Here is a 115,343-nt window from a genome sequence, read left to right on the forward strand (position 1 = left end):
CAGAGCTTATGGGGTACACCTTGCTGCTGTTTATGTTTGTGTTCCTGTCGTTCTCTTAAACTCTTGTTGTCGCCAAAGATAAACTCAATGCCCTTTCGCTCGGCATTGACTTGCAGGGTTGCATTGAATGTCTTACCACTCTTGGCAGTCATTCCTTCCACCTTCACGGCTTTGCCCTCCACAAGGTCTTTATACTGAGTGTCAGAGAGCGTTACACCCTTGATTTCCTTGGGGATATTCACACGGTCAGCACGCAGGGCGATAATCTCATTGGTCTGCGGATCGATAGATACGTAGGCCGAGAAAGGCTCTCCGTTCTTAGGTGTTACCTCAATGGTCTTACCAAGATTACCCGTAGCAAGGAGTTGCTCCTTTTCTTCGGGAGAGAACTTGTAACCCATATAGGGAAAGTCAAGCTGTGGTTCTTTTCTCAAAGGATGAATTGCCAAGCCGATATTGCCGCTATCGTCCGTGCGAAACGCTAGGCGAGCTTCGGTGTAGATGGTAGTGTCTCCAATAGGTACGGCAATCGTCAAGAGGTTACTCTTCTGCCAGTTAAGCAGTTTCTCCAATTCTCCGCTCTGTTCCAATCGCTCACGGGAAAGACCGAGATCGTCAAGTTGCTTCCAATCAACCTTCGACTCATCGATGGCAGTAGCATTCTTCTGCTGGGGCAGATAGTCCTCAAAGGGAACGCCCATCTCTGCCAGTTGTTGTTTGTTTTCGGGCTTCTCGCGGTTTTGCAGCATGGTACGCAGGTTGTCCACGCCCTGTTCCACTTTGTCTGCCACGACCTTGTACAACCCGAAATGAGTCGGATTATTGAACTGTTTGAGGAAGTTGGTCATGAAGTTTTTGAGAAGTCCATCCTTGTTGTTGAATTTCAAGAACGCTGCCTGATTGGCAGCGATTGCCTCGGTGGTTTTAAGGTTTCCCTTGTCGTCAACACCGGAAACAACAGAAAGCTTGCCTACTTCCTGTTCATTTTTCACTTCCGTGCGGTCTTCCAGGACCAGCACGTAATTGTCATTGCTGTTTGATTCCATTGCTTGATAATTTTAATGATGAATACTGTTATCAAGCAGCTAAATTATAGGTATATGAAGAGATTAAAAAGTTTTCGGGAAAAGTGGGAAATAAAAGGAAATTATGTGAAATAACCTATTGTACTTAGTTTACAGGATGACCTCAAAAATCACTTAGCTAGAATATCGCTTCCATAATAAGAATATTCAATTGCTGTCCGCAAAAAATAAACGGAAAGTCTGCAAACCGTTTATCTATAGGCGATACAGGCACTTTTACTCTATGGGGACTTATATTTTAGCTCCAAATAGTAAGCATCACAAAAATGCTTGTTTTATTAGAAAATGACTTGTGTTTTGGATTTAATGTCAAAATAAATGGTGTTAAAGACGGTTTCTCTTACACAGATTGGAAGAAAAAAGTTTTACTGGACGACTAAAAAATCCCCCAATTATCACGCTAGATAAGTGGGGAATATCCTTGTTATGTATCGTTCAATTAAGGCACTTTTTAATGATTTCATCACTGATGCCGTTTTCTTTCATTTTCTCTGCAACAGTATGCTTGTAATCAGTCAAATCTTGATAGTGGAATATCATATGCCCTAAATTTTTCAATGCTCTTTCTATACGTTTCTGACCTAACTCTGTATTTAAATCTATCTCCGCGAAATTAGAGCGATCTCTATGCAGGTTAAGATAATATATGCCCCCAATAATCAGTGCAGATATGGCAGAGATGTCTATATCCTTAAATTTCGCCTCATAGATATTGGCAAGAGGCAATGTGTGCATTTCCCTGAGCATGGCTGTGCGGACCGTGGTCTCATTTCCCTCTGCAATTTCCCAACGTAATAGTTCTAACATCACAGATTTTTCTTGAAGTTCTTTCTGTAGATTTTTGAGAATATTGATATACCCCAATTCTGAATCTGTCGGAAATTCAATTTCTGTCAGGACATCCTTAAACCAATAGTCATATCTCTTAACGAATTCATCATAAAACTCGCTAAGATTGTCATATCTGTTATAGAAGACAAGCGGTTCAATTCTGGCTTTCTTAATAAGTTCTGTCACCAGCATTGATGCAAAGCCTTTTTTCTTAATCAGACTTTCTGCTGCCTTGATAATGTCTGCCTGTATATCGACGTTTGTCCTTCTGTATCTTTTGGTTTTGTTTTCTTCTTCTGTCATCTAAAAAAGTATTGATTTTCTGATTTCCACAAGAGCGGTCACCAATTGCTCCAGTTGTACTGTTTCATGGGAAGCCAACACACTGACTCTAAGCCGTGCTTCCTTGGTTCTTACCGCAGGATATGTGATACCGCTTACAAAGATACATCTTTTCTGCAATTCTCGTGCTATTTTATACATTTTTCTATTATCATCCTGTTAGCTTGAGTTGCATTTATCCTCGCGCTATATTTTAGCGAGATTTATATTATTTAGAATCTTCATTCCTAATACTCGTTGGAAATATATGCAGAGGTCTCATTTTCTTAATCTTCTTTTTGCATCTTGACTAAAACCTCCATCCTTGCTATGCTCCAATAACTCTTACAGCCGCACCTATCCATCTGATTAATGTAGCTTTTGGAGGAAAGTCTCGCTCGATAACTTTCCATCCGGAGTCATCTCAATATTCTCCAATAAGTAGTATATAGGTAATTACAAATAGTATATGAAATTTATAAATAGAATTAATAATAATATAATTTTAGATATTGCTATTCAAGTTCTGCCGGATAGCAAAAAAAATAGCAGAAACAAAACAGTTTATATTGTTTTAAACAATATAAATATGTATATTTGCAGCGTCAAAAAGATAATGAATAGACATGATTATTGAATAGACTTTAATGTACAAAGTAAAGCAATGTTGTCAATATGACGATGGAATGAGGTGTTTTTTGAAGCATTCACTTTTATAAAATTGTGTAATATGAGAAAATTATTAACTTTTTTGATGTTGTTGCTATTATCTGTAAGATTGTCAGCACAAGAGATAAACGGAAGGGTGGTTGACGAGAAAGGTGGACCACTGGCATTTGTAAATGTGGTGCTGCTTTCAAGGCAAGATTCCTCGCTGGTGAAAGGAACGATGACACGTGAGGATGGCTCCTTCACGATAGAGCCCTCTGGCAGTGTAGGTATCGTGAAGTTTTCGTTCATTGGCTATCAGACAGTTTATAGAGATTGCAACGAGCGAGAGATGGGTACCATACGCATGAAGATGGATGCCACGGAGTTGAGCGGTGTTATAGTGAAAGGGAAAAGAACTACAGTAAAAGTAGGATTGAACAAGATAACAGTGGATGTGGCACATTCATATTTGCAATATATGGGCAAGGTGATCGACGTGCTGGGTAGGATTCCAGGTTTGACCTCCGACTTGCAGTTGTTGGAGGGTGGAACGCCCACGTTCGTACTCAACGGAAGACCTGTAGACATGGCGGAGCTGAAAGTTATTCCTGCATCGGAAATAAATAAGATAGTGGTAGACTCCAACCCAACCGTAGAATATAGTGCCAGCAATAATGGAGTTGTGTATATCACCACCAAGTCGGCATTGGGGAACACACTCTCTTCGGAAGTAAGCAATACGTCTGTCTTTGCTAGAGACTATATGAATATAGCGAATGTGACTATCAACGAGAAATATAAGAAGGTGAGCAATATTCTTACGGCAGGGTTCTCGTATGTGAACACAACGCAGATAGACAATACTACCGAGACTGTGTTCCTGCCACAAAAGACTATAGAGAGTGCAAAAGAAAGACATACGCATGGGAATGCCCGGAAGTTCGACTGGTTCTATTCCATGAACTGGGATATCAGCCGACATCAGTTGTTCAGCTTCCAATATACAGGTAATGTAGGTAACACCCATCTCAACGAACCTACTAGGCAGACGATGGATGGAAACGACATGGCTTTCGGTCAAAAGAAACGAGGAACCGACTTTCTGCACAGTGCCAGCGTGAACTACAGGAACGAAATAGACTCCACACGTACTCTATCATTCATTGCCGATTATGCGCTACGCCGCTCCGATGAGACAGGATTGGCTTCCACTGTTCCTGCTGTTGCTACAGAAAGTGAAGGAAAATATCATATCGGTGGTGCACGCCTATCATACAATAGCCACCGCAAGTGGGCCGATGTGTCGATGGGACTTTTCTTCTCGGCCATGAGCAACAAGGGTAACTATGCCTACAATACAGATGCAGAGGCGTACGATGCTCACGAGAGCCTATATGGTGCATACTTGTCACTGTCGAGACAAATTAAGAGCTTTTATCTGCAAGGTGGCTTGAGAATGGAAGCCGACCATCGAAAGCTGGAGACCAACGTATCAGGAGCGTTTGCAGACTCTACAGAATGGAGACTGTTCCCTAATTTGGTAGTTACGAGGAGACTGACTGCTAAGTCATCGGTGGGTCTATCTGTGGGGCAGACCATTGGGCGCCCGTCGTTTGCCAATTTGAATCCCGGGCTTTATTATTATGATGCCATCTCATATAAGGTAGGCAATCCGCAGTTGAAGCCAAATGTTACCACTAACGTGAAACTAAGCTACAACTATGGCGATTTGTTCACCTCGATAGCTTATAATAGAAATCATGATAAAATAGTGGAACTCCCTTTATGGACGGAGACATCAGTTGACAATAAGAATATTAAGTGGATGCCTGTGAACTTCAATAAGGCAGAGAATATTGTGGCTACTGTTATTTATTACTATTCGCTCGGTCCTGTTCGAGGTGACGTAACAGGTTCGTTTACCCAACCTTTTGTCAAGGCAAACTATCTAGGGGAAGAACATTCGTGGAACAAGGCATCCTGGTATATTGATGCGAATGCGCAGTGGACATTTAATAACCATTCGCTAGTTGTATTTAATGCTTCTTTCGACAGTGGAGGTACAAGCACGTTGTTCGATCATGAGAGTTCGTGGACTGTGAATCTTGCCTACATACTTCGCCTGATGAAGGATAGGCTGAACGTGACAGTTGCTGCTAATGACATATTCCATACTGACAGGTCGAACAACTGGGCAATGAAATACAATAATATACGTACAACGATGGATACCAGCGGTGATACCCAACGCCTGATAGTGAAATTGAGTTACAATTTTGGTAAGTTGAAACTCGACAGCAGCAAGAAAATCGCTTCTAAGGAATTCTTAAATAGATTATAACTAATATGGCTTTTCCTTTTTCCTATCAAAAAGATTCTATGCAATGTGGTATTGCTTGCTTGTGTATGATTAGTAAGCATTATGGGAAAACAATACCTATGTTTTTTTTATCCAAGATATGCTTTGTGACCACAGAGGGTGTTTCCCTGAAAGGAATCGGAGAGGCTGCAGAAAATTTGGGTATAAAAACAATCGCGGGAAATATTAAAATTACTAAATTAAGCGATTCACCTCTCCCCTGCATCCTCCACTGGAATCAGAACCATTTTGTGGTGCTGTATAAAGTAAAAAAAGGTGAAATATTCTATGTAGCTGACCCAGCAAAAGGACTTGTAAAATACAATATCGAAGACTTTAAGAAGCATTGGATTAGCACACTTTCGAGCGGTGAGGAGAAAGGAATAGCTATGTTCTTAGAGCCCACACCTGCATTTTATGAAAGGCAGATAGACGAGCAGCCAATAGAAGAACGCTCGTTTAAGTTCCTCTTTGGCTACATAAGACAATACCGCAGGTACTTCGGGCAGATTGTCTTAGGGCTATTAGTGGGCTGCCTTTTGCAACTCATTCTGCCTTTCCTCACCCAAGCCATAGTGGATGTGGGCATCAAAAAACAAAACATCGGTTTTATGACGGATTTATCAAAAGATAACCAAGAAAGTTTTTGCAAGGCAAAAAGAAAAGGTGTCATTGATAAGCTCAAAAGATATATTGATTTTAAGTATAAAGTAATTCAATAGATGAAAACATTATTTGTTATTATTATGTGCTTATGTTTCAACGTATCATATGCACAGGAACCTGACACAACGAAAACATCGGTTCAAACCAAAGAACTTGAAGAAGTGGTTGTCAAAGCATTTTATCTCGCACGTGAGAAAGATCATATCCTTGCGATTCCAACAAAAGAGCAACGTAAACATGCTGTGACTGGTTATGACCTATTGAACAATCTTATGGTCCCAGGAGTATCTGTTGAGCGTTCGACTGGCAGTGTAACAACTCCAGCTGGTGCTGCCACTCTCTACATTGATGGGCGCGAGGCTGATTTCCGGGAGGTGCAGTCATTGAGACCGAAGGATATCTCTCGCGTGGAATATTTTGACGTACCGAACGGTAAATACGCCAAAGACGCATACGCTATAAACATTGTAATGAAACCAATCAACAACGGTGGCTATACCCATCTGGATGCGTCTCAAGGTATAGGGTTTCTTTATGGTAACTATAACCTTATTTCAAAATTTGTCACAGGAACAAAAAGTCTGAATCTTTGGGCAGGATATTCTTTGGAAAATCCCAAATCATCAATGAATGAAAATGAGTTTTTAAAATTTCCTGATTATCAGTTAAACAGGCAACAATATTACAATAATGCTGGAAATAAGGAAACGGGAAAATATGTGCAAGCTTCGATAAGTAACCGAGGAAGAAAATATATATGGATGCTTCGTGGTGGTATGGCATGGGATGATAAAAGAAACAACGTCAATGGCGGAAGGATTAACTATTGGCACACAAACACATCCATCAAGAATAGCAGTATTTTAAATATTGACAGTCGAAACAAATCTTATCGTCCGAGTGTTTATTTCTACGGACTGCACACTTTTTCCGATACAAAGTCATTAGATTATGTATTTGATGGATATTATTCTCGGAACGACTATAACCGTTTTTATAATGAGGATGATGAGTCATTTCATTCACTTGTCAAAGAAGATTATTATTACGTCAAAGCGAATGCTAACTATTCAATGGCGTTCAGTCATAGGAACAGATTGGCTTTCAGCTTATTCGAGTTCATGAGAATTAGTGATTCTGAATACACGGGAACTTCGATATATAATCAAAATTTGCATTCTTCGGAAACAATCCTTTTTGCTGACTATTCCCAGCGTTTAGGAAGATTTTTCTTTGATATCAACCCTGGATTATCTTTTCTTACATATAGTTTAAAGGGGATGGAGCCTATTAATCACCTTACGCCAAGACTTCAGACAAGAGCAGCATATAAGATAGATAAAGTACAGCAACTTCAATTTACATTTGCTTTGGGAAATACTTATCCGAGGATTAATACTATTAACAATGTCGAACAACAGATTGATCCTATCATTATTCTTAAAGGTAACCCGGATATGGACAACTCAATTCTTTTAAACCCACGATTAAGTCATACATTGAATCTTAATAAATTCGCTTTACAAACAGGGGTGTCATACTTCTACCAAAATCATTCAATTATTTCGGATTACTACATACGGGACGGACACCTCATCAGCACTTTTAGAGATGATTGTATCTATCATCGCCCCAGTGCTGATATATCTATGACCTATAAACCTTCCGGTTCACTCAATATGAAATTATCCAGTCAATGGATTGAACATTTGGTGCGGGGAGGGACTGAACATCGTAACTTGTCCTCAATCTCAGGATCTGCTATGGTAAACTACTATATTCAGGATTTTTCTTTCAGTGTATCTTTGGCGACACCATCCCGTGATTTAATAGACAGCCAAATTAGTAGGAAGACTTATTGGCAATATCAACTGTCGGCAATGTGGAAACATGGGAATTGGGCTATCGAAGCTAATGCAAACAACTTATTCATGATGAAGAATAATATTGTGGATGAATTGTCAACACCATATTATTCCTTCAAACAAATAAATCAAAGTCGCAGTTACAACCAGTACGCAACATTGAAAATTGTTTATAGTTTTGATTACGGCAAGAAGACATCCAAAACACCTGATTATGAACATAAAAATAGTGAAAGTGCAATCTTAAAATAAATCACAATGAAAAAAGAAACAGGAATAGAATTACGCTCTGAAAAGGTTCGTAGTCTTCTAGGTGAAATACCTTCACCTTTTTTAAGATGGGGAACAGTGATAATAGTTGTCATCATCTTAGTTTTATTATTAGTTATTTGTATCATACCTTATCCTGATTTGAAAAGTGAAAGTATTTTACATTATTTATTGATGTGACTTTCTACCAAAACATGTTAGTTTTTCTGCAATTTTATTCCTCTAAAAAACAATAACATCTTGAAGAATATGTAAGAACTAAATATCACGCATAAAATTAGAGAATTATTCTTTGATAAGGTGTGTCAATGTCGGATCTGCTTTGATACGTTCAATCTCACTCTTCACAAAAGTCTGCACATCTCGTTTGACAGATTTATAGTTGGCTTCGATAGTCTCTTTGAGATTGTCGGAGCCATCTTCGTTTTTGAAGTCTGCGATTGTGGGTATAGACTGATAAACTTTCATTTCAGCGGAAACTTTGGCAATATCCACGACAATCTCGGCATGGAAAATCTTTTGGTCGATACGTTTATCGAAGTTATCGGATACTACACCTTCAAACATACCCTGACCCGTTGGCGGAATTAAGACCGAGTTTACCAAGTCTTTTGAAAAGAATTGCATATATTAAGGATTTTTGCGAAATTCGCATATAAGTTGTGCATACGGATTATTGAACTTAGTGTGTTGGTTATTACTAAGTTACAAAACATCTTTTATATGCAACTTTTCTTGCATATTAATTTATCCTTTAATTTAATTCCGCCAACGAGTTATATATAATAAATAATACAGCAAATATAGTGAAAATACTAAGGAAATACATTTTTTTTGAAAAAAACTTGTTTTTCTTGTTTTAAACAATATAAATTTATATATTTGTGACAGAATATCTTATTCAGATAGTTAAAGGAACAATAAGGCTTTAATCGGTCTTAGATGCTAAGATAATAATGCTAAAAATAATAAAAACTTAAAATAAGATTCTATGGTACAGATATTTAAAAAGCTGGTGAAATTAGATGCATATAAATATGCCTATATATTTGTTATAGTTATTTTATTTGTAAGTTATTTTTCTGATGCGAAAAGAACTGTTGTATGGAGTACGTCGGATGCATCAATTGGAACCATTAATCAAAATGGGATACTTACCATATCTAAAAATGGTTGTGTATATGTAATTGGTGAAACTAATGGGATGAAGTTTAGCAAATTGGTATATATAGGAGTCCCAACTTATTTGCTTTCTTCCAAACATAAACCAGATGGTTTTGAAATTGAAGCAAAATGCATAGATGAAACCTACAAAGCCAATATTGATAATATAAATGCATCGTTAATATTTAGATGGGGAGTAAAATTTCCAAACAAAGATATACGATGGATTGATACCAATAGCCCATCAGTATTCATACCTATAGAAGACAAAGATGCTGTTGTATTTCTTAAAATTATAGACAGTAATGGAAAAGAATCTCCACTTCAATCTGTAAAGTGTACAGCGACGGATATTTTTTACGCATCAAATAATAGGCTGTTACTTGACACAGCAAAAAAATATACAAAGAAGATGGGACTACGTATTCATACAAATACGGCAAGATATACCTTACTAGAGATATTTCTTTGTCTAAAGAATATGAAGGTGACATCTGGACTTCTACGAAAGCTAAAGTATATAGCCCGTTTAATAGTACCTACATAATACCTGTGTCAAGAGGGGAAATGTCCATTAAAGATGTTCTTCCACAAGAAGAATTGGACTATATTGCACACAACATGCAGGTTGATCATACATGCCTTTATACGATAGCATTGCTAAACCCGGAGGACAAGTTTATACAAATTATTCCTGTAACTATAAAAATAAAATAATATGTTCAAGTACATTTTAATTTTCTCTACAACATTGCTTATTACGTGTAGCTTGATAGGTTGTTCAAAAGATAAAGATGGAACCATTACTGTGTATGGATATGCTAGCGTTAATGGTGTCGCATATAAAGATTATGTGTCTATACATGATGCTTTCCACCCTGATCTTCCAATAAAGCCAACATTGTTCAATGGTGATAGATTAGGTGTTTATAACGATAGTATTTTTATTTTCCAATTTATGTTTAGAAGTATTCAAAGTCAAACACCATTATGGTTGTTTGGAGCTTTTCGTATCCCTCAAGGTGAAGTCTTTCCAAATTTGGATAAATCTTACCAATTATCAAAGAATTTAATGTACGATAAAGACAGAACTATCTTTGAAGATTTCTTGAAATATATACCAGTTTCTGAAAACAACAATGATAGTAGGGGTATCGCTATTATTATAGATTATAATAAGTTGCCATCAGCAACATCTATAGATGGCACTATTATTTTTAAGAAATTTAATAATAGAACTAAAAAGTTAGACGGTGAGATTTATCTCTATTCCAATGATGAATTCCCTATTTCATATAAGTTAGAGGGACATTTTTCTGATGTTTTATCCTATAACAAAGTACAATTACAATGAAAAAAGTGTTTTTAGAATTATTCCGTTATTTGCTCTAATGTTTTTCTTTACAGCTTGCCATGACGATATTTACTCAGATATAACTAATGGCGGGAATGGTGTAGAGCATAATAGACAGCCTTTGGACAGTATGGATTTATACAATATCCAAATAGACAAGAGTACTATCCTGACTAATCTTATCCGCAATAATAATGGCAGATATTATCTCGACCTTACAGAACAGGATGCAGAAATTTTAGGTATAAAATCAGAGCTTTACAACAACGCTCTTCGAAATGTTGAGCAAATGAATAACAATAAATAATTTTTACAAATATTTACAAATCGGTATATTCAAGTTGTCATGAACTCTTTATTGACAACAGTATTAGCTTTATCTGCGGCATCATGCTCTAATGATGATGCTATACAAACAGAAACAACTCACAGTGAGAAACATGTTGCGTACGTTGCAACATTGAGTACAGAACAGCAAAAGTTGCTACTATCAACAGGAAATCCTTTTGGTAACGCCCAACAAAAGGATGCATGGACAACAACCATTGCATCTACAATTCCAACACGTTGGGGATTGTTTGACGATCCGCGTATTTCTGTTTCTACAAGAGCAATTGGCATATATGGATTTTATCCTGCACAATATTGGACAATGCTTAGAGTGAAGTTCCTTAAGCTCCCTGGGAAGATAAAAGATGGGGCTATTCTTGCTATAGCAGAAATGGAAGAACAGACAAATGTACGTTTCTATAACTCTATAGAGGATCCGGAATACTATGAGCCATATCACATAAAACTTCCAAACATTGCTGTCAGAATGGATTCTGGTAGAGAAGGAAGCGGTAACTACGGCTTAGTAGGTGGTGAACAATATATAAATGTCCCAACAACTCTTGAGAATGCAGACGCAAATGAGATAAAGCGATTCTTCTTGCATGCATTCTGTAATGCTGCAGGAATGTTCAATGAACAACAGCGACCAGATCGTGATAATTACGTGAAAATTGATTTTAACAATGTCAAGGACAATTGCAAGTCGGCTTTTGATAAGATAAAGAGCAACTACACTACTATGGGAATGTTTGATATGTTCTCCATTACCCTTGCATCGTCAAAAGATTTCTCAAAGAATGGATTAAATACTATAACTACAAAAACGGGACTTGGTATTGCTATAAATTATACACTTTCTACACAGGATAAGGCTTTCCTGAATTCTCATTATCTACCTTACATAGCAAGAAAAGACAACTATGTTGAATTAGATGATGTGTATGATCAATCAGGCAGACGCCTAACAGAAGAAGAGCGTTTACAGCTACAGAACCAAATAAATGCCCAAAGAGGACTTTATGGAGTTCCTCCTGCAAATGGTCGTACAGAGTTGGTAGACTGGTAATTAAAATTTGTCTTTATCTGCAAAACATTTGTTAGTTGTCCTCTATGTGTTACCATATTTGTAAGAGGAAATATGTAGTACACCCCCTAATTATGGTCAGTAATTCACATAACGAAATATCAAAATAGTATTTAATATATGTTAGAGGAATTGTCTTTTATTAGATAACATAGCGATGGAGGACAATATTTCTTTCTGTTTATGACAGAGCAAGAGAGTCTTTCTCTCTTTAGCTCACGATGGTTGGCTTCGATAGTCTCTTTGAGGTTATCGGAGCCGACTTCGTTTTGGAAAGGCTTGATTTCGGGAATAGATATAGAGACATTTATCTCTGCTGAAGCCTTTTCGAAATCTGCGCCATTCTTATTTGGGCAGATGATAAAACTGTTCTACAGCATATGATAGGATAGTAAATGATGGCATATACAAAAATGTTCTGTATTTATCAGAACTATAATTCTTTTAATAAATATTTTAACCGAGGCTCATTTTTGATTCGTTCAATCTCAAAATCAACGAGGAAAAGTATATCCTGTTTGATTCTCTTATAATTGGCTTCGATAGCCTCTTTGAGGTTATCGGAGCTATTTTCGTTTCGGAATATATTGATTACCGGGATGGGCTGGTATGCTTTCATTTCGGCAGAAACTTTGGCACTATCCACAACAATCTCTGCGTGGAAAATCTTCTGCTCAATTCGCTCATCAAAGTTGTCGGACACAGCTCCTACAAACATACCTTGGGTAAGGTTGCTAATCTTACTGGCAGGAATCAAACTGTCCAACTGCGTAGATATGGACGTGGACTTATCGTTGCGGTTGATAGTCATTGATTGACGTTGCTGGAGGACTTTGCCAAAGCGTTCCGAGAGCGTTTTGGCTGTTTCTCCAACTACCTGCCCCGAGAACACATTACCAACGGTGTTTTGTATCACCTTGCTTTCTTTGTCTCCATAATCGCGGGTAAGTTGTGAGAAGTCCTGAAAGCCCAAACACACCGCCACTTTATTGCTTCGTGCAGTAGCAATAAGGTTGTCAAGCCCACGAAAGTAGATGGTCGGCAACTCGTCGATTATCACAGACGATTTGAGCTGCTTCTTCTTATTGATGAGCTTCACGATACGGCTATTGTAAAGTCCGAGTGCTGCCGAATAGATATTCTGTCGGTCAGGGTTGTTACCTACAACAAGGACTTTCGGCTCATTGGGATTGTTTATGTCAAGTGAAAAATCATCGCCCGTCATCACCCAATAGAGAGCAGGGCTTATCATACGAGACAGTGGTATTTTGGCACTGGCTATCTGTCCCTGCAACTGGTCCTGCGCTCCGCCTTCCCAAGCATCCATAAAGGGTGAAAGGTAGTTGGCAAGCTCATCGTAGGAGGTGAGTATCGGGAATATCTGTGCGTAGGGACGGTTCAGGAACTCAATAGCATGTGGAAACGTGCAATACTTCCCGTCCTCATAGATTTTCAGAAACCAAATGATGGCAGCCAGCAAGATAATCGGTGACTCTACAAAGAAATCTCCCTGCTTTTGTATCCACGAACGGTTCAAGTTGAGCATGATGGTGTAGGCACTTTCGTAAGCATCCGATATATCCGTCATAAAGGCAGGATTGATAGGATTGCACCGATGCGATTTCCTCGGATCGTCAAAGTTAATTACATAGAACTGTGGTTTTACCTTGTAGGCATCTAAATGATGAAGCAGGTGATTGTAAGCTATCTCTGAAAGGTCGGGAAATTTATAGTCGTAGATGTACATGGCAAAGCCTTTCTCTATCTGCTGCTTGATGTAGTTGTTCACGATAGCGTAGGACTTACCCGAACCCGGTGTTCCAAGTACCATTGAGGCACGAAAGGGGTTGACTACGTTAATCCAACCGTTGTTCCACTTCTTCTTATAGTAAAAACGTGTAGGCAGATTGACAGAATACTCATTCTCCATCAGTCGGGTTTCCTGCATGAAGCTTTCATTTTCCGTGTTGAACACATCGTCCATCAGGTTGTTTTTGAGTAAACGGCTCATCCATACACCTCCCATCAGCAGACAGATATAGCCCACAGAGAGCGTGAAGATATAAAGCGAGGCTGCACCGACCTTACCGATCGGCAATGCTAAGAGCCACCAGTTGAGGAAGAAAAGCACAAAACCGGAGAAAAGTATTGTCCAAATCTTCGGCCATGTAATTTTCTCTTCCTTCACGCCTTTTGTCCCCAAACAGGACAGTGCAAGGAATACCACACAAAAGAGTTTCGTCCAAAGTATGGACGAGAACAAGCCCGCCGTGTGTTGGAAATTCATCAGAATTCTGTTGACGACGCCGAGTGTAAAATGCCACTCCTGAAATGCCTCGTAGCAGAACCAATAGCAGTTGGTAAGTAGGAATATCACTGATATGCCCCGCATAAAGTCCATCACCTTACCCAATGCCCTTAAATCATCTTCTTGTGCCATAATCGTATTGCTTTTATATTTGTTGTATTATCGTTATTTGAATTGCGTTTGAATACTGTTCAAACAAAATTTGAAATACCTACTTATCTTTTCCTCCGTCTGAGATTGACTTTGCTTTGCCTGCGAAGTTTACGCTGCCAAGCCGCTTCTTTCCAATCATCGTTGTTCGTAGATGTGGATGGGTCGCCCATCATGTCCTCGATTAGTTCATTGACAAGGTTGTCACCTTCCTCAGCATTGGATTGTAAAGGTTGGCCAGTTGCCGATTGTTCCAAACGAGCAAACGGACTGCCATACAGCGTTTCGTCCAAGAATGAGTTATGAGCAGGATTGGAAAAATAGCCATTGAATACATTGGCGGCATATCCCTTGCCCAATCTGGAACCATTGAGTGCAACACCCTGCTCGTCATCAATAAAGGTAATGCCGTAAATTCTTCCATTATCATTCTTTCGGATTACCACACGCAAGCCTTGTTCCTCCAATCTTTGCCGAAGTTCTTTCTCCGTATTGGGAGAGGTACGCATTGTTTGTAACACCTTGTTCCTTATGGTTGGTATCAGTGGCTTGATGGTTTGCTTGGACTTTTGCATCCTGTTCTGTACGGCAGTATAGCCCACACCACGACCGATGTCCGATGCGTTGATGGGTGTACTTATTTTGCCTCCCTTATCATCAGTCGGAACATAGACCAGTCCATCGTATTTCTTTCCCCGAAACTCCGTCTTTACTTCTTCTACGGCAAGGTTATATTTGCTCAGAATGGCGTTCAGTTCTCCTAATGAACAAAACTTATAATGTTTCAGCACCATGCGGACAACGCTTGCCACCTGCTCCTTGATATTCCTTTTACCAATATCTACCTTGGGCGTTTCTGCTACTGCCTTCTCAGTAACCTTTGAACTTGGAATGAGACCAAATTTTCTTTCCAAGGCATCGGTAATTTGCTTGCTCCGCCGTTTCTCAAACTTATCATTAATCTTCTGCCCACGACTGTCCACCCGAAGTGATACGATGTGTATATGCTCACGGGCGATGTCGCTGTGCTTGAATACGATATAAGGTTGATTGCCGTAGCCGAGTGCCTCCATATACTCCTTGGCAATCTGCGTGAGTGTTTCATCTGAGAGCTTCTCGTCTGGATGCGGGTTAAGGGAACAATGGAACACCGTCTTCTTCGTTCGGCATTTCTTGGGTATCAATGCCTCCATGTCGGCAAGCACGTCCTCCATCGTATAACGTCCCTCTCTGTCCTGATACAACTCAGCGGCAAGGAGAATGCTTGCTTCCCCTTTCTCCACCTTTTTGAAGTTATAGCCGAGTGCCCCTCCAAGGTTTTCCGTGGCAGAAATCTTGGCAATCATTTCTTGCGGTAGTCTATGGTCAGACGGATAGCCTGTTCTTGCAAGACAATGATTTGAGCCGACAACTCCTCCAACTTTTCAAGTAGGATTTGTGCTGTCTTTACGCTATGATAGCTGTTGATGGCACGCACGGTCTGATTATATAGCACGCCAATCTTATGGATTTGTGCCGTCAATTCTGAGAGCTTCCGGTAATATTCCACTGCGGATTTATCCACCGTAATCACCTTGAAACTCTCTCCAAGAATACGACCACGCACGAAATCTGACTTTGTTTCTGCACCCGAACGCTGAAACAAATCGATTGCCCGTTGCTGGTCTTTGGGGTTGGGCAACCGTACATGCCAGTTGTCCCAACGGGGCTTTTCCGCTTGTTTTCGTTCTGAACCGTGTTCCGTGTCCTTATTCATGTCCCTTCTGTTTTTTAATTACGACTTTGGAGTAATTCATCTCCCCTTCGGGGCAAGGGTCTTTGTGGTACAAACGGCGGTTTGTGTTACAAAGACACACCTTGCCAATATCAAGAGTTGATACGATTGAAGTATCCACCCTTTCAGGGTGTCCGCTTCGGGGAGATCACCTCCACATTCTCTATCCGCCTGCAAAGTTACGGCGGATTTCCAAATATCTCATTATCAATGATATTCACTCTTTTTCCTTTCATTTCCCTGCATTTCCCCAAGGGTTGGAAATAACTAAATTACTGACTTATTTTGCAGTGGATTTAGGTCAAAACATACCAATTTATCAACTCATCTACCGACCGACAAAACTCAGCTAAAGAGTTCTTCAGGAAGTTGGACAGACGGTAATAAAGTCTATAGATCAGTCAGTCAAAAAGTAATTATGACACTCAGTCAAAAATTCTGTCAGTTCAAGGCTCGATACCTATCTACCAACTCACTGTCTATCCGACTGACTGAACTCGGTCTGTAAGAAAGTAACAATAGAGTTAATCATACAATATTCAACAACGATGAAGCAGAAAGTTAAAAATCAGCCCGTCTATCTGGGCTTCGCATCGCAAAAAGGAGGGGTTGGCAAGAGTAGCCTTGCCGAAATCCTCGCGTCCATTCTATATTACGAAAAAGGAATATCTCTTCTTGTCGTAGATTGTGACGGAACGCAAGAGTCGTTCTTTAAGTTGAGGCAGAGAGAACGCCGCGTGATAGAGGGAAGTGAAACCATTTCTAAACAGATGAAGGATTTCTTCACCAAGTTTGGGAAACATGCCTATCCCATTATTCGCTCGACACCGAGAAACGTCATTAAATATGTGAACGAATACATCAGGACGCATGATATAAAGGTAAACCTCGTAATTTTTGATTTTCCCGGTCATGCTTCAACCGAGGATTTGCTCCAACTCTCCATAGACATGGACTATATCATCACCCCTATAGAGGCGGATCCCCAATCTTTGGTGTCCAGCTTTGCCTATGCCAGGACCATCAGGGATTTGGGAGTCGGACTTAGCGATGCCCGTATCCGTGACCTGCTCTTACTATGGAACAAAATCAACCGTAGCGCCAGTTCCATCGTTATGGACTATTACACACAATATGCAAAGGAAGAGGACATCAGTATATTTGATGCCCGCATATACCATTCCGTGAGATTCTCCAGGGAATTGGAGTTAGGTGGCGTGAAGGGTGTCTTCCGCAGTTCTTACTTACCTCCGGCACTTACCTTACGCCTTCCTACTGGTATAGACTTGTGGGTGGAGGAAGTAATCGAAAAATGCCATCTCATTCCGGATAGCCTATGACCTCCATTAGTGAAGAACGAAAGAAAGTCCTCCGGAGCAAACTCAAGGAGATGGGCAATTACGGTGTACAGGAACGTTCTCCGGAAGAATCCCCCTTTTATGACCGGCCCACAGATCTTGAGCGTGATTTGGAAAAACTCCAATCGGATGAACCGCAAGAAGCGAAAGAAGAAGAACCTGTTGCAAGGACTTCTGCAGCAGAACAGACAGCAGAACCTTTACGGGCTAAAAAAAATAAAGACAAAGGAAGCAGGGAAGATGCCCTGTCTGCCAAACTCTCTTTTGAGGAATATCGTGAACGCTACCTTAGCCATTCTCAATGCAGTAATGGTAAATCCGGATTCACCATTAACAGTGAGGTCTTGCAGTTGCTCAGAGATGTCCTTCGGGATGTCCGTGCAAAGACGACCCTCACTGCCTACATTGAAAATATCCTTCTTGAGCATTTGAAAGAAAACCAAGCCATGCTGAACAAGACAGCGGCACAGTATAAACGTAATCAAACACTTAATTTATGATAAAAACATTGTTATTGGATACATTTCTCCTCATGGGGATTATCTGGATGCTTATCAGCATTGTCTATTTCTGTATTCGCTTGGACAGGCTTTTGTCTTCTATGGAAAAACCTGTTGTGGAAACCATGGAGGAAACAGCAGAGGTAGTATTATCAGAAGAAGATACTTCTTCCCCTTCCGTACATTCGGACTACAATAGTTTTGAAGATTATCGCAATCGTTTTCTTCATACTTCACGCTTTCCAAGGAAAACAGCCTTTACCATGAATGTCGAAACCTTGCAGGTGCTTCGCAATATTCTACATGATTTGAATCAGCGTGTGTCTATGACTTCCTACATAGAGAATATCCTGCGTGAACATTTACGGGAACATCAGAAATTAATCAATGATGCAGCCGATAAACAGAGAAGTAAAACCACCGTAACACTGTAAGTAATGGAAACAATTCTATTAGATATTCTCCTTTTCTTGGGTGTGATATGGCTATTTTTAGGTATCGCATACCTCTGGAAAATCTGCTTACGACCAGTCCCCAAATCTGTGGATGAAACCACAGGAAAGCCTATTGTCACAAAAGAACAGGTAGAACATGCCAGGCACGTTTTGGTGGGCAGGAGTAAACCCTTTACTTCCCCGTCTGTCCCCGAAACTCCCGCTGTTTCCTCGTCTGAAAATTCAGCCGATAATCCCAGTACCTTTGCGACGCAAAATGTACGCAAGGAAGATGAAACAGAGGCAACTAATACACCTCAATCCGCACCCGAACATACGGATGAAAAGGACGAGGGCAATGAAATGCAGGTTGACTACACAATGGACGAACCGGACGAAGACACTATCATCCGTGAGGAACTGCAGATTGCAGACGATTCTTTACCCGAAGTCTCATCATCAGCTATTCTTACAAGGGACTTGTCCCGTGTAAACGGCTGGCACAGGAATGATGACACGCTTGATGAGGAAAACGAAGCCGAAGTGCAGGATACGCTGCAAAGCATACGGGGCACACAGCTCATGGACTATATCAAGGAGGCAACGCTCAAGCAGGAAAAAGACCATCAAAGGCTCCTTGCTGCCATTCGCAAAGCGGAGGAAGCGGAATTAGAGGAAAGTAATATAAGCTCTTCTCCTGATTCTGAAACAGACTCAAACGTAGAGAGCTGCAACAACGATGTTTTGGAAGAAGCCGACCGTCCACTGTCATACTATCTGTAAGGCTAATGTTTTTATTCATATTGTAAAGTGATCAAGGGGTGGCTCAAAAGCAAAACAATCAAACTATATCTGTCATACGATAAAACCGAGCCACCCCTTACCATCTCTACCCAAAAGAAAACAATTCATTTAACAACATAAAATAAAAAGAACAATGAACAACAAAAAGAAAATCACAATGCTGCTCCTGATGGCACTGACCACAGCAGGAGCATACGCACAGGGCAACGGCATTGCCGGAATCAATGAAGCAACGAAAATGGTAACCTCCTACTTCGATCCCGGCACGAAACTCATTTATGCCGTGGGGGCGGTAGTGGGGTTGATAGGAGGAATAAAAGTGTACAACAAGTTCTCAAGTGGTGACCCCGATACGAGCAAGACCGCAGCCTCTTGGTTCGGTGCGTGTATCTTTCTCATTGTGGCTGCCACTATCCTGAGAAGCTTCTTCCTGTAAGGCGATGGCAGCATTTGAAATCAACAAAGGTGTAGGCCGGACGGTAGAGTTCAAGGGCTTGAAGGCACAGTATCTCTTCCTCTTTGCAGGAGGCTTGCTTGCCGTCTTCATTCTTGTGGTCATTCTCTATCTCTGTGGAGTCAGCCAAATTACCTGTCTTGTCATAGGCGTAGTGGGTGCCAGCCTTGTGGTATGGCAAACGTTCACCATGAATAGAAAGTACGGGCAATATGGGCTGATGAAAAAAGGAGCAGTACGTATGCACCCACGCTACCTTGTGAACCGCCGTACGGTCTGCCACCTTATCCGTAACCTTCAACCAAAAAAAGCGAAGCAATGAGAAATAAAAGCAAGATAACCACCTTGGAGTCGAAGTTTCCGCTGCTCTCCATCGAGCAGGGCTGCATGGTGAGCAAGGATGCTGACATCACGGTGGCTTTCCGTGTGGAGCTGCCCGAACTCTTTACCGTTACCTCTACAGAATACGAAGCAATGCACTCTGCCTGGCACAAGGCTATAAAAGTGCTACCCAATTACAGCATCGTACACAAGCAGGACTGGTTCATCAAGGAGGACTATCAAGGGAAGCTCTCTGATAGCGGACTGAGTTTCCTTGCCCGTTCCTCTGAGCGGCACTTCAATGAGCGTCCGTATCTCCACCACTCAGTCTATCTCTTCCTGACCAAGACGAACAAGCAGCGTATGGCGCAGCAGAGCAATTTTTCTTCGCTCTGCCGTGGACACCTGCTACCAAAAGAGATTACCAACAAGGATGAAGTGATGAAGTTTATGGAAGCAGTGGACCAGTTCGAGCGTATCATCAATGATACCGAACAGATAAGGATTATCCGCATGATTGAAGACGAGTTGGTTGGCACAAATGAAAAGGGTGGACTACTCGACAGGTATTTCTCTCTATCAGAAGAAGGGCATGCGTCTTTGGAAGATATCCGCTTGGGAGCAGATCTTGTGCGCGTGGGCGACAATCGCCTGTGCCTGCATACGCTTTCCGATACGGATGACCTGCCGACAACGGTAAGTACGGATAGCCGATATGAGCGACTGTCCACTGACCGCTCGGATTGCAGGTTGTCCTTTGCCTCGCCCGTAGGGCTGATGTTGCCCTGCAACCATATCTATAACCAGTATCTCTTCATCGAGGATAGCGATGTCAACTTGGAACGCTTCGAGAAGCAGGCAAGAAACATGCACTCGCTGGCACGCTACAGCCGTAGCAACCAAATCAACGAGGAATGGATACAGGAGTATCTCAATATTGCCCACTCACAGGGATTGACCTCTATCCGTGCCCACTTCAACGTATTGGCATGGAGCAGCGATAAGGAAGAACTTCGCCAGATCAAGAATGACGTGGGCTCTGCACTTGCTCTTATGGAATGCCATCCTCGCCACAACACCATTGATGCGGCAACGCTCTACTGGGCAGGCATACCCGGCAATGCGGCAGACTTTCCTGCAGAAGAGTCGTTCTATACTTTCATCGAGCCTGCCCTCTGCTTCTTTACGGCAGAGACGAACTATAAGGATTCGCTCTCGCCCTTCGGCATCAAGATGGCAGACCGCCTTTCAGGAAAGCCTGTCCACTTAGATATATCGGATTTGCCGATGAAAAAGGGAGTCATCACCAACCGTAACAAGTTTATCTTGGGTCCTTCGGGTAGCGGCAAGTCTTTCTTCACCAACCACATGGTACGCCAGTATTACGAGCAGGGGGCGCACGTCCTCTTGGTCGATACGGGTAACTCATATCAGGGATTGTGTGAACTTATCCACCGCAAGACCAAGGGCGAGGACGGTGTGTATTTCACCTATACCAATGAAAGTCCGATTTCCTTCAATCCTTTTTATACTGATGATTACTTCTTCGATGTAGAGAAAAGGGAGAGTATCTGTACGCTGCTGCTCACGCTCTGGAAGAGTGCTGATGAGCATATCACGAAGACCGAGGCAGGCGAACTTGGTTCAGCCGTAAACTCCTATATCGAGCTGATATGTGCTGACCACAGCGTTACGCCCTGTTTTAATACCTTCTATGAGTATCTGCGGGACGTGTACCGAAAGGATATGGAAAAGCGAGACATCAAGGTAACCCTCTCGGACTTCAATATCAATAACCTCCTTACGACATTGAAGCAATACTATCGTGGTGGTCGATATGATTTCCTGCTGAACTCGGACAAGAACATCGACCTGCTCTCTAAACGTTTCATCGTCTTTGAAATCGACCAAGTAAAGGATAATAAAGACCTCTTTCCTGTGGTAACGATTATCATCATGGAAGCCTTCATCAACAAGATGCGCCGATTAAAGGGTATCCGCAAGATGATACTCATTGAGGAAGCGTGGAAGGCGATTGCTTCGGCAAACATGGCGGACTACATTAAGTATTTGTATAAGACGGTGAGAAAGTATTTCGGGGAAGCCATTGTCGTAACGCAGGAGGTGGACGATATCATTCAGTCGCCCATAGTCAAGGAAAGTATTATTAATAACTCTGACTGCAAGATACTGCTTGACCAGCGCAAGTACATGACCAAGTTCGATGGTATACAGGCGATGCTCGGCTTGTCTGAAAAGGAAAAGAGCCAGATACTCTCCATCAATCAAAACAACGACCCGAACCGACTCTACAAGGAAGTGTGGATAGGGCTGGGCGGTATGCAGAGTGCAGTCTATGCCACGGAAGTGAGCATGGAGGAATACCTGACCTACACCACGGAGGAAACCGAGAAGGTGGAGGTGATGAACAGGGCGGCACAGCTCGGTGGTGATATCGAAACGGCTATCCGTCAGCTTGCCATAGAGAAAAGAAACAATAAAAAGAAATAAGTACAAACCATCAAAACTATAGTAACAATGAAAAAGTACATTTTCATGGCTCTCTTAGGATTGAGCCTTTCTGTTCCCAAAGCCCACGCACAGTGGGTAGTAACCGATCCCGGTAACTTCGCCGGCAACATCGTCAATTCGGTCAAGGAGATTGCCACCGCCTCCAAGACGGTGAAGAACACCTTGGACGGGTTCAAGGAAGTGGAGAAACTCTACAACGACACCAAGAAGTATTACGATGCGCTGAAGAAGGTGAACAACCTCATCGGCGATGCCTACAAAGTCAAGGAGTGCATCCTGATGGTGGGCGATATCTCGGAGATTTACGTTACCTCGTATAAGAAAATGCTCTCGGACAAGAACTTCCGCCCTTCGGAACTCGCTGCGATGGCTTCGGGCTATGCCAAGCTTCTGGAGCAGAGCGGTGAGAGTCTCAAGGAACTCAAGTCCATCGTCAAGTCGGGTGTTCTCTCGATGAACGACCACGAGCGTATGCAGGCAATCGACCGTATTTATACCACGCTTAGGGAAAACCGTTCGCTCGTGTCCTACTACACAAGGAAAAATATTTCCGTAAGCTACGTGCGTGCAAGGGAAAAGAACAACCTTGCTTCTGTCAAGGCGCTCTATGGTAATACGGCAAGCAGGTATTGGTAAATCTACAGAATAAAAAAGAACTTTCATAAAAAACTTTTGCTTATGGATTTTGCCAGTTTACATGAGCTGCTCCGCTCCACCTATGATGAGATGATGCCGCTCTGTGCCCAGATGACGGGCATTGCCAAGGGTATTGCGGGCTTGGGTGCACTCTTTTATATTGCCCTTCGGGTATGGGCTTCCATTGCCCGTGCCGAGGCGATAGACGTTTTTCCGCTTCTCCGTCCCTTCGTGCTGGGCTTTTGCATCATGTTCTTCCCGACAGTCGTACTGGGTACGATGAATGCCGTTCTCTCGCCCGTAGTGCAGGGAACGGAGATGATGGTACACCAGCAGGAGGGGAACCTTGCAGAACTTACTGCCAAGCGGGACAAGTTGCAGGAGGAAGCCTACCTTAGGAATCCTGAAACAGCCTACCTTGTTTCCAACGAGAAGTTCGATGAGAAGATAGAGGAAATGGGCATCATCGGACCTGAAGATGCCGTGACGATAGCGGGTATGTATGCCGAGCGTGCTGCCTATCAGACCAAGCAGTGGGTGATGAAAATGGTGCACGACCTCATGGAGCTGCTGTTCCATGCCGCAGGACTTATCATCGACACGCTACGCACCTTCATACTCATCGTTCTTGCCATTCTCGGTCCGATAGTCTTCGGCATTGCCGTATGGGATGGTCTTGCAGGCTCACTTACGGCATGGTTCTCACGCTATATCTCTGTCTACCTGTGGCTGCCTGTCAGTTCTATTCTAACGGCACTGCTTACGAAAATACAGGTGCTGATGATAGAGAAGGATATCGAAGCGCTCAGTGACCCTAACTACCTGCCTGATTCGGGGACGTGGTACTACATCGTCTTCTTCCTTATCGGTATTGTAGGCTACTTCTGTGTACCTACCGTGGCAGGTTGGATTATCGAAGCTGGAGGCGGTATCGGCTCTTATGGTCGCAATGTCAATCAAGCTGCACAGCGCGGTGCGCAAAGTGCCTACACGGGCGGACGATATGCCGCAGCAGGTGCCGGGTCGGTTATCGGCAATGTCGGTGGACGTATCAAGGGTGCGCTGCTCAAAGGAAAATAGAAATCAAGCAACTATGCTTAATTAATCAACAGCTATAAAAGGAAAAAGAAATGGAATTCAAATCACTTGGTAATATCGAGACCTCATTCAGACAGATAAGGCTCTACGCCTTTGTCTTTGCCATCGTCTGCGTGGCAGTGAGCGTTTATGCCGTCTATGCCTCGTACAGCTTCGCCAAGGAGCAACGGGAGAAAATCTATGTGCTTGACCAGGGAAAGTCGCTCATGCTTGCCCTCAGTCAGGATGCAAGCCGAAACCGTCCCGTAGAGGCAAGGGAGCATGTACGTCGCTTTCATGAGCTGTTCTTCACCATTGCGCCTGACAAGGATGCTATTGAGAAGAATATGGAACGTGCCTTCGTGCTGTGTGACAAGTCGGCTTTCAACTATTACAAAGACTTGGCAGAGAAGGGCTATTATAACCGTGCCATATCGGGTAATGTCAATCAGCGCATAGAGGTGGACTCTATCCACTGTAACTTTAATACTTACCCTTATGCGGTAACGACTTATGCACGGGAGTTTATCGTCCGTCAGAGTAACGTTACAGAGCGCAGTCTTGTTACGACCTGCACGCTGCAGAACTCTGTCCGTTCGGACAACAATCCGCAAGGCTTCCTGATGGAGAACTTCCTCGTCAAGGAGAACAGGGACATACAGACCTATAAACGATAAGGCTATGGCAAGGAAAAGAAACTTTTTACTCTCGCGTCACTATCTGCGCTTTCACCTGTGGCTCCGCCATCGTTGTGAAAGGCTCACGATAAGGCAGAGAAAGGAAATCGTCTATGGGCTGAGCTTCATCTATCTGCTCTGCTCACTCTGGATGATAGCGCAGTTTTTCCTTCCTCCAAAGAAGGAGAAACTACCCATCCCCACGGGAAAGCTGACGGACAGTCCGATACGGACGGACAGTACTTTACAAGAGTTACACGGCAATTTTTACCTACAACATCATCAAACAATCAAAGAAAATGGATAATAAACAGAAAGAACAAATGAAGAAAGGCTTGGTCTTCGGAGGATTAGGACTGCTGTTTGCCCTTTCGATGTGGTTTATCTTCGCCCCTTCGGGCAAGGATAAGACTGCAGCGGAGCAGGGACTCAATGACAGCATCCCGCAGGCAACGACAGAAAAGCTCACCGAAAACAAGCTCAAAGCCTATGAATTAGGCGACAAGGCACACGAGGAGGAACAGACCCGCGAGGAGATGGGCAGGCTATCGGACTATTTTGCACAGAACACTGCTCCATCAGAGGAGCAGCGTGCAGAGACAGCTGCTTCTACGGCAAAGATAGAAAGCTCCATGCATCGCTATGAGGAGAACAATCGGCTCTTAAACTCCTTTTACGCTCCCGACCCACACGAGCAGGAGCGTGAAGCCCTGCGCTCGGAAATAGATAACCTTAAAAAGGAACTCTCCGCCAAAGACAGCAGGGAGGACAATGAAGAGAAACGGCAGCTTGCCTTGATGGAAAAGAGCTATCAGATGGCAGCGAAGTATCTCCCTAAAGCATCAACTCCACCTACCTTCAATAATGGTCTGACGGAAGGAAAGGAGAAGACGGAAGGAGCTGCTGGTGGCTCTGACGCTACTAAGGGCAAGACCATGCAGAATGAGAAGCCTGCAATGGAAGTTCTGCCGGAGCGTAGACAGATAGTATCCTCACTTGACCAGCCTATGAGCGATGTGTACTTTATGGAGGAATACGGCAAGAAGGCTCGTAATATGGGCTTTCATTCGCTCGTAAACACAGCTGTACCTACAATGCGCAATACGCTTAAAGTTGTAGTGGACAGGACTACTGTTCTTAAGGAGGGTGACAATGTCGTACTCCGTCTGCTGGAAAGTGCCAAGGTACAGGGACTGCACATTCCACGTCAGAGCCGACTAATAGCCGTTGCCAAGATTGAGGGTAACCGTATGCACCTGCTTGTCAAAAGCATTGAGGTGGACGGCCATATCATAGCCGTCAAGCTCTCAGCATACGATACAGACGGACAGGAGGGCGTATATATACCAGGTTCGGAGGATATCAATGCGCTTAAGGAAGTTGGGGCGAACATCGGTGGTTCAATGGGCACATCCTTTACCTTCGCTTCCTCTGCCAAGGACCAGATTATCTCCGAGGCTGCACGTGGGGTGATGCAGGGTGCAAGTCAGCTGCTTCAGAAGAAACTGCGCACCATCAAGGTAACGCTCAAGGGTGGTTACCGCCTTTTCTTGGTTCAGTCCAAATAAAACAATCGAAAATGATAAGTAAAAAATAACATCAAATAAAAAAGGAACAATGAAGAAAATTATTTTATCAATGGCTATGCTTGCCATGGTGGGAGCAACAGCCACAGCACAGGAAAACAATGATGGTCTGACACCGAGCCGTCCGCTTACTTCGGGAGAGCTTTTTCAAGGTATGAGCCGTTCCATTCCTAACGGGCGTGTCGTCCTGCCGTATGGCCTTGACGTTACCTTTGACAAGACTGTGCATCTTATCTTCCCTTCTGCCATCCGATATGTAGACTTAGGTTCACAGAACATCATCGCAGGGAAGGCAGAGGATGCCGAGAATGTACTGCGTGTAAAGGCTTCAGTGAAGGATTTTGAAACGGAGACAAATATGAGTGTTATCTGCGAGGACGGCTCTTTCTATGCTTTCAACGTCAAGTATGCTGATGAACCGGAGAAACTCAGCATTGAGATGAAAGACTTTCTGTCACCAACGGACGGACGACTACCAAGCAATCGCTCTGACATTTACTTCAAGGAACTTGGCAACGAGTCGCCCATATTAGTAAAGCTGATGATGCAGACTATCTATCAGAACGACAGACGCTGCATCAAGCACATCGGTGCACAGCAGTTCGGTATGAAGTTCCTGCTTCGTGGCTTGTACGCCAATAACGGCTTGCTGTATTTCCACACCCGAATGGAGAATGGCACGAATATACCGTACTCGGTGGACTTCATCACCTTTAAGGTGGTGGATAAGAAGGTGGCAAAACGCACCGCCATTCAAGAACAGGTGCTACAGCCACTTCGCGCCTATCATCAGGTGATGCAGGTGCGTGGCATGGGTAGTGAGCACAGTGTGTTTGCGCTCGAGCAGTTCTCTCTTGCAGAAGACAAGCAGCTTGAAGTGACGCTCTATGAGAGAAATGGTGGTCGTAGGCTGACCTTTTATGTAACGGCAGAAGACCTGCAGATTGCAAAGAAGATTGATAACCTTAAACTCAAATGGTAAAGATGAAACATCATATTACAGTGATAGTTTGTGTGGCGGTGGCAATGCTCTTTAGCTTGCCATCGCATGCACAGCGGCTTATTCCAAAACAACGTGGGATTGAAGTCCTGGGCAGTGTTCCCCTTATCAAGGGAGAGAAACTCTTTGCAGGTGATAATTTCGGTGTAGGCATATCGCTTACCCGTTATCTCAAAAGGGAGAACTACACCTTTGCGTCTTTGGAATATGAACAACAGAATATGCCTTATCGCAGTTACAATATCCCGATGAAAGACATATTGCTGCACTTGGGCTATATGCAACCCGTCCTTGCAGATAGAGGAAAGAATGTGTTGGTTTACGTGGGTGTTTCTGCCCTGTGTGGTTATGAAGAACTAAATAGAGATAAGAAGTTGCTGCCCGATGGGGCGACACTGCTCGACCGCTCCCGCTTTGTCTATGGCGGTGCCGTGCATGGTTCGGTGGAAGTGTTTCTGACGGACAGGGTGCTCTTTCTTGTAAAGGCACAGGGACGTTTCCTCTTTGGATCGGACGTGCATCGTTTTCATCCTGCGCTATTAGCAGGATTTAGGTTTAATCTTTAACTGGTAAAAACAATGAAGAAAAAGATATTAAGTTCAATATGGGTAATGGGTGTGCTAATCCTTGCCGTGTTTTGCCTATCTGCTTGTGATAGGGAGTTGGATGTGGAGCAGTCTTATCCATTTACGGTGGAGACAATGCCGGTTCAGAAGGACATCGTCAAGGGACAGACGGCAGAAATCAGGTGTACGCTCAAACGTGAAGGCAACTTTGCCGACACTCGCTACACCATCCGATATTTTCAGCCGGATGGAAAAGGAACGCTAAGAATGGACAACGGGACGGCATTCAGGCCTAACGACCGCTATCCGCTCACCAAGGAAGTGTTCCGACTCTACTACACCTCTGCTTCCACAGACCGACAAACCATTGATGTGTATGTGGAGGACAACTTTGGGCAGACCGTTAAACTATCATTCAATTTCAAAAACGAAAAGAATGAGGACACGCCAAAAGTGATAGAAAAAGTACCGATACGACAATGAATTTCGCCAAGACAATCCTATCTTTTTGCTTGCTTTTAATGTGTTTCCAACCATTGTCTGCTCAAAGTAAGCGGAGACGGCTTGCCGATCTTCTGCCCTTTGAGCGGGCGGTGGTCTGCATCAAATACTTCGAGGGAATGCACGGCAAGAAGGATTACCCATACGTTGGGTATGGTCATCAACTATTGCCAGGCGAACACTTCACGGCAGCAATGACGGAACGGCAGGCGGACTCTCTCCTGCGTGCTGACCTTTGGAAATGCTTTGGATACTTCAAAGGATATGGAAAAGATGCCCTATTACTTGCCGTCTTATCCTACAATGTCGGAGTAGGCAGGTTGCTGGGATATAGCAAACGTCCCAAGAGCAGATTACTACGAAAGATAGAGTCGGGCGACAGGAACTATTATCGTGAATTTGTCTCTTTCTGCCGATACAAAGGAAAGGTGCTACGAGGACTTGTCAAACGACGAAATGTGGAGTTTGCCCTGTTTTATATACCCTGATTATCAAATACACCCCTTGCGACATTTTTATGCTCCGCAAGGGGCGTTTTCTTGTCGTTTTAGTCGCCTTCTTCGTTATGATTGAGTAACTTTGCAAAAAAATGGATACACTATGTATAATCGGCAATGGTTTTGACCTCCATCACGGCATAGCATCTTCTTATGAAGATTTTAGACAGTATGCATGGAAAAAATGTGGCTTAGATGGTTATTGGATAGGACAATTAGAAGCATGCTACCCTACAAAAAATAAAGATGGGAAACTTGAACTATGGTGCGACCTTGAATACGCATTAGGGAATATAGATTTCCAAAATGCATTTGATGAATCAACAGAAGATGTCGAATTAGAGGAAGACCATGAAATGCGTTATCAGGCACAAATGGAGGATGCTCCAGAATACTATTTGGAAATGATGTTTGAAGTGTTTCATCGTATATTTGAAGAATGGGTTAATCAAATAGATATAAATGTCTCACCTGTTTCTTTGCCAAATTTTGATAGAAACAGTCTGTTTCTTTCTTTCAACTATACAGATACATTAGAGAAACTTTACAGCATTCCTCAAAGACAGATTAATTATATACACGGAAGACGCTGCTGTTCTAACAATTTAGTTGTTGGGCATATAAATAACCTTAATGGAAATGATTTCCTTTCTGCAGACCCAATGATATATGAATATGCAGCATACGATAATATTGCAAAAGTTGTAAATGAACAACGTAAAAGCATTTCTGACATAATTAGTAATAATGCGAGATATTGGAATAATTTAGCTGGAATTAGAAGAATTGTTGTTTATGGGCACTCTTTATCCGATATTGATTTTGGATATTTTGTGGAGATAGCTAAAAATGTTGCATCAAACACTCAATGGCTTTTTTCAGTTTACTATAATAATCCCCAAGAGCGTAATAGAGAAGTTAAGCGAGTCAAAGACTTTATTAACAAATTAGGACTTACGTGTTCGAATTGTCAGACTTTTTGTATGTAATTAAATTATAATGCAATTATTGTGACTTTCTTTTGCTTCTTTTCTTTGGTCGCCTGCTCGCTCAAAGAAAAAGAAAAGAAGCCGCGCAATTTTTGAAGTTGCGTGGCTCATTGTGTTAGGGCTTTTCGGTTGTTTCAATTATTCGTTCTTCAGGATGGGTATCAAAAGCCCAATTGATTTGTTCATCGGGCAGGGTGCTGTGTACCCCTCTGCCCATCACCATTCCACAATCTTCAAGGATTTTGCCGTTCGGCTTCCTCTCGGTCTGTGGCTGCGACCTCAAATACACTTTCAAAACGTATAGGGTGCGTGCTCTGTAAACTATCCTTTCCATATCTTCAAAATTCAGCAATGAGTAATCTGTGTTCCATTGGTTCGCCATTCGATAATCTGCGGTGGGTAAGCCAAAAATGGTGCGCTCCGTAACCATAGACAAAGAACTTGTCAAGTTCCGTTTCTTGGGAGATTTGGAGGAGTGCGGTCTGCAACTCCTCCTTGTTCTCGGCTATGCTTATGGCATTGATAATTCTCACGATGATGTTGGGTTTTTCGTCTGTCCAATTACAAATTATGCCTTCTACCTGTACTTTCATATTTTTTATTTGATGGGTTATATCATGCGGTTGCTCTCTGCGCTATCATTCTCATATTCTTCTGCATCAAGGCGAGTATCTGCTCGTGGTACTCAGTGTTCTTGTTGCACACTCCACGACTTTGTACCACTTTCATTGTTTCCAATGATACCTCGATGGTCTCGATGCGCTCTCCGTCCTTTGTTGCAGAGAAGATAAGCGACTGCGGTTTGCTGTAATAGTGTGCGTCATATACGCAATGGTGCATTGCTGTGCCTTCTTCTAAATGCTCCTGCACACTCTCCAAAACGTGGATGCGGATAATGCCGTCCGTAAACTCAATGCCAAAGAATTTTGCTTTGAGTTGCTTGTATGCTTGCTCGGCTTCCATCGCTTCCTTACGTTTCTTGATGATGTTCTCACGCTCTCTCATGGCCCTGCGCTTAGCTTGGTAATGGTCGTGTGCTGCTCTTAGGTCGGTGGGGCAAACATACTTCGGACTGCGTATATCCTTGTTGAGTGTCGCAAGTGTATCAATCATATCACACCACAAATTGCCGTCCTCCACTTTGTAGCCATTGCGCAAACAGATACGGATAGATGCCCAATATTTGTCAATCTTGGCAAATCTGTCCCTAATGAAGTGGCGAAATAGGGAGATTTGTCCAGACTTCAATAAGGTTTCCGCCTTGTTGTCCGTAAGAATGGAATGAAACAACTCAAAGGGGGTAAGGTCGTGGAATGCTCCTTTAAAACCATTGCGCCTGATGTCTTTCAACACTCCATAACGTGGGTAAATGCCGTGTGGGAGTATGTCGTACAATGGCTTGTCGGGGCGGATTTCCAAATCACTGCCAAACTGCCACGTATCATACCAACAACTCATCGGGCGAAGTCGTGCCAACACTGCGCTTTTGCCGTCGGGTGCCATCCAACGCTCAACCACCTCCGAACAAAATCGTCTTATCGGTTGCCCTTGCTTGCGGTACACCTCCATATAGAAGTAACGTATCACTTGATAACCTTTGAAAGCGGTAAGTATGCAATAGTATGCCGTTTCCTTGAATACCCTCTGCCGTTCTGTATGTATGGTGAGTTTCGCTCCGCAATGGGGGCAAATGGCGGTCTTGCCTTTGTGCTGTGTGTCCGTCCATTTGTGTCCACACTCCAAACAAGTGTGTTCGCTTTTCGTGTTGCGCTTGGCAATATGCTCAAAAAGGTGCGTGCATGCCCACTGACTTTGCTTGTCGGTAATGGTGGGGAGTTGGATTGCCAACTCCGCCACTTGCTTCTGAAATTTATTTCTTGGTTTCATTTTCTATCCTCCTTGTCTTACTCGTCACGGAATACATATCCGCTCTCAAACCAATACCCCTCGTCAAAGAGTTCGTCCGCATACTTGTCATAATCGAAGTATCGCTCTGCAAATTCGGATAGTTCGTGCTCCATACCTACCATTTCCCTTGCAAACTCTTCTTTGTTCACATATCTGCCGACAAATGCGGAATGGAATTGCTTCATTAGTTGATATACGGAACTGGTCAAATCCTTGCCGGTATTCTCCACCCAAATCCAAAAGGCACTCACGTTCATACCGTCCAACTTCTCCAACTCGTCCCTCAGTTCAAAGAAGTTGTCGTCCAAATGCCCCTCGTCAATGAGTTCTTCGGGAATGTTCTCCCAATCTTGAAACATCAATTCGGGGTCTTCCTCGTCTTGGTGGAGTTCGTGGCATACCTCCATAAACTCGTCTTGGTCGTAACAATTAGAAAGGTCTATCCACTTACCTCTTAGTGAGCCTTTGTTGTATTTGGCGTAAGTGCCTACATAGATGCGTGCTTCGCTTAAATCGTATCGTTCCATAGTCTTTGCTTTTTAGAAGTCAAACAATGAAGGTTGTGCAACCTCTGTCGTTTCTTTCTTTTGAGGTCTTGCGTTACGGCTCTGTATCTTGGCAAGTTCCTCGCGTTGGTACTGCGCAATGGCTTCCTGCCGTGCTTCGGCTTTCTCCTCCTCTGTGAGTTCCACAATATGGTTTACTGCCACTCTGCAAGTGATTGCCTTACCCACTTCAATTTCGTCCTCGTCATAGTAGTGGACTGCCATTGAGTAGATTTCATCGTCCTCAAAGCCATTGCACCCACTCGCCTGTACTTGGTTCAAGATGTAGGTTACACACTCCTCGATGCTCTTGTTAGGCTTCATCAAGTTGGGCGCAAATAAAGGGTCTGTCGCTACACGTCCGTTGAGATACTCGGCTATTGCTCTCGTAAAATGTTCTGTTCCTTTCATTGTCGTTTAATGTTTGGGGATTTCTACAATTTGAATTATCTGTCCGCAAAGAAAACTTCTTAGGCTGATGCGGTCGGGTGCGTAATACTCTGCCCAATGTCCGTATTGATTGACCAAATACTTCTTCAATACGTCCATAAAGTCAAACCGATAACCCATAAGGGGTACGGCTGTACGGAAGTAGGTGTTAGTGTTCACCGCTTCGGCAAGCCAATTCTTTTCCTCACGGCTCATTCGCTCCCCACGATTGAGTTTCACACGCAGGAGATACACCTTACTGCCACTCAGTCTGTCCAATGGCTCAACGTCCCACTGCACAAACTTAGTCGCCACCAAACGCTCACTTTCATCAACCACCGAACTTATGCGGTAATGAGAGGAGGAGCTATATCCTTTTTCTTTCATCGAAGATGTTGTAGTTACTTTTTGCTTATCCATAGCGACATTTTTTTTATGCGTCCAAAGATCGGAGTATGCTGATTCCTTTTTGTAGCAAAATCAAGGTAGCGGGGTGGGCTTGCACAAGGTTTTGTCGGAAAATACAACCCGTAGGTGTGGAGATTTTCCAGACAAACCAAGCGGCACAGACCTTTTGAAAGCCACAAGCCCCGTACTACCTTTGCGGATAAAAAGGGAACAGCATCCGTCTCCTTGTCATCGCATATCGTGGAGCATTGGAAAAGAAGCAAAAGTGCAACGCTCGTAGTGGAAAATAGAAAAGGTGGCTATCTCAATATGCGAGATAACCACCTGATGAAATAAGATAAAAGGTCTTACAGGACTGTGCTTCTCAAAGCACGCATAGCAGGATGGCACAGAGAATTGCCAGCCAGAAGAGAATGCTCAGCAGCGTAAATGTCACTTTTAGAATTACCCTGACTATAAAGCGTAGTATCAGAAAACCTGCAATGACTGACACGACAGTTACGACTTGCGGTGTTACCATCTTCGAGATAAGCCAAATGGCACCGATAACGACGGAAAGCAGGATAGCGAGTTCGATGAAGCGTGTCCAAGAGAAGCGGCGGACTTGCTTGGGAGAAGTCGGCTGCTGCTTGATATTATCGGTTTTGTTCGATGCGTCTGCCTTGATGAAGGTAGGTGTGTAGATGTCTTGATTCATGATGATTGTATTCATATCGGAGCTTTTAATAGTTTCAAGAGCAATAACAAGATACTCTTCCACACAAAGCCAAGTGTTTGCCCAAACTCTTGGTGTGTGGGGAAGAATAGTTATCTTGGCTCTTGACACTACAAAAGCTCCCGATGGTGTTACATCAAGTCATGTTCTCGCTATTGACGGTTGGCAGACCATTGACCTCAATGAGCAAAACGATTGTCCCTGTCAGTTCAGTGTAGAGTTTCTCATACTCTGGACTTGCACCAAAATCGTCTGTCAGTTCATACTTATCGAAAACGCTTTGCACAGCCTTATTCTTCAAAAGTATCGGTGTTAGTCTTTCAGGAAGAGGAGAAGGAAGTTCTTTCTCGAACTCATTCTCTAAGACAGACACAAGCGTGTCATACTTGGAAAAATGCAAATCTTGGTATAATACTTCGCTTGACATTACCTCCGCCTCTGGGTGGGAAAAACCTTGTGCTATAGCATCGCAGTAAGTTGTCAATGCTTCGTCTGCGCGAGCAGTTATAAACGTATTTTCATTCACTCTCTCTGGATAATGCTCTCCGAGATACGCTTCCAACTTCAAACGGAAGTAAGAAAGCTCTTTCTTTGTTGTTGTCATAATCTTCTTAGTTTAGGGTTGTACATTATTTTGAGTTGATGCCCATAGCAACATTGAACTTGTCTAACTTGCCAGCCAGCTGTTCCATATCGTGTTCTATCTTCTTGTTGGTTATACGGGCATAAATTTGTGTAGTTTTAATGTTGGTATGTCCCAGCATCTTCGACACGCTTTCCATAGGAACGCCCTTGCTGAGCGACATGGTCGCAAATGTATGTCGGGCAAGATGGAAGGTCAGATTCTTCTTGACACCGCAAAGGTCGGCAATTTCTTTTAAATATGCGTTGGTTTTCTGATTCGTTAGGATGGGAAATAGTTTGCCGTCCCGATAGGTCTTATGACTGTACTTGGCAATGATAGTCTTGGGAATGTCAAGCAATAAAACATTTGTCTCCACACTTGTTTTCTGCCTCTTGGTCATAATCCACTGCTTATCGTCAAGCGTAACGATGTTGTCCGGCGTAAGGTTGGACACGTCTATATATGCCAGACCTGTAAAGCAAGAGAAGATGAAAACATCCCTTACCAGTTCCAGGCGATGGATACCGAAATCTTTGTTGGCAATCTTCATGATTTCCTCGTCCGTAAGGAAGCCACGGTTTACCGGCTCCAAGTGGAAACGATGATTGAGGAATGGGTCGTGAAGAAGATAGCCACGCTTTTGCGCATAGATGGTCACGGTTTTCAGTGCCTTCAATTTCTTGACTGATGTGTTATAGGCACACCCAGCCGCCGTACTCAGATATAACTCAAAATCCTGTACTACGGATGGCGTGAACTCTGCCAGTCCAATATCTTTCTTCCCATACTTATAGATAAGGAATTCTGCGAAATGCCTTCTTAAAACGCTGTACTTTTGCAGGCTGTCCTTGCTGATGGTATGTCCGACACGCTGTCTGACATCTTCGTTGAACTTGTCGAATATAGGGAGAAAGGTCGTGTACTCCCTGTCTTTCCCGACAAAGAATGAGCGGATTTTATCCAATGACAAGGATTCATCATCCTCGAATTTGTGGTAAATGTTATTCAGCATTGTGGAAATGGAGTCCAATGCGGCATTAGCGGATAAGGCTTCTGCCGTCCGACCTTTGAGCCTGCTGGTAGTGTTATTCCACAGCGACTTGTCCACGAATATTTTCGTAGATCCGAAATTAGCCATCTCTCCGTTAAGGAATACTCGGAGCATTACAGGCGACTTTCCTTCTTTGTTCTCATAGTTTGAACGTAGGTAGAAGGACACCTTAAAATTTGTTCTCATAATGCATCATTCTTTTGTGTAGCACTCGGCTGCAAAGTTAATACTTAATACATTGAAAAAGAAAGAGTTGACGCCGTCAATATGGTATTCAAAATCCCGTCACTGCTACATTTTTTGCTACTGCAATTTTTGTGTAGCAGTAAGTGTAGCAGAATTTGACCGAAAGATGACTGTCAAAATATAGGATTATGCCGTCAGGCAATGGAGGTATATACAAAGAAAAATCGTTGTAAAACCTTAATTTTACAACGATTAGCTAATTTTTGAAGGCTAAATTGACAACCCTTGTGAAGACCTTTTAAAGCCTATTAGCGGAGAGACAGGGATTCGAACCCCGGGAACCTTGCAGTTCAACGGTTTTCAAGACCGCCGCTATCGACCACTCAGCCACCTCTCCAAACCCTTTCGGATTACTTTCTCGTGCGAAAGCGGTGCAAAGATACGACTTTTATTTGTATCTACAACTTTTTTAAAGAAAAATTTTTCTATTGAACTATTTTTATGGTAAGAATCGCTTATCATACCTCGCAGTGAGGAAATTACATTTTAACAGGTACACGGAAAGCAGGGACGCTGTCTTATTATATCTCCTTTATTATATACCTACATTTGTAATTTCCTCACTATTCATAGAGGTATTGCAATATGCTTTGAGAATAGCACACGCGGGGAATCATTCCTTTGTCCATCCCTTGAGATCACTCTTTGTAGGACCGGCTATCTTTATGGCGGATTTCCATTTTAACGTTTTTCCCGTGAATGTCTTGGTATAGGTATCGGTGCCGTTAGTCAATGTAAAGGTAGGATTGGGAACTCCCCCAATTTTCACACTCCCAATAAAATAATAGCCATCCGATGCCGGATGTCCCGTGATGGTATCACCATAATCACCACTGCCAGCATAGGAGACACTCAGGTAGTTTGTATTTATACAGGGGAAAAGTTTATTGAGCATATCCTGTTCACTCAGTTTCCATGTTCCCTTGGCTAACCCTGTAACCGTGATTTTGACGATAGAAGAATTTATTCCCAACGTTAAATTCAGTCGGATGGTCTTCGTTTTATCGTCCACCGTATAAGGTTGCTCTGATGCCACCAAGATGTCCGGTACAGGTATTGAGTCCCATACGAAAAAATCTTTGCCCCAAGACGGAATTTTCGGCTCCGTTGTGACTCCGTCTATCCAAACAGCGGCACATCGTTTCTCGTCAGCCGTAACAATCTGATCGTTGGTCAGTGTCCCTGTGCATGAAGGCGTCCACTCCGTCCCGTCGTACGTCAATTTAAGCACACCGTTCATATTATCTTTAAATCCTACCCATACCACGTCGCCGTTTACAAACGTCTGTTTCACCGCGCGCGTTTCCGCTGCTCCGGCAGCCTGCTCGGTTGTTATGTTCACTTCAAACCGATATTGCTCATCCGTCTGCCGGGTTACTTCTTCCTCACTCGAGCAACTGCACAGCAAGGCTGTGCATGCCATCAAAGTTCCTAATGTCTTCTTCATTGTCTTTGCGATTTTAATGTTTTGTTTTGATTCTGTAATCACTTTCCATCAGACCTGCTGCGAGGTCAATCGGGAGATTCACGGCAAGCATTTAGCCCCAATCTTCTTCCTCAATAGGTTCGATACTTAAACTGGTAGATAAAATGGCTCCGACTGCTTGCAGGAGCACTACGGTGCAGCAAGGGGATTGATACTCCGCGTTTTTCACGTCTTGTAAATCTTTCATAAAAGTAGATATTGTTAAATGAATAATCGTTTGTACCTTCTGACTATCTTTCCCTACCCTGCTCCTACTTCTTTCGGAAAAGGTATAAAAAGCATAAGAAGTCCGTAAAAATACAAACAATTCCGGTTTTACCCCCCCATTTAGTTAAATAAGGTTAATAAATAAAACTAATAAGATTGAAACATTTCGTAGACGGGTAAAGAGAGAGAGAAAAGAAATTAAGTTCAGGCGACCGTACGACTTTATAACCTTAAACTGACGGTTCAACAACGTCGTCAAGAGAGCTTTAAAAAGTGATGCGTATGAACTGCTCAACTCATGCGGACGAGTTGCCCGGTTCATGCGGATGAGTTACTCAACTCATGCTGATGAGTTTGCCAATTCATGCGTATGAGTTTATCCGTTCATGCGTATCGAATCAGCAGCTTATATAATTGACTTTTAAATCGGTCGCGTAACCATATAAAAAGAGATTCTGAGATACCGGGCATCTTGTTTTAATTCACCGGACTTGCATTAAAATATACAAATGATAATTTTATAATTAAACTCCTTTACACTATCTTTGCAACATTAATATGAAGGAATTATGAAAAAGAATATTATCCTGTCACTTCTTCTGTTGATTTGCGTAACCATCTCAGCGCAGATGCCAAAGCCGGTTCAGTTTATCACATCGCTCAAGAATATATCGGACAATGAAATTCAAATTCAATTTAAAGGAACCATCGAGAATGGTTGGCATGTTTATTCTACGGATTTGCCGAATGGCGGTCCCATCTCCGCTACTTTCAATACAGATAAACTGGAAGGTGCCCGACTCAATGGAAAGTTAAAACATGCAGGCAATGAAATAGAAAAGTTCGACCAAGTATTCGAAATGAAATTACGCTACTTTGAAAAAGAAGTCATTTTCACTCAAAATATTCAACTCACCTCTCCTATTTATCATATAGAAGGCTATTTGGAATATGGTGCTTGCAATGACGAGACTTGCCTGCCTCCAACCGAAGTTCCATTCAACTATTCAGGTAAAGGAATAAATGCATCCGACCAGCCAATGGCCGGTGAAAAAGAAGTAACCAAAGACATTACGTCTGCCGACAGCATAAAAGCAGAGACTTTACCTGTTGCAAAAACAGCAGATACGGATAATCGGTGGCAATCGGTAGTGAAAGAACTTCAAGCATTCGGCAAACAGCAAGCCTCACAAAATCATTCATGGATATACATTTTCCTTGCCGGACTGGCAGGTGGTTTAATCGCGTTATTCACACCTTGTGTATGGCCTATTATCCCGATGACCGTCAGCTTCTTCCTGAAACGGGCGAAAGATAAGAAGAAAGGCATAAGAGACGCGGTTATATACGGCATTTCTATTGTTGTTATTTATGTTACATTAGGAATTGTCATTACGCTGCTTTTCGGAGGAAACGCACTGAACGCACTGTCTACCAACGCGATATTCAACTTATTCTTGTTTGCCTTACTGATTGTCTTTGCCGCTTCCTTCTTCGGAGGATTCGACCTTACGCTTCCGTCGAAATGGAATAACGCAGTCGATAATAAAGCAGAGCAAACCGGCGGACTACTCAGCATTTTCCTCATGGCATTTACGCTGGTACTCGTTTCTTTTTCATGTACGGCGCCGGTAATCGGACTGTTGCTTGCCGGAGTTTCTACCACCGGTAACATGATTGCGCCCATTATCGGCATGCTCGGATTCGCTATTGCCTTAGCCCTTCCATTCACCATCTTTGCCCTCTTCCCTTCGTGGTTGAAATCAATGCCGAAGTCGGGAGGTTGGATGAATGTTGTAAAGGTCGTGCTCGGATTTATAGAGTTAGCGTTCTCGCTCAAGTTCCTATCGGTTGCCGACTTAGCTTACGGCTGGCACCTGCTCGACCGTGAAACGTTCCTTGCTTTATGGATAGTCACCTTTGCTTTGCTCGGACTTTATCTGTTGAACATCATCAAGTTCCCGCACGATGACGACGAGACACATACCTCTGTTCCACGCTTTTTCATGGCTTTGGTTTCATTGGCCTTCGCCATTTATATGATTCCGGGACTTTGGGGAGCGCCATTGAAAGCGGTCAGCGCGTTTGCCCCCCCCATGACTACTCAGGATTTCAACTTAAACAATAAAGTAGTTCATGCAAAATTCGACGATTTCGATGCCGGAATGGACTATGCAAAAGAAAACGGAAAACCTGTAATGATAGACTTTACCGGATACGGATGTGTGAATTGCCGAAAGATGGAAGCTGCTGTTTGGACCGATCCACGCGTGTACAGTTTAATCAATGACGATTATGTTTTAATATCTTTATATGTAGATAATAAAAAGAAACTGCCTGAGCCGATTAAAGTAACAGAGAATGGAAAAGAACGGACACTTCGCACGGTAGGTGACAAATGGAGTCATTTACAAATGACCAAGTTCGGAGCACTGACTCAACCATTCTACGTATTGATAGACAATAACGGAAAGCCATTAAACAAATCGTATTCGTACGACGAAGATATTAACAAATACCTTGAATTTTTACAGACCGGCTTGAATAATTACAAGTCGGGCAAGTAATCTTTATATACATGAAAAAACAAGAGAGAGAAAAGATTATTTCACTGATAAACAAAGAAGTAGTTCCGGCTATCGGTTGCACAGAACCTATTGCCGTCGCGCTTTGCGTAGCTAAAGCAACAGAGACGTTAAACAAACATCCCGATAAAATTCAAGTTCTACTCAGCGCGAATATTTTAAAGAACGCTATGGGGGTGGGAATACCCGGAACAGGAATGATAGGTTTACCCATTGCCATAGCGTTAGGCGCGCTCATCGGAAAGTCGGAATACGGGCTCGAAGTGCTGAAAGATTGTACTCCGGCTTCAGTGAAAGAAGGTAAAAAGATGATTGCAGATAATATCATCTGCATCGGTCTGAAAGAAAATATCACGGAAAAGCTCTATATTGAAGTAACTTGCGATTCAGGTGAAGACCACGCGAAAGCAATCATATCCGGCGGACATACCAACTTTATTTACGCAGCATATAATAATAAGGTATTACTGGATAAAAAGCAGAAAGCCTCATCCGAAGCGAAAGATGATGATATTCAACTAACATTCAGAAAGGTGTATGAATTTGCCACTACCGCCCCACTGGATGAAATTCGCTTTATGCTTGAATCGGGCGAAATGAATAAAAAAGCAGCGGAGCAATCGTTCAAAGGAACGTTTGGACACCAATTGGGATGTATCTTGAAAGACAGCGAATTGAAGCAAAAAATCCTCGGAAGAAATACGTTCTCTGAAATACTCTCCTACACTTCTGCCGCATGCGATGCCCGAATGGCAGGAGCAATGATTCCGGTAATGAGTAATTCGGGCAGTGGCAATCAAGGCATTACAGCTACTTTACCTGTCATGATTTACGCGAAAAACAACCAAAAATCGGAAGAAGAACTCATTCGTGCGCTCACACTCAGTAACCTCACCGTTATCTATATCAAACAAAGCTTAGGACGTTTGTCAGCACTTTGTGGTTGTGTGGTTGCTTCCACAGGCTCAAGCTGCGGAGTCACTTATCTGATGGGAGGCACGTACGAACAGATTACGTATGCCATTAAAAATATGATTGGCAATATTACCGGCATGATTTGCGATGGAGCTAAACCAAGCTGCGCGCTGAAAGTGACAAGCGGAACATCTACCGCGATGCTCTCCGCGCTTTTAGCAATGGAAAATCAATGTGTCACTTCCGTCGAAGGGATTATTGATGATGATGTGGACAAAACTATCCGTAACCTGACGCAAATAGGAAAAGACGCTATGTGTGAGACCGATAAGCTGGTACTTAATATCATGACACATAAACATTGCGACTAAATAAAATAATGAAAAAGCTTACCGATAAAGAATACATACAAGAACTTATTGCGGAAGGAGAACATGAGCATCAAGATTTTAAGTTTGAAATCTCGGACGCACGAAAAATCGCAAAAAGTTTCTCTGCGTTCGCGAATACAAAAGGCGGACGACTGTTGGTAGGCGTAAAAGATAACGGGAAAATCGCGGGAGTTCGTTCAGAAGAAGAGATTTATATGATTCAGGCAGCGGCTTCCATGTATTGCCAGCCCAAAATCTCCATTAAGACGAAACCATTTAATGTAGAAGGAAAGACTGTATTGGAAGTTGACATCGAAGAGTCACCCATAAAGCCTGTCTACGCGCTTGATGAACAGAATAAACCTTGGGCATACGTTAGAATTAAAGATGAGAACATTCAGGCAACCATTGTCCACATGAAAGTCTGGCAACAAATCAAAGCCCCGAATGGAACACTGCTCACATTTACCGAAAAAGAAGAATTACTACTCCGTGAGCTCAAAGAAAGAAGACGGATTTCCCTGTCGCAATGCTGTAAACTCTGCAAATTGAATCGGCAAAAAGCAACAGATTTATTGGCCGACTTTATTCGTTTCGGCATTATCTCGCCTATCTTTGTCAACCATCATTTTATGTACGAATGGAATAAAAAGGAGTTATAAAAGAAATTCTAATGCTTTCTGCCCTGAATTCTTATATTATAATAAGGTAATACTTCCCAAAGTTTTACTATCTTTGCGACTATAAAAGAAAAAAAGAATATTAATTATGGGTATCATAGATTCTATTAAGCGTCTCTTAGGTAAAAAGAATACTGAAGAAACAACCAAAGTTGGTGGCATGGAAGATTTCATGACACTGATTCGTGTATATTATCAGTCGGTCATGGCAAGTAATTTGGGCATTACCAACATCAACTTCCTTCCCGACTTGGCCGTATTCAAACGTACATTGAAAGTCCCAACCTCCAATAACAAGTTAGGCTTAGCAGAGAAATCACGTTGTAAGAAAATGTTGATTGATATCTATGGAATCAACAACAAATTCTTCTCAGAAATAGACGCGTCCATTAAAAAGAATTGCCACAATCCTAATGACATTCAGAGCTACCTCTATATGTTTCAGGGATTTAGCAACGATCTGATGATGGTTATCGGCAACCTGATGCAATGGAAATTCCGAATGCCAAGCGCCATGAAAAAGACACTCCGTGCTATGACGGAAAAGACCATTAACGATATTATGACAAAGAACGACTTTAAAGATGCCGGTGTTACCAAGACTGCCCGCAACATCCGTACATATATTAGCAAATTGAACTACTCAGAAGCCTGGATGACAGAATATGCTTACAACATTGTCATGCTGGCAAAGAAAGAACCGAAACCTAAAGAACCAAAAGATACGAAATAATGGATGTAGAGCAACATCCGTTTAAACCGTTTCTCCCTGTAAACGCACAACTGCTGATGCTTGGGAGTTTCCCTCCACAGCCTAAACGGTGGAAGATGAATTTTTATTATCCGAATTTCATCAATGATATGTGGCGTATCTTCGGACTCATCTTCTTTGGAGACAAAAATCACTTCATTATTCCCGATCAAAAAATATTCGACGAACAACATCTCATTCAGTTTCTCAATGAAAAAGGTGTCGCACTCTTTGATACGGCCATGACCATCCGCCGCCTGAAGGATAATGCTTCGGATAAATTCTTGGAAATTGTTCAACCTACGGACATCCCCGATCTATTGGAAAAGATTCCACAATGCAAAGCCATCGTTACAACCGGCGAGAAAGCAACAGAAACATTGCAAACGCAAATACAAGTCGCGATTCCAAAGGTGGGAACATACGAGACCTTCCGGTTTAACAATAAAGAAATGCGACTCTACCGAATGCCTTCATCCAGCAGAGCATATCCAATGAGTGTGGAAAACAAGGCAAATATCTACCGGAAAATGTTCGAAGATTTAGAAATGCTTTAAGTCCAAAAGGCTAATCAATTCATCCTCAAAAACTTTTTTAACAAGATTTTCTGAAATTCTTAAAAAAATATTTCTTTATTTGACTTCAACCATTTATATTTGTATAGAATTTTGGTTTAAATGGCTGAAAAGAATAAAAATCTATTATCAACTTTCGAATCAAGACTTCGACAACTCATTCATTTATATGAAGAGTTACAAAAAGAAAACGAAAGTCTTAAGCAACTTCTCGTAAAAAAAGACGAAGAAGTTAGTATGTTAGCGGATAGTAAAAAAGATTTGGAAGCCATGTATACCAACCTTCGAATAGCCAAGACAATCGGTATTCATGATCAGGATATTACTGAAACAAGAAAACGATTGTCAAAGCTTGTGCGTGAAGTTGACCGCTGCATCGCTTTATTGAATGAATAACAACCCTAATAAAACGATTGAGATGGACGACAATATGTTAAAAATAAATTTACTGATTGACAACGACAATTACCCTATGAGAATTCGTCGCAATGACGAAATCTTTTATCGTGAAGCTGCCAAACAGATTAATTATAAACTAAACAGGTATCGCACCCTTTACCCACAAATGAACGATAAAAGACATTGGGCAATGGCTGCGTTAGAATTGGCATTTGAGAGTGCTTCTCTGAAAAGCTCTACAGATGTAAAGCCGTATGAGGAGAAACTTGAGGAACTGACAAATTTGATAGACAAATTTATCAAATAATCACCTGTTTCGTTACATATTTAGAAATTACACGCACATCCTAAAAGGAAAGGACCATAACCTTAACCTTTTGGAATGTGCGCTTTTTATTATATATAAATTAATAACAATGGTAACAGTAATAATTGCAGTTGTGTGCCTTATAATAGGTGCGGGAGCATCCTACTTGATCTTCAAATATGGCATGAAGAACAAAACAGCCGCTATCCTACAGGATGCACAAAATGAAGCAGAAGTCATAAAAAAGAACAAACTTCTTGAAGTAAAAGAACAATTCTTAAATAAAAAAGCTGAACTGGAAAAGGAGGTTACAGCACGTAACCAACGTATTCAGCAAGAAGTAAACAAGCTAAAACAACGTGAGCTCATGCTCAAACAGCGTCAGGAAGAAATTCAACGCAAGCGTGCTGAAACTGAAGCATACAAAACTAATCTTGATAATCAACTTATTATAATCGATAAGAAGAAAGAGGAACTTGACAAGATGCAACAGCAAGAGCGTGAAAAACTGGAAACAATTTCCGGTCTGTCGGCGGAAGAGGCTAAAGAACACTTGGTCGAGTCCATGAAGGAAGAAGCTAAAACACAAGCCCAATCGTACATCAACGATATTATAGACGACGCTAAGCTGACTGCAAATAAAGAAGCTAAGAAAATTGTCATTGAAACCATACAACGAGTTGCCAGTGAAACAGCTATCGAGAACTCTGTCACTGTATTCCACATTGATAACGATGAAGTCAAAGGACGAATCATCGGGCGTGAAGGACGTAATATCCGTGCTCTTGAAGCAGCTACAGGTGTCGAAATCGTTGTCGATGATACACCGGAAGCTATCGTTCTCTCCGCTTTCGACCCTGTTCGCCGTGAGATTGCCCGCTTAGCCTTACACCAATTGGTAACCGATGGACGTATCCATCCGGCTCGTATCGAGGAGGTGGTTGCCAAAGTGAAAAAACAAGTTGAAGATGAAATTATTGAAACAGGTAAACGTACGACGATCGATTTAGGTATTCATGGTTTGCATCCTGAGCTGATTCGCATTATCGGAAAGATGAAATACCGTTCTTCCTATGGTCAGAACTTATTGCAACATGCTCGCGAAACTGCTAATCTTTGTGCTATCATGGCTTCTGAATTAGGTTTGAACCCGAAGAAAGCAAAACGCGCCGGTCTGTTACACGATATAGGTAAGGTTCCTGATGACGAACCGGAATTGCCACACGCGCTGCTCGGTATGAAACTCGCGGAAAAGTATAAAGAGAAACCGGAAATCTGCAATGCTATCGGTGCTCACCATGATGAAGTTGAGATGACTACGTTGCTTGCTCCCATCGTTCAAGTCTGTGATGCTATCTCAGGTGCTCGTCCGGGGGCACGTCGCGAAATTGTTGAAGCATATATTAAACGATTGAACGACTTAGAGCAATTAGCGATGTCTTACCCCGGTGTTACCAAAACGTATGCTATTCAAGCCGGACGTGAACTCCGCGTCATAGTTGGCGCTGACAAAATCGATGATAAGGAAACTGAACAACTTTCCGGCGAAATAGCTAAGAAGATTCAGGACGAGATGACTTATCCGGGACAAGTTAAAATCACTGTTATCCGTGAGACTCGTTCCGTAAGCTACGCAAAATAATATTATTACATTTATAGAATCCCTCCCGTCTATTATAAAGTCGGAGGGATTATTTTTTAAATCTAATTTATATGAAAAGAATTTTCCATCTATCGTTTGTTTGCTGTCTACTTATATTAGTATGCAGTTGTGCAAATCAATCGGAGAAACTGGAACGTGACAATGATTTCAATGCCGATTGGACTTTCCAATTAGGAAATGACTCTTCTGCCATCAGTCCGGATTTTGATGATTCCGGTTGGCGTAAATTAAACCTCCCCCACGATTGGGCTATCGAAGGTGACTTCAGCAAAGACAATCCGTCAGGTACATCAGGTGGAGCACTCCCGGGAGGTATCGGTTGGTATAGAAAAACATTCTCCGTTGCCAACAAAGAATTAAAGTATTACATCTACTTCGAAGGCGTTTACATGAACTCCACTGTCTATCTGAACGGTCAAAAGTTAGGTTCCCGACCTTATGGCTATATCTCATTCAGTTACGATATGACTCCATATCTGAAGTTTAACGAAAAAAATGTTTTGGTTGTCAAAGTAGATAACGAAAAGCAACCAAACTCCCGGTGGTATTCGGGCTGTGGCATTTACCGTCCGGTTCATCTGATGGCGGTTAATCCTGTCCATATCGCCCAATGGGGAACATACGTTACAGCTGAAAAAGTTTCGGAACAAAGTGCCACACTGACTATCCGCGCTACCATAGAAAATGCCATGAAAGCGGAAAAAAATATATCAACTGACGTTTCCATTAAAGTACATACCATAGTGCAAAATAAGGATGGACAAACGGTTGCGGAGGTTTCTTCCGATAACCGGAATATCCTTTCCGGACAAAGCCAAGAGATTGTTCAGGAACTCAACATAGCCAATCCAACACTCTGGAACATAGACAATCCGTATATGTATAATATAAAGACTGAATTATGTGCTTATGATGACAATCGTATCATTGACACCTATAATACACCTTTCGGCATCCGTACATTCGAGTTTAGTGCAGAGAAAGGATTCATTCTCAACGGAAAACAAATAAAAATTAACGGAGTATGCCTGCATCACGACTTGGGTTCATTGGGCGCCGCGTTTAATACACGTGCTATGGAAGCTCACTTAGAGATGTTGAAAGAAATGGGATGCAACGGAATACGCTGTTCACATAATCCGCCCGCGCCGGAAATGCTCGACCTTTGCGACCGCATGGGCTTTATCGTTATGGATGAAACTTTTGATATGTGGTATCTAAAGAAAACAAAATACGATTACGGAAATTATTTCGAAGAATGGTATGAACAAGATATGACAGACCTACTGCTCCGCGACAGAAATCATCCGTCGGTATTTATGTGGAGCATCGGTAACGAGGTGCGTGAACAGAATACCCGTAGAGGTGAAGAGGATAATCTGTCGGAAACAGAAGTTAACTTCGCGCTCAACTTTCCTAAAGCGAATGCCGGTCTGAATAAAGAAGGTGAAGAACTAAATGTCAATGCTTTATTAACAAGAAAGTTATGCGACATCGCTAAAAAACTTGACCCAACCCGTCCTACTATTGCCGCATGTAACTATCATGGTAAGGATAACAATCTGTTCTTAGCTAACAGTCTGGATATTCTCGGGTTCAACTATGGCGAAAAAGATTATAAAGACGTGCCGAAAGAGTTTCCCGAAAAGCCTTTTGTCGTGACTGAAAGTGTATCCGGACTGGCAACCAGAGGCTATTACCGAATGCCTTCCGACTCTATGTTTATATGGCCAAAAGACTGGCGTCATCCATTCAATGACCCGTCGCTCCAATGCTCCGATTACGACAATTGTCACGTGCCTTGGGGCAGTACGCAGGAGGATACATGGCGCGAAGTGAAGAAGTATGACTTTGTGGCAGGACAATATATCTGGACCGGTTACGACTATATAGGCGAACCAACTCCATATCCATGGCCGGCCCGCAGCTCTTACTTCGGTATCATCGACTTGGCCGGCTTCCCGAAAGACATATATTATATGTATCAGTCGGAATGGCGTCCTGATAAAACCGTACTTCACCTATTCCCCCATTGGAACTGGACAGAAGGACAGGATATTGATATATGGTGCTACTATAACAATGCCGACGAAGCGGAACTATTCATTAATGGCAAATCGCAAGGCGTCAAAACAAAAGAACCGGAAATCTTCCATGTTTGGTGGCGTGTTAAATTCGAGCCGGGAACTGTCAAGGTTGTTTCACGTAAAGATGGAAAAGTGGTTGCCGAACAAGAGATTCATACAGCCGGAGCACCCGCTCAAATCCGCCTGACTCCTGACAGAACAGAAATAACTGCCGACGGAAAAGACATCAGCTATATTACCGTAGAAGTGCTTGACAAGGACGGTAACCTCTGCCCAAATGCCGATAACGACATTTCCTTTGATGTTCAAGGCTGTGGCTTTAACGCAGGCGTAGACAATGGTTGTCAAACATCCATGGAGCACTTCAAAGCCAACCATCGTAAAGCGTTTTACGGCAAATGCATGCTCACCGTTATGAGTAATGGTAAGCAAGGAACTGTCGGCATTACAGCAACAGCCGATGGTTTAAATAAAGCAACAACTACTATTCATGCAAAATAACGCGTTTCTCTACATAAAAATGGGGGGATTCATAAAGAGTCTCCCTATTTTTTATCCGTCAGTTAACCTTTTTCTATGTACAAAGAAATCGTACCACGTGCGTGATACACATGCATCACCTGCGTGAGTAACGTGCATCACGTGCGTAGTACACATGCATCACGTGCGTGGTACACATGCATCACGTGCGTGGTACACTTTTTTATCCACAATAAAAACACTAACAGATGTCCATCAAATGACTAAAAGAAAAGGCGGGTGAACCAAACGATCCATCCGCCTTCATTAATTATAGATACAATTTTTATTATGCCTTTACATATTCCGAAAAGTCAGTTAACCTCATATCACCCTTACGAGTTAAAGTATCGTGCATAGCGAATGCTGCGGGCAAATAATGGTGAGTCTGTCCGCCTTTGGCAATCTTCAGATATTCACGGAGAACCGGCTTATAATCCGGATGAGCACAATTTTCAATAATAATTTCCGCACGCTCCATCGGGCATTTGCCACGCAAATCCGCAACACCTTGTTCGGTAACGATGATATTGACATCGTGCTCAGTATGATCGATATGACTACAGAAAGGAACAATGGAACTAATCATACCTCCCTTCGCAGTTGAAGGACAAGTAAAGATACTGATGTATGCATTACGCTCAAAATCTCCGGAACCTCCGATACCATTCATCATCTTGGTTCCGCTGATATGAGTTGAGTTCGCATTACCATAAATATCACATTCCAAAGCAGTATTGATGGCGATGACACCTAAACGGCGCATTACCTCAGGAGAGTTTGAGATTTCACTTTGACGTAATGTCAGGTGATCCTTAAAATAATCCATATTATCGTACACCTGCATCAGACACTCGTTAGAAACTGTCAGAGAACAAGCAGAAGCATCCTTTACGCGACCATTCAACATCATCTCAATAACTGAGTTCTGAATAACCTCTGTATAAATGTTGAATACCGGAACGTTCTTATCATTGCCCAAAGCACCAAGAATAGCATTAGCCGTACTGCCCACACCGCTCTGCAAAGGTAAGAATGAAGACGGAATAATACCACGCTTCATATCGCTAACCAAAAACTCTGCCGTCAAATGTCCTATTTTATCGGTTAATGGGTCACTGTCCTTAAACGCACGAGCCTCATCAGGAATGTTACATTCAACAACGCCAACAATCTTCTTCGGATCAATATCAACATAAGGTTTACCGATACGGTCTCCCACATGAGTGATAGGAATTGGCTGACGATAAGGTGGGTCGAGTGGCTCGTATACGTCATGAATGAACTTAGAATTAGGATTATGAAAAGTGTTCAACTCAAGAATTACGTGCTTAGCCAAGCGAGCAGCAGTAGGACTGATACCGCCTGCGGCAGTTAAATAAGCTTTACATGAATCAGCCCCCTCGTCGATATCACTAACTTCAAGAATTGCCCAATCAACTTCTCCCATGAAACCATAACGGAGCTCCTGAGCCATCTGACTTAAATGCAAGTCATTATAAGCAATTTCATTCATATTGACATGCTTACGGAAATCAGGGTTAGTTGTATATGGAGCACGATATTTGATAGCGTGAGCATTTGCCAAGTCACCATCCGTACTCTGACCGGTTGACGCACCTGTATAGATACCAACCTGAAACGGACGTCCAGCCTGATGTTCCGTCTCAGCAATCTTTGCCAACTCTTTAGTTACTGCCTTAGCGACACCTGCAGGTGTAAATCCACTAAGCGCAATGTTCTCTCCATTCTTAATCATTAATGCAGCTTCTACTGCAGATATACGTTTGTAAGCCATATAATTAGATTAATATTATTTGAATTTTTCAACAATTGTGCAAAGGTATATCATTTTTTTTAAAGGACATTCTTTTTCTTTATAAAAAAAGTACTTAATTATCGGCTATTAAATTCTATCACACTCTTTACAGTCATCGACTCATCATCCGCTGTCAGATAAGTGATAGAATATCTCTTTCCATCCGGCTCCACATTCAAAATGATATGTCCTCCATCAAACGAGTCCTTATTAATATCACTCATCCAAATTTTACCGGCATCCTCTTCCCTGCGCTCATTAGGGAATATCCCCGGACAAATGATTCTGTCATCAGGATAAATAGAGCGGTCGGCCAACCGTTCCATCACCGGAGCCACATTATGCAATTGGTCCCAAACACAACTCACATAGACACGTGCCTGAAGAACCTCAATCAGTTTGCGTGGCATGGAATAATGTCCGTGATGATTAATCTTGGCGACATTCACTTTCTCACAAGCATCAGCAATAGCATCCTCTATTTCATATTCCGCTCCATCGGGCAATTTCCATTTATCCGAGAAATCGCCTGCGGTATAAAATTTGAACTCTCCGTATGTAAAAATCATTCCGAGACTCATTCCGTTCTCGTTCAACGTCTTCGGATGTTCTTTTGCAATGCGATCTTTATATAAGTCTTTTATAGTTCCATCAGGGTACGCAATACTCCCGTTCGCGCAAATATTACGTACCGAAAAATTTTTATATTCTGAAGGATTCTTCAACATAGCGATCTGATTCACGGCACCAAGTTTGAATTTTTCCATCTGCATTCCACGATGTTTCTGCATATATTCGTAAAAGCGCTTCATGTGCCCGACCGTTCCTCCATCTGATTCGTCATTTATCGGAATAGGATCATCATACGTTGGCCAACTTCGGTCGAAAGCCTTTCCAAAGTTCAGTGATTCTGCTGCTTGAGAGAATCCACTCAAGAAATAATCCTGTTCGTCACGTCTATCTTTCGACGCATAGAAAGTCGAACATCCGGCATGATCGGAATGATAATGCGAGAGCATCATATAATCCACGTCACTTCCCGAAGGATTTACCCGCTGCACGTAACGAGCAATCCATTCGCCCGCATGCCTGTCAGGATTAGGTAAGACAGGAACTGCTAATTTCCCCCTCCCGATAGCATTATGATCACCACAATCGAGTAACATAGTTGTTCCGTCAGGGAATATGTAAAACATTGATTCCGCTACACCTGTATAAATAAAGTGAACTTGGAATTGTCCCTTCTTCCAACCTCTCCAAGGCTTCCCTACGCTCTTATCGTTTTGCCCTGCGGCAAAGGCTCTATCAAAATCAACGAGACAAGCTAAACCTGTCCACACTGAGGTCTGAATAAATTCTCGTCTGTCCATAGTAATAAAATTGATGCGCTAAGATAAACATTTTTATTAACTTATATTCACGATAGGATTGAAATTTAAGCGATTGAAAGTTAACAATGAATAATATTTCAGTTTATCTTTGCGCAGATTATTTTTGAAGAATGAATACGAAAGACTTCTTACATCTAATCATTTTATTCATCGCCCTGACATTCGCATGTGCCGGTAAAGTCGCATGTCTTGACATTCCGCGTTTGACCGGAGAATGGAAAACAGCGGAAGCGGTTCAACATACCAAACAGGAAAAACAGACCAATGATTATGCTTTCGACTCTTTTTCACATAACAAAAACGGCGTTGCAAATATTCAAGATGTTCAAAATATTTATCGAATTTGCAACTCACGCCCACAACGTGTTCTTCCCTCTTTCAGAACAAATAAGCCTATGGGCAAAATGCCCTTATTCTATAAATACACAAAATATATAAAATCGAATGCCGCAGGTAAGTTTAAGTTGGAAACAGCCCCTTATCAAACGGAAGCCGTATGCGATTATTATGTAATTGCGTTACGACATATTTTGTGTTAGCCATAAGTATCTTTTTATCCGTCTTACTTTTCAAATTTTTATTCATAAAAAGAAACATTATTATGGCAAATATAAAAAACATGGAGATAGGTGAGGCTATCTCTAAAAATGAGCATATACTTATTAAAAGCAGTCTGTTCGGATTAAAACAGACTATAATATTCAAACCGACTCAAAGTCCTATCGACGTATTTCAATTCGAATACACCAATGAAGGCGGTGCCAAGATAGAAAAGATTTTGAGTACTCCTCCCGATAAGTTAGAAGAAGCAATCAAATCTGTCGGCAAGATAGAGCATTCACAAGTAGGTAGTATCCATGTGGAGGCGTGCATAGCTCGGGATCATCAATTTGTAGCCATCCAGCCATTCACTTACTCCGGTTTCTACTACCATCCTGTTGTAGATTTAAAAGTCTATGAAGGAAAAGAGGCTGAACTTATCGCTACATTATTCTAACGAATAAACGATTGATAAACTTGGTAACTCACTTGTAATGTAGCATAATATTTAAAGTTTATAATATGTCTGTTTTAACTATTGCAATCGTAATCGCCTTTATCTTGGGCTATGCCTGTATAGCTTTAGAGGGTGTTACAAAAGTCAACAAGGCTGCTGTTGCATTGCTGATGTTTGTTGTCTGCTGGACAATCTATATGATCAACCCCGGACAATACATTACAGGAGTCGAACCCGATCAGATTAACAACGCTGTAAACGATATTATTGAGCGTCACTTGGGGAGTACATCCACTACATTGTTTTTCCTGATGGGTGCCATGACCATTGTTGAGATTGTCGACCAGAACGGAGGATTTAACTTTGTCCGAGAGACTATGAAGACAAAGTCGAAACGAACACTTCTTTGGCGTATAGCATTCATGACCTTTATTCTTAGTGCTATTTTAGATAACATGACCACTACTATCGTAATGGTTATGGTACTTCGCAAATTGGTTCAAGAACATACGGACAGAATCATTTATGCCGCGCTTGTCATCATTGCAGCCAATTCAGGTGGGGCTTTCTCTCCTATCGGAGATGTGACAACCATCATGCTTTGGAACCGCAACCTGATTAGTGCTGCCGGAGTCATTAAAGAGGTATTATTGCCATCTATTGTTTCAATGGTCATTCCTGCTTTAATACTGCAAACACAGTTGAAAGGTGAATTGACCACTCCGGATACGTCCATCACGAACAAAGGGGCGGAAGATTTCACGTCAAAGCAACGCAAAACCATCTTCTTTCTTGGTGTAGGCGGTCTCTGTTTCGTTCCTATCTTCCGTTATCTGACAAATCTTCCTCCATTCGTAGGCATTCTGCTCATCCTTTCTGTTCTGTGGGTTACTACAGAGTTGTTCTATCATCATTTGCAGAAAGATGAAAAAGGTGGAATGAATAAGCGAGTTACCAACTTGCTCACGCACATTGACTTAAGTACTATTCTTTTCTTTCTTGGCATTCTGATGGCTGTCAGCTGTCTGGAAGAGGTTGGGGTGCTGACTACTGCCGGTCAATGGCTGAACGACGTATCGCATGGTAATCATTATATCGTAACCGGTGTCATTGGCGTTATCTCCAGCATTGTTGATAATGTTCCGTTAGTTGCCGGATGTATGGGTATGTATCCGTTACAGGTTGCAGGCGATTTTGCTATTGATGGAATCTTCTGGCAACTGTTGGCTTACTGTGCCGGTGTAGGCGGTTCAATGCTGATTATTGGCAGTGCTGCCGGCGTTATTGCCATGGGATTGGAAAAGATTTCGTTTGGTTGGTACATGAAGCATATTACATGGATTGCCTTTGTCGGTTATATAGGCGGTATATTCACTTATTATCTGCTGAAGACATTTGTTTACTAATCCCAACTATACAGAAAAGACCATAGGAATTTCTTTCTTATGGTCTTTTTTATATCCATTGAATAGGGTGTGTATTACAAGATGAGCCTTTGAACTTATAATATCTCTTCAATATATCCTTACGTATTAGAATGGCAACTGCTATGCGTCACCAGATGCACGTTAATGACATCCGATTTACTATTCCGATGGAAGACTTTCCATCTCTTTTAAAATTCCTACTGCTTTCTCTACGGAGTTAACATCTCTTATAATCATACTGCGCTTTCCGTTTTTATCACGCAAATTACAGTTCCTCGGATGCTTTCCGATATAAGCAATCAGTTTCCCGAAAGCATTGCTCTGATAATAAGGGCTGTCAAGTCTGGACACCAAAAAGAGCGTCATCTTACCTGCTTTAAGGAATACTCTTTCTATGCCCAAATGTTGTGCCATTCTTCGTAACGGAACCACTTTCAGCAACTCCTGCCCTTCTTTCGGAATTTTTCCAAACCGATCTTCCAAACGAACTTTGAAAGCCTCTACATCTTCGTCTTTTTCCAATCCGTCCAGCTCACGATAAAGTAACATTCGCTCACTGCTGCTCGGTATATATTGGTCGGGAAACAGCAGCTCCAAGTCACTTTCTATCTGACAATCATCCACAAAGTTCTCTCCGCTGAATAGCTTACCGTTATTCTTGATCTTATCTTGATCGGCAAACAGTTCCGCGAACTCATCCTCTTTCAGTTCATGAACAGCTTCATTCAGAATCTTCTGATAAGTCTCATAACCTAAGTCGGCAATGAATCCGCTTTGCTCCGCGCCCAACATATTTCCGGCACCACGAATATCAAGGTCCTGCATTGCCAAATGAATACCACTGCCTAAATCACTGAAATTCTCAATGGCCTCCAAACGACGACGAGCCTCCGGTGTCAAACTTTCTCTTGATGGAGCCAACAGATAACAGAATGCTTTTTTATTACTTCGTCCTACACGCCCCCGCATCTGATGTAAATCACTCAATCCAAAGTTTTGCGCGTTATTAATGATGATGGTATTCGCATTCGAAATGTCTATTCCATTCTCCACTATCGTAGTGGAGAGCAATACATCATAATCATAATTAATAAATCCGGTAATAATCTCTTCCAACTTCTCCGGATCCATCTGTCCATGACCAATGGCCACACGGCAGTCCGGAATATTCTTTTGAATCAAAGCTTGTAAATCAGGCAAACTTTCTATTCGGTTGTTCACAAAAAAGACCTGACCGTTACGACTCATCTCAAAGTTAATAGCCTCGGTAATAATTTCCGCGTTAAATGCATGTACTTCCGTCTGAATAGGATAACGATTAGGAGGAGGAGTCTGAATAACAGACAGATCGCGTGCCCCCATCAAAGAGAATTGCAGTGTACGAGGAATGGGAGTAGCGGTCATGGTCAACGTATCCACATTAACTTTCATCTGACGGAGTTTCTCCTTTACACTTACGCCAAACTTCTGTTCCTCATCAATAATCAACAAGCCCAAATCTTTAAACTTAACAGACTTTCCTATCAGTTTATGAGTACCGATTATAATATCTATCTTCCCGCTTGCCAATTCTTCCTTTATACACGATACATCCTTTGCCGAACGAGCACGCGTCAAGTAATCCACCTTACAAGGGAAATTCTTCAAACGCTCCGTAAATGTTTTATAATGCTGGAAAGCCAAAACAGTAGTTGGCACTAATACGGCCACTTGTTTCCCATCGGTTATCGCTTTAAAAGCCGCCCGAATGGATACCTCTGTCTTACCGAAACCGACATCGCCACAAATCAATCGATCCATCGGACGGTCACTCTCCATATCTTTCTTGACATCTTGAGTGGCTTTCAACTGGTCGGGGGTGTCTTCATAAATAAAGCTGGTTTCCAGCTCCTGTTGCAAATAACTATCAGGAGAATATTGAAAACCTTTTTCTTTCTTCCGCTGAGAATAAAGCTTTATCAAGTCGCGGGCAATATCCTTAATCTTGGTCTTTGTCCGGTCTTTCATCTTTTCCCATGCGCCGGTACCCAATTTGCTCAGACGAGGTTCCTCACCTTCCTTACCTTTATATTTTGAAATCTTATGAAGGTTATGAATAGAAACAAAAACGATGTCATCATTCTGATAAATAATTCTGATAACCTCCTGTGTAGAATTCCCATTAGGAATCCGCGCCAGTCCGCCAAACTTGCCAATACCGTGATCGATATGAACAATATAATCGCCTATTTCAAACTCATTCAGTTCCTTTAGCGTAAGAGCAACTTTACCACTACGAGCCTTGTCACTCTTTAAATTATATTTATGAAAACGATCAAAAATCTGATGGTCGGTAAATACGCAACACTTCAGCTGATTATCCGAAAAGCCTTCGTGAAGGGTTTTATTGACCGGAGTAAATGTAATTTTATCCCCTCGTTCCTCAAAAATATCTTTCAGACGATCGTTCTGCTTTTGACTATCAGAACACATATATATGGTATAGTTCTCCGAAAGATAATCCTTCAGAGAAGTGCTTACCAAATCAAAATTCTTATGATATATAGGTTGAGGAGCTACGTCAAATTTTAAAGAACCCTGAGGAGTTCCTGTCGGTTTCAATCCAAACTCTATCCGCTTAAAATCCAACACTTCTTCAGTAAACTTCGAGCCGTCTATCAACTTCTTATTCAAATCCATCAACTCCTGCTTATCGCCTTCGTATGCTTGTAAAGCTTGAGGGGATACTGCTTCATCATGAATAGACTGAATATTCTCGCGAACCCAAAGTAAATCTTTCAAAGCAATGATAGTATCCTCCTGAATAAATTTAAAAAAAGAAACACCTTTCAATAAATCTTCCTTTGTGAACTCAGGAACAATAGATATACTATCCTTTTTCTCTTTAGACAACTGCGATTCAACCTCAAAAGTTCGAATACTATCTATCTCATTTCCAAAGAAATCAATACGAAAAGGATATTCGGACGCAAAAGAATACACGTCAATGATACTGCCACGCACAGCATATTGACCAGGTTCATAAACATAATCTACCAAATTAAAACCAAAATCGAACAATTGCTTCTCTAAAGATTCTACTTCAACATGCTGGCCTACACTAAACTCAAGAGTTTTTGCGCTCATCTCCAACTTAGACACTACTTTCTCAGCCAATGCCTGAGGATAAGTAACAATTGCTATTGCATCGCCCGATTGCAATCTATTAAGCACTTCTGTACGGAGTATCTCGTTAGCTTTATCTTTTTGTCCGTACTTAATAGCCCGTCGGTAAGACGAAGGGAAAAAAAGAATATCAGCATCGCCATTTATCTGAACCAAATCATGATAGAAAAAACCGGCCGATTCTAAATCGTTCAAAATAAAAACAATCGTTTTCTTATTTTCTTTGATAACAAAAGAAAAGAATAAGGTTGCCGAAGAGCCACGTAGTCCGCTCAGGAAAATTGTTCTTACCGATTTTTTTTCCAATAATGAAACCAGTCCCTTTCGGTTCGGATGACCGGCATAAATTCGTTGAATTTCCGAAATGTCCATAATCTACTTATACCGCCACAAAGGTATAACATTTATCTAATTCCTTTTCTTTTCTTAGGAAGTATTTAGGAAAATAGGTACTTTTGTAAACATCATGGCATAAAATTTGCGATAATTGAAGAAAAAACTAATATGATTGGATTTAAAATATATAATGATGAAGAGACAACGATTCTGGATCTGATTGCAAAACATCGAATCAAAGAAGCGCTTGTCCAAATCCATACGATGGCTTCAGAATCACAGAATTGGAGACTTCTCAGTGATATTGATGAACTACAGACATCATACAATTTAATGCTGGACTATTCCCGAAAGGGTATAAACGATCCTGACTTTAAAGAAGTGTACGACAAAATGATTCGAAAAGTTTATGACTTATGGGATGTGGCACGCATTGAGAAAAGCGTACTCACAGATCCGAATAAGTACTTCAGTCGAATCAAAAGGAACTATGACAAAATTAATTCACATGAATATTACAATCTTCAACTATATTTAGAGAATTATACGGAAGATATGGCAACAGCTCCCGGGCTTTACCCTGATGAAGCAAAGCGGAAAGAGGAAATTGACCATATCAAGCAGCAACACGAGCTCGCAGTGACCGAACTGTTTGAAAAAGTATGGACTTCATCGCATTGGAATGATGAAACAGAAGCGACAATGTATTCTATACTCAATTCTATGCTCATTTCGGTAAACGACCTTTGTGTACTTGTCAGTGCTGTTACCATGGCCTTATTGAAACTTTTTGATATAAAGAAATACATGTTCCTGATCAAGGCTTACCAACACAAGAACATCATGATCAATCAGCGTGCTATCGTTGGTCTGGCATTCGTTTCTATCGTTTATGACTGGCGAGTTATCCTTTTTCGTCAAGCAAAATCAGCCTTGGAAGAGTTATGTGCTGATGAGAAATTCATCAACAATCTTTACACTATCCAAATGCAACTCTTGCTAACTCGTGAAACGGAAAAAATAGATCGAAAAATGAAAGAGGAGATTATTCCGGGAATGATGCGTAATACCGGTCGCGGTCAGCATATTGGCTTCGAAGAAAATGATGATGACGAGAATTTTAATCCTGAATGGGAAAAGCAAATGATGGATTCCCGCTTAGCTGATGAACTACGAGCCATGGGAGAACTCCAAATGGCAGGAGCTGACGTATATATGAGCTCTTTCGCTCAATTCAAGCATTATCGATTCTTTAAAAAAATGTCTCATTGGTTCTACCCTTTCGATCTTCAGTACCATGAACTTTCAGCACTTAACGAATTTGATGACGAAAAAGAATTTTCATTGATGTGGATGCTAAAATCAGACTTATTCTGTAACTCTGACAAATATTCTTTCTGCTTTAATCTGATAGGAGCCCCCGCTTCTATCCGGAAAATGATAGTCTCTCAATTAAACCAGAATATAAATAACCTCAGCGAGGAAGAACAAGAGCAATTAAAAGAACAATTAGGCGGTCAACTCAATCAACAACAAATTAGTCGTCAGTATATTCACGATTTATATCGTTTCTTCAAACTATGGGATTACAGAAATGAATATATTGACATATTCCGAACCGGCTGTCAACTTTGGCATAGCAAAGATTTGAAAGATGCATTAAGCGATATAAAAGAACAAAAAGCAATTGCCGATTATTTGTTGCAAAACGGATACTTGGATGAAGCTTTTACCTTATATTCTACACTTTCTGAATCAGATAAGAGCAATTCTGAATATTACCAGAAACTGGGCTACATACAAGAAGTTAATAAGAAATTAGACGCAGCCATTAATTGGTATAAAAAATCTGAATTACTGCATCCTGATGACAAGTGGACATTAAGACATTTAGCATTATGTTATATGAAAACCGAACAATATCGTCAGGCTTACGATTATTATAAACAACTGATAACTATAGATCAGAATAACTTAAAACTTACCATGGAAATGGGGCGTTGCCTGATCATGATGCAACAGTTCGAAGAAGCATTACCTTATTTCTTTAAAGTAGAATATCTGTCTGATAAACCAAACGAAGCCCGACGAGCTATTGCATGGTGCTCTTTCGTAACCGGCAAACATGAGCAAGCACAGAAATATTACGAGTTATTATTACAAGAACCTACTCCAAAACTGCAAGACTGGATGAATGCAGGTCACTTGTATCAAGTTCTTAACATGAACGATAAAGCGATCACATGCTATAAAAATGCCATGAACCTGAGCGATAGCTTTGATAAGTTCACCCGTTTGTATCAAGAAGATGAACCTTATCTGAAAGCACAAGGTCTAAGCGAAGAAAAGATTCGTATCTTACCCGATGAACTATTGTAATCCGGAAGAAAATTTGTAGTTTTGGCAAAAATATGTTTGAACATGAATAAGTTTATCCGCGTTTTATCATTATTCAGCTTAATAATTTTTATGGCATCTTGTTTCGGCGAAGACCGTACGGAAGAATATAATAACCTTGTATCCGACGACAAGTGGATTGATGAAGTGCTGGAAAAATATTATCTCTGGAATGATAGTTTAACAGAAGTTTCTGAATCAGACTATTTCAATGACGCTAACGATTTTCTTGCTAAACGAGTCTATAAAAAGGCTTTAGATGGAAAAGGTGATACGTTTTCTTATATTGAGTGGAAAGATACAATTTCAACTCGCGTCAACATCAACCGTACTTCGGGCTACGGATTTGAATTTGAAGTGATGACCGACCCGTTAAGAACTACAGCTCATACCATGGCTCGCGTTCTTTATGTCATGCCGAACTCTCCGGCTTCGGAAGCCGGACTGAAACGTGGAGACTGGATCACAGCTGTCGGCGGAGATCAGCTAACTGTTAATAATTACACCAAACTAATTGATGGGGATGCCACTTCACTTTCCCGTTCCAAAATAGTTTATGATCAAGACAGCGTACGCTTATGGAAATCTTTAGATATAGTACCAATCGGAAAATCTCGTTTCGTTGAGCTGAATCCTTTCTATCTGGATTCCGTCTACACCATCGACAATCAAAAAATTGCTTACATGGTTTATAATGAGTTCAGTACAGGACCCAAAAATCAGAGTGGAGAAACAGAATATGGGAACCGGATGCTGAATATTTTCGAACGGTTTAAAGCCATAGGTACCGATACTTTTATTCTCGACCTGCGCTATAATTCAGGAGGATACCTGACTTGTGCGCAGGAATTGGCAAGCCTGTTAGTCCCCGCTTCCGCACTTGGAAAAACATTCTGTACATTAAAGTATAATGAAACCGGAAACTTAAAAGATGAAACAATTCTTTTAGACCCAAAATATCAAATGGGAAACCTCAACTTAAACAAATTGTATATTATAACGTCTCGTTATACGGCATCAGCTTCCGAGGCTGTCATCAACTGCTTGAAACCTTACTTCGGAAAAGATAACATCATCGTTGTGGGCGAGACTACTTATGGGAAGCCCGTCGGTATGCAAGCCTTCAATGACGAAAAGCATAAGTTCATTATCTGGCCTGTCGTTGCATATATTTTAAATGCCGAAAATACAGCAAATTATAATAATGGAATCGCTCCAAATTATGAGTTAAACGAACGAAAGCTTATAGATTCGCTTTATCCTTTGGGTGATACACGCGAATATTTGCTGCATAACACACTCGCCCTTATTACCACCGGATCTGTCAGCAATAAAAGTTATAGTTTTAATAATAACACCACTACGATTCTGCAAACATCCCTCAACAAACATAATAAACGCGGAATTATCATTCACTGACTTTTGAATAAATTGCAAGAAAATAAGATTATTTTCAGAATTATTTCCTTATTTTTGTGGTATTAAACTATTTACCCTATGGGAACAAATGACAGTATTGTAATCATTCCTACTTACAACGAAAAAGAAAACATTGAGAATATTATCCGGGCCGTCTTTAGCTTGGAAAAACAATTCGATATTCTTATCATCGAAGATAATTCACCTGATGGGACGGCCGGCATCGTTCGCCAAATGCAACAGGAGTTTCCAGACCGTCTGTTCATGATTGAAAGAAAAGGAAAATTGGGATTAGGAACAGCTTATATTGCAGGATTCAAATGGGCTATTGAACAGAAATACGAATTTATCTTTGAGATGGACGCCGATTTCAGCCATAACCCGAACGACTTGCCACGTTTATATGAAAAATGCGCGAAAGAAGGCTATGACGCAGCTATCGGATCACGCTATATCTCAGGTGTCAACGTTGTAAACTGGCCGATGGGACGCGTTCTCATGTCTTACTTCGCCTCAAAGTACGTACATATTATTACAGGCATCCCTATACATGATACAACAGCCGGATTTATGTGTTACCGACGTGAAGTTTTAGAAACCATTAACCTCGACAAAATACGTTTCAAAGGGTATGCTTTCCAAATAGAAATGAAATTCACTGCTTACAAATGTGGATTTAAGATTGCCGAAGTGCCGGTTATTTTTGTAAACCGACGATTGGGAACATCAAAAATGAACTCCAGTATCTTTGGTGAAGCTTTCTTCGGCGTTATTCAACTGAAACTATTTAGTCTACACCATAAATATCCTCAAAAAAAACAAGCATGAAAAGAACATGGATTCAACATGCACAGATAGTCAACGAAGGTAAGACGCAAAAAGGTGGACTTGTCATCGAGGACGAGGTTATTGCTGAAATCCTTAAAGACGATGAACAGCCTTTTGCTCCCGTTGACGAACAGATAAACGCAGAAGGTCTTCATCTTCTTCCGGGAGTAATAGACGAACACGTTCATTTTCGTGACCCCGGATTGACTTACAAGGCCGATATCCATTCGGAAAGTATTGCTGCCGCTGCCGGAGGCGTTACTTCGTTTATGGATATGCCAAATACAAATCCTCAGACAACCTCATTCGAAGCATTAGAAAACAAATTTTCCGATGCAGCAACAAAGAGTATAGTCAATTATTCCTTTTATTTCGGAGCAACGAATACCAATGCCGATTTGCTCCATCAGTTGGATAAGCAACGAATATGCGGTGTAAAACTATTTATGGGCGCATCAACCGGTAATATGTTAGTTGACCGTATGGAAATACTGAAACAAGTATTTCAACGCTCGCCCATCATCATCGCTACACATTGCGAAGAACAGTCGATTATTAAAACAAATACGGAACATTTTCGTGAAGAATACGGGGATGATCCCGATATATGTTACCATCCGCTTATACGCAGTGAGGAAGCCTGTTATCACTCGTCTGCATTAGCTGTTAAATTAGCTAAGGATTATGGCAGCCGACTACATATCCTGCACATCAGCACGGGAAAAGAACTGAATCTTTTTGAAGACAAGCCTTTGGAAAAGAAAAAAATTACCGCGGAAGCAACCGTTTCTCACCTTTATTTTTGCGATAAAGATTATAAAACGCTGGGAACCCGTATCAAATGTAATCCGGCTATCAAGTCGGAAACAGACCGTAACGCATTGCGTAAAGCACTGCGTACCAACATTATTGATACTATTGCCACCGACCATGCGCCTCATCTTTTAAACGAGAAGCAAGGTGGCGCGCTCAAAGCTGTTTCGGGTATGCCAATGATTCAATTCTCACTTCCGGCTATGCTGGAACTCGCATATCAGGGAGTACTTTCCATTGAACAAGTAGTCTGGAAAATGACTCATGCTCCTGCTTCAATTTATCAGGTAAAACATCGCGGCTTCATACGGAAAGGATTTAAAGCAGATCTGGTGCTGGTTGATTTGAATAATCCGTGGACTGTTACATCCGACGATATTCTTAGCAAATGTAAATGGAGTCCGATGGAAGGACAAACATTCCATTCGAAGGTGATGAAAACTTTCTGTAACGGACATCCGGTATTCGACGGAACAAAAGTGGATGAAGATGTTCACGGTGAAGAATTGAGGTTTACGCGATGATCAGACATTTTCAAATACACGAAGTTAGTGATTATATTCATTGGATCTATTTTTTCCATGCATGGGGCTTTACTCCTAAATTCGCCGGAATAGCTGATATACACGAATGTGATGCCTGTCGGACACAATGGATTCATTCTTTTCCTTTAGAAGAACAGTCGAAAGCTGCAGAAGCATCTAATCTTTACCGAGAGGCGGTGAGGATGCTGAATGAACTCGACCGGCAATACCAAACACATGGGATTTTCATTCTGGCAGATGCCAATTCCGATGGTGACGATCTGATACTTAATGATATACGCCTGCCATTACTTCGTCAGCAATCCGATAATTCCGATTTCCTTTGCCTAAGCGATTTTGTCCGCCCGCTATCGTCCGGAATAAAAGATCAGGTGGGCGTATTCGCCACCACTATCGACGCAAAGGTAGAACACCTTTTTGATAATGATGACTATAAACGCCTGTTAGTACAGGTTCTTTGCGACCGTCTGGCTGAAGCTACTGCTGAATGTTTCCATGAGCAGATACGTAAATCTGTCTGGGGATACGCGCCCGATGAACATCTCACTATAGATCAATTGCACAAAGAGGAATATCAAGGCATCCGTCCGGCTGTCGGTTACCCATCTATGCCTGATGTATCGGTTAATTTTATCCTTGACAAACTAATCGATATGAAACAAATCGGCATCCATCTCACAGAAAATGGAATGATGCAGCCTCACGCTTCGGTCAGCGGACTCATGTTCGCCCATCCTAAAGCTCATTACTTCGAAGTAGGTAAAATAGGCATGGACCAATTAGAAGATTATGCTCGTCGGAAAGAAGTATCGACGGAACAAGCGAAAAAATATTTAGCAAATAATTTATAATATATTATGGTATTAATCAGAACTTTAATTTTCCTTTTCATCATATTGATTCTCCCCGATTGGTATATATACCAACGGTTTATTTGTAAATCGGACAAGCGATGGATAAAAATCTGTTATTGGATTCCAACCACACTGTTGCTGCTTGGTATAGTCACCATTGCTATTACGCACGACTTCTACCCTGCAAGTATGCAACGACTGAGTTACTTCATACTCATCTTCTTCATACTCATATTCCCCAAGTTGATTTTCACGCTTATCTCGTTAATACTTACACCCATACGGAAAATATGGAAAGGAAATAAAACAGGAGAATATATCGCATTGGCTGTTGCTGCCTTTGCGCTTGGCGAATTGATTTACGGGGCCACAGAGGGTAAACAGCACTTCATGGTGCGTAATGTGACCATTCCGTTCAAAGATTTGCCTCAAGCATTCGACGGATACCGCATTCTTCAGATTTCCGATATTCATTCAGGTAGTTGGACAGGTAACGCAAAAGCCATTCAAAAAGCAATCAACATTTGTAATGCTCAACATGCCGACCTCGCTCTATTTACCGGCGATATGGTCAATAATCTCGCCTCGGAATTGGACGAGTTTATCCCTATTCTCAGTCAACTCCGGGCAAAAGACGGAGTATATTCCGTACTGGGTAACCACGACTATTCTACTTATATACATTGGAAAGACAAACGGATGCAGGAAAAACAAATTCAAGACCTTATTAATAAAGAAAATAATATGGGGTGGCACATGCTTATTAATGACCATGTCATACTGCACCACGGAAACGACAGCATTGCTATAGCAGGAGTGGAGAACAGCGGTAACCCTCCTTTCCCCGATCGAGGCGACTTGCCGAAGACGCTGAAAGGTTGCGATGGAGTGTTTACAGTGCTGATGAGCCATGACCCAACGCATTGGGATAGGAATATTCTCCCGGAAACCAAGGTGCAACTCACCCTCTCCGGACATACACATGAGATGCAATTCAGCATACTCGGATTCAGCCCCATCATGTTCAAATATAAAGAACATAACGGACTCTATTGGAACGGCAACCGCGCGCTGTTTGTCAATGTCGGCTTAGGATATGTCATGTTCCCGTTCCGCATAGGAGCATGGCCGGAAATCACGGTCATCACGCTGAAAAAAGCATAACTTTGGTATTTTTTTGATGAAATGAATCATTCACTTTGTCTTCCGGATATTCCATGGGCATGAAACATGAAACTCATACGTATGAGTTACTCAACTGATGCGGATGAGTTGATCAAATGATACGCATGAGTTGATCAAATGATACGCATGAGTTGTTCAAGTGATACGCATGAGTTACAGAGATAACACGTATGCTTCAATCAAATGTTCATCAAAAAAATATCCCTTCTTCTGATGGTTTAACAACTTTAATTCCTATCTTTGCTCAACAAGCTTAAAAAAAGATATGAGTAAAGTATTAACACCCCTATACATTCTCTATCAGATATGCATTGCCGCGCCCATTCTGCTGGTATGCACTATCATTACGGCACTTGTTACAGTAATAGGATGCAAATTAGGCGATGGTCACTTCTGGGGATATTATCCGGGAAGAATTTGGTCGAAAATCTTTTGTTTTGTTCTGCTCATACCCATCAAGGTTGAATGCCCGACAGAAATAAAAAAGAAAACGTCGTACGTTTTTGTTGCCAATCACCAAGGCTATTTCGATATATTTCTTGTCTACGGATTCTTAGGAAGAAATTTTAAATGGATGATGAAAAAAGGACTTCGCAAATGGCCTTTCATCGGTGCCGCATGCGAAGCTGCCGGACATATCTTTGTCGACCGATCGGGTCCTTCAAAAGTTCGGGCTACCATTACACAGGCTTATAAAGTGCTGCAAGGAGGAACCTCATTAGTTGTATTCCCCGAAGGATCGCGTACGTTTACGGGGCACATGGGATTCTTCAGAAGAGGAGCGTTCTCTTTGGCTGATGAACTACAACTTCCCGTCGTTCCCATGACTATAAACGGATCGTTTAATGTACTGTCACGTACATCCAAGTATGTTCACCATCATCCCATGGAATTGATTATTCATAAGCCGATTTATCCAAAAGGAAAAGGTAGCGAAAATATAGATTATCTGATGGAATCATCCTATAAAGCCATAGAGGACGGACTTCCGGATGTATATAAAGGTGAGGTTGAAAATCCCGACCAATAATTAAACCATTGAATCGATAAACAGTAACAGACGATTTGATACGTTTACACTGCTGACACCGGAATCGAAATCCAACGAAAGGAAATTCAGATTCGGGTTAATCTTATGCAATGCTTTTTCTATTCCCTTGGCAACAACATGATTAGCTATGCATCCGAACGGCTGAAGACTGATAACATTCTCCACCCCCTCTTTCATCAACGAAACAATCTCCGATGGTAACAGCCAACCTTCACCAAACTGAGCAGCCAGCGAAACAAGTCCCTTGGCACCTTTAGCCTCTTCATAAATATCCTCGAACGGACGGAAAAATCGGAACGAAGAAGAGACTTCATTAATTTTATCCATTTGTTTGGAAATCAGTTTATATATTCCATGTATCAGAGGAACAGGAATCTTGTTTTTCATCAAATGCATCTTCCGCTTTACTTCCAAATTGACAAATTCCTGCAAGAAGAACGGAGTTAGTATAGGTGGCACCACCTCCACTCCACGATTAATCATAAAGTTGGCAATACGCTGATGAGCAAAAGAATTAAACTTCAGGAATATCTCTCCCACGATACCCACCTTTGGACATTCTTTATCCATAGCCGCTTTATCAAACTCTTTCGCGGCCTGCGCCAACAATTCAACCACTTTATCCGAATCATTCTCCATTATATACCTTCCGACGGCATTCATATAGGCATCGCGCAACTTGGCAGCAATACCGGATTCACATTCTCTGACAACCGTAGCATGATACATCTTCGATATAGCATCGGCATAATACAGCGAGTACACTATTATCTTCGAATACTTCAGCCATGGAATATCAAATCCCTCCTGATCGTTATCAATGCCTTTCGTACTCACGCCAAGCGTTATCAAAGGCACATCGGCAAATCCGGCAGAGACCATCGCACGCTTTATCAGCGACGCATAGTTCGTAGCACGGCATTGCCCACCCGTCTGACTCATAGCGAAAGCAATCTCATTCGGGTCATACTTGCCCGACTTTAATGCTTTGATAATATCGCCAACTATCAAGGTTGCCGGATAACATACCTCGTTATTCGCATACTGCAATCCGTAGGCTGCACTTATCTCATCGCTTTGCGGAAGAATCTCCACATCATAACCGGCCAATGACATGAGTTGAGGCAGAATAGGTGTCAGATAATCTGTAAAGAATGGGGCGAGAATCTTACGGTGACGGTCTTCTTTTCGGAATACTTTTGTAGAAACAAATGGCAGAACATGTTGTCTATCGGTATGATACTGAAGACTCTCAATCAAAGAACGGACACGAAGCTTTAAAGAACCGATATTGCTCACATCATCTATCTTAAGCATCGTAAAAGGTTTATTATGTCGGTTCATAATGTCGCGCACTTCATCAAGGATAAACGCATCCGGCCCGCAACCGAACGAGGTCATCTGGACTAAATGGACTTTACTGTCTTGAGCAGCCGTCCACTGAGCCGCTTTTACTATGCGGTTCATGTACGCCCATTGCTTTATCAGATAAGTTTCTCCTGTGCTGATGCTGTTATTACCACGGACAATATCATCGCTGATGACATTAACACCAAGCGAAGCAATCATTTCACTGAGCTTATGCTGAACAAGCGGGTCGGTATGGTAAGGACGACCTACCAGTACAATGGTCGTCTCATTATACTTTCTACTTTCCTCCAGAATCTCTTCTGCTCGCTTACGAATAGTTCGACTATATTCCTCTTCTGCTTCGATAGCAGCTTTAAATGCTTTCTTTATGGTAGCATGCGGAATACCCAAGCTCTTCAAATAATCGGTAACCTGAATCTCCAACAAATCCGTATTCTGAAAGGTAATCACCGGATTATCTATCGGAATTTTCCCTTCAATAACACTTTTGATAACATCGGAATAACCGGAAACAATAGGGCAATTGAAACTGTTTGTTGTACGCTTGTCATCCATGTGCTCATAAACGACATAAGGCATCAGAATACGCTCTACATTCTTCTTTTGCAAATCCTCAATGTGACTATGAACCAACTTGGCCGGAAAACAAATATTGTCGCTCATCACGGTACAGAGAGCTTTTTCATAACGAGTGTAGGTAGATGAATCGGAAAGTACGACTTTAAAACCGCAATCCGTCAGCAAACGATGCCAAAAAGGATAGTCCTCGTACATATTAAGTATGCGGGGGATACCGATGGCACGCTCGGCCGCCTCGTTAACCGGACGGTCGAAAAGGAGTTTATACTTCTCTGTATAGATATTGATTCCGGTACGCGACATGTTTCCCTTATTATTGAACACACGTTCGCACTTATTCCCGCTAAAGAACTTGTTTCCGTTAGGAAAATTATATCGAGTGACAAAGCAATGATTCTCACAACCGCCACATTGCGTCTGTTTGGTAGTAAACCGAGCTCCGTTGAGCAGCACATCAATGCTGACAGGCTCATGCAGCGTGGAAATAGCATGCAAGGCACAACCGTATGCCCCCATCAATTCAGGCATATTGCCACGTAATACCTGACGTCCGGAAAGAATCTCGAATGCACGAACTACGGCATCGTTACGCATGGTACCACCCTGAACAACGATTTCTTTTCCCATCTCATCTTTACTCTTCAGCTTCAGTACCTTATATAAGCAATTCTTCACTACCGAATAAGCCAAGCCCGCCGAGATATCCGCAATAGTAGCCCCTTCGCGCAATACCTGTTTTACTTTCGAATTCATAAAAACAGTGCATCGTGTTCCCAAATCACACGGATTCCACGCAGTACATGCCATTTTCGCGAAGTGTTCCACATCGTAACCCAAGTTGGTCGCAAAGGTCTGAATAAATGTTCCGCACCCTGACGAGCATGCTTCGTTCAATTCCATTCGAACAACAACACCCTGCTCCACAAAAATGGCTTTCATATCCTGACCGCCAATATCGAGAATAAAAGAAACATTCGGATTTAATTTGGAAGCAGCACGGTAATGCGCCATCGTCTCAATAATTCCGCTATCAAAATTGAACGCAGCTTTTATCAACTCCTCACCATAACCTGTTGAGCAGGTTCCCACAATAGCAAGTTCTGTGCCCGCTTCCTGTGCCTTTTTATTAAGTTCATCCAAGCCATCACGAACAGCTTGAATAGGATTACCAAAGTTCTGAGAATAAAAAGAGAACACCAAATCACCATTCGGACGGACAGCTACAACCTTGGTTGTTGTTGAGCCTGAATCCACTCCGATAACCACTTCTTCCTTGCCGACATGAAAAGGTTTTTGATCCATTGCCACTGTCGATTTCTCCTTTATCCATTGCTCGTGTTCGGATGCATCCTTAAATAACGGTTGGAGTCCCCCTTTAGCTACAGTGATGGTGGTATCAGCCAAACGACTCAACAACTCCGATACCTTCATTGTCTCATCACCGCAACGTAACGCACAGCCTTCGGCAGGAATCAAATTTCCGTTTTCCGGAGATATAAAGTCGGATGGCAACATGTCAAGGTAATCTTCAAAAGCCTTACGCAATGCCGGGAGGAATGTTAACGGTCCGCCACACAACAGAATGGGTGCCGTAAACTGACAACCGTGACTAAGTGTTACCACTGTTTGAACTGCAATGGCATGAAAAATAGAAGCAGCAATATCCGTCTCAGGGACATTACGGCTCATCAAGTTCTGAATATCGGTTTTAGAGAATACCCCACAACGGGCAGCGATTTGATATACATGAGTAGCTTTCAAAGCGGCTTCGTTCATTTCATCAATACTGATACCCATCAAAACAGACATCTGATCAATAAAAGAACCGGTTCCACCTGCACAGTTACCATTCATACGAAGTTCTGTACTCTTGCCATTAAAAAAAACAACTTTCGCGTCCTCTCCGCCTATATCAATCAACGCTTTTGCCTCGGGATGGATTCGATGGGAATATGCAGTGGCAGCAACCACTTCTTGTACAAAATTTACCTTTAGAGAAGAGGCGGTAGCCATACCTACCGAACCGGTAACCGTCAGAGATACATCAGCATCGCCCAACTGTTGCATAATTTCATTGAAATAGCGTGCAACCAATTGGTTGACCTGAGCATTATGACGTTCATAATGAGAGTATACTATTTTACCCTCAGTATCTAATACAACAATTTTTGCCGTTGTAGAACCAACATCCAATCCAATTCTATAGCAATTCAACATTCTCATTCATCTCATTAGTGTTACAAAATTACTAATTATTTTTGACAATGTATAAAAGGCATTCCATTGAAAATATCCTATTTGTAAGATATTTTAAACAATAAGAACGAATGATAGCAGCCCTGTTAAAAGTATTAACTTATTAATAAAAAATAAAGGCTGCATCGTGCACTACGATACAGCCTCAAATCCTTTCGAAAAAGATTACTTTATAATTTTTATTATATGTTCATCATACAATCGCGATGATGCTTTTATGAAACATTCTTCAATTTATCCAAATCGCAAGTAACCAACCAATTGTGAGAAAATACTTCCCCCGGTTCCCTTACTAAAGCCTGAATCATATAAGGGTCATGCATATATTGAGGTTTAATACTATAGTAAGATTTATGTTTATCCAAATATGTGGTAGAATTATATGCATGTCGCACAATAAACGCATTGTACCCAGGCCTTTCTACAGATTCGAACGTATGCCATTTGTAGCACTGTCCGTGCTCATATTTGTCATAAGAATGATTCTCGGCAGGATCTAACACGCCGTTATTATTTACATCAAAAAATATAAGACCTCTCTGATTACATTGCGCTTTCCATTGCGTAGTGCATACTGCTACATATTCCTGTGGAATAAACAATTGAGTTTGAAGCATAGGATATTCCCATTTTCTCTTTTTCTCTTTTTTCATAACTTTACGTTGATAAAACTTGTTTTTAATCTATTTATATTAAATAAATAGCATTCATTAAAATCTCCAATTACAAAACTACAAAAAAATACCTTCCCACAACTCGAAATTGTCACCAAATATTCACACGTTTATCAGGAGCGACGTACATCTTATCCTTCTCGGTGATGCCAAAAGCATCGTACCAAGCCTGAATATGAGGAAGAGCTCCATTAACACGCCACATTCCTAAAGCATGAGGATCGGACTTGGTACGGACACGAATCTCATTCTCACGAATATTCTGCGCCCAAACTCCGGCATAAGCAAGGAAGAAACGCTGCTCCGGGGTAAAACCGTCAACAACTCCTAAAGGATTATCTTTCGTAGCATTCTTAAATGCCTGAAAAGAAACATTCAAACCACCGTGGTCGGCAAGATTCTCACCCAAAGTGAGCTCGCCATTTCCCTTTAATCCGGGGAGAACTTCAATATTACTGAAGAAATCAGCCATCACTTTCGTACGCTCCTTAAAACGCTCTGCATCTTGCGGAGTCCACCAATCCCTAAAATTACCATCCTTATCAAACTGACGACCTTGATCATCAAATCCGTGAGTCATTTCATGACCGATAACCACACCAATCGCGCCGTAGTTGAAAGCATCGTCAGCGTTCATATCAAAGAATGGATACTGCAAAATACCCGCGGGAAAACAAATCTCATTGGTTGTCGGATTATAATATGCGTTAACTGTCTGAGGAGTCATGTACCACTCATCTCTATCAACCGGTTTGCCGGCCTTAGAAAGCATATAATTGATTTCAAACTCTCCTGCACGCTTCATATTCTCATAATACGAATCTTTCGCGTCAATATTCAAAGAAGAGTAGTCGCGCCACTTGTCCGGATAGCCCACTTTCACATAGAATGCATTCAATTTATCCAAAGCGTATGTCTTCGTGGTGTCACTCATCCACTCCTGAGCCTGAATACGCTCGCTAAGCGCTGTCTGCAAGTTCTTAATCAGCTGAACCATGCGCTCCTTTGCTGAAGCAGGGAAATATTTCTGAACATACATCTGTCCGACAGCTTCACCCAATGTCCCATTCACAGCATTTACCGCACGCTTCCATCGAGGTTGCATCTCTTTCGTTCCACGCATCGTACGACTATAAAAATCGAAATGCTCTTTCTGGAACTCATCGCTTAAAGTGTTAGCTGCCCCATCAATTACATTCCACTGGAAATAAGCTATTTGTTTATCAAGAGGAACTTCATTGATAATCTTTGCAACTTCCTTAACAGGCTCTATCTGACCGACACTAACTTCGTTAACCTTACCCTTAACACCTACACCGTCAAGAAACAAATCCCAATCAATACCGGTGATCGTCTTCTTCAGCTCATCAACAGTCATCTTGTGATAGTTAGCTGCCGGATCACGCAACTCAACATTACTGAACGATGCTTTCGCTATACGAGTTTCTATTTCCATCACAGCTTCCATATTCTTTTGCGCAGTAGCTTCATCAACACCGGCAAGCTTGAACATATTAACAATGTGCTGTTTGAACTTCTCTCGAATATTTACGGTAGCCGAATCTGTATCAATGTAATAGTCTTTCTGACCAAGACTTAATCCTCCCTGACCTATCTGGAATAGGTTATTCTTACTGTCCATCATATCGGCATCAATACCATAGTTAAAATAACCGGCAATAGACTTATGGAACATTTTTGTCATCATAGGAATAACTTCCGACTTGTCTTTTATCATAGCTACCTCGTCAAAGTCGGTCTTTGCCGGAGTAAATCCTTCCTTGTTCAGACGATCACTGTCCATAGCCAACTTATACACATCAGCCACTTTCTGCGCAACGGACCCTGCAGTTTGTTCTTTAGAAGCAAGCTCTGTTATCAATCCCTTTATCTGCTCTCTGTTGTTCTCTGATAACTGATCAAAAGAACCGAAACGAGAATATTCGTCAGACAATGGATGTTTTTTCATCCAACCGCCACATGCATACTGATAGAAATCGTCTCCACGAACAGCAGTTGTATCGAGATTAGCCAAATCAATACCGTTTGTAGAAACTTCAGTTTCCTTTTTACCTTCACATCCTGCCAATGTCGCCAGAGCGAACATTGCTAATGGTAAATAATCTTTCATTCTCATATTTAAATAATTAAAATGTTATCTTATTTCCTCTAATTCCATAGAAAACTGAGCCCAATCATCTTCTGCCTTACTCATTTGTTCTTTCAGTTGCTGATGAGCAGTATAGAGACTCATGTCAAATGCTCCTTCCGAAGTGACCATCTTACTTTCCAATTCACCAATCTGTTTCTCTAAATCTTCTATTTGTCTTTCACAATCGGCTACTTGTCGCTCCAGTTTCTTCACTTTCCTATTCTGTTCTTTCATGGACTCGTACATAAGTTTGCTTTCACTGACAGAAACCGGTTCATCGGTTGCCTGAACAGGTACAGACTGCTGAAGCTGAAGCTCATTCAAACTCTCCATCTTTTTCTTTTCCAAGAATTCATAGATGCCTCCAATATGTTCCTTCACCATTCCACCGCCAAACTCAAACACTTTTGTAACCAATCCGTCCAGAAAGTCACGGTCGTGCGAAACAATAACAGCCGTCCCGTCAAAATCGCGTATCGCGTCTTTCAACACATCTTTCGAACGCATATCCAAATGATTGGTAGGCTCATCTAAAATCAGAAAATTGACCGGCTCGAGCAACAGTTTTATCATAGCCAAACGACTTCTCTCTCCTCCAGAAAGCACTTTGACTTTTTTATCTGAAGCTTCCCCACCAAACATGAATGCGCCAAGTATATCACGAATCTTCGTCCGAATGTCTCCCTTCGCCACATAATCTATCGTATCGAAAACAGTCAGATCCTCATCCAAAAGCTGAGCCTGATTCTGCGCAAAATAGCCTATCTGAACATTATGACCAACGGTCAGTTTTCCTTCGTACGGAAGCTGATTCATAATACACTTTACCAACGTAGACTTACCCTCGCCATTCTTCCCCACGAATGCCACCTTCTCGCCCCGCTTAATAGTCAAATTCACATGATGGAATACCAAATGGTCACCGAAAGCCTTCTTCACATCCTCACAAATGAGGGGATAGTTACCGGAACGTATTGATGGCGGAAATTTCAATCGCAGAGTAGCTGTATCTTCTTCATCAATCTCAATAGGAACAATCTTTTCCAACTGCTTAATACGGCTCTGTACCTGCACGGCCTTCGTTGGTTTATAACGGAACCGATCGATAAAATCCTTTATATCTAAAATTTCTTTCTGCTGATTTTCGTATGCTCGAAGCTGCTGCTCCCGGCGGTCTTTACGCAGTTGGACAAACTCATTGTACTTCACCTTATAGTCGTAAATGCGCCCGCAAGATATCTCAATGGTACGAGTAGTTACATTATTAATAAAGGTACGGTCGTGACTGACCAGCACAACTGCTCCGGAATAATTTTTCAAGAAATCCTCCAACCACTGAATGCTCTCAATATCAAGATGATTAGTCGGCTCATCAAGCAGCAATACATCGGGATGACGAAACAAAATTTTCGCAAGCTCAATACGCATTCGCCAACCTCCGGAAAACTCTGTAGTAGGGCGATTGAAATCGGTCCGTTCAAAGCCTAAACCAATCAGTGTACGTTCCATAGCAGCCTCGTAATTATCGCCACCTATCAACTGATAACGCTCCGTTTCAGCAGTAAACGTCTCTATCAGCTTTTGATAGTCTGCCGACTCATAATCAGTCCGATCTGCCAGCTCCTGATTCATCTTTTTCAGCTTATCCTGAAAGTCGGTTATATGTTCGAATGCCTGTTTTGTCTCTTCAATCACGGTATATTCGTCAACCAGTTTCATCACCTGAGGCAGGTATCCGATAGTGGTATCCTTCGGAACAGATACCATTCCCGAAGTCGGATGCTGCTGACCGTCAATAATCTTCAACATGGTAGACTTACCTGCTCCGTTCTTCCCGACCAATGCGATACGATCACGATTGTTGATGACAAACGATACATCATGAAATAACGGAGTGGCACCAAATTCAACCTTTAGATTATCTATAGATATCATTAACTTTATTCTTTTTCACCTGCAAAGATAGTGCAAATGAGCACAGTAAAAAATAAAGTGGTTCATTTATTTAAATCTAATACCTAACTGATACCTTGCAGGATTCTCGCCTATGAGCTTATCTAAAGTGGTTTCGGCATATTCGTTCTGATAATATACATCTATAGAATGTTTATTGTTGATTATTCATGAGAAGCCCACCTTACCAATTAGTTATTCGTAATGTCCTTCCATTCAATGATTCTATCTTTATCTTCGTTGCAGACTACATGAGCGATATGTTTCTCTTTTGTACCATCTCTTGAAACTACATAATATATAACATTAGCAGAGAAACGTACCTCATCATTCTCCTTATAGTCTTCGCACAAGAACTTGTTACCAAATTCAACCTTTTCACCATTGATAAGTAAAGAAGAAACATAATTTACAACAGCTTCTTCAAAATTCTTATTCTCCCAATTTCCATGACCAGGCAAATGTATATGTCCTTTTTTTGCTAATGCAACAAGCAACATAATGACTATGCAACCAACTAACTTTATAAACTTACTTTTCTTCATAATGTGTAATTTTTATTTTTATGTTATAATTTTTACCAAAAGCAAAATAGACCAAGTTACAATTTTCGGATAACAACAAATAATCTTATTTGATGGTTTATTAAACTTCTGACGATACAAAGTTACGGTAGAGATGAGCCTTAAAACGACTAAATCACCAAATAAAAAGTCTTAATAAGAAAAACATAACCTAATGAGAATCAATGGATACATTTCTATAAAATCTAAATTCTACCTCGTGGAGTCTTAATCATCCCTTAACGCAGTTAATTCAAATCATTCCATTGTTTACCAAACAGTCAGCATAGTTACGTAGATGTTCTGATATGAGCATGAAGGAGACTTATTTCCTCTTTCCCTATCCTTTTTGAAATTGTAATCCAACAAATGAAAAAGTCATAAAGAGTTTTGCTAAAAAGAAATGCAACACCCTACTCGATCATGGACATGAGAACGAACAATTTTTTTATAAATCGAAGCTTTTATGCTTATGTAGTCATTTCTTTTATACAGTAAAAAGCATCCAATCCTTTATAAACAAACCTTAATTCAGGAGTTATTTTCCTTAAAACATGTTATAAAACATTCTTTTTTAGCAGTAATATTTGCAGGTTATCAAAATAGCCGTACCTTTGCATCGTGTTTTTCATAGTATTAGATTTAAGGTTAACAAAGGTTGGGATACAGCGGTATCCCTTTTTTTATGTCTATACGTTTTTAAACCAACTTCTTTTTATAACTTATCTCAACATAATTGACTATATTTGCGCAAAAGACTCATGATTATGAAGAAATTACTGTCAATTTACACCTTACTCTTTCTACTTCTCGCGTTCACAGCGTGCAGCAGTGACCGTGACGAACCGTCCCCGATACAAAATAAACCGGAAATATCGCTTGCAAGTGGCGCGAAGTTCACTTCAAAAGTAGGGAAAAACTTCACCTACACCCCGACTGTCAAAAATGCATCCGGAGCTACTTATATATGGACAATGAACAATGAGGTAATCGGTAACACGCAAACCCTATGCCACATTTTCGAAGAGAAAGGCTCCTACTATATTCGCTTGAAAGTGACCAATGATGCCGGTTCGGACGAAGAAGAGATTTTGGTAACCGTCACAGCCTTGACACCTCCGGTCATCTCGCTGAATATCCCTGACGGAGGATTCAACGCGCTTGCATATACTGATTATACTTTTAAGCCAACCTTTCAACATAAAGAAGCAGACGGCTTTACGTGCTCTTGGTCTTTAAACGGAAATGTAGTAAGCAATGACAGCATTTACACCTTTAACCAGTCGGACAAAGGGAGCTATACCATTAAAATAACCGCTTCCAATGAAGATGGAGAAAATCATTTAGAGTTCAAGGTGAACGTTATTGAAAGTCTGCTTTACAGCGTAACATTCGATAAACTTTCGTACTTCTGCGAAACAACCGACCGCAACACATTCATCGGTCACCCTGTTTATATCACCCCTACCATCCGGAACTTCAGCAAACCAACTATCAAATGGGTGATAAATGGTGACACCATAGTCGGTGCCAACTCACAAACGTTAAAACTCACGCCCGATAAAGCCGGCGATTACCTTATTAAAGTATGTGTATACGAGCCTTCGAAAATCAGTTCTTCCGTATCGGGAATAATAGAGACCGGGAACATCACTTTCACGAATGAAATTATGATTCATGCATATAACAATGAATCTTCTGCTCAGCGTGCCATAAACGGTTCCAGCAGTAAGAAACAAAACAAAGTCTATGAATATGTTCCGGCTCCGGGACAATTTATAGGGGACACTGCGCTTGCCGGATTTACCGGCAATGAGACAACGAAAAATGCAGCAAACAGCTATGCTTTGGAACGCCTAAATAAAACATCGTACGTTTCACTTGGAGGATTCGGAGGATATATCATTGTTGGATTCGACCATAGCATCGCAGCCTCAGCCAATGATTACGACTTTACCATTCAGGGTAATGCGTATGCCTCACCCAACATGGGAAGCGACGGCAATTCAGAGCCGGGAATCGTTTGGGTCATGCAGGATGTCAATGGAAACGGCCTTCCGGATGACGAATGGTATGAGCTGAAAAGCAGTGAGACGGGTAATAAGTCGACTATTCAAAACTATGCAGTGACATACTATAAGCCGAGTAGCCCAAATGCTAACGTGAAATGGAAAGATTCCGAAGGAAATTCAGGAACCATAGACTACAATATCTATCACCGACAAAATTCTTACTATCCGACATGGATTTCAACCACCTCGTACACGTTGAAAGGTACACGACTTAAAGCACGCAATTATGTAAAAGATAACCTATATATTAATCCGGCATACGGATGGGGGTACGCAGACAACCTCGGTAAAGATGCCATCAGCAGTTCGGACGACGGAAGTAATCAGGTAAACGGATTCAAGATTTCGAATGCCATTCTTCCAGACGGAACTGTCGTAACATTGAAGTACATTGATTTTATCAAGGTTCAAACAGGACTGAACACAAAAAGTGGTCCATTGGGAGAAGTCTCAACAGAAGTATTCTCGTTCACCGATTATTCTATGGAATAAATTATGCGGAAAGGGTTATTCTTCAGTCTGTTGCTCTGCTGCATCGCATGTCTCACCTCGTGCATGAAATGGGATTACGGTGATGAGGAAGAGTTTGCGTCTACCGGTTCGGGACTGTTCATTGTAAACGAAGGAAATTTCCAATATGGCAACGCGACACTCTCCTATTACAATCCCTTGACTAAGTCTGTAGAGAATGAGATTTTTTACAGAGCCAATGCTGCCAAATTAGGTGATGTAGCCCAATCCATGACCATATATCATAATGTGGGATGGGTAGTGGTCAACAATTCACATGTCATCTTCGCCATCGACTTAACAACCTTTAAGGAGAATGGACGCATCACCAACTTTACATCCCCTCGCTACATCCATTTTGTAAACGACAACAAAGCATACGTCACTCAATTATGGGACAATCGTATAGCCATAATCAATCCATCCACTTATACAATAACCGGTTACATTGATATTCCGAATATGAACACAGAATCCGGATCTACGGAACAAATAGTTCAGTATGGGAAATATGTATTCATAAATTGTTGGTCGTATCAGAACAGGCTTCTGAAGATAGATACAGAAACCGATAAGGTTATTGCAGAGCTAACAGTAGGTATTCAGCCTACATCGGTAGTTTTAGATAAGAATAACAAGCTCTGGACTATTACCGATGGTGGCTACGAAGGAAGTCCGTACGGTTATGAAGCTCCTGCCCTGTTCCGTATTGACCCCGAAACCTTTACCATAGAGCAGCAATTCCAATTCGATTTAGGCGACGCGCTTTCCGAACTTGTATTGAACGAAACAAAAGATAAGCTCTACTGGATAAACAACGATGTGTGGTGCATGTCCGTTGACGAAGATCATATTCCGGTTCGGCCGTTCCTACCTTATCAAAATACAAAATATTACGGACTGACAGTCAACCCGAATAACGGAGATGTTTATGTGGCCGATGCTATAGATTATCAGCAACAAGGCATCGTCTACCGTTATTCTTCCGAAGGAGAACTCATTGATAAGTTTTATGTTGGTATAACGCCCGGAGCATTCTGTTGGAAATAAAAAGATTATGAAGAAAGTTGTGACCATTTTTATACTGCTACTTACCACATTGAACATGCATGCTCAAACCGAAAACGATTGGAGCAAGAAAGGATTCAAGTTGGGGGAAGTGACGGTATGGGGACGTAAACCGATGAAAGATATCGGCGTGCAGCAAACCAGACTCGACTCACTGTCACTGAAAGAAAATATATCCCTCTCTATGGCAGACATACTGACATTCAACGCTCCGGTCTTTGTAAAGAGTTACGGTCGTGCTACACTCTCTACCGTTGCTTTCCGAGGAACATCCCCATCGCATACACAAGTTACATGGAACGGTATGCGCATTAATAATCCCATGCTTGGCATGACCGACTTCTCCATGATTCCTTCCTACTTTATTGACGATGCCTCACTACTTCACGGTACCTCTTCGGTAAACGAAACGGGAGGAGGTTTGGGAGGATTAGTCAAATTATCCACCACACCCGCCACAGTCGATGGAATGAAGATGCAATACGTTCAAGGAATCGGATCTTTCAAGACCTTTGATGAGTTCCTACGCCTGACGGTTGGCAGCGAGCATTGGAAAACTTCTACCAGAATAGTGTACCAATCTTCGCCAAACGAGTATAAGTACCGTAACCATGATAAAAAAGAGAATATCTACGACGATAATCATCACATCATCGGCCGGTATTATCCGACAGAAAAGAATAAGAGTGCTTCATACAAGGACTTCCATCTGTTGCAGGAAGCATATTATAATACGCTGAAAGGCGACCGTCTTGGTATGAACGCATGGTTCATTTATTCGAATCGCGAACTTCCTATGCTGACTACCGATTATGGAGACGAGAAAGCATTTGAGAATCGTCAGCGGGAGAACACATTACGAAGTATTCTGTCATGGGATCATTATAAAGAAAGCTGGAAACTGGGTGTAAAGGGTGGATATATTCACACGTGGATGGGTTACGATTACAAACGTGATAAGGGCAACGGAATATTAGAGACCATGACACATTCACGCAGTTTAGTGAATACTATATACGGTCAGGCCAACGGAGACTATGCTCCAAACAACCAATGGTACTTCACCTCCTATCTATCCGCCAACCAACACTTTGTGAAAAGTTCGGATAAGAAAGTAACAACTACCGATGGTGATAACGCAATAGTAGGATACAACAAGAAGCAAACTGAACTTTCCGGTTCCGTTTCTGCCAAGTGGCGCCCGAACGAACGTATTGGCATGTCGGTCGTACTACGTGAAGAAATGTTCGGCGATCGTTGGTCGCCTGTCATCCCTGCATTTTTCTTCGACGGTGTCCTCTCCAATGCCGGAAACATCACAGTAAAAGCTTCCATCTCAAAAAATTATAAGTTCCCTACACTGAACGATTTATATTTTCTACCGGGAGGTAACCCGAATCTGAAAAACGAAAGCGGATTCAATTATGAGGCAGGACTTTCGTTTGCCATAGGAAAAGAAAATAAATACACGTTTTCCGGATCTGCCTCATGGTTCGACCAATACATAGACGACTGGATTATCTGGTTGCCTACTACTAAAGGATTCTTTTCTCCCAAAAACATCAAACAAGTCCATGCGTATGGCATAGAGAGTCGATTGGATTATACTCGGATTCTTTCGAAAGATTGGATGATACGTCTGGACGGAACCTATTCTTGGACTCCTTCCATCAATAAAGGAGAACCGATGAGTCAGGCCGATCAATCGGTTGGAAAGCAATTACCATACGTCCCCAAGCATTCTGCCACTATCAACGGGCGGTTATCATATAAATCATGGAGCTTTCTTTACAAATGGTGTTATTACAGTGAACGATATACGATGTCGAGCAACGATAAATCGTTAACCGGTCATTTACCTGACTATTTCATGAGCAACATCAGCTTAGACAAAGAATTCTCCGCTAAGTGGGGCGACCTCAATGTAAAAGGCGTGATCAATAATCTATTTGACGAAGAATACCTTTCTGTCCTCTCTCGACCGATGCCCGGAATCAATTTCGAAATTTTTGTTAGTATAAAACCTAAATGGTAGGTTGAAATGTTAAGGAATAGATGTTAATTTATAAAGTATATTATACTTTATCCAAAAAGACAATATAAACTTGCAGAGTACAAAAGATTCTGTACCTTTGTATTGTGTTTTTCATAGTATTAGATTTAAGGTTTTAATAAAAGACGAGCTGTCTGTGAAGATAGCCGTTTTTTTATTATAATTAGCTAACACTCTATCTTAAAAAATTTTATATAATTCCCAAGAATTCTCATGGTCTCTTATACAGAGAGACTTTAAGAGATTATCTATTTTTATACATATCCCTATCAAATGGAGATTTTATTATTTCAATCTTACCTGAAAGTTAAGTTTAAAAGAGAGAGTAGTATCCTTTTCTTTGACTATTGAAGCATATTCATGACGAGAAGTACTTGAACGTTCCAAATATGCATTAGAAAAAAGATAATCCTCAAATCTATTACGGTCATAAAAATGATAGCATAAGATCTCACCGTCTTTTTTTACAACCAAATAACCACCATTTGCATCAAATTTTCCACTCCAAGCAGTAGCAGGCATCATGCCCAATGCTGCCGAAGTCAAAAGATGTTTAATTTTATACACATAAAATGGTGACGCTTGAGCCACATCATAATTCAAAGGATTTTTCTCGGTAAGGTTTTCAGCCAATTCTCGCAATGTAGAAACTCCCGAATCTAATTGTTCTAAAAGCAAATTGGCTATAATAGCAGGCAAATCTCCATCAAGCATAATAAGATTATTACGAAATGTAGGGTTATCCACTTTATCAAATATCAATACTCCACCTTTCTTCTTAATCGCGTTTACTCTTTCAATAACTTTATTCCGTAGAGGGTTTAAAGAATTTATACTGGATATATCTTTATCTGAAAGAAATACTCCTTCTATTTTAAAATTAAAGTTAGTCGCTTTGCTTGCATTTAATAGAGTTGAGTCTCCCCCGAGTTGGGATTTTATGCTGAAACCCATTTCTGAATTTATTTTAGTCCTACGATCATGCAAAATGATTTTAATATCGGTTTTATCTGATGATTTTGCCTTCAAAGAATGACAATAAATACTATTCATGAAAATTTCAATTTGAGGTAAGGCAAATGCACCTTCATGTTCATTAACAGCTTTTAATAACTTTTCTGCTTCTATCAAAAATACTGATGCAGGAATTCTCAATAATTCTTCACCGTCAGGAGTTTGAATTACAACATCTTTATCTTGCAATTTGTAATTGAAGTTGCCTTCCTTTTCATGGCGAAGAATCATTATGATAGGATAAAACAAATCCTGAATCTTATTCAAGTTTTGATCGCCTGCATAAACTTTACCTTCACCTAATAATTTAAGCAAGGTATATATTTCACACCATTCTCCTTTATTCCCTTTCAGTGCCATATTTTTTAGATTTTGAGAGATTGATTCTTTTTATAATTTCCTCAGCTGTCGCTTGAATTGCAGGTACAGCAACTGAATTTCCAAATTGTTTATAAGCTGAAGCATCTGCTACTCCAATTATAAAGTTATCTGGAAAGCCTTGTAAACGAGCCCACTCACGTGGTGTCATTCTTCTTAATCCATCACGATTAATTTCGCCTTTTATATTTGTCACAGGAGTAAAATCCTTAAGACGGTTATCAATTACAAGATTTCGTTCTCTCCCCATTCCACCGACAACTATAGCATTTGCAATACCATTATCAGGAATTATCTCATATCCGAAGCCATTTCCTTTGGCAGCATGACGTTCTTTATGAGCTACAAGTGTTTTTATATATTGCGTAGATAAATAATATTTGGCGGAAACTACATTTTTTTCTTTTATGTCAGCAAACGTTTTGGTTTTATCTGTTGGCTCTGGATATGTAAATTCATTTACATTCTGATCTTTTCTGAATCCTACAATATATACTCTCTCACGGTGTTGTGGTACTCCAAAATTCATTGCATTTACTATTTGTGGTTCTGGTACGTAATAATCCAAATCATCCCTTAAAACTTTTAATATTATTTGGATAGTCTTCCCTTTATCATGTATAAGTAATCCTTTAACATTTTCTAAAAAGAATGCTTTCGGACGTTTACGACGCAATATTTCCGCCACATCAAAAAATAATGTTCCCCTTGTTTCCTCAAATCCAAGCCGTTTCCCTGCTAATGAAAATGCTTGGCAAGGAAATCCCGCACATAACACATCAAAATCATCTGGAATAAATGATTTTATAGATTCTTTAGTTATATCGCCAAATGGTACTTCGCCGTAATTTAATAAATAGGTTTTTTGCGCCTGTGCATCCCATTCTGAAGAAAACACACATTTACCTCCAAGATTTTGCATTGCCATTCTGAAACCTCCAATTCCGGCAAACAAATCAACAAATGTAAACTTAGGATTATCCATCGGCAAAAATGGTACAGAAAACAGGTCCGAGAACAATGAATATTGAATATTTATATCAAAAAGGCTATTACTTTCAACTTCTTTCTGATGAACATTATATATATCCTCTATCAAGCCTTCTGCTTCACGTTCATATGGTTTGGCGTGTTTACATCCTTGATTATGAAGATAATGAGACACTATTGCCATTTGCTCATCAAAAGGAATAACAGTCCCATCCTCATTAAAAGAATGAGGACCATACATCTGCATCAACACTTTGCTACCACCACACATTTGAGTGATGGCAATTTTCCCAGTCCCTTTTGTTTTAACATTCATATAATTCAAAATTCTATTTAGGCATTTGTCGGATTCTTTAATTATTTCCGTTTCCCAAAATCGAAAAACTTTCCAACCTTGCGCTTTCAATTGTTCATTGACCTCTCTATCTCTTTCAATATTCCGTTCAATCTTTGAATACCAAAATTCGCAATTGCTTTTATGGTCATTCTTTCGTTCTTCCCAATTTCTACCATGCCAAAATTCACCATCACAGAATATGGCAATTTGCATTTTTCGAATAACAAAATCAGGTTTTCCAAAGACTGTTTTATCATTTTTGCGATATCTTATTCCTGCATTCCAAAGCAATTTGCCAAACAAAATTTCAAGTTTGGTTCCTTTACTTTTATTTGCAACCATATTCTTATGACGTTGCTCTTTTGTCAAATGGTCCATTAGTAACTTCGGATTTTGAAATAAATATATATTATATTCAAAACACAAATATACTCATTTAAATTCGAATAGAATCATACGTTTGCTATTAAATATCTCAAAATATGTATTTCTAACACAAGATTTTTGACAAACTTCCTCCTTTCGGAGATATATGGCTCCTTCAATCAGGAACCAATCCTGTTCCGATGCATATAAACAGAAAAAATGACGCGGTTGAGCTTACACATTCATCAGAATGAATTTGTCCGGTTATCCGAAAGAGTTGAGCAATCCATACGCGTTACTATAAAATAAAAGCATTCTATAAAAGGATATAAACCAATCATTCTACTGATAGACACTTATATTTTTTAGAATCCACCTTATACATAGTTAATAAAATATGAATTACGATAATGAAAAAGAGATGCTCCCACTGGTTGATGAGCAAGGAAATATCATAGGAGCAGCCTCAAGAGGTGAATGCCACAATGGAAGTAAAAAGACGCATCCCGTAGTTCACCTTCACGTATTCAACAGTCGGGGAGAGCTATACCTTTAGAAGCGTCCTCACTGGAAAGATATCCAGCCGGACAAATGGGACACGGCTGTTGGTGGACATGTTGATTTAGGAGAGAACATTGACATGGCACTCAAAAGAGAAGCCCGTGAAGAACTTGGCATCACCGATTTTGTTCCGGAACAACTCACCATATATGTTTTTGAATCTGCCCGAGAAAAAGAACTTGTATTTGTACATAAAACCATATACGGTGGTGTCATCAAGCCCAGCAAAGAACTAGCCGGAGGTAAATTCTGGACATTGCAAGAGATTCGCAATGCCATAGGAAAGGATATTCTCACTCCAAACTTCGAACAAGAATTCAAAAGATTAAACTTTTAGCTTGTTGCCATTAACGTCCGATGAAAAACAGAGAGCTGGTCATGCAGAGACCTACGAAGATAGAATGTGGTCTTATAGCATGTTGGTAAGGTGTTTTTCCCTTTTTGTTTGATCCATTAAAATGGTCATAAAGAGATGGAGGAAAAGTCATGCGGATGAGCCGAGCAACTCATGCGCATGAACTTGTCAACTCATACGCATGAATCGATCAACTCATACGCATGAACTTGTTGACTCATCCGCATGAATCGTCTAATTCATACACATCACTTTTCATACTCATCCGCATCGGAGTAGTAACTGCATGCTATTTGATTTTTCCAAAGATTTATATGTCTGTTTAAGAAGAAGCAATGATACACAGCTTATATTATTTTGAATTCGTCGAACTCACGCCAATCACTTTATTCCTGCACGCACGCAATCGTATAACGTTCCGATGAACCAAAGCAAGAAAAGAATGGAAATCATGACATTTCCATACGTAAAAACCAAACAAGTGAATGCCAGCATGACATGCGTAATTCGCAGTACATGAGAAGTACTTACCTCCTCGCCCAAGTACATAGAGAATAAACCTGCATAAGAGTCAGCTGCATTAGCAATCGTCATCTTTACACGTTCTTTTAACGATAACCGGAGTGATAAATCTTTTTTCATAATCGTTTCCTTTTTTATTTTAACACAACAAAGGAACCTTATGAAATTGACAAACTACGTCAAATCTAAATCTTTTTACTCATTATTTTCACTTTTGCGTGAATATAGTCTTTAAACTCCTCTGATCCAAGAATTTCTATATCATCGAATACCCCCAAGACAAAACGCCCGACTCCTACATAGCTGCACACATCCGTCTCTAAAATCCAATGACTTTCATCCGCTATTGTCAGTTGCTTCTCTGCTAAAGGGAACTCCTCTATCAACAGATTAGCAGCTACCAGTCCCATCCGTAACTTAACAGGCAACCGTTTATCACTGCTGATGTGAAATATATCGGTGAATCCCTGTTGATGCAAAGTCTCAAACTGCCAATCTGTTTCCTTTATCTCGACCGATTTAATACGTGACACCTTAAACAGTTTATTCTTTCCTGAAGATAATTCATAACACCAAATTTCATTATTATTAGCAGTAAAAGCAAACGGTTCCACTATTCGGTCACTGACATTATGACTGTTTGAGGATCGGTAATCATGAAACTCCACTTGTTTTTTCTGCTTAATGCATTCATAAATGTTATGCACATTATCTCCAATACCACTACGAACAACAATTTCTGAAAGAATCTGATAATCATACACCTTATAAAGTTTCGCTTTCAGATTCTCTTTCAGCAAAGTATTCTCATCAATGCTCTCGATAGCACGTTTCAGTATATACGCTTCCTCTTCGGTGAAGTGAACCAGTCGTGTGATATCCTTAAAATAGGGTGATGACTTATCCAGCGAGTAGAATCCGTTCTGTTTCCGAACAATGAAACCTGCCATTTTAAAAGCCTCCACATACCGATATACGTTACGAGAGCTCATTTCCAGACGCTCTCCTAATTCTTCGAGTGTATATTTCCGATTCGAAGTCATCAACATCATTAATCGAAGCTGACGTTCAAACTTATGCAGTTCCATAATAATCTTTATTAATTGTACCAAAAATATAAAAAACTCCTCATCAGCTTTCGCCAATGAGGAGTTTAATTTTTTATGGGTTGAAGATTACATCATGCCGCCACCCATTCCCGGGTTTGGCATTTCAGGTTTATCTTCTTTCTTATCAACAACCACACATTCTGTGGTCAAGAACATACCTGCGATAGAAGCGGCATTTTCAAGAGCAACACGAGTTACCTTAGCCGGATCAACTACACCGGCTGCATGCAAGTTTTCATACTTATCAGTACGAGCATTGTAACCGAAGTCACCTTTGCCATCACGAACCTTCTGAACAACGACTGCGCCTTCTTTACCTGCATTCTCAACAATCTGACGGAGTGGCTCTTCGATAGCACGTTTTATAATCTGAATACCGGTTGTTTCATCCGCGTTCTCTCCCTTCATGCCATCCAATTCTTCAGCTGCACGAATATAAGTAACACCACCACCAGGAACCAGACCTTCTTCAAGAGCTGCACGAGTTGCGCACAAAGCATCGTCTACACGATCTTTCTTCTCTTTCATTTCCACCTCAGAAGCAGCACCTACATAGAGAACAGCTACGCCACCTGACAACTTTGCCAAACGTTCCTGCAATTTCTCCTTATCATACGAAGAAGTAGTATTCTGCATCTCAGCTTTAATCTGAGCGATACGGTCACTAATAGCTTGAGATTCACCACCACCCTTAACGATAGTAGTTGTATCTTTATTGATAGTAATCTTCTCGCAAGAACCAAGCATTTCCATGGTAGCCTGTTCCAGTTTCAAGCCTTTCTCTTCACTGATTACAGTACCACCGGTAAGAATAGCGATATCTTCCAACATAGCCTTACGACGGTCGCCAAAGCCCGGAGCTTTCACTGCACAGATCTTCAACTGAGCACGCAAACGGTTAACAACCAATGTTGTCAAAGCCTCGCTATCAACATCTTCAGCGATAATCAACAAAGGACGACCGCTCTGTACTGCCGGCTCAAGGATAGGAAGCAACTCTTTCAAGTTAGAAATCTTCTTATCATGGATCAAGATGTATGGGTTCTCCATAACACATTCCATCTTCTCCGCGTCTGTTACAAAGTAAGGTGACAGATAGCCACGATCGAACTGCATACCTTCTACAACACCAATGGTTGTATCTGTACCCTTAGCTTCCTCGATAGTGATAACACCCTCTTTAGAAACCTTACGCATGGCATCAGCAATCAGTTTACCGATTTCAGGATCGTTGTTAGCCGAAACAGTGGCAACCTGCTCTATCTTATCGTAATTGTTACCCACCTGCTCACTCATGTCTTTAATAGTCTTAACAACATTAGCAACAGCCTTATCAATACCACGTTTCAAATCCATTGGATTAGCACCTGCAGTAACATTCTTCAAACCTTCGCTAACGATAGCCTGTGCCAAAACAGTAGCTGTGGTAGTTCCATCGCCTGCGTCATCACCGGTCTTAGAAGCAACTGACTTAGCCAACTGAGCACCTGTATTCTGATAGGGGTCGGTCAACTCTATTTCTTTTGCTACCGTAACACCATCCTTGGTAATCTGGGGAGCACCAAACTTTTTCTCAATAACCACATTACGACCTTTCGGGCCCAATGTAACCTTAACGGCGTTAGCCAATTCGTCAACACCCTTCTTCAATTGATCGCGGGCATCTATGTTAAAAAGTAATTCTTTTGCCATAATTTTTAAATCCTTTTCTAATTAAACAATACATTATCCGATAACAGCAAGAACATCGCTTTGACGCATGATCAAGTATTTAGTTCCATCGCATTCTACTTCAGTACCGGCATACTTACCATACAATACTTTGTCGCCTTCTTTCAAGACCATCTCCTCATCTTTTGTTCCGTTACCAACGGCTACTACTGTACCGTCTAATGGTTTCTCTTTTGCTGTATCAGGAATAATGATACCGCCAACTGTCTTTTCTTCCGCTTTTTCAGGAAGAATCAGAACTCTGTCTGCTAATGGTTTAATATTCATAATGATATATTTTAAAGTATTACAATTATCTTTTTTGAAAGACACAGAACACTCTGCGAAAAGTATGCCAAACTTAAAATATCCGAAAAAAAATATATGTACTGATGAGCTATATTCGTTGAAAGTCATAGAAAAGCAACCTTCAATTCAGAGCATATTCAGATTCTAAGAACTAAGTTTCAGAACTTAATCTTAAACTAATTTCAGTAACTCTTCAGATGTAACCATCTGTTGCTCACCGGTTGACATATTCTTTACCGTTACTTTTCCTTCTGCCATTTCATTTTCTCCAACGATAACTACAAACGGTATATGCTTACTGTTGGCATAGCTCATCTGTTTCTTCATCTTTGCAGCATCAGGATAAAGTTCGGAACAAACACTATTGTCACGCAACTTTGTCATAATTGTCAGACAGTAATCGGCCTCTTTCTCTCCAAAGTTGACAAAGAGCACCCGAGTGCCATTGACGGTCTCTTTCGGGTATAAATCCAACTGATTCAGCACGTCATAGATACGATCGGCTCCAAACGAGATGCCGACACCCGATATCCCGGGCATGCCAAACACACCCGTCAAATTGTCATATCGTCCGCCACCCAGAATACTACCAATCTCCACATCGAGCGCTTTCACTTCGAAAATGGCTCCGGTATAGTAATTTAATCCACGGGCTAAGGTCAAATCCAGCTCAACCTTATTCTGCAAACCTAACGATCCTGCTGTTTTCAGAATGAACTCACTCTCCCCAATGCCTTTCATGCCTATCTCATTGGCTGCAAGAATGGTTTTCAACTTCTCCAGTTTCTCCGCGTTTGTCCCACTCAACAAGATAATCGGCTGCAACTTATCAATAGCTGCCTGAGGTATTCCTTTCGATGCCAATTCGGCATTCACATTATCCAATCCTATCTTATCGAGTTTGTCAATGGCAACCGTAATATCGACTATCTTATCGGCTTCACCGATAATCTCGGCAATACCTGAAAGAATCTTTCTGTTGTTGATTTTTATACAGATGTGAACTCCGAACTTGCCGAATACCTTATCAATCATCTGAACCAGATCAACCTCATTCATCAACGAATCACTACCTACCACATCGGCATCGCACTGATAGAACTCACGATAACGCCCTTTCTGGGGACGATCGGCACGCCAGACAGGTTGTATCTGGAAACGCTTGAACGGGAATGTCAGCTCATCACGATGCTGAACCACGTAACGGGCAAAAGGAACAGTCAGGTCATATCGTAACCCTTTTTCGCAAATACATTTGCTCAGATGAACAGGATCACACTTTATCCACTCTTCTTTGGATACATCGGCTAAGAAATTACCCGAATCAAGCACTTTAAAGAGCAGCTTATCTCCTTCATCACCGTATTTGCCCAACAGAGATGACAAGTTCTCCATAGCCGGAGTCTCTATCTGTTGGAATCCGAACAGATAGAACGTCTCGCGAATAGTATCAAATATGTAATTACGTTTCGCCATCTCCATAGGCGAAAAGTCTCTCGTTCCTTTTGGAATACTTGGTTTTGCTACCATAATTTTATCATTTATTATCGAACTGCAAAAGTAATGAAATCCTTCCGAACTCACAACGTTTTACCCGATTTCATTTCTACATGATGTCTCGACTTTAAACATCCATGACATACTTCTTGTGTTAAAAAGTATAAAGTAGTTTAATTTTTTGCTTGTCAATAATAACATCTATTATATTTAGCAAAAAATAAATGACAGTCTTCTTTCGGCATTATTTACCTCGTTTCAACACATAATGAAATCACTAACCTAATATTTTATGAAAAGTACATTTATTATATCTGTCATATTTGGCATACTATTGATTGTATGTGGAATATTAGTTGTAAAGTATCCAAGTTCCCTTAATGGATTTAAGTCTTTAAACAAAGACCGATTTAAAAGTCATGAAGTGCAAAATGCGATAAAATTTATTTCTATCTCTTTGATAATAGGAGGATTCGTTGCCATTTCCGGAAGTACCGTTCTAAGCATAACAAATAGCATGAGATATATCTTTTGGATTTTGTTAAGCGCAATTCTTATTCCTCTACTATGCTATTTATATCAATACGAAAAAGTCTTAACAGAAAAAGAGAAAGTCAAGTTCTATTTTATGGTCATTCTCACTTGTTTTATTATTGTCGGAATTGTTTTTTATAAAGCAAGTCGAAGTCCTGCTCTTTCTGTGCAAGAGGGCTTTATAGACATCTCTTGTTACAGATTTTACGATCATATTCCAACCGAAAATGTTTCAGAAGTTAATCTTGTCCAAAAGCTCCCTTCTATAAAAAGAAGATCAAATGGTTTAGCCGTGAATGAAACCAGACTCGGATATTTTGAGACGAATAAAAACGAAAAGATTAAGTTGTATTCAAAATCATACAGAGGTCCTTACATTTATATTTCAACTAAAGATAATAAATATATCTATATAAACTATGTAGATAGTACGAAGACAAAACAAGTATTTGATAATATAAAAAAGCAGATAAAAATCTTTTCCGTTCTAAAGAAGTATGGAGCTTACCATTCGGCATATCCGAATTATCTTTAAACATCCATGACATACTTCTTGTGTTAAAAGATATAAAGTAGTTTAATTTTTCGCTTGTCAATAAATAAGCAAAGTAATTAGGTTGGTTCCTTAATGACAATTATTGAACATAAGTACGAACTAAAAAAGAATTATCTTTCATTTCATAACTGCGTGAGTTGATACAACTCAAAAGAAAGAGCCTGTCGTTGATAAAACAATGGCAGGCTTTCTTTTTACTTCCGCTTGGGCTTTATAATCATCTGCGAGAAATAGGGGAAACTCTCCACTGCTAAAATACGCTCCGGATTATCCAGATGTACTTGATTGCCGCATGAGATATACTCAAAATAATGCACCTCACAATCGGCTTCATGCTCCTTTACGGCACGACGCACCTCGTCGACACAACGCGAAAGCTTCATAATCACTATATTGCATCCCTCACTCAACCATTGGGTTATTTCTGTTGCTATCATATTCCCCGGAACTATCAAGAGTCGCTCGTTCCGGTCGCATAAGCTGATACCCGCCAAAGCCGCCGCCGCTATAAACGATGGAACACCCGGCAGTTCCATCCGGTGGATATTCCGCCGGTCGAGCAGATCCATCACCGTGCGTACGCTGGCATAAACAGAAGAGGAACCTTCCACACATACCCCCACGTTCTTTCCATCCTTCCACTCGGACGCAATCCTCTCCGCCAAATCGTCATAAACTTTCACGGCGTCCGTACGGTTGCTTTGCATGGGGAGACAAATAACCTCTACAAAACTTTCCAGCTCCTTGTCGGCCGCTAAAACTGTATCCCGGGCATACGAATTATATTGCCCGTCACTCAGCGTTCCGAAGCAGAAAATTCGGTCGACCGTATGTAATATATCATAAGCCTCCAACGTCAATCGGGAAGAATTCCCCGGGCCCAACGAAATAAAAACTACCGGCAAGTGTTCGCGAAACGTCGCTTGTTCTGTCATCATATCAACTCTATTTTATGGTCTTACTTCGTCATACAGATGAAAAGATAAACTCATGCGGATGAATTGAACAACTCATGCGGATGAACTGAACAACTCATGCGGACGAACTGAACAACTCATGCGGACGAACTGAACAACTCATGCGGATGAATTGAACAACTCATGCGAATGACTTTAAAAGAAGGTAACATGAACTGTGGGTTATAGCCTTATCTGTTTCTTTTTCATACCCGACTCATTATGCAGTCGATCGAGGGCAGTAACCACATAAGTGTATTTATCCTTTCCCGCTTCATAAGGCAGTTTCAGAAATGTATCCGGTGTAATGGCAACTATACGCGAAGGGTCATTGGTATGGACACGTTCTCTCTTCGCGAATCGGTAAACCACATAACGGACAGCTTTGTCCATTTCTGTCTTGGCCTTCGGAGCCGTCCAAAACAACATGTATCCGTCCATAGTCCAAACCGGTTTCAACTTTTTTACTTTCTTAGGAGCATGACTGTCGATAAATGGAGAACGCGGAGGTAAAGCCGGATAACGATAATAGTTGCGCTCCAACATGGTGAGGTAATTACCCGGATTCTGCGTCAGTGCCTCAGCGTACCACATACAATTGCCCTGCACATTCTGTAACGAACGTGACAGATTCATCTTCGCCTGCTGCTGATGTTGATTAGGATGGTTCGGATCGGCATGCTTCACCGTACGGAGTATATCCTCTCCGATGTATAACGGGCGTTTTGAAGCGTGTTCGTCCCACCATTTGATAAGCGTGGTATAGTCGGCTGCACGGTGTCCCATCTCCCAATACAGTTGAGGAATATTATAATCTATCCAACCATTGTCTATCCATTTCAATACATCGGCATACAAGTCGTCATAGCACTGCAGCCCGTTGGTAGCACTGCCATTGCTGTCAGTCTTAGCATTCCGGTAGATACCGAACGGAGAGACTCCGAATTTCACCCACGGCTTCGTTTCACGAACAGTCTCGTGAATGTCCTTGATAAGTCGATTCACATTATCACGACGCCAATCGTCCCGATTGGCATAACCGCGTCCATATCTGGCAAAAGAAACATGATCGTTGAACTCCTCTCCTGCCACAGGATAAGGATAGAAATAATCGTCCATGTGAATGGCGTCGACATCATAACGGGTGACAATATCCTTTACTATACTGCAAATGTACTGACGGTTCTCGGGAAGTCCCGGATCATAAAACAACTGCCCTCCGTAGGTAATGAAGCGTTCGGGATGTCGGACATACGGGTGCATCGGTGAGAAATCAACTTTCGCCTTCATACGGGCACGATACGGATTGATCCACGCATGAAACTCCATCCCCCGCTTATGGCACTCCCGAATCATAAAGTCCATAGGATCCCACATAGGGTATGGAGGCTTCCCCTGAGTCCCTGTAAGGAACCGGCTCCACGGTTCTATATCCGATTTATACAAGGCATCCGATTCCGGACGAACCTGAAAGATGATCGCATTGATTCCTGCTTTCTGCAATACGTTCAGCCGATCGATTAACGACTGTTGCATGGCATCGGTTGACATGCCCATAAACTGTCCGTTGACCGTCGCTATCCACGCTCCGCGAAACTCTCGTTTAGGCGCGGTACTCTGTGCCTTTATCATTTGTCCAGCCAACAGCATAGCTATCAGCAGAAAGAACTTTCCTAATCTCATGTTAAATAAACTTAGTTTTAAATAGAGTACAAATATAAGCAATTGTTTTCTTATCTTTGCACGAATAATCAAATTTCAATTGTCAATGTCGGAAAGAAACTATATATCAATCAAAGGGGCAAGGGTAAACAACTTAAAGAACATCAATTTAGATATTCCTCGCAACCAATTGATCGTCATCACCGGATTATCCGGATCGGGGAAATCATCCTTGGCTTTCGATACACTCTACGCCGAAGGACAACGTCGCTATGTAGAAAGTCTGTCGAGCTATGCCCGCCAGTTCTTGGGACGAATGAATAAACCGGAATGCGATTTTATCAAAGGTATCCCTCCGGCTATTGCCATCGAACAGAAGGTGAACAGTCGGAATCCCCGCTCTACCGTAGGCACGTCAACAGAAATCTATGAGTATTTGCGACTGCTCTTCGCCCGCGTTGGAAAGACATACTCGCCCATCAGCGAACAGTTGGTGAAGAAACACAGCACAGAGGATATTGTCAACTGCATGCTGTCCTTTCCCAAAGGAACAAGATATACGGTACTTACTCCGGTAATTCTGCCGGAAGGACGCTCCTTACTCGAACAACTGGACATAGACCTGAAACAGGGATTCACTCGCATTGAAGTGAACCGTGAGATTATCAAGATAGAAGACTATCTGCAAATGCTGAGCGCAGAAGAAAAAAAGAGTTCGAAGAAGAAGATAAATGAAAAGCCCCCCCGCGTCTATCTGTTGGTCGACCGCATGACTGCTGACGACAGCAAGGAGAGTATCAGCCGACTGACAGACTCTGCCGAGACAGCCATGTACGAAGGCGGTGGCAATTGTCTGTTACGCAGTTATTCAGATGATGGTAGTACGCAACTCTACACCTTCAGTATCAAGTTTGAAGCCGACGGTATCGTCTTTCAGGAGCCCAACGACCAAATGTTCTCGTTCAACTCACCTATCGGAGCCTGTCCCACTTGCGAAGGTTTCGGAAAGATTATAGGCATTGACGAACATCTGGTTATTCCGAACAGTGCGCTAAGCGTATACGACGGGGCAGTGTACTGCTGGCGGGGCGAGAAGATGGGTGAATGGTTAAATGCGTTCATTCGGGAAGCTCCGGAACACGACTTTCCTATCTTCACTCCTTACTATGAACTGACTCAAGCACAGAAAGATTATCTCTGGCACGGTCCGAGGGATAAAGTCTGTATCGACTCGTTCTTCAAAATGCTGGAGGAAAACCAATATAAGATACAATACCGTGTGATGTTAGCACGATACAGAGGAAAGACCACCTGCCCCACATGTCACGGTACCCGACTAAAACAAGAAGCGAGCTACGTAAAAGTAGACGGAAAATCGATCACCGAACTGGTAGATATGCCTATCACCGAATTGAAAAGCTTTTTCGATACCTTGAGACTTGATGAGCATGATACCACCATTGCCAAGCGTATTCTCACAGAGATTCATAATCGTCTCCAATTTCTTTTAGACGTAGGATTGGGTTATCTGACACTAAACAGATTAAGCAATACGCTATCGGGCGGAGAGAGCCAGCGAATCAACTTGGCAACCTCGTTGGGAAGCAGTCTGGTAGGCTCGCTTTACATCCTCGATGAGCCAAGTATCGGACTTCACAGTCGAGATACCGACCGACTGATAAAAGTATTGAAAGCACTACGCGACTTAGGTAACACCGTCATCGTAGTGGAACATGATGAAGAGATTATCCGTTCAGCCGATTACATCATCGACATCGGTCCGAAAGCCGGTCGTTTGGGAGGAGAAATAGTTTATCAGGGGGATATGAAAGACCTGAAGACCGGCAGTAATAGCTATACGGTACGTTATCTTCTTGGAGAGGAAACCATTGATTTACCCGTTTCCCGTCGTCCGTGGAACAATTACATTGAAGTGAAAGGTGCTCGTGAAAACAATTTAAAAGGGATTGACGTGAAGTTCCCGTTGAATGTAATGACCGTGGTGACCGGTGTAAGCGGATCGGGAAAGAGCACGTTGGTACGCGATATATTTTATCTGGCACTGAAACGAGCATACAGCGAGATCAGCGAACGCCCGGGAGAGTTCATCTCATTGGAAGGCGACACACAAATGGTCAAGGACATTGAGTTTGTAGATCAGAACCCGATAGGCAAGTCAACCAGAAGCAACCCCGTTACATATATCAAAGCCTACGATGATATCCGTAAGCTCTATGCCGATCAACCGTTAGCCAAGCAAATGGGATATACGCCGGCTTTCTTTTCATTCAATACGGACGGAGGACGGTGTGAGGAATGTAAAGGAGAGGGAACCATCACGGTAGAGATGCAATTCATGGCCGACTTAGTACTGACTTGTGAATCGTGCCACGGAAAGCGTTTCAAGAAAGATATATTGGAAGTGAAGTTCCATGACCAAAGTATTTACGACATCCTTGAAATGACCGTCAATCAAGCTGTCGAGTTCTTCACTCAATATGGTCAAAACAAAATAGCCGGAGAATTAAAACCTTTGCAGGACGTAGGCTTAGGCTACATCAAACTTGGACAATCGTCATCCACCCTCTCCGGCGGAGAGAACCAGCGAGTGAAGTTGGCATACTATCTCAGTCAGGAGAAGGCGCAACCCACCATTTTTATCTTCGACGAGCCTACTACCGGTTTGCACTTCCATGATATAAAGAAGTTGCTCGAAGCCTTCGACGCATTGATTGCACGAGGCCATTCGATTGTTATTATCGAACATAACCTTGACGTCATCAAATGTGCCGACTGGGTCATAGACTTAGGTCCGGAAGGAGGTAAAGAAGGAGGTAAACTGGTGGCATCCGGTACTCCCGAACAGATAGCCGAATGTAAAAAGTCGTATACCGGCCGATTCCTGAAAGAGAAGCTGCATAAAGCATAAAATGAAGAACTATCTACGTTACACACTCTACTTGATGTTCATGGTAGTAGGAGCACTACTTATCATGGGATGGCTGCCGAAGTTCACTATCGGCGGACATACAACGCGTAAAGTAGATATCCTCTCCGATCTGCGGGAAAAGAAAGTGATAGTGGAAGACACCACCTATCTGGACTCCATTATTCCCCAACCGAAACCTGTATTCATCGACACCTGCAAAACGGGAGTGACGTGTATAGAAGACTATTCCGACTCTACTGCACGAGGGATGGCGCCTTTCTACGAAGCTCTGTCAAGACGAGATACCATGAATCGTCCTGTCCGTATCGCTTACTACGGCGATTCTTTCATCGAAGCCGATATCATGACAAGCGATCTACGCAGTATGCTCCAAAGCGAATATGGAGGTAGCGGCATGGGTTATACACCCGTCAGCTACAGCATGACAGAATTCCGGCCGACAGTGAAACAATCGTTCGATGGTTGGGATGCTCACTCCAAAATCGATTCCATCGGATTTATCAACAAATATCAGGATATATCGGGACACTATGCTTTCCTTTCCGACAGTACCGCTTTCACCCTGCTCCACGGAGTAAAAAAATACGCTGCTCATCTGGATACTTGTACAACCTCGTCCTTTTACTTCAGAACGTATGGAACAACGAATTTGTCTGCTTCCGTAAACGGCCGGATCGCCCGAAGCTTTCTTGTTTCCGGAAAGGGGGAATTACAGAAAGAAAGTGTAAACGGGAAGATAGGGAGCGTACTGTGGACAGTTTCTCACAGCGATTCTGCTACCTTCTACGGTATCAGTATGGAGAGTTACCCCGGACTCTGTCTGGACAACTTCAGCATCCGTGGCAGCTCCGGAATACACTTAAATCAGATTCCGCTGCAAACATATCTCGACTTTCACCAACTACGTAAATACGATTTGATAGTATTGCAATTCGGGCTGAACATCACGGCACACAGAGTCTTGGATTACACTAAATACAAGAATCAAATGAAAACGGTCATCGATCATCTGAAAGAAGCTTTCCCTGAAGCAGGAATACTGTTGATAGGTATCGGCGATCGTGAAAATACGACTGATAACGGCGAACTCCATACCCTTCCTGAAGTAAAAGCACTGATCCGCTTTCAGCAGGCCATCGCCGCAGAGAACCACATTGCTTTCTATAATCTGTATAACGCAATGGGAGGTGAAGGAAGCATCGTGAAGATGGTAGAGAAAGGACAAGCTAATCGAGATTATACCCACATTAACTTCAAAGGTGGAAAACAAATAGCAGGCATTCTGTTTGAATCGCTGAAATACGGACAGGAACAATACGAAAGAAGAAAGGCGTATGAAAGGGAATAAATTACTATACACGGTGTTATGGCTGCTGGCTCCTTTCATGTGCATGGCTCAGGACAGTATTCCTTCCACCTTCCGTGGGACAAAAGAAAATAAGATAATGGATGAAACACATTCCATCGACTCCCTGTTCAGTAAACTGGATAAAAAAAACCGGCAGGTGCGTATTGTTAGCATTGGAGACTCACACGTCAGAGGGCACGTCTTCACCTATACCACCCGATTATTCTTGGAGAAATCATTCGGTGACTGGGCTGTATTCCCCGATGAAGTGACTTACCGTACTACCGCCATCGCACGAGAGACCGGTGAGCCGGGACTGATCTTTCATATCTTTGGCGTGAACGGAGCTACGGCTGCTACCTTCAACACCCCTGAAAACATTGCTTTAGTAGACTCATTGCAACCCGATTTAATCATTGTTTCCTTTGGAACAAACGAGGCACATGGCGCGTATAATCCAACGGTTCATAAAAGACAAATGGATGAACTCATCAGTATCATTAAAAGAAATACCCCTGATGCCATTGTTCTGCTTTCCACACCCCCGGGAGCTTACAAAGGACGGGGAAGACATCGGCGTATTAATCCGAATACTCAGAAAGCAGCCAAGGCTATTACGGAGTATGCACAAGAAAAAGGATATGCATGGTGGGACCTTTATAACATCATCGGAGGACGACAGTATGCAGTACGCAACTGGTCGCGTGCAAGAATGTTCACAAGGGATGGTATTCACTTCACCACAAATGGCTATCAATTACAAGGAATGCTGCTGTATCAGGCAATCATGAAAGAATACAAAGCTTATGGGAATAGAATGGAGCAAAATCATTGAGGCACTGACTTATCATGCCAAGGAACCGATGATATTCAGTAGCGGAATCTTCCTGTGGCTGTTCTTGATATTTGTATGCGTCTATATCCTGCTGCACAAACGAGATACGGCACGTATCCTCTTCGTTACACTCTTCTCCTACTATTTCTATTATAAAAGCAGTGGCATCTACTTCTTCCTCTTGGGTATCGTCACCTGCAACGATTATTTCCTTGCCCGTCGGATGGAAGTCACCAATGATAGACTGAAAAGAAAACTGCTTCTTATCGCTTCTTTAACAGTTAACTTGGGACTGCTTTGTTACTTTAAGTACACCAACTTCTTCTACCAAATGCTGGCTCCGTTATGGGGAGGAACATTCCATGCACTCGACATCTTCTTACCGGTGGGAATATCGTTCTTCACTTTCCAGTCGCTGAGCTACACCATCGACGTATACCGCCGTCAGCTGAAGCCTTTACACCGTTTGATCGACTATGCTTTTTACGTGTCATTCTTTCCACAGCTGGTGGCCGGTCCCATTGTCCGTGCACGCGATTTCATTCCCCAGATACACCAACCGCTCTTAGTAACCCGTGAGATGTTCGGCAGAGGAGTGTTCTTCATCATTAGCGGACTCTTCAAGAAAGCCGTCATCTCCGACTATATTAGTGTGAACTTCGTGGAACGTATCTTCGATAATCCCGCACTCTACTCTGGAGTGGAGAACTTGTTTGGTATCTATGGATATGCCCTTCAGATATATTGCGACTTTTCGGGATACAGCGACATGGCTATCGGTATCGCTCTGCTGTTAGGATTCCGGTTCCCCCTCAACTTCCGCAGTCCGTATAAGAGTGAGAGCGTCACCGACTTCTGGCGACGTTGGCACATTTCTCTTTCTTCCTGGCTCAGAGACTACCTTTACATCTCCATGGGAGGAAATCGAAAGGGAAAAGTCCGCACCTATATTAATCTGATTGTGACTATGCTGTTAGGAGGCTTATGGCACGGAGCATCATGGAACTTTATCGTTTGGGGCGGATTACATGGAATTGCGCTGGCCTGCCATAAGCTGTGGCGTAACCTGACGGGAAAGCCGAAAAATGCCGTCAGTCATGGATGGAGAAAAGCGGTGGCTGTCATCATTACCTTCCATTTTGCCTGCTTCTGCTGGGTGTTCTTCCGTAACAGCACATTCGATGGGTCTATAACCATGCTCTCTCAAGTGTTTACCAACTTCAGCCCACAGATATTTACTCAGATGGTGAGCGGATACAAATCCGTATTCCTATTGATGGCTGCAGGATACCTCCTTCACTGGGCACCCGACCGGTGGACAGATGTCTGCGAGAAGTATGTCGTTAAGATGCCGGTGATAGGAAAAGCTATAATACTCGTCGCGCTCATCTACCTGATTATACAGATAAAGAATGCCGGTGTACAACCGTTTATTTATTTCCAGTTCTAAGGAATCGATCGTTTACGGAATCAGTAACGAGCTATCCCCGTAACTCAGGAAACGGAACTCATGCGAAAGGGCAAAGTGATATATCTTTTGCCAATCGCCATGAACAAAGGCAGAGACCAACAACAACAGCGTGCTTTGCGGTTGATGGAAATTGGTCACCATCTTCTTTACCATACGATATTCGTATCCGGGAGCGATGATAATGCGAGTGCTGGCATGAAGGGCTTCCAACTGATGGCAGTCCATATAGTCGATGATAGATTGAATGGCTGCTTGTGTGCTCATCGTATGCGTGCCTTCATACGGTATCCACTGACTTACCTGCAAATCATCCTGCTCCGCTTCCGGATTACGGCTGACAATCTCTCCCAGATAATAAAGACTCTCTAATGTACGAACCGATGTAGTCCCTACGGCGATGGCTTTGCAGTTGTGCTTCAGCAACTTTTCAAAGGTGCTTCGTCGTACCGAGATCCACTCTGTATGCATCTCATGCCCTGCTATCTCTTCGCTCTTCACCGGTTTGAATGTTCCTGCTCCCACATGGAGTGTCAGCTCTTCCCGATCAATTCCTTTCTCGTCAAGTGCTTTCAATACACGGTCGGTGAAGTGCAAACCTGCCGTAGGAGCAGCCACCGATCCTTTTATCTTCGAATACACTGTCTGATATGTCACCTTATCATTCTCCACCGTCGCTCTGTTCAGATACGGAGGGATGGGCAACTCACCAAATACCTCAAGAATATCGGCAAAGGTCAGCTCGTTGTCTCCCCACCAGAAGTCTATCCGGTGCCCTGTTCCCCTGACCTCCTTCCGGATGGCTGTCAAGGTCACTTGTTTTCCTTTCACCTCAGCCTCTTGCCTGAGTGTTCCCCCTTTCCATTTCTTTAAATTACCTATCATGCACAGCCAACTGCACCCGCCTGTCTGCTGAAAGTTCATGGCATAGTCGACAGGCTCTAAAGGTTCCAGACAGAACACTTCAATCAATGCTCCGGTCTGCTTATGGAAGCGTAAACGGGCTTGAATCACTTTAGTATTGTTGAATACCATCAACTCCCTTGCGTCCAAATAATCAGGCAAATTATAAAAGACGTCCTCACTTACCTCTCCGTGTCTGTACAGAAGCAGTTTCGAATGGTCTCGTTCTGTTAACGGGAACTTGGCAATACGTTCATCCGGCAAATCGTAATTAAAATCGCTTATTTTAATATGTTTTGTATCTTCCATTATCTATTTTCACTATTTTGCATGCAAAAATACGTATCTTTGCGCAGAAATAAAAGTAAAAGAATAAGAAGATGAAAATAGGCGATAAAGTACGTTTTCTAAGTGAAACAGGAGGTGGAACCATTACAGGATTTAAAGATAAGAACACTGTACTGGTGGAGACGGATGAAGACGGGTTCGAGATACCGACAGATATACATGATTTAGTAGTGGTAAGCAGCGATAACTATCAGGTAAACCCTAAAACCAATGTACCTCACCCTACTGCTGAGAAGGGCAACAAAGAGCCGGAAAAAACTATCACATACCGTCAGGAACGGAAAGGAGGAGATGTTCTGAACATACTTCTCGCCTTTGTCCCCGAAGACATCAAGACGCTCACCGCGACCAACTTCGACGCATATCTGGTGAACGACAGCAATTATTCCATCGGTTACACCTACCTGTCGGGGGAAGGACAGAGTTGGAAACTCAGAAGTCGGGGTATTATAGAACCGAATACAAAGCTCTTCCTCGAGGATTTCTCTCTGATGGAACTGAACGAGCTGGAGCATGTGACCATCCAACTGATTGCTTTCAAGGACAATAAGGGATTCACACTGAAGCCTGTCGTCTCGGTGGAGCTGCGCATCGATACGGTGAAATTCTATAAGCTGCACTCTTTTACCGAGAGTATCTACTTTGAGGAGCCTTCGCTTATCTACGACATTGTAAAGGATGACACCCCTACCCGACAAATGGTGCTGAACGCAAACGACATAAAGAATGCCCTCTTACAGAAAAAGAACAACAACGAAGAACAACCTAACCGGAAACCGGAGCCCAAGATGGAAAAGAACAGCATTATAGAAATAGATTTGCATGCCCATGAACTGCTTGATACCATCGCAGGCATGAGCAACGGCGATATACTAAACTACCAATTAGATGTGTTCCGCCGAAAGATGGAGGAACTCAAGAACAAGAAAGGACAACGAGTTATATTTATCCACGGAAAGGGAGACGGAGTACTCAGGGCGGCCATTATCAAAGAGCTGAAGTACCGCTATAAGCAATGCTCCTTCCAAGATGCTTCATTCCGTGAATACGGATTCGGAGCCACCATGGTCACCATACACGGATAAGGCATCAATCGCCACCGAGTGAATACTTCCCTTCGGTAACGGCTTCCAAGGTAAACTCTTTGAACACGATGTTATAACCTTCGTTCGAGAGGTCTTCCTCGTACAAGAATCCGATATGACCATTCTGCATCGGTATCATGGTGGAGTAACAACTCGTGGTATGACTCACCTGTAAGGCTTTCATCCAACCGGACATCAATCCTTCGGGAGTATGATAATCGGCAGGTGATGCCAGCTCTTTATAAAAGAAGCCCACATCCTTACGCTCCGTTGAAAGCGGAATCGACTGTATGGCGATATACAATGCTTTCCCGTCGCTTCTCCGTACGGCTGGGAGCACTAAGATTTCTCCGTTGCAGGCGTTCACATGGTCGCCCGACATGTTCGGAGGTGTCACGCTTTTTCCCCACGTTCCCTCGGCTTTCAAAGCATCCGAGTAAGTGAACACATTGAACTGACGTCCACCGGTTTGATTACGGCACGACAACAGCACCGACCCGTCGGGAAGCTCTTCTACCTTCGACTCGTCGGCTGCATCCGAAGGAATCACCTCCGGACCACCCAGCACTTGCCAATGGTGTCCGAAATCGTCGGAGTAGATAACATAGGAGGCAAACTTATTCACCGATTCGGTACGCAGCGGATGAGCGATGTACAGACGGTAGTAATCACCTACCTTAATGGTACGGCTCTGCATGATACGTCCAGAAGTTAAGAAGATGCCTGCGGGCGACACTCCGCCGGGCAACTTACCGTCGTAAAGCCCGTAAATCTGCTGTGTCAAGTCGGTTCCCTTGTCCCAAGTCACTCCCTTGTCCCGGCTGTGGAAGAATACATTATGCTGAGGATTGCCGCGTACCGATTTAAAGTATCCCACTTTCCCTGAGGTAGTCTGAAGGAGCACCTCATCACCGGTACGGTCGGCCACCATAGCAGGGTCACCGAAAGCTGTCCGCCATTCCTCCGTAGCATGCTCGTCGCCACAGGCGGCAATCATCGGCTCACTCCAAGTACGGCCGTTATCGTAGCTCACTTTATAGATATTGTCTATCCGGTGCAGTCCGTTCCGATTGCTGTAACCCACATCGGTCTTACTAATACGGTAATCGCAGTCGGCTATCAGTTTACCATCGCGGGTCTGTACCAATGCCGGAATGCGGTATGGCACGTCACTCGTGCTATTGTCAAACACGATACGAGTCACTAAAGCGACATCGTTCCGACCAAGTGAATCAACTTTATCAGAAGCAGTAGATGGAAGCGTAAAAGCACAACAGATAGAACACAATACGGATAAAAAGAGGTATTTCATTTTTCATAATTATATATGATTCTTAATCGAGACAAATATATGGAATATCCATAAGAGATGCAAGTCGGATGTCAACTTTTTCGCTCTGCGCTAATATTCCCGTTCCGCTTTGCGTCTCTTGTTTACCTGTCAGATTCCCCGCCTCCGTATGGTTCAAGGCGGAGAAGATGAAGAGCAGTGCCATCAGAACTGTTAGCAATTGGTTAACTGAAGGACATAGCTCCTGAAGAAAACTTCCTGCTTAGATCAGCAGTTTTAAGCGACTGAAGGGCTCATCTTCTCCTCATACTTCTTTGTTAAATTTTCTTTGAAAACAATTTTAAGTCGTCGAATTTATCCTTTTAATAAGTGTTTTCTATCTCTTCATTATTAGGATAATGCATTTCGTGGCAGATAGGAGTCAATGCATCCATGATATGCAGATGATTATTTCCGTATTCCTCCTGTAGACTCAAATTCTTTAGAATCTCCGTCAGAAAAACAAAGCCTCTATATCTAACCCATTAAAGGACTCGTCGAGAATCAGAATATCTTTATCAGGAATAGCCTTTGCTTAAACTTAGGAATACAAGAGAGCACACTGAACAACGCGAACATCAGTTTTTTTCAAGATGATTCGCATTTATAGGCTATCAACAGAAAGGTTATATTGAATCTCTATTTAGATTGAAAAGGACTTTACAACATATTTAAACGGTGTTTCCTCTTTTTCGTCAGACGCATTGAATGTTTCATAAAGAGACCGGAATAAAGTGATACGGATGATCTTCCCAACTCATCCGCATGAATCAAGCAACTCATACGCATGAATCGAGCAACTCATCCGCATGAACCGAACAACTCATCCGCATGAACTTGTCAACTCATACGTATCACTTTCCATATACCTATGCAACGGAATAGCAGCTCATAATATTAGTTCAAAAAAAGTTGTGTATCCATCTGAAAAGTAGTGATTTGCCGCGCCTATTATTTTTTGATTTGTCAAACTCCTATTAAATTAAAATCCATTGAAAAGAATAATGATCTTCTTGTCTGAAAACAAATATTTTTTAATTAAATTTGTAACAACAAATAAAACGATATAATGTTATATCTACTTATATTAGCACAAAAATATAAGATTAAATTACTCGGTATTTTCAAGAATTAGAATTTAGTTTAAGTTTCATCCTATAAATTATAAATATGAACAAGAATACTTTAATAATAGTAGATTTTCAAGTCGACTTTTGTTCTAAAAAAGGTTCGCTTTATGTTCCAAGCGCAGAGAAAGCAATGACCCAAATTCTGAAGTTATTAAATTCGGAAAAAATTAATCGTGTTCTATTCACGGTCGACTGGCACCCCATTACTCACAGTTCTTTTAAAGAAAACGGAGGGATTTGGCCTGTTCATTGTGTTCAATACTCAACCGGTGCGTCTATTCCCAACCAACTGATAGAAGCATGCTACAAAAATAAGATTCCATACGAAGTTATCCGCAAAGGAACTGACCCTTCATACGAACAATACAGCGGTTTTATCAATTTGAAAGATAACGATAATTACGTTACTGTAACATCAAACAAAGAGAAGTTTCGCATATCAAAGAAAGAGAACCTGACAATCTGTGGGTTAGCAGGTGATTTCTGTGTTTATGAAAGCGTAAAAAGTCTTTGTCAATATCTACATCCTTCTATTTTCAAAAAGGGTATCGGGTACATCAGTGACACCGATAAACTTGACAATCTGATGAAAGAGCAAAATCTTGTTGAAATAAAATAATTCACTATGCCCATCCGATTGCTGACATATACCAAAGGAGCCAAGCTGCCCGACATACCGGGTAGTTCATTGTTTCAATCGGTGGAATTGTTCCATGTCTATGAAAATACTCCCGGATACACCCCCATTCTAATGGTGGCGTATGATGGCAATCGTCTTGTAGCAAAATTACTTGCAGTTATTCAAAGAGGCAATCGCTGGCTACCGGGACCTTGGACTAACCGATGCCAAGTGTATGAACCGGGAGAATATTTTGACGACCATATTGATAAAGCCCAACTATTCGGGATGATGCTCAATCACTTGACCAATTTGGTACTTCCCAATATTTTTATTATAGAGTTTCGAAACATTACAAAACCTTTGTTTGCCTATAAAGAATTTCGCAACAATCTTTACTTTCCTGTAAACTGGATGCGCGTATACAATTCGCTGCATAGTAAAGATCCCGAAGAACGACTGTATGCGTCTCGAAAAAGGCAAATCCAAAAAGGTTTTGCTAATGGCGCAACAGTAAAAACAGCCAACTCCATAGAAGAAGTAAAATCGTTTGTTGCCATGCTAAAACGCATCTACTCGTCTAAGATCTTAAAACATTTCCCCGATATAAACTTCTTCATTCAGCTGGTCAAACTCCATCCTGAGAAAGAGAATGCTCGCCTTTTTATTGTCTATCATAAAGAAAAAATCATTGGCGGCTCTCTATGCGCATTTTCAAACGGAACAGCTTACCTTTGGTTCTCGGGAGGAATGCGGAAGACACATAAAATACAATACCCGGGAGTATTGGCAGTATGGGCTGCCATCCATTATTCTTACAAACATAATTACCAACATTTTGAATTTATGAACGTAGGCGTGCCTTTCCGTCTGCACGGGTATCGTGAGTTTATTCTCCGCTTCGGAGGTAAGGAGCGCAGCACCCGTCGTTGGTTTCGTTTCCGCTGGAAATGGCTGAATAAACTTGCCACTTGGTTTTATCTGTAGCAGCAAACTGATTTACAATTTTTTTTGAATAAAATATTTCAGTTTATGCTTATTTTTAATTACTTTTGCACCAAAATTTGAAAAGTAAGCTTTAAGTTAACAAACAATTAAACATTTATATCATGAAAATTTCTCACATTGAACATCTTGGTATAGCTGTCCCAAGTATTAAGGAAGCATTACCGTATTTCGAAAACGTTTTAGGTTTGAAATGTTATAACATTGAGGAAGTAGCTGATCAGAAAGTTAAGACTGCTTTCTTAAAAGTTGGAGAAGTTAAGTTGGAACTGTTAGAGCCAACAAGCCCTGAGAGCACCATTGCAAAGTTTATAGAGAAAAATGGCGGTCGTGGTGGCATGCATCACTTGGCATTCTGTATTGAGGATGGTGTTGCTAATGCTTTGGCTGAAGCTGATAGTAAAGGTATCCACCTGATAGATAAGGCTCCTCGCAAAGGTGCTGAAGGCTTAAATATCGCTTTTCTTCATCCGAAATCAACTGCAAGCGTTTTAACTGAACTTTGTGAAAACCCAAATAAATAAAAATATAAAATGAATATCCAACAGGAAAGAATCAGCGAGCTCATTGAGCGTCGCGAAAAAGTGCGTAATGGCGGTGGAGAAAAAGGAATCGCTAAACAGCACGAAAAAGGCAAATACACAGCACGTGAACGCCTTGCTATGCTTCTTGATGAAGGTAGTTTTGAAGAAATGGACATGTTCGTTGAGCACCGCTGTACAAACTTCGACATGGAGAAAAAATATATCCCGGGTGATGCTGTTGTTACAGGTAGCGGTACAGTCAACGGACGTTTGGTTTATGTCTTTGCACAAGACTTTACCGTTTCCGCAGGATCTTTATCAGAGATGATGTCAAAGAAAATTTGCAAGGTCATGGATATGGCTATGCAGATGGGAGCACCTGTTATTGGATTGAATGATTCAGGTGGCGCACGTATTCAAGAAGGTATTAACGCATTAGCCGGTTACGGTGAAATTTTCGAGCGCAACATTCTCGCGTCCGGCGTTATTCCTCAAATCTCAGGCATCTTTGGTCCTTGCGCAGGCGGTGCTGTTTATTCTCCTGCTCTGACAGATTTCATTCTGATGATGGAAGGAACATCGAACATGTTCCTCACCGGCCCGAAAGTTGTAAAAACAGTCCTCGGCGAGGATATTACAGCAGAAGACCTTGGTGGCGCAAGCGTACATGCTTCTAAATCGGGCGTGACTCAATTTACTGCCGCTACCGAAGAAGACGCAATCACAACAATCAAACAGTTATTGAGCTATATTCCACAGAATAATATGGAAGAAGCTCCAAGAGTAGAGTGTAACGACCCTATCGACCGTACTGATGATTCTCTCAATGAGATTATTCCTGACAATCCCAATCAGGCTTACGACATGTACGAAGTTATCAAATCTGTTGTTGATAACGGCGAATTCTTTGAAATTCACAAGGCATTTGCTAAAAGCATTATCATTGGTTTCGCTCGCTTTAATGGTCAATCTGTAGGTATTGTAGCGAACCAACCTAAGTTCATGGCAGGTGTATTGGATAGTAACTCTTCTCGTAAGGCTGCCCGTTTCGTTCGCTTCTGCGATGCATTCAATATTCCATTGGTAACATTGGTTGATGTACCTGGATTCTTACCGGGATCCGGTCAGGAGCACAACGCTGTTATTGTTCATGGTGCTAAGTTACTTTATGCTTATGGTGAAGCTACTGTTCCAAAGGTAACAGTTACACTGCGTAAATCATACGGTGGTTCACATATCGTTATGAGTTGTAAGCAACTCCGTGGCGACTTGAACTACGCATGGCCATCTGCTGAGATTGCCGTTATGGGTGCTGCCGGAGCTGCCGGAGTTCTTTATGCTAAAGAAGCAAAAGAGCAAGCTGATCCTAAAGCATTTATTGCTGAAAAAGAAGCCGAGTATACGAAGTTATTCGCTAATCCTTATGCTGCTGCTAAGTATGGCTACATTGAAGACGTTATCGAACCGCGCAATACCCGTTTCCGTATTTGTAGAGGTCTGGCTCAGTTGTCAAATAAGAAACAGACTGTTCCTGCTAAGAAGCACGGAAATATTCCATTGTAATTTATAATATATATAATAATGAAGAAAACGACATTCGGAATATTTCTATCTGCATTGGTGTTGATCGGTTTGAGTTCTTGTAACCCGAAGCGTAATGACTCCAAGTTTCTGATCAATGAAGTCATGATGGACAATCAGACCAATTGCATCACACCTTATGGAGACCATACACCATGGATTGAAATATTTAATAAATCGTATAATACGGCTGACTTGGCTGGTAGCTCTATTAAAATGAGCAACACACCGGGCGATACCGTTTCTTATATTATCCCTAAGGGTGATATTCTGACTAAGGTTACTCAACGTAATCAGATTTTGTTCTATGCTGATGGAGATGCTAATCGTGGTACTTTCCATACAAATTTCACGCTTGATCCTGCAAAGGCTACTTGGATTGCTTTATATGATACTCGTATGCACTTGTTAGACCAAATAACTATTCCTGTTAATACCATCTCTACAGACCAATCATACGGCCGCCGCGATGACGGAACGGCTGATTGGGAAGTCAAAGGTGGCAATGACCCAACCAAATACGTTACTCCCGGCGCAAACAATCAGATTAAAGAGGCAAGTGCCAAAATGGATAAATTCGCTAAACAGGATAAATCCGGTTTAGGCATGGCTATTACTGCCATGAGCGTTGTGTTTTTTGCGTTGCTCCTTTTATACTTGAGTTTCCGTTCTGTTGGCAAGTACTTCTCTCACAGAGATGAAAAGAAAGTTGCTGCAGCCGTTGATCCTGTTTCTGAACAAGTAGCTGAAAAGCAAACTGCTAAAACTGCTGCGTCAGATGATGTTTACGCAGCTATTGCCATGGCGATCTATGAATACCAAGGTGGTATGCACGACGTGGAAAGTAACGTTATTACTATTATTGAGGATCACTCAGCATGGAATTCTAAGGCTGAAATGATGCGTCAAAAGCCTATAAGAAAATTTTAAGTCATCCATAATTAACGATTTAAACAATGAAAGAATTTAAATACAAAATCAATGGTACAGAATATAAAGTTGCCATTGGAGAAATTGACGAAAATAACGTCGCACATGTAGAGGTTAACGGTACCGCATACAATGTTGAGATGGAAAAGAAAGCTACTGCTCCTAAAGTAGTTACTCCGAAACCGGCCGTTGCTCCTGCTGCTCCTAAGGCCGCTGCCGCCGCTACTCCTAAAGCCGCAGCTCCTGCAGGTGGTAAAGGCTCTCCGGTTAAGACACCGCTTCCGGGCGTTATTCTTGAAATTAAGGTTAAAGAAGGCCAAGAAGTTAAGAAAGGACAACCTGTTGTTGTTCTTGAGGCAATGAAAATGGAAAATAACATCAATGCTGACCGCGACGGTGTGATTACTGCCATTCTCGTAAATAAAGGTGATTCAATTTTGGAAGGTGCTGACGTCGTAATGATAGGATAAATATGGGAGAATTTATTAATTTTATTGGAAATAATCTGGCCGACTTCTGGACATACACAGGTTTTGCAAATGCAACACTGGGGCATTTCATTATGATTGCCGTAGGTTGCTTCTTCATTTACCTGGCTGTTAAGCACGAATTCGAGCCGATGCTGCTGATCCCAATTGGTTTTGGTATGTTGGTTGGTAACATCCCATTCAATATGGACGCCGGACTTCAGTTGGGTGTATACGAGCAGAACTCTGTATTGAACACATTATATCAAGGTGTAACTTCGGGTTGGTATCCACCGCTCATATTCTTGGGCATTGGTGCTATGACCGACTTTTCTGCCTTGATCTCTAATCCTAAGTTAATGTTGGTAGGTGCTGCCGCTCAGTTCGGTATCTTCGGCGCATACATGTTAGCTCTCTTGTTGGGATTCAATCCTATGCAGGCCGGCGCAATCGGTATCATCGGTGGCGCAGACGGTCCTACAGCCATCTTCCTTTCTTCTAAGCTGGCTCCAAATTTAATGGGTGCTATTGCTGTAGCCGCTTATTCATATATGGCATTGGTTCCTGTAATCCAACCACCGGTAATGCGACTCCTTACAACTCATAATGAGCGTATAATCCGTATGAAACCGCCACGTTCGGTAACAAAGACAGAGAAAGTTCTCTTTCCTATCTTTGGTCTGTTGCTGACTTGTTTCTTTGTACCGTCAGGTCTGCCTTTGTTAGGTATGGTATTTTTCGGAAATCTTTTGAAAGAAAGCGGTGTAACACGTCGTTTGGCTAATACAGCAAGCGGTCCGTTAATTGATGTTATCACTATGTTGTTAGGTTTGACAGTAGGTGCCTCTACTCAAGCTTCTGAGTTCCTGACATTCGATTCTATTCTTATCTTTTTGTTAGGTGCATTATCATTCATCATCGCGACTGCTACAGGTATTATCTTTGTAAAGCTTTTCAACTTGATTTTGCCGAAAGACAAAAAATTGAACCCGTTAATTGGTAATGCCGGAGTATCTGCTGTTCCTGACTCCGCCCGCATCTCACAGAATGTAGGTTTGGAATACGACCCGACCAACTACTTGTTGATGCATGCCATGGGGCCGAATGTTGCAGGCGTTATTGGTTCTGCTACCGCAGCCGGTATATTACTTGGATTCTTAATCTGATTAAAGATTCTATATTGAAAAGGGGAACTCAAAAGGTTCCCTTTTTCTATTTGTCAAATAATGTAGTCATAACGTGAATTCAATATCGTCGAATAATTATATCGTTGATGATAAGCATCGTCATCATCGTAACAAACCCAACCGTATGAACGATGCTTAAATGGAAGAAAATGCACTGTCCCACACCGGGACAACGCTTAAACGGAAGAAAATGTACTGTCCCACATCGGGACAACACTTAAACGGAAGAAAATGTACTGTCCCACATCGGGACAACACTTAAACGGAAGAAAATGCATAAAAAACTCAGGTGACAGTGCTTTTTGGAAAGAAAAAGCAGAAAAACCTCGGGTGACAGCGCTTTTTGGAGAGAAAAAGCACTGTCGTCGCACGACGATAACACATTTAGGAAGAAAAAAGCACTATTACTTATCGTGATTTTTATATATTTGTAACCAAAATCAAACTAATAGCAATAAAAATCTATGGACCGAAGAAGTTTTATCAAATCATGTGCTTTCATAACCGGAGCATTAAGCATCGACCATCAACTATTGGCACAAATAGCCTCTCAGTTGGGACAACCGAGATTAAAAATTGGTATATTAAGTGACGTACACATTCGTCATGCCAATCAAACCGACACGTTAGAAAAAGCTTTTACTTATTTTCGAGATAACGGCGTCGATGGCGTGATGATTGCAGGCGACATGGCCGATTCCGGTTTGGAACGTCAATTGAAATGGATTTCGGAAACATGGTATCGCGTTTTCCCTAAAGACAAAGCTCCCGATGGACGTCATGTAGAAAAACTTTTCATCTATGGCAATCACGATATGGAAGGGCAACACTATGGAGATTTGGCCGATATCGTAGACAAAGATGGACGGGATGCGCTGCTTAAAAAGGAGTCGTTGGTGAACGACAAAGCCGGTTTTTGGAAGAAATACTTCAAGGAAAAGTTCCAACCAATCTATATTAAGGAGGTGAAAGGTTATAAATTTATTGGCGCTCATTGGGGCAATCAGCAACACATTGCAGGTATGCCTGAATTCCTCGAAGCGCATCGCTCAGAGTTAGAAGGAGAGAAACCTTTCTTCTACTTCCAACACCCCCACCCCAAAAACACCTGCTCCGGTCCATGGGCTTGGGGACAGGATAATGGTGAATCGACAAAGATACTCAGTACCTTCCCGAACTGTATTGCTTTCTCAGGTCATTCGCATACCATCCTCAATGACGAATACACTATTTGGCAAGGCAACTTTATCAGTGTTGGAACCTCGTCACTCAGTTATACGTACGCCAGAGGCGGTCGGGAAAACACCTATGTAGATGGTGATACTCAAAAAGTGCCCGCGCAAATGCAAGTTGTCAAGCAGTCGGATGGTAAACAAGGAATGCTCATGACAATCTACGACAACTATATCACCCTCTGCCGGCACGAGTTCGTATATGGAGAAAGTTTAGGTAAGGATTGGATCATACCATTGCCCCTAAACCGAAAAGAAAAAACACTATCATTCGATTATCGGGCTGCACACGCAACCGCTCCTGAATTTCCGGCCGGATCGGCTGTTCATATCACTCGGGCATCGGGTAAAGACCGCTATGGGAAAGAGCAAATGCAAACGACCGTGCATTTTCCTAATGTGTTAAGCCTCAACGCCAACCAGCGAGCATACGATTTTGAAATACAAGTCGAGATGCAAGATGAAGACACCAATAAAATCATGCTCACAAAGCGTGTGATGTCGCCCCATTTCTATTTGGGTGAGGGCAAAGACGATAACGAAGTTATTTGCGTGTTTGGCGAGGAAGAATTGCCGACTTATCGCTCCATTCGCTTTGCCGTCCGTCCCGTTGAATGCTTTGGCAAGAAAGGACAAGCTATCTATTCCGAATGGAATCAATATAAATGAATTCTATAGTATAAAACAAAGAAAGTGCCGGGAAGTATTCTATCTTAGGCCCGGCCTTTCTCTGTTTTAATCAAAAAGATAAGTAATATAACGAACCTATGTAAAAAGCAAATTATTTTTGAGTTTTATAATCAGACACAATACCCTCGGCAATCCATTTAGCCAAAGCCTGACGGTTATTAGCTAACACTAAACGTTTCTGATCCTGATGATTCTGTATATTTCCCAGTTCCATAAAAACAGCCACCGGATTGGCATGCCTTAATACATATAAATCGCGCTCATTAACCGTTCCGCTAAATCCACGTCCCGGCTGATGCTGTTTGTATTTTTCTTCAAATTTATTGCGAATCTTTTGTGCCAACTGTTTTCCTTTCACACTGCCGGACGCATGATAGAAAAAGACATCAATCTGTTTTCCACGGCTGCGACTGTCGACATGAATAAACACGGCACGCTTATATTTACTCTTATCCGAACGGTTTAATTCATTAATTTTATCACAACGTTGCTGTAAACGAACTTTCTGATTCAAAGGAATAGGATCACCCATACATGTCTCTCGTTTACTGCTCGGAAGAATTTTAGCATTCCGGATTCCATCCTTTTTATCTTGAATAATGAAATACACTTTCGCTCCACGTTGTAAAAGTTCTCTTCCCAAACGTAAAATAATGTCGTAAGCATATTCATCCTCATGAACCTGACGACCGGCATAAATTCCCATCGCGCCCGGATCAAGTCCGCCATGCCCGCTCACCAAATAAAAAGTCGCTCTA

The 115,343-nt window shown here is 41.7% G+C and carries 96 protein-coding genes, 1 tRNA gene and 5 pseudogenes (2 of these 102 cut by a window edge); 62 read left to right on the forward strand and 40 right to left on the reverse strand.

Features of this window, described 5'->3' with window-relative positions:
• From LO761_RS02005 to LO761_RS02015, 3 genes and pseudogenes are all read right to left on the reverse strand, one after another.
• Positions 1 to 1,046: the 5' portion of a DUF4099 domain-containing protein gene (locus LO761_RS02005; RefSeq protein ID WP_272816659.1), read on the reverse strand. The gene continues 358 nt to the left of window position 1, outside the view; only the first 1,046 of its 1,404 coding nucleotides appear in the window; it begins with the start codon at positions 1,044 to 1,046; its stop codon lies off the left edge, out of view.
• 474 nt (positions 1,047 to 1,520) lie between these two features.
• A complete protein-coding gene (locus LO761_RS02010; RefSeq protein ID WP_272816660.1) occupies positions 1,521 to 2,219 on the reverse strand; it encodes a TetR/AcrR family transcriptional regulator in 699 nt (232 codons plus the stop codon).
• A pseudogene (locus LO761_RS02015) lies at positions 2,220 to 2,411 on the reverse strand (aminotransferase class I/II-fold pyridoxal phosphate-dependent enzyme); the annotation flags it as partial. It abuts the gene before it with no gap.
• A gap of 556 nt (positions 2,412 to 2,967) precedes the next feature.
• Here LO761_RS02015 and LO761_RS02020 point away from each other — a divergent pair.
• The 4 genes and pseudogenes from LO761_RS02020 (at position 2,968) to LO761_RS02035 (ending at position 8,228) form a co-directional block, all read left to right on the forward strand.
• Positions 2,968 to 5,229, forward strand: a complete 2,262-nt coding sequence (locus tag LO761_RS02020; RefSeq protein ID WP_272816661.1) for an outer membrane beta-barrel family protein — start codon at positions 2,968 to 2,970, stop codon at positions 5,227 to 5,229.
• A 5-nt stretch (positions 5,230 to 5,234) separates the two neighbouring features.
• A pseudogene (locus tag LO761_RS02025) lies at positions 5,235 to 5,861 on the forward strand (cysteine peptidase family C39 domain-containing protein); the annotation flags it as partial.
• A gap of 108 nt (positions 5,862 to 5,969) precedes the next feature.
• The gene (locus tag LO761_RS02030; RefSeq protein ID WP_272816662.1) at positions 5,970 to 8,030 is read left to right on the forward strand and encodes a TonB-dependent receptor plug domain-containing protein; all 2,061 of its coding nucleotides are present in this window, start codon (positions 5,970 to 5,972) and stop codon (positions 8,028 to 8,030) included.
• Between the two features lie 6 nt (positions 8,031 to 8,036).
• Complete coding sequence (locus tag LO761_RS02035; RefSeq protein WP_004364400.1) at positions 8,037 to 8,228, forward strand: hypothetical protein; 192 nt, start codon at positions 8,037 to 8,039, stop codon at positions 8,226 to 8,228.
• Between the two features lie 105 nt (positions 8,229 to 8,333).
• On the opposite strand, the pseudogene LO761_RS02040 reads toward LO761_RS02035, so the two are convergent.
• A pseudogene (locus LO761_RS02040) lies at positions 8,334 to 8,621 on the reverse strand (conjugal transfer protein TraG); the annotation flags it as partial.
• A gap of 418 nt (positions 8,622 to 9,039) precedes the next feature.
• Between LO761_RS02040 and LO761_RS02045 the strand changes: the two are divergent.
• The 4 genes from LO761_RS02045 to LO761_RS02060 all read left to right on the forward strand — a co-directional run bounded on the left by LO761_RS02045 (position 9,040) and on the right by LO761_RS02060 (position 11,965).
• On the forward strand, positions 9,040 to 9,759 hold the full coding sequence (locus LO761_RS02045) for a hypothetical protein (protein WP_272816664.1): 720 nt from the start codon (positions 9,040 to 9,042) through the stop codon (positions 9,757 to 9,759).
• 171 nt (positions 9,760 to 9,930) lie between these two features.
• Positions 9,931 to 10,566 carry a hypothetical protein gene (locus LO761_RS02050; RefSeq protein ID WP_272816665.1) on the forward strand — a complete coding sequence of 212 codons (636 nt, stop codon included), beginning with the start codon at positions 9,931 to 9,933 and terminating at the stop codon, positions 10,564 to 10,566.
• A 37-nt stretch (positions 10,567 to 10,603) separates the two neighbouring features.
• Positions 10,604 to 10,873, forward strand: coding sequence for a hypothetical protein (locus tag LO761_RS02055; protein ID WP_272816666.1), 270 nt, complete (start codon positions 10,604 to 10,606; stop codon positions 10,871 to 10,873).
• Between the two features lie 39 nt (positions 10,874 to 10,912).
• Complete coding sequence (locus LO761_RS02060) at positions 10,913 to 11,965, forward strand: M12 family metallopeptidase (RefSeq protein WP_272816667.1); 1,053 nt, start codon at positions 10,913 to 10,915, stop codon at positions 11,963 to 11,965.
• Between the two features lie 451 nt (positions 11,966 to 12,416).
• Here LO761_RS02060 and mobC read toward each other — a convergent pair whose 3' ends face one another.
• From mobC to LO761_RS02075, 3 genes are all read right to left on the reverse strand, one after another.
• A complete protein-coding gene (mobC, locus tag LO761_RS02065) occupies positions 12,417 to 14,423 on the reverse strand; it encodes a conjugal transfer protein MobC (protein WP_272816668.1) in 2,007 nt (668 codons plus the stop codon).
• 83 nt (positions 14,424 to 14,506) lie between these two features.
• Positions 14,507 to 15,787: a conjugal transfer protein MobB gene (gene mobB / locus LO761_RS02070; protein ID WP_272816669.1), complete on the reverse strand. Its 1,281-nt coding sequence runs from the start codon at positions 15,785 to 15,787 to the stop codon at positions 14,507 to 14,509.
• The gene (locus LO761_RS02075) at positions 15,784 to 16,197 is read right to left on the reverse strand and encodes a plasmid mobilization protein (RefSeq protein ID WP_004353762.1); all 414 of its coding nucleotides are present in this window, start codon (positions 16,195 to 16,197) and stop codon (positions 15,784 to 15,786) included. The genes mobB and LO761_RS02075 overlap by 4 nt, the downstream gene beginning before the upstream one ends.
• Before the next feature lie 566 nt (positions 16,198 to 16,763).
• On the opposite strand from LO761_RS02075, the gene LO761_RS02080 reads away from it, so the two are divergent.
• The 17 genes from LO761_RS02080 (at position 16,764) to LO761_RS02160 (ending at position 30,147) form a co-directional block, all read left to right on the forward strand.
• Positions 16,764 to 17,555, forward strand: a complete 792-nt coding sequence (locus LO761_RS02080; protein WP_272816670.1) for a ParA family protein — start codon at positions 16,764 to 16,766, stop codon at positions 17,553 to 17,555.
• Positions 17,552 to 18,073: a DUF3408 domain-containing protein gene (locus LO761_RS02085; RefSeq protein WP_025068501.1), complete on the forward strand. Its 522-nt coding sequence runs from the start codon at positions 17,552 to 17,554 to the stop codon at positions 18,071 to 18,073. The genes LO761_RS02080 and LO761_RS02085 overlap by 4 nt, the downstream gene beginning before the upstream one ends.
• Positions 18,070 to 18,507: a DUF3408 domain-containing protein gene (locus tag LO761_RS02090; protein WP_029216687.1), complete on the forward strand. Its 438-nt coding sequence runs from the start codon at positions 18,070 to 18,072 to the stop codon at positions 18,505 to 18,507. Before LO761_RS02085 ends, LO761_RS02090 begins: the two co-directional genes overlap by 4 nt.
• Before the next feature lie 3 nt (positions 18,508 to 18,510).
• Entirely contained in the window at positions 18,511 to 19,290 is a 780-nt protein-coding gene (locus LO761_RS02095) for a hypothetical protein (RefSeq protein WP_029216688.1), read from the forward strand.
• Positions 19,291 to 19,444: 154 nt separating this feature from the next.
• Complete coding sequence (locus LO761_RS02100; RefSeq protein WP_021583498.1) at positions 19,445 to 19,747, forward strand: DUF4134 domain-containing protein; 303 nt, start codon at positions 19,445 to 19,447, stop codon at positions 19,745 to 19,747.
• Between the two features lie 4 nt (positions 19,748 to 19,751).
• The gene (locus LO761_RS02105) at positions 19,752 to 20,087 is read left to right on the forward strand and encodes a DUF4133 domain-containing protein (RefSeq protein WP_088401310.1); all 336 of its coding nucleotides are present in this window, start codon (positions 19,752 to 19,754) and stop codon (positions 20,085 to 20,087) included.
• Positions 20,084 to 22,597, forward strand: a complete 2,514-nt coding sequence (locus tag LO761_RS02110) for a TraG family conjugative transposon ATPase (protein ID WP_272816671.1) — start codon at positions 20,084 to 20,086, stop codon at positions 22,595 to 22,597. The genes LO761_RS02105 and LO761_RS02110 overlap by 4 nt, the downstream gene beginning before the upstream one ends.
• A gap of 27 nt (positions 22,598 to 22,624) precedes the next feature.
• Complete coding sequence (locus LO761_RS02115; RefSeq protein ID WP_024985983.1) at positions 22,625 to 23,254, forward strand: DUF4141 domain-containing protein; 630 nt, start codon at positions 22,625 to 22,627, stop codon at positions 23,252 to 23,254.
• A gap of 42 nt (positions 23,255 to 23,296) precedes the next feature.
• Positions 23,297 to 24,334 (forward strand): conjugative transposon protein TraJ, encoded by a 1,038-nt coding sequence (gene traJ / locus LO761_RS02120; protein WP_118411845.1) that lies wholly within the window; start codon positions 23,297 to 23,299, stop codon positions 24,332 to 24,334.
• 50 nt (positions 24,335 to 24,384) lie between these two features.
• The gene (gene traK, locus LO761_RS02125) at positions 24,385 to 25,008 is read left to right on the forward strand and encodes a conjugative transposon protein TraK (protein ID WP_272816672.1); all 624 of its coding nucleotides are present in this window, start codon (positions 24,385 to 24,387) and stop codon (positions 25,006 to 25,008) included.
• Positions 25,009 to 25,012: 4 nt separating this feature from the next.
• Positions 25,013 to 25,315, forward strand: coding sequence for a hypothetical protein (locus tag LO761_RS02130; RefSeq protein ID WP_004353772.1), 303 nt, complete (start codon positions 25,013 to 25,015; stop codon positions 25,313 to 25,315).
• A complete protein-coding gene (traM, locus tag LO761_RS02135; protein WP_272816673.1) occupies positions 25,308 to 26,576 on the forward strand; it encodes a conjugative transposon protein TraM in 1,269 nt (422 codons plus the stop codon). Before LO761_RS02130 ends, traM begins: the two co-directional genes overlap by 8 nt.
• A gap of 49 nt (positions 26,577 to 26,625) precedes the next feature.
• Positions 26,626 to 27,576 (forward strand): conjugative transposon protein TraN, encoded by a 951-nt coding sequence (gene traN, locus LO761_RS02140; RefSeq protein ID WP_272816674.1) that lies wholly within the window; start codon positions 26,626 to 26,628, stop codon positions 27,574 to 27,576.
• Complete coding sequence (locus LO761_RS02145; protein ID WP_272816675.1) at positions 27,570 to 28,160, forward strand: conjugal transfer protein TraO; 591 nt, start codon at positions 27,570 to 27,572, stop codon at positions 28,158 to 28,160. The genes traN and LO761_RS02145 overlap by 7 nt, the downstream gene beginning before the upstream one ends.
• Positions 28,161 to 28,172: 12 nt before the next feature.
• The gene (locus LO761_RS02150) at positions 28,173 to 28,643 is read left to right on the forward strand and encodes a DUF3872 domain-containing protein (protein WP_272816676.1); all 471 of its coding nucleotides are present in this window, start codon (positions 28,173 to 28,175) and stop codon (positions 28,641 to 28,643) included.
• Positions 28,640 to 29,149, forward strand: a complete 510-nt coding sequence (locus LO761_RS02155; protein ID WP_272816677.1) for a lysozyme — start codon at positions 28,640 to 28,642, stop codon at positions 29,147 to 29,149. Before LO761_RS02150 ends, LO761_RS02155 begins: the two co-directional genes overlap by 4 nt.
• Positions 29,150 to 29,250: 101 nt before the next feature.
• Positions 29,251 to 30,147 carry a bacteriophage abortive infection AbiH family protein gene (locus LO761_RS02160; RefSeq protein WP_272816678.1) on the forward strand — a complete coding sequence of 299 codons (897 nt, stop codon included), beginning with the start codon at positions 29,251 to 29,253 and terminating at the stop codon, positions 30,145 to 30,147.
• A gap of 115 nt (positions 30,148 to 30,262) precedes the next feature.
• Here the strand turns inward: LO761_RS02160 and LO761_RS02165 are convergent.
• From LO761_RS02165 to LO761_RS02220, 12 genes and pseudogenes are all read right to left on the reverse strand, one after another.
• Positions 30,263 to 30,481, reverse strand: a pseudogene (locus LO761_RS02165) (hypothetical protein).
• Positions 30,482 to 30,485: 4 nt separating this feature from the next.
• Positions 30,486 to 30,740 (reverse strand): hypothetical protein, encoded by a 255-nt coding sequence (locus LO761_RS02170; protein ID WP_272816680.1) that lies wholly within the window; start codon positions 30,738 to 30,740, stop codon positions 30,486 to 30,488.
• 22 nt (positions 30,741 to 30,762) lie between these two features.
• A complete protein-coding gene (locus tag LO761_RS02175) occupies positions 30,763 to 32,034 on the reverse strand; it encodes a PcfJ domain-containing protein (protein WP_272816681.1) in 1,272 nt (423 codons plus the stop codon).
• Positions 32,035 to 32,051: 17 nt separating this feature from the next.
• A complete protein-coding gene (locus LO761_RS02180) occupies positions 32,052 to 32,582 on the reverse strand; it encodes an antirestriction protein ArdA (RefSeq protein WP_272816682.1) in 531 nt (176 codons plus the stop codon).
• Positions 32,583 to 32,594: 12 nt separating this feature from the next.
• Entirely contained in the window at positions 32,595 to 33,011 is a 417-nt protein-coding gene (locus LO761_RS02185; RefSeq protein ID WP_272816683.1) for a PcfK-like family protein, read from the reverse strand.
• Between the two features lie 6 nt (positions 33,012 to 33,017).
• Positions 33,018 to 33,449, reverse strand: coding sequence for a hypothetical protein (locus tag LO761_RS02190; RefSeq protein WP_272816684.1), 432 nt, complete (start codon positions 33,447 to 33,449; stop codon positions 33,018 to 33,020).
• 352 nt (positions 33,450 to 33,801) lie between these two features.
• Complete coding sequence (locus tag LO761_RS02195; RefSeq protein WP_272816758.1) at positions 33,802 to 34,149, reverse strand: hypothetical protein; 348 nt, start codon at positions 34,147 to 34,149, stop codon at positions 33,802 to 33,804.
• Between the two features lie 139 nt (positions 34,150 to 34,288).
• Positions 34,289 to 34,756 carry a DUF1896 domain-containing protein gene (locus tag LO761_RS02200; RefSeq protein WP_272816685.1) on the reverse strand — a complete coding sequence of 156 codons (468 nt, stop codon included), beginning with the start codon at positions 34,754 to 34,756 and terminating at the stop codon, positions 34,289 to 34,291.
• 25 nt (positions 34,757 to 34,781) lie between these two features.
• The gene (locus tag LO761_RS02205; protein ID WP_272816686.1) at positions 34,782 to 36,014 is read right to left on the reverse strand and encodes a site-specific integrase; all 1,233 of its coding nucleotides are present in this window, start codon (positions 36,012 to 36,014) and stop codon (positions 34,782 to 34,784) included.
• Positions 36,015 to 36,326: 312 nt separating this feature from the next.
• Positions 36,327 to 36,411: transfer RNA gene (locus LO761_RS02210), tRNA-Ser, on the reverse strand.
• A gap of 276 nt (positions 36,412 to 36,687) precedes the next feature.
• A complete protein-coding gene (locus LO761_RS02215) occupies positions 36,688 to 37,521 on the reverse strand; it encodes a hypothetical protein (protein ID WP_272816687.1) in 834 nt (277 codons plus the stop codon).
• Positions 37,522 to 37,612: 91 nt separating this feature from the next.
• A complete protein-coding gene (locus LO761_RS02220) occupies positions 37,613 to 37,747 on the reverse strand; it encodes a hypothetical protein (RefSeq protein WP_272816688.1) in 135 nt (44 codons plus the stop codon).
• A 589-nt stretch (positions 37,748 to 38,336) separates the two neighbouring features.
• Between LO761_RS02220 and LO761_RS02225 the strand changes: the two genes are divergently transcribed.
• The 9 genes from LO761_RS02225 (at position 38,337) to LO761_RS02265 (ending at position 48,601) form a co-directional block, all read left to right on the forward strand.
• Positions 38,337 to 40,334, forward strand: coding sequence for a protein-disulfide reductase DsbD family protein (locus tag LO761_RS02225; protein ID WP_272816689.1), 1,998 nt, complete (start codon positions 38,337 to 38,339; stop codon positions 40,332 to 40,334).
• 11 nt (positions 40,335 to 40,345) lie between these two features.
• Positions 40,346 to 41,638 (forward strand): L-cysteine desulfidase family protein, encoded by a 1,293-nt coding sequence (locus LO761_RS02230; RefSeq protein WP_272816690.1) that lies wholly within the window; start codon positions 40,346 to 40,348, stop codon positions 41,636 to 41,638.
• Positions 41,639 to 41,646: 8 nt separating this feature from the next.
• Positions 41,647 to 42,300: an AlbA family DNA-binding domain-containing protein gene (locus LO761_RS02235; protein WP_272816691.1), complete on the forward strand. Its 654-nt coding sequence runs from the start codon at positions 41,647 to 41,649 to the stop codon at positions 42,298 to 42,300.
• Positions 42,301 to 42,406: 106 nt separating this feature from the next.
• A complete protein-coding gene (locus LO761_RS02240) occupies positions 42,407 to 43,051 on the forward strand; it encodes a hypothetical protein (RefSeq protein WP_272816692.1) in 645 nt (214 codons plus the stop codon).
• Positions 43,051 to 43,626, forward strand: coding sequence for a uracil-DNA glycosylase family protein (locus LO761_RS02245; protein WP_272816693.1), 576 nt, complete (start codon positions 43,051 to 43,053; stop codon positions 43,624 to 43,626). Before LO761_RS02240 ends, LO761_RS02245 begins: the two co-directional genes overlap by 1 nt.
• A 120-nt stretch (positions 43,627 to 43,746) precedes the next feature.
• Positions 43,747 to 44,040 carry a hypothetical protein gene (locus LO761_RS02250; protein ID WP_272816694.1) on the forward strand — a complete coding sequence of 98 codons (294 nt, stop codon included), beginning with the start codon at positions 43,747 to 43,749 and terminating at the stop codon, positions 44,038 to 44,040.
• A 22-nt stretch (positions 44,041 to 44,062) separates the two neighbouring features.
• On the forward strand, positions 44,063 to 44,350 hold the full coding sequence (locus tag LO761_RS02255; RefSeq protein ID WP_272816695.1) for a cell division protein ZapA: 288 nt from the start codon (positions 44,063 to 44,065) through the stop codon (positions 44,348 to 44,350).
• 109 nt (positions 44,351 to 44,459) lie between these two features.
• Positions 44,460 to 45,992 (forward strand): ribonuclease Y, encoded by a 1,533-nt coding sequence (gene rny / locus LO761_RS02260; RefSeq protein ID WP_272816696.1) that lies wholly within the window; start codon positions 44,460 to 44,462, stop codon positions 45,990 to 45,992.
• 71 nt (positions 45,993 to 46,063) lie between these two features.
• On the forward strand, positions 46,064 to 48,601 hold the full coding sequence (locus LO761_RS02265) for a glycoside hydrolase family 2 TIM barrel-domain containing protein (RefSeq protein ID WP_272816697.1): 2,538 nt from the start codon (positions 46,064 to 46,066) through the stop codon (positions 48,599 to 48,601).
• Positions 48,602 to 48,908: 307 nt separating this feature from the next.
• Here LO761_RS02265 and LO761_RS02270 read toward each other — a convergent pair whose 3' ends face one another.
• Together LO761_RS02270 and LO761_RS02275 are read right to left on the reverse strand one after the other, a co-directional pair.
• On the reverse strand, positions 48,909 to 50,417 hold the full coding sequence (locus LO761_RS02270; RefSeq protein ID WP_272816698.1) for a succinate CoA transferase: 1,509 nt from the start codon (positions 50,415 to 50,417) through the stop codon (positions 48,909 to 48,911).
• A 98-nt stretch (positions 50,418 to 50,515) separates the two neighbouring features.
• Complete coding sequence (locus LO761_RS02275) at positions 50,516 to 51,808, reverse strand: MBL fold metallo-hydrolase (protein WP_272816699.1); 1,293 nt, start codon at positions 51,806 to 51,808, stop codon at positions 50,516 to 50,518.
• Positions 51,809 to 51,939: 131 nt separating this feature from the next.
• On the opposite strand from LO761_RS02275, the gene LO761_RS02280 reads away from it, so the two are divergent.
• The 3 genes from LO761_RS02280 to nhaD all read left to right on the forward strand — a co-directional run bounded on the left by LO761_RS02280 (position 51,940) and on the right by nhaD (position 54,232).
• A complete protein-coding gene (locus LO761_RS02280; protein WP_272816700.1) occupies positions 51,940 to 52,368 on the forward strand; it encodes a hypothetical protein in 429 nt (142 codons plus the stop codon).
• 62 nt (positions 52,369 to 52,430) lie between these two features.
• The gene (locus tag LO761_RS02285) at positions 52,431 to 52,826 is read left to right on the forward strand and encodes a hypothetical protein (RefSeq protein WP_272816701.1); all 396 of its coding nucleotides are present in this window, start codon (positions 52,431 to 52,433) and stop codon (positions 52,824 to 52,826) included.
• A gap of 65 nt (positions 52,827 to 52,891) precedes the next feature.
• Positions 52,892 to 54,232, forward strand: a complete 1,341-nt coding sequence (nhaD, locus tag LO761_RS02290) for a sodium:proton antiporter NhaD (protein WP_272816702.1) — start codon at positions 52,892 to 52,894, stop codon at positions 54,230 to 54,232.
• A gap of 180 nt (positions 54,233 to 54,412) precedes the next feature.
• On the opposite strand, the gene mfd is transcribed toward nhaD, so the two are convergent.
• Positions 54,413 to 57,790, reverse strand: a complete 3,378-nt coding sequence (mfd, locus tag LO761_RS02295; RefSeq protein ID WP_272816703.1) for a transcription-repair coupling factor — start codon at positions 57,788 to 57,790, stop codon at positions 54,413 to 54,415.
• Positions 57,791 to 57,922: 132 nt separating this feature from the next.
• Between mfd and LO761_RS02300 the strand changes: the two genes are divergently transcribed.
• The 7 genes from LO761_RS02300 (at position 57,923) to LO761_RS02330 (ending at position 66,825) form a co-directional block, all read left to right on the forward strand.
• Positions 57,923 to 60,133, forward strand: a complete 2,211-nt coding sequence (locus tag LO761_RS02300) for a tetratricopeptide repeat protein (protein ID WP_272816704.1) — start codon at positions 57,923 to 57,925, stop codon at positions 60,131 to 60,133.
• 42 nt (positions 60,134 to 60,175) lie between these two features.
• A complete protein-coding gene (locus LO761_RS02305; protein ID WP_272816705.1) occupies positions 60,176 to 61,570 on the forward strand; it encodes a S41 family peptidase in 1,395 nt (464 codons plus the stop codon).
• Between the two features lie 78 nt (positions 61,571 to 61,648).
• Positions 61,649 to 62,398 (forward strand): polyprenol monophosphomannose synthase, encoded by a 750-nt coding sequence (locus LO761_RS02310; RefSeq protein ID WP_272816706.1) that lies wholly within the window; start codon positions 61,649 to 61,651, stop codon positions 62,396 to 62,398.
• Positions 62,395 to 63,735, forward strand: coding sequence for a dihydroorotase (locus LO761_RS02315; protein WP_272816707.1), 1,341 nt, complete (start codon positions 62,395 to 62,397; stop codon positions 63,733 to 63,735). The genes LO761_RS02310 and LO761_RS02315 overlap by 4 nt, the downstream gene beginning before the upstream one ends.
• Positions 63,732 to 64,607, forward strand: a complete 876-nt coding sequence (locus LO761_RS02320) for a vitamin B12 dependent-methionine synthase activation domain-containing protein (RefSeq protein WP_272816708.1) — start codon at positions 63,732 to 63,734, stop codon at positions 64,605 to 64,607. The genes LO761_RS02315 and LO761_RS02320 overlap by 4 nt, the downstream gene beginning before the upstream one ends.
• Positions 64,608 to 64,613: 6 nt before the next feature.
• A complete protein-coding gene (locus LO761_RS02325; RefSeq protein ID WP_272816709.1) occupies positions 64,614 to 65,774 on the forward strand; it encodes a metallophosphoesterase in 1,161 nt (386 codons plus the stop codon).
• Between the two features lie 286 nt (positions 65,775 to 66,060).
• Positions 66,061 to 66,825 (forward strand): lysophospholipid acyltransferase family protein, encoded by a 765-nt coding sequence (locus LO761_RS02330; protein WP_272816710.1) that lies wholly within the window; start codon positions 66,061 to 66,063, stop codon positions 66,823 to 66,825.
• On the opposite strand, the gene LO761_RS02335 is transcribed toward LO761_RS02330, so the two are convergent.
• The 5 genes from LO761_RS02335 to LO761_RS02355 all read right to left on the reverse strand — a co-directional run bounded on the left by LO761_RS02335 (position 66,826) and on the right by LO761_RS02355 (position 76,376).
• Positions 66,826 to 71,013 (reverse strand): acyl-CoA dehydratase activase-related protein, encoded by a 4,188-nt coding sequence (locus LO761_RS02335; protein WP_272816711.1) that lies wholly within the window; start codon positions 71,011 to 71,013, stop codon positions 66,826 to 66,828.
• A gap of 254 nt (positions 71,014 to 71,267) precedes the next feature.
• On the reverse strand, positions 71,268 to 71,705 hold the full coding sequence (locus LO761_RS02340) for a hypothetical protein (RefSeq protein ID WP_272816712.1): 438 nt from the start codon (positions 71,703 to 71,705) through the stop codon (positions 71,268 to 71,270).
• A gap of 112 nt (positions 71,706 to 71,817) precedes the next feature.
• Entirely contained in the window at positions 71,818 to 73,863 is a 2,046-nt protein-coding gene (locus LO761_RS02345; protein ID WP_272816713.1) for a M13 family metallopeptidase, read from the reverse strand.
• Between the two features lie 18 nt (positions 73,864 to 73,881).
• A complete protein-coding gene (locus LO761_RS02350; protein ID WP_272816714.1) occupies positions 73,882 to 75,813 on the reverse strand; it encodes an ABC-F family ATP-binding cassette domain-containing protein in 1,932 nt (643 codons plus the stop codon).
• 209 nt (positions 75,814 to 76,022) lie between these two features.
• Complete coding sequence (locus LO761_RS02355) at positions 76,023 to 76,376, reverse strand: hypothetical protein (RefSeq protein WP_272816715.1); 354 nt, start codon at positions 76,374 to 76,376, stop codon at positions 76,023 to 76,025.
• A 785-nt stretch (positions 76,377 to 77,161) separates the two neighbouring features.
• On the opposite strand from LO761_RS02355, the gene LO761_RS02360 reads away from it, so the two are divergent.
• The 3 genes from LO761_RS02360 to LO761_RS02370 are packed head-to-tail and all read left to right on the forward strand — an operon-like array spanning position 77,162 to position 82,079.
• A complete protein-coding gene (locus LO761_RS02360) occupies positions 77,162 to 78,958 on the forward strand; it encodes a PKD-like domain-containing protein (protein WP_272816716.1) in 1,797 nt (598 codons plus the stop codon).
• A 3-nt stretch (positions 78,959 to 78,961) separates the two neighbouring features.
• Complete coding sequence (locus LO761_RS02365) at positions 78,962 to 80,026, forward strand: YncE family protein (RefSeq protein ID WP_272816717.1); 1,065 nt, start codon at positions 78,962 to 78,964, stop codon at positions 80,024 to 80,026.
• Between the two features lie 7 nt (positions 80,027 to 80,033).
• On the forward strand, positions 80,034 to 82,079 hold the full coding sequence (locus tag LO761_RS02370; RefSeq protein WP_407951532.1) for a TonB-dependent receptor: 2,046 nt from the start codon (positions 80,034 to 80,036) through the stop codon (positions 82,077 to 82,079).
• 303 nt (positions 82,080 to 82,382) lie between these two features.
• Here the strand turns inward: LO761_RS02370 and LO761_RS02375 are convergent, their stop codons facing one another.
• On the reverse strand, positions 82,383 to 83,471 hold the full coding sequence (locus tag LO761_RS02375; protein ID WP_272816718.1) for an HpaII family restriction endonuclease: 1,089 nt from the start codon (positions 83,469 to 83,471) through the stop codon (positions 82,383 to 82,385).
• Positions 83,452 to 85,194: a DNA mismatch endonuclease Vsr gene (gene vsr, locus LO761_RS02380; RefSeq protein ID WP_336385762.1), complete on the reverse strand. Its 1,743-nt coding sequence runs from the start codon at positions 85,192 to 85,194 to the stop codon at positions 83,452 to 83,454. Before vsr ends, LO761_RS02375 begins: the two co-directional genes overlap by 20 nt.
• Positions 85,195 to 85,579: 385 nt before the next feature.
• Between vsr and LO761_RS02390 the strand changes: the two are divergent.
• Positions 85,580 to 86,080 (forward strand): annotated as a pseudogene (locus LO761_RS02390) (NUDIX hydrolase).
• A gap of 399 nt (positions 86,081 to 86,479) precedes the next feature.
• On the opposite strand, the gene LO761_RS02395 reads toward LO761_RS02390, so the two are convergent.
• The 5 genes from LO761_RS02395 to hisS all read right to left on the reverse strand — a co-directional run bounded on the left by LO761_RS02395 (position 86,480) and on the right by hisS (position 91,278).
• Entirely contained in the window at positions 86,480 to 86,740 is a 261-nt protein-coding gene (locus tag LO761_RS02395; protein ID WP_272816719.1) for a hypothetical protein, read from the reverse strand.
• 65 nt (positions 86,741 to 86,805) lie between these two features.
• Positions 86,806 to 87,708 (reverse strand): helix-turn-helix transcriptional regulator, encoded by a 903-nt coding sequence (locus LO761_RS02400; protein ID WP_272816720.1) that lies wholly within the window; start codon positions 87,706 to 87,708, stop codon positions 86,806 to 86,808.
• A gap of 87 nt (positions 87,709 to 87,795) precedes the next feature.
• Entirely contained in the window at positions 87,796 to 89,421 is a 1,626-nt protein-coding gene (groL, locus tag LO761_RS02405) for a chaperonin GroEL (protein WP_272816721.1), read from the reverse strand.
• 33 nt (positions 89,422 to 89,454) lie between these two features.
• Positions 89,455 to 89,727 carry a co-chaperone GroES gene (locus LO761_RS02410; protein ID WP_272816722.1) on the reverse strand — a complete coding sequence of 91 codons (273 nt, stop codon included), beginning with the start codon at positions 89,725 to 89,727 and terminating at the stop codon, positions 89,455 to 89,457.
• A gap of 192 nt (positions 89,728 to 89,919) precedes the next feature.
• The gene (gene hisS / locus LO761_RS02415; protein WP_272816723.1) at positions 89,920 to 91,278 is read right to left on the reverse strand and encodes a histidine--tRNA ligase; all 1,359 of its coding nucleotides are present in this window, start codon (positions 91,276 to 91,278) and stop codon (positions 89,920 to 89,922) included.
• A gap of 259 nt (positions 91,279 to 91,537) precedes the next feature.
• On the opposite strand from hisS, the gene LO761_RS02420 reads away from it, so the two are divergent.
• The gene (locus tag LO761_RS02420) at positions 91,538 to 92,314 is read left to right on the forward strand and encodes a hypothetical protein (protein ID WP_272816724.1); all 777 of its coding nucleotides are present in this window, start codon (positions 91,538 to 91,540) and stop codon (positions 92,312 to 92,314) included.
• Positions 92,315 to 92,529: 215 nt separating this feature from the next.
• On the opposite strand, the gene LO761_RS02425 is transcribed toward LO761_RS02420, so the two are convergent.
• Complete coding sequence (locus tag LO761_RS02425) at positions 92,530 to 93,273, reverse strand: precorrin-2 C(20)-methyltransferase (protein WP_272816725.1); 744 nt, start codon at positions 93,271 to 93,273, stop codon at positions 92,530 to 92,532.
• Between the two features lie 201 nt (positions 93,274 to 93,474).
• Positions 93,475 to 94,974, reverse strand: coding sequence for a glycoside hydrolase family 10 protein (locus tag LO761_RS02430; protein ID WP_272816726.1), 1,500 nt, complete (start codon positions 94,972 to 94,974; stop codon positions 93,475 to 93,477).
• Between the two features lie 85 nt (positions 94,975 to 95,059).
• On the opposite strand from LO761_RS02430, the gene uvrA reads away from it, so the two are divergent.
• From uvrA to LO761_RS02450, 4 genes are read left to right on the forward strand one after another with little or no spacing between them, the layout of a single operon-like run.
• Complete coding sequence (gene uvrA / locus LO761_RS02435) at positions 95,060 to 97,882, forward strand: excinuclease ABC subunit UvrA (RefSeq protein ID WP_272816727.1); 2,823 nt, start codon at positions 95,060 to 95,062, stop codon at positions 97,880 to 97,882.
• Between the two features lies 1 nt (position 97,883).
• The gene (locus LO761_RS02440; protein WP_272816728.1) at positions 97,884 to 99,251 is read left to right on the forward strand and encodes an SGNH/GDSL hydrolase family protein; all 1,368 of its coding nucleotides are present in this window, start codon (positions 97,884 to 97,886) and stop codon (positions 99,249 to 99,251) included.
• A complete protein-coding gene (locus tag LO761_RS02445) occupies positions 99,238 to 100,086 on the forward strand; it encodes a GDSL-type esterase/lipase family protein (RefSeq protein WP_272816729.1) in 849 nt (282 codons plus the stop codon). Before LO761_RS02440 ends, LO761_RS02445 begins: the two co-directional genes overlap by 14 nt.
• Positions 100,058 to 101,536 (forward strand): MBOAT family O-acyltransferase, encoded by a 1,479-nt coding sequence (locus LO761_RS02450; RefSeq protein WP_272816730.1) that lies wholly within the window; start codon positions 100,058 to 100,060, stop codon positions 101,534 to 101,536. Before LO761_RS02445 ends, LO761_RS02450 begins: the two co-directional genes overlap by 29 nt.
• A 12-nt stretch (positions 101,537 to 101,548) precedes the next feature.
• Here the strand turns inward: LO761_RS02450 and LO761_RS02455 are convergent, their stop codons facing one another.
• Positions 101,549 to 102,766, reverse strand: a complete 1,218-nt coding sequence (locus LO761_RS02455; protein WP_272816731.1) for an S-adenosylmethionine:tRNA ribosyltransferase-isomerase — start codon at positions 102,764 to 102,766, stop codon at positions 101,549 to 101,551.
• Positions 102,767 to 102,837: 71 nt separating this feature from the next.
• Between LO761_RS02455 and LO761_RS02460 the strand changes: the two genes are divergently transcribed.
• Positions 102,838 to 103,890 carry a DUF2027 domain-containing protein gene (locus tag LO761_RS02460; protein WP_272816732.1) on the forward strand — a complete coding sequence of 351 codons (1,053 nt, stop codon included), beginning with the start codon at positions 102,838 to 102,840 and terminating at the stop codon, positions 103,888 to 103,890.
• A gap of 4 nt (positions 103,891 to 103,894) precedes the next feature.
• On the opposite strand, the gene LO761_RS02465 is transcribed toward LO761_RS02460, so the two are convergent.
• On the reverse strand, positions 103,895 to 105,202 hold the full coding sequence (locus tag LO761_RS02465; protein WP_272816733.1) for a sialidase family protein: 1,308 nt from the start codon (positions 105,200 to 105,202) through the stop codon (positions 103,895 to 103,897).
• Positions 105,203 to 105,224: 22 nt separating this feature from the next.
• A complete protein-coding gene (locus LO761_RS02470) occupies positions 105,225 to 105,386 on the reverse strand; it encodes a hypothetical protein (RefSeq protein ID WP_272816734.1) in 162 nt (53 codons plus the stop codon).
• Positions 105,387 to 106,390: 1,004 nt separating this feature from the next.
• On the opposite strand from LO761_RS02470, the gene LO761_RS02475 reads away from it, so the two are divergent.
• The 8 genes from LO761_RS02475 to LO761_RS02510 all read left to right on the forward strand — a co-directional run bounded on the left by LO761_RS02475 (position 106,391) and on the right by LO761_RS02510 (position 114,564).
• Positions 106,391 to 106,969 carry a cysteine hydrolase family protein gene (locus LO761_RS02475; protein ID WP_272816735.1) on the forward strand — a complete coding sequence of 193 codons (579 nt, stop codon included), beginning with the start codon at positions 106,391 to 106,393 and terminating at the stop codon, positions 106,967 to 106,969.
• Between the two features lie 6 nt (positions 106,970 to 106,975).
• Complete coding sequence (locus LO761_RS02480; protein WP_272816736.1) at positions 106,976 to 107,956, forward strand: GNAT family N-acetyltransferase; 981 nt, start codon at positions 106,976 to 106,978, stop codon at positions 107,954 to 107,956.
• A 122-nt stretch (positions 107,957 to 108,078) separates the two neighbouring features.
• A complete protein-coding gene (gene mce, locus LO761_RS02485; protein WP_272816737.1) occupies positions 108,079 to 108,498 on the forward strand; it encodes a methylmalonyl-CoA epimerase in 420 nt (139 codons plus the stop codon).
• Between the two features lie 9 nt (positions 108,499 to 108,507).
• The gene (locus LO761_RS02490) at positions 108,508 to 110,061 is read left to right on the forward strand and encodes an acyl-CoA carboxylase subunit beta (protein WP_272816738.1); all 1,554 of its coding nucleotides are present in this window, start codon (positions 108,508 to 108,510) and stop codon (positions 110,059 to 110,061) included.
• Between the two features lie 18 nt (positions 110,062 to 110,079).
• Positions 110,080 to 111,009 (forward strand): OadG family transporter subunit, encoded by a 930-nt coding sequence (locus LO761_RS02495; RefSeq protein WP_272816739.1) that lies wholly within the window; start codon positions 110,080 to 110,082, stop codon positions 111,007 to 111,009.
• 26 nt (positions 111,010 to 111,035) lie between these two features.
• Positions 111,036 to 111,479, forward strand: a complete 444-nt coding sequence (locus LO761_RS02500; RefSeq protein WP_272816740.1) for a biotin/lipoyl-containing protein — start codon at positions 111,036 to 111,038, stop codon at positions 111,477 to 111,479.
• A gap of 2 nt (positions 111,480 to 111,481) precedes the next feature.
• The gene (locus LO761_RS02505) at positions 111,482 to 112,642 is read left to right on the forward strand and encodes a sodium ion-translocating decarboxylase subunit beta (protein ID WP_272816741.1); all 1,161 of its coding nucleotides are present in this window, start codon (positions 111,482 to 111,484) and stop codon (positions 112,640 to 112,642) included.
• Between the two features lie 485 nt (positions 112,643 to 113,127).
• Positions 113,128 to 114,564: a metallophosphoesterase family protein gene (locus tag LO761_RS02510; RefSeq protein ID WP_272816742.1), complete on the forward strand. Its 1,437-nt coding sequence runs from the start codon at positions 113,128 to 113,130 to the stop codon at positions 114,562 to 114,564.
• A gap of 112 nt (positions 114,565 to 114,676) precedes the next feature.
• Here the strand turns inward: LO761_RS02510 and LO761_RS02515 are convergent, their stop codons facing one another.
• Positions 114,677 to 115,343, reverse strand: the 3' portion of a protein-coding gene (locus tag LO761_RS02515; RefSeq protein WP_272816743.1) for an N-acetylmuramoyl-L-alanine amidase family protein. It continues 140 nt past the right edge of the window; the window shows 667 of its 807 coding nt (coding positions 141–807); its start codon lies beyond the right edge, outside the window — the gene reads right to left on this strand; its stop codon occupies positions 114,677 to 114,679.

Origin of the sequence: Phocaeicola oris (genome assembly GCF_021295095.1) — a bacterium.
In the GTDB taxonomy this organism is placed as follows: Bacteria; Bacteroidota; Bacteroidia; order Bacteroidales; family Bacteroidaceae; genus Phocaeicola; species Phocaeicola oris.

What these genes read in the sequence shown, in the direction of transcription:
- LO761_RS02010 (WP_272816660.1), bottom strand. Translation starts at nt 2,219, where the DNA reads ATGACAGAAGAAGAAAACAAAACCAAAAGATACAGAAGGACAAACGTC.
- LO761_RS02020 (WP_272816661.1), top strand. Translation starts at nt 2,968, where the DNA reads ATGAGAAAATTATTAACTTTTTTGATGTTGTTGCTATTATCTGTAAGA.
- LO761_RS02030 (WP_272816662.1), top strand. Translation starts at nt 5,970, where the DNA reads ATGAAAACATTATTTGTTATTATTATGTGCTTATGTTTCAACGTATCA.
- LO761_RS02035 (WP_004364400.1), top strand. Translation starts at nt 8,037, where the DNA reads ATGAAAAAAGAAACAGGAATAGAATTACGCTCTGAAAAGGTTCGTAGT.
- LO761_RS02045 (WP_272816664.1), top strand. Translation starts at nt 9,040, where the DNA reads ATGGTACAGATATTTAAAAAGCTGGTGAAATTAGATGCATATAAATAT.
- LO761_RS02050 (WP_272816665.1), top strand. Translation starts at nt 9,931, where the DNA reads ATGTTCAAGTACATTTTAATTTTCTCTACAACATTGCTTATTACGTGT.
- LO761_RS02055 (WP_272816666.1), top strand. Translation starts at nt 10,604, where the DNA reads ATGTTTTTCTTTACAGCTTGCCATGACGATATTTACTCAGATATAACT.
- LO761_RS02060 (WP_272816667.1), top strand. Translation starts at nt 10,913, where the DNA reads ATGAACTCTTTATTGACAACAGTATTAGCTTTATCTGCGGCATCATGC.
- mobC (WP_272816668.1), bottom strand. Translation starts at nt 14,423, where the DNA reads ATGGCACAAGAAGATGATTTAAGGGCATTGGGTAAGGTGATGGACTTT.
- mobB (WP_272816669.1), bottom strand. Translation starts at nt 15,787, where the DNA reads ATGATTGCCAAGATTTCTGCCACGGAAAACCTTGGAGGGGCACTCGGC.
- LO761_RS02075 (WP_004353762.1), bottom strand. Translation starts at nt 16,197, where the DNA reads ATGAATAAGGACACGGAACACGGTTCAGAACGAAAACAAGCGGAAAAG.
- LO761_RS02080 (WP_272816670.1), top strand. Translation starts at nt 16,764, where the DNA reads ATGAAGCAGAAAGTTAAAAATCAGCCCGTCTATCTGGGCTTCGCATCG.
- LO761_RS02085 (WP_025068501.1), top strand. Translation starts at nt 17,552, where the DNA reads ATGACCTCCATTAGTGAAGAACGAAAGAAAGTCCTCCGGAGCAAACTC.
- LO761_RS02090 (WP_029216687.1), top strand. Translation starts at nt 18,070, where the DNA reads ATGATAAAAACATTGTTATTGGATACATTTCTCCTCATGGGGATTATC.
- LO761_RS02095 (WP_029216688.1), top strand. Translation starts at nt 18,511, where the DNA reads ATGGAAACAATTCTATTAGATATTCTCCTTTTCTTGGGTGTGATATGG.
- LO761_RS02100 (WP_021583498.1), top strand. Translation starts at nt 19,445, where the DNA reads ATGAACAACAAAAAGAAAATCACAATGCTGCTCCTGATGGCACTGACC.
- LO761_RS02105 (WP_088401310.1), top strand. Translation starts at nt 19,752, where the DNA reads ATGGCAGCATTTGAAATCAACAAAGGTGTAGGCCGGACGGTAGAGTTC.
- LO761_RS02110 (WP_272816671.1), top strand. Translation starts at nt 20,084, where the DNA reads ATGAGAAATAAAAGCAAGATAACCACCTTGGAGTCGAAGTTTCCGCTG.
- LO761_RS02115 (WP_024985983.1), top strand. Translation starts at nt 22,625, where the DNA reads ATGAAAAAGTACATTTTCATGGCTCTCTTAGGATTGAGCCTTTCTGTT.
- traJ (WP_118411845.1), top strand. Translation starts at nt 23,297, where the DNA reads ATGGATTTTGCCAGTTTACATGAGCTGCTCCGCTCCACCTATGATGAG.
- traK (WP_272816672.1), top strand. Translation starts at nt 24,385, where the DNA reads ATGGAATTCAAATCACTTGGTAATATCGAGACCTCATTCAGACAGATA.
- LO761_RS02130 (WP_004353772.1), top strand. Translation starts at nt 25,013, where the DNA reads ATGGCAAGGAAAAGAAACTTTTTACTCTCGCGTCACTATCTGCGCTTT.
- traM (WP_272816673.1), top strand. Translation starts at nt 25,308, where the DNA reads ATGGATAATAAACAGAAAGAACAAATGAAGAAAGGCTTGGTCTTCGGA.
- traN (WP_272816674.1), top strand. Translation starts at nt 26,626, where the DNA reads ATGAAGAAAATTATTTTATCAATGGCTATGCTTGCCATGGTGGGAGCA.
- LO761_RS02145 (WP_272816675.1), top strand. Translation starts at nt 27,570, where the DNA reads ATGGTAAAGATGAAACATCATATTACAGTGATAGTTTGTGTGGCGGTG.
- LO761_RS02150 (WP_272816676.1), top strand. Translation starts at nt 28,173, where the DNA reads ATGAAGAAAAAGATATTAAGTTCAATATGGGTAATGGGTGTGCTAATC.
- LO761_RS02155 (WP_272816677.1), top strand. Translation starts at nt 28,640, where the DNA reads ATGAATTTCGCCAAGACAATCCTATCTTTTTGCTTGCTTTTAATGTGT.
- LO761_RS02160 (WP_272816678.1), top strand. Translation starts at nt 29,251, where the DNA reads ATGGATACACTATGTATAATCGGCAATGGTTTTGACCTCCATCACGGC.
- LO761_RS02170 (WP_272816680.1), bottom strand. Translation starts at nt 30,740, where the DNA reads ATGAAAGTACAGGTAGAAGGCATAATTTGTAATTGGACAGACGAAAAA.
- LO761_RS02175 (WP_272816681.1), bottom strand. Translation starts at nt 32,034, where the DNA reads ATGAAACCAAGAAATAAATTTCAGAAGCAAGTGGCGGAGTTGGCAATC.
- LO761_RS02180 (WP_272816682.1), bottom strand. Translation starts at nt 32,582, where the DNA reads ATGGAACGATACGATTTAAGCGAAGCACGCATCTATGTAGGCACTTAC.
- LO761_RS02185 (WP_272816683.1), bottom strand. Translation starts at nt 33,011, where the DNA reads ATGAAAGGAACAGAACATTTTACGAGAGCAATAGCCGAGTATCTCAAC.
- LO761_RS02190 (WP_272816684.1), bottom strand. Translation starts at nt 33,449, where the DNA reads ATGGATAAGCAAAAAGTAACTACAACATCTTCGATGAAAGAAAAAGGA.
- LO761_RS02195 (WP_272816758.1), bottom strand. Translation starts at nt 34,149, where the DNA reads ATGAATACAATCATCATGAATCAAGACATCTACACACCTACCTTCATC.
- LO761_RS02200 (WP_272816685.1), bottom strand. Translation starts at nt 34,756, where the DNA reads ATGACAACAACAAAGAAAGAGCTTTCTTACTTCCGTTTGAAGTTGGAA.
- LO761_RS02205 (WP_272816686.1), bottom strand. Translation starts at nt 36,014, where the DNA reads ATGAGAACAAATTTTAAGGTGTCCTTCTACCTACGTTCAAACTATGAG.
- LO761_RS02215 (WP_272816687.1), bottom strand. Translation starts at nt 37,521, where the DNA reads ATGAAGAAGACATTAGGAACTTTGATGGCATGCACAGCCTTGCTGTGC.
- LO761_RS02220 (WP_272816688.1), bottom strand. Translation starts at nt 37,747, where the DNA reads ATGAAAGATTTACAAGACGTGAAAAACGCGGAGTATCAATCCCCTTGC.
- LO761_RS02225 (WP_272816689.1), top strand. Translation starts at nt 38,337, where the DNA reads ATGAAAAAGAATATTATCCTGTCACTTCTTCTGTTGATTTGCGTAACC.
- LO761_RS02230 (WP_272816690.1), top strand. Translation starts at nt 40,346, where the DNA reads ATGAAAAAACAAGAGAGAGAAAAGATTATTTCACTGATAAACAAAGAA.
- LO761_RS02235 (WP_272816691.1), top strand. Translation starts at nt 41,647, where the DNA reads ATGAAAAAGCTTACCGATAAAGAATACATACAAGAACTTATTGCGGAA.
- LO761_RS02240 (WP_272816692.1), top strand. Translation starts at nt 42,407, where the DNA reads ATGGGTATCATAGATTCTATTAAGCGTCTCTTAGGTAAAAAGAATACT.
- LO761_RS02245 (WP_272816693.1), top strand. Translation starts at nt 43,051, where the DNA reads ATGGATGTAGAGCAACATCCGTTTAAACCGTTTCTCCCTGTAAACGCA.
- LO761_RS02250 (WP_272816694.1), top strand. Translation starts at nt 43,747, where the DNA reads ATGGCTGAAAAGAATAAAAATCTATTATCAACTTTCGAATCAAGACTT.
- LO761_RS02255 (WP_272816695.1), top strand. Translation starts at nt 44,063, where the DNA reads ATGGACGACAATATGTTAAAAATAAATTTACTGATTGACAACGACAAT.
- rny (WP_272816696.1), top strand. Translation starts at nt 44,460, where the DNA reads ATGGTAACAGTAATAATTGCAGTTGTGTGCCTTATAATAGGTGCGGGA.
- LO761_RS02265 (WP_272816697.1), top strand. Translation starts at nt 46,064, where the DNA reads ATGAAAAGAATTTTCCATCTATCGTTTGTTTGCTGTCTACTTATATTA.
- LO761_RS02270 (WP_272816698.1), bottom strand. Translation starts at nt 50,417, where the DNA reads ATGGCTTACAAACGTATATCTGCAGTAGAAGCTGCATTAATGATTAAG.
- LO761_RS02275 (WP_272816699.1), bottom strand. Translation starts at nt 51,808, where the DNA reads ATGGACAGACGAGAATTTATTCAGACCTCAGTGTGGACAGGTTTAGCT.
- LO761_RS02280 (WP_272816700.1), top strand. Translation starts at nt 51,940, where the DNA reads ATGAATACGAAAGACTTCTTACATCTAATCATTTTATTCATCGCCCTG.
- LO761_RS02285 (WP_272816701.1), top strand. Translation starts at nt 52,431, where the DNA reads ATGGCAAATATAAAAAACATGGAGATAGGTGAGGCTATCTCTAAAAAT.
- nhaD (WP_272816702.1), top strand. Translation starts at nt 52,892, where the DNA reads ATGTCTGTTTTAACTATTGCAATCGTAATCGCCTTTATCTTGGGCTAT.
- mfd (WP_272816703.1), bottom strand. Translation starts at nt 57,790, where the DNA reads ATGGACATTTCGGAAATTCAACGAATTTATGCCGGTCATCCGAACCGA.
- LO761_RS02300 (WP_272816704.1), top strand. Translation starts at nt 57,923, where the DNA reads ATGATTGGATTTAAAATATATAATGATGAAGAGACAACGATTCTGGAT.
- LO761_RS02305 (WP_272816705.1), top strand. Translation starts at nt 60,176, where the DNA reads ATGAATAAGTTTATCCGCGTTTTATCATTATTCAGCTTAATAATTTTT.
- LO761_RS02310 (WP_272816706.1), top strand. Translation starts at nt 61,649, where the DNA reads ATGGGAACAAATGACAGTATTGTAATCATTCCTACTTACAACGAAAAA.
- LO761_RS02315 (WP_272816707.1), top strand. Translation starts at nt 62,395, where the DNA reads ATGAAAAGAACATGGATTCAACATGCACAGATAGTCAACGAAGGTAAG.
- LO761_RS02320 (WP_272816708.1), top strand. Translation starts at nt 63,732, where the DNA reads ATGATCAGACATTTTCAAATACACGAAGTTAGTGATTATATTCATTGG.
- LO761_RS02325 (WP_272816709.1), top strand. Translation starts at nt 64,614, where the DNA reads ATGGTATTAATCAGAACTTTAATTTTCCTTTTCATCATATTGATTCTC.
- LO761_RS02330 (WP_272816710.1), top strand. Translation starts at nt 66,061, where the DNA reads ATGAGTAAAGTATTAACACCCCTATACATTCTCTATCAGATATGCATT.
- LO761_RS02335 (WP_272816711.1), bottom strand. Translation starts at nt 71,013, where the DNA reads ATGTTGAATTGCTATAGAATTGGATTGGATGTTGGTTCTACAACGGCA.
- LO761_RS02340 (WP_272816712.1), bottom strand. Translation starts at nt 71,705, where the DNA reads ATGAAAAAAGAGAAAAAGAGAAAATGGGAATATCCTATGCTTCAAACT.
- LO761_RS02345 (WP_272816713.1), bottom strand. Translation starts at nt 73,863, where the DNA reads ATGAGAATGAAAGATTATTTACCATTAGCAATGTTCGCTCTGGCGACA.
- LO761_RS02350 (WP_272816714.1), bottom strand. Translation starts at nt 75,813, where the DNA reads ATGATATCTATAGATAATCTAAAGGTTGAATTTGGTGCCACTCCGTTA.
- LO761_RS02355 (WP_272816715.1), bottom strand. Translation starts at nt 76,376, where the DNA reads ATGAAGAAAAGTAAGTTTATAAAGTTAGTTGGTTGCATAGTCATTATG.
- LO761_RS02360 (WP_272816716.1), top strand. Translation starts at nt 77,162, where the DNA reads ATGAAGAAATTACTGTCAATTTACACCTTACTCTTTCTACTTCTCGCG.
- LO761_RS02365 (WP_272816717.1), top strand. Translation starts at nt 78,962, where the DNA reads ATGCGGAAAGGGTTATTCTTCAGTCTGTTGCTCTGCTGCATCGCATGT.
- LO761_RS02370 (WP_407951532.1), top strand. Translation starts at nt 80,034, where the DNA reads ATGAAGAAAGTTGTGACCATTTTTATACTGCTACTTACCACATTGAAC.
- LO761_RS02375 (WP_272816718.1), bottom strand. Translation starts at nt 83,471, where the DNA reads ATGGCACTGAAAGGGAATAAAGGAGAATGGTGTGAAATATATACCTTG.
- vsr (WP_336385762.1), bottom strand. Translation starts at nt 85,194, where the DNA reads ATGGACCATTTGACAAAAGAGCAACGTCATAAGAATATGGTTGCAAAT.
- LO761_RS02395 (WP_272816719.1), bottom strand. Translation starts at nt 86,740, where the DNA reads ATGAAAAAAGATTTATCACTCCGGTTATCGTTAAAAGAACGTGTAAAG.
- LO761_RS02400 (WP_272816720.1), bottom strand. Translation starts at nt 87,708, where the DNA reads ATGGAACTGCATAAGTTTGAACGTCAGCTTCGATTAATGATGTTGATG.
- groL (WP_272816721.1), bottom strand. Translation starts at nt 89,421, where the DNA reads ATGGCAAAAGAATTACTTTTTAACATAGATGCCCGCGATCAATTGAAG.
- LO761_RS02410 (WP_272816722.1), bottom strand. Translation starts at nt 89,727, where the DNA reads ATGAATATTAAACCATTAGCAGACAGAGTTCTGATTCTTCCTGAAAAA.
- hisS (WP_272816723.1), bottom strand. Translation starts at nt 91,278, where the DNA reads ATGGTAGCAAAACCAAGTATTCCAAAAGGAACGAGAGACTTTTCGCCT.
- LO761_RS02420 (WP_272816724.1), top strand. Translation starts at nt 91,538, where the DNA reads ATGAAAAGTACATTTATTATATCTGTCATATTTGGCATACTATTGATT.
- LO761_RS02425 (WP_272816725.1), bottom strand. Translation starts at nt 93,273, where the DNA reads ATGATGACAGAACAAGCGACGTTTCGCGAACACTTGCCGGTAGTTTTT.
- LO761_RS02430 (WP_272816726.1), bottom strand. Translation starts at nt 94,974, where the DNA reads ATGAGATTAGGAAAGTTCTTTCTGCTGATAGCTATGCTGTTGGCTGGA.
- uvrA (WP_272816727.1), top strand. Translation starts at nt 95,060, where the DNA reads ATGTCGGAAAGAAACTATATATCAATCAAAGGGGCAAGGGTAAACAAC.
- LO761_RS02440 (WP_272816728.1), top strand. Translation starts at nt 97,884, where the DNA reads ATGAAGAACTATCTACGTTACACACTCTACTTGATGTTCATGGTAGTA.
- LO761_RS02445 (WP_272816729.1), top strand. Translation starts at nt 99,238, where the DNA reads ATGAAAGGGAATAAATTACTATACACGGTGTTATGGCTGCTGGCTCCT.
- LO761_RS02450 (WP_272816730.1), top strand. Translation starts at nt 100,058, where the DNA reads ATGGGAATAGAATGGAGCAAAATCATTGAGGCACTGACTTATCATGCC.
- LO761_RS02455 (WP_272816731.1), bottom strand. Translation starts at nt 102,766, where the DNA reads ATGGAAGATACAAAACATATTAAAATAAGCGATTTTAATTACGATTTG.
- LO761_RS02460 (WP_272816732.1), top strand. Translation starts at nt 102,838, where the DNA reads ATGAAAATAGGCGATAAAGTACGTTTTCTAAGTGAAACAGGAGGTGGA.
- LO761_RS02465 (WP_272816733.1), bottom strand. Translation starts at nt 105,202, where the DNA reads ATGAAATACCTCTTTTTATCCGTATTGTGTTCTATCTGTTGTGCTTTT.
- LO761_RS02470 (WP_272816734.1), bottom strand. Translation starts at nt 105,386, where the DNA reads ATGGCACTGCTCTTCATCTTCTCCGCCTTGAACCATACGGAGGCGGGG.
- LO761_RS02475 (WP_272816735.1), top strand. Translation starts at nt 106,391, where the DNA reads ATGAACAAGAATACTTTAATAATAGTAGATTTTCAAGTCGACTTTTGT.
- LO761_RS02480 (WP_272816736.1), top strand. Translation starts at nt 106,976, where the DNA reads ATGCCCATCCGATTGCTGACATATACCAAAGGAGCCAAGCTGCCCGAC.
- mce (WP_272816737.1), top strand. Translation starts at nt 108,079, where the DNA reads ATGAAAATTTCTCACATTGAACATCTTGGTATAGCTGTCCCAAGTATT.
- LO761_RS02490 (WP_272816738.1), top strand. Translation starts at nt 108,508, where the DNA reads ATGAATATCCAACAGGAAAGAATCAGCGAGCTCATTGAGCGTCGCGAA.
- LO761_RS02495 (WP_272816739.1), top strand. Translation starts at nt 110,080, where the DNA reads ATGAAGAAAACGACATTCGGAATATTTCTATCTGCATTGGTGTTGATC.
- LO761_RS02500 (WP_272816740.1), top strand. Translation starts at nt 111,036, where the DNA reads ATGAAAGAATTTAAATACAAAATCAATGGTACAGAATATAAAGTTGCC.
- LO761_RS02505 (WP_272816741.1), top strand. Translation starts at nt 111,482, where the DNA reads ATGGGAGAATTTATTAATTTTATTGGAAATAATCTGGCCGACTTCTGG.
- LO761_RS02510 (WP_272816742.1), top strand. Translation starts at nt 113,128, where the DNA reads ATGGACCGAAGAAGTTTTATCAAATCATGTGCTTTCATAACCGGAGCA.